The 112452-nt window shown below is 75.8% G+C and carries 110 protein-coding genes, 1 pseudogene and 1 riboswitch (1 of these 112 running past the window's edge); of the genes and pseudogenes, 68 read left to right on the forward strand and 43 right to left on the reverse strand.

All coding sequences use genetic code 11. From position 1 onward, the window contains the following. The first annotated feature begins 67 nt into the window (after nt 1-67). The 9 genes from coaBC (at nt 68) to NHH00_RS01070 (ending at nt 10523) form a co-directional block, all read left to right on the forward strand. Entirely contained in the window at nt 68-1357 is a 1290-nt protein-coding gene (coaBC, locus tag NHH00_RS01030) for a bifunctional phosphopantothenoylcysteine decarboxylase/phosphopantothenate--cysteine ligase CoaBC (RefSeq protein WP_253049373.1), read from the forward strand. 63 nt (nt 1358-1420) lie between these two features. Further along, nucleotides 1421-2617, forward strand: coding sequence for a methionine adenosyltransferase (metK, locus tag NHH00_RS01035; RefSeq protein WP_253049375.1), 1197 nt, complete (start codon nt 1421-1423; stop codon nt 2615-2617). 136 nt (nt 2618-2753) lie between these two features. Further along, nucleotides 2754-5078 (forward strand): primosomal protein N', encoded by a 2325-nt coding sequence (locus NHH00_RS01040; RefSeq protein ID WP_253049377.1) that lies wholly within the window; start codon nt 2754-2756, stop codon nt 5076-5078. Beyond that, nucleotides 5075-5725 (forward strand): HAD family hydrolase, encoded by a 651-nt coding sequence (locus NHH00_RS01045; RefSeq protein WP_253049379.1) that lies wholly within the window; start codon nt 5075-5077, stop codon nt 5723-5725. The genes NHH00_RS01040 and NHH00_RS01045 overlap by 4 nt, the downstream gene beginning before the upstream one ends. A gap of 122 nt (nt 5726-5847) precedes the next feature. After that, nucleotides 5848-6219 carry a hypothetical protein gene (locus NHH00_RS01050; RefSeq protein WP_253049381.1) on the forward strand — a complete coding sequence of 124 codons (372 nt, stop codon included), beginning with the start codon at nt 5848-5850 and terminating at the stop codon, nt 6217-6219. A 52-nt stretch (nt 6220-6271) separates the two neighbouring features. Further along, entirely contained in the window at nt 6272-7225 is a 954-nt protein-coding gene (gene fmt / locus NHH00_RS01055) for a methionyl-tRNA formyltransferase (protein WP_253049383.1), read from the forward strand. Next, the gene (locus NHH00_RS01060; protein WP_253049385.1) at nt 7222-8940 is read left to right on the forward strand and encodes an RsmB/NOP family class I SAM-dependent RNA methyltransferase; all 1719 of its coding nucleotides are present in this window, start codon (nt 7222-7224) and stop codon (nt 8938-8940) included. The genes fmt and NHH00_RS01060 overlap by 4 nt, the downstream gene beginning before the upstream one ends. Nucleotides 8941-9027: 87 nt before the next feature. Further along, nucleotides 9028-9255 (forward strand): helix-turn-helix domain-containing protein, encoded by a 228-nt coding sequence (locus NHH00_RS01065; protein WP_253049387.1) that lies wholly within the window; start codon nt 9028-9030, stop codon nt 9253-9255. Next, nucleotides 9252-10523 carry a type II toxin-antitoxin system HipA family toxin gene (locus tag NHH00_RS01070; RefSeq protein WP_374613780.1) on the forward strand — a complete coding sequence of 424 codons (1272 nt, stop codon included), beginning with the start codon at nt 9252-9254 and terminating at the stop codon, nt 10521-10523. Before NHH00_RS01065 ends, NHH00_RS01070 begins: the two co-directional genes overlap by 4 nt. A gap of 139 nt (nt 10524-10662) precedes the next feature. Here NHH00_RS01070 and NHH00_RS01075 read toward each other — a convergent pair whose 3' ends face one another. Beyond that, nucleotides 10663-11268: a GNAT family N-acetyltransferase gene (locus NHH00_RS01075; protein WP_253049391.1), complete on the reverse strand. Its 606-nt coding sequence runs from the start codon at nt 11266-11268 to the stop codon at nt 10663-10665. Nucleotides 11269-11320: 52 nt separating this feature from the next. On the opposite strand from NHH00_RS01075, the gene rpe reads away from it, so the two are divergent. From rpe to NHH00_RS01115, 8 genes are all read left to right on the forward strand, one after another. After that, nucleotides 11321-11989, forward strand: coding sequence for a ribulose-phosphate 3-epimerase (gene rpe / locus NHH00_RS01080; RefSeq protein ID WP_087472032.1), 669 nt, complete (start codon nt 11321-11323; stop codon nt 11987-11989). A 218-nt stretch (nt 11990-12207) separates the two neighbouring features. Then, nucleotides 12208-12331: riboswitch (FMN riboswitch) on the forward strand. Nucleotides 12332-12489: 158 nt separating this feature from the next. Then, complete coding sequence (gene ribD / locus NHH00_RS01085; RefSeq protein WP_253049393.1) at nt 12490-13614, forward strand: bifunctional diaminohydroxyphosphoribosylaminopyrimidine deaminase/5-amino-6-(5-phosphoribosylamino)uracil reductase RibD; 1125 nt, start codon at nt 12490-12492, stop codon at nt 13612-13614. Then, nucleotides 13614-14249 (forward strand): riboflavin synthase, encoded by a 636-nt coding sequence (locus NHH00_RS01090; protein ID WP_253049395.1) that lies wholly within the window; start codon nt 13614-13616, stop codon nt 14247-14249. The genes ribD and NHH00_RS01090 overlap by 1 nt, the downstream gene beginning before the upstream one ends. 53 nt (nt 14250-14302) lie before the next feature. Further along, nucleotides 14303-15682 carry a 3,4-dihydroxy-2-butanone-4-phosphate synthase gene (gene ribB, locus NHH00_RS01095; RefSeq protein ID WP_253050702.1) on the forward strand — a complete coding sequence of 460 codons (1380 nt, stop codon included), beginning with the start codon at nt 14303-14305 and terminating at the stop codon, nt 15680-15682. Beyond that, nucleotides 15679-16146, forward strand: a complete 468-nt coding sequence (ribH, locus tag NHH00_RS01100) for a 6,7-dimethyl-8-ribityllumazine synthase (RefSeq protein WP_253049397.1) — start codon at nt 15679-15681, stop codon at nt 16144-16146. The genes ribB and ribH overlap by 4 nt, the downstream gene beginning before the upstream one ends. Before the next feature lie 73 nt (nt 16147-16219). Beyond that, a complete protein-coding gene (locus tag NHH00_RS01105) occupies nt 16220-16483 on the forward strand; it encodes a phosphoribosyl-ATP diphosphatase (RefSeq protein ID WP_024839663.1) in 264 nt (87 codons plus the stop codon). 109 nt (nt 16484-16592) lie between these two features. Beyond that, nucleotides 16593-17447, forward strand: coding sequence for an ATP phosphoribosyltransferase (gene hisG, locus NHH00_RS01110; RefSeq protein WP_253049399.1), 855 nt, complete (start codon nt 16593-16595; stop codon nt 17445-17447). Between the two features lie 60 nt (nt 17448-17507). After that, nucleotides 17508-18002, forward strand: a complete 495-nt coding sequence (locus tag NHH00_RS01115; RefSeq protein ID WP_253049401.1) for a PH domain-containing protein — start codon at nt 17508-17510, stop codon at nt 18000-18002. A gap of 95 nt (nt 18003-18097) precedes the next feature. Here the strand turns inward: NHH00_RS01115 and NHH00_RS01120 are convergent, their stop codons facing one another. Further along, the gene (locus NHH00_RS01120) at nt 18098-20008 is read right to left on the reverse strand and encodes a DEAD/DEAH box helicase (protein WP_253049403.1); all 1911 of its coding nucleotides are present in this window, start codon (nt 20006-20008) and stop codon (nt 18098-18100) included. Between the two features lie 400 nt (nt 20009-20408). Between NHH00_RS01120 and NHH00_RS01125 the strand changes: the two genes are divergently transcribed. From NHH00_RS01125 to NHH00_RS01175, 11 genes are all read left to right on the forward strand, one after another. Then, nucleotides 20409-21035 carry a CDP-alcohol phosphatidyltransferase family protein gene (locus NHH00_RS01125; protein WP_253050704.1) on the forward strand — a complete coding sequence of 209 codons (627 nt, stop codon included), beginning with the start codon at nt 20409-20411 and terminating at the stop codon, nt 21033-21035. Continuing rightward, on the forward strand, nt 21032-22003 hold the full coding sequence (locus NHH00_RS01130) for a DUF881 domain-containing protein (RefSeq protein ID WP_253049405.1): 972 nt from the start codon (nt 21032-21034) through the stop codon (nt 22001-22003). The genes NHH00_RS01125 and NHH00_RS01130 overlap by 4 nt, the downstream gene beginning before the upstream one ends. Next, entirely contained in the window at nt 22000-22332 is a 333-nt protein-coding gene (locus NHH00_RS01135) for a small basic family protein (protein WP_021483549.1), read from the forward strand. Before NHH00_RS01130 ends, NHH00_RS01135 begins: the two co-directional genes overlap by 4 nt. Then, nucleotides 22329-23750: a DUF881 domain-containing protein gene (locus tag NHH00_RS20910; RefSeq protein WP_253049407.1), complete on the forward strand. Its 1422-nt coding sequence runs from the start codon at nt 22329-22331 to the stop codon at nt 23748-23750. Before NHH00_RS01135 ends, NHH00_RS20910 begins: the two co-directional genes overlap by 4 nt. Nucleotides 23751-23927: 177 nt before the next feature. After that, nucleotides 23928-24410, forward strand: a complete 483-nt coding sequence (locus tag NHH00_RS01145; RefSeq protein ID WP_047234767.1) for an FHA domain-containing protein — start codon at nt 23928-23930, stop codon at nt 24408-24410. Beyond that, the gene (gene ftsR / locus NHH00_RS01150) at nt 24407-25168 is read left to right on the forward strand and encodes a transcriptional regulator FtsR (RefSeq protein ID WP_253049409.1); all 762 of its coding nucleotides are present in this window, start codon (nt 24407-24409) and stop codon (nt 25166-25168) included. Before NHH00_RS01145 ends, ftsR begins: the two co-directional genes overlap by 4 nt. Before the next feature lie 109 nt (nt 25169-25277). Then, nucleotides 25278-25751, forward strand: a complete 474-nt coding sequence (locus tag NHH00_RS01155) for a bifunctional nuclease family protein (RefSeq protein ID WP_024839673.1) — start codon at nt 25278-25280, stop codon at nt 25749-25751. A 212-nt stretch (nt 25752-25963) separates the two neighbouring features. Then, nucleotides 25964-26554: a MerR family transcriptional regulator gene (locus NHH00_RS01160; RefSeq protein WP_253049411.1), complete on the forward strand. Its 591-nt coding sequence runs from the start codon at nt 25964-25966 to the stop codon at nt 26552-26554. Nucleotides 26555-26750: 196 nt separating this feature from the next. Then, nucleotides 26751-30149: a pyruvate carboxylase gene (locus NHH00_RS01165; protein WP_253049413.1), complete on the forward strand. Its 3399-nt coding sequence runs from the start codon at nt 26751-26753 to the stop codon at nt 30147-30149. Between the two features lie 79 nt (nt 30150-30228). After that, a complete protein-coding gene (locus NHH00_RS01170; RefSeq protein ID WP_253049415.1) occupies nt 30229-31071 on the forward strand; it encodes an MBL fold metallo-hydrolase in 843 nt (280 codons plus the stop codon). Beyond that, nucleotides 31068-31331 (forward strand): DUF2510 domain-containing protein, encoded by a 264-nt coding sequence (locus NHH00_RS01175; RefSeq protein WP_253049417.1) that lies wholly within the window; start codon nt 31068-31070, stop codon nt 31329-31331. Before NHH00_RS01170 ends, NHH00_RS01175 begins: the two co-directional genes overlap by 4 nt. 59 nt (nt 31332-31390) lie before the next feature. On the opposite strand, the gene NHH00_RS01180 is transcribed toward NHH00_RS01175, so the two are convergent. From NHH00_RS01180 to NHH00_RS01205, 6 genes are all read right to left on the reverse strand, one after another. Continuing rightward, entirely contained in the window at nt 31391-32644 is a 1254-nt protein-coding gene (locus NHH00_RS01180) for a phospholipase D-like domain-containing protein (protein ID WP_253049419.1), read from the reverse strand. Nucleotides 32645-32746: 102 nt separating this feature from the next. Further along, nucleotides 32747-33016, reverse strand: coding sequence for a DUF7218 family protein (locus NHH00_RS01185; protein WP_253049421.1), 270 nt, complete (start codon nt 33014-33016; stop codon nt 32747-32749). A gap of 103 nt (nt 33017-33119) precedes the next feature. Then, the gene (locus NHH00_RS01190) at nt 33120-34589 is read right to left on the reverse strand and encodes an outer membrane protein assembly factor BamB family protein (RefSeq protein WP_253049423.1); all 1470 of its coding nucleotides are present in this window, start codon (nt 34587-34589) and stop codon (nt 33120-33122) included. 34 nt (nt 34590-34623) lie between these two features. Beyond that, on the reverse strand, nt 34624-35688 hold the full coding sequence (locus NHH00_RS01195; protein ID WP_253049425.1) for a tyrosine-type recombinase/integrase: 1065 nt from the start codon (nt 35686-35688) through the stop codon (nt 34624-34626). A 113-nt stretch (nt 35689-35801) separates the two neighbouring features. Then, a complete protein-coding gene (locus tag NHH00_RS01200; protein ID WP_253049427.1) occupies nt 35802-36506 on the reverse strand; it encodes a histidine phosphatase family protein in 705 nt (234 codons plus the stop codon). A 229-nt stretch (nt 36507-36735) separates the two neighbouring features. After that, the gene (locus tag NHH00_RS01205; RefSeq protein WP_253049429.1) at nt 36736-37200 is read right to left on the reverse strand and encodes a hypothetical protein; all 465 of its coding nucleotides are present in this window, start codon (nt 37198-37200) and stop codon (nt 36736-36738) included. 188 nt (nt 37201-37388) lie between these two features. Here NHH00_RS01205 and NHH00_RS01210 point away from each other — a divergent pair, with 188 nt between their 5' ends. Next, a complete protein-coding gene (locus tag NHH00_RS01210) occupies nt 37389-37778 on the forward strand; it encodes a hypothetical protein (protein WP_253049431.1) in 390 nt (129 codons plus the stop codon). Here NHH00_RS01210 and NHH00_RS01215 read toward each other — a convergent pair. Further along, nucleotides 37766-37933 carry a hypothetical protein gene (locus tag NHH00_RS01215; RefSeq protein WP_253049433.1) on the reverse strand — a complete coding sequence of 56 codons (168 nt, stop codon included), beginning with the start codon at nt 37931-37933 and terminating at the stop codon, nt 37766-37768. The genes NHH00_RS01210 and NHH00_RS01215 overlap by 13 nt on opposite strands. A 48-nt stretch (nt 37934-37981) precedes the next feature. Between NHH00_RS01215 and NHH00_RS01220 the strand changes: the two genes are divergently transcribed. Next, nucleotides 37982-38404, forward strand: coding sequence for a hypothetical protein (locus NHH00_RS01220; protein ID WP_253049435.1), 423 nt, complete (start codon nt 37982-37984; stop codon nt 38402-38404). 47 nt (nt 38405-38451) lie between these two features. Here the strand turns inward: NHH00_RS01220 and NHH00_RS01225 are convergent, their stop codons facing one another. Continuing rightward, complete coding sequence (locus NHH00_RS01225) at nt 38452-38976, reverse strand: putative immunity protein (protein WP_253049437.1); 525 nt, start codon at nt 38974-38976, stop codon at nt 38452-38454. Nucleotides 38977-39247: 271 nt separating this feature from the next. On the opposite strand from NHH00_RS01225, the gene NHH00_RS01230 reads away from it, so the two are divergent. After that, entirely contained in the window at nt 39248-40006 is a 759-nt protein-coding gene (locus NHH00_RS01230) for a DinB family protein (protein WP_253049439.1), read from the forward strand. Nucleotides 40007-40012: 6 nt separating this feature from the next. Here NHH00_RS01230 and NHH00_RS01235 read toward each other — a convergent pair. Next, nucleotides 40013-40847 (reverse strand): annotated as a pseudogene (locus NHH00_RS01235) (class I SAM-dependent DNA methyltransferase). A gap of 91 nt (nt 40848-40938) precedes the next feature. Between NHH00_RS01235 and NHH00_RS01240 the strand changes: the two are divergent. Continuing rightward, nucleotides 40939-41379, forward strand: a complete 441-nt coding sequence (locus tag NHH00_RS01240) for a pyridoxamine 5'-phosphate oxidase family protein (RefSeq protein WP_253049440.1) — start codon at nt 40939-40941, stop codon at nt 41377-41379. Between the two features lie 26 nt (nt 41380-41405). On the opposite strand, the gene NHH00_RS01245 is transcribed toward NHH00_RS01240, so the two are convergent. The 3 genes from NHH00_RS01245 to NHH00_RS01255 form a co-directional block, all read right to left on the reverse strand. Then, nucleotides 41406-42155 (reverse strand): hypothetical protein, encoded by a 750-nt coding sequence (locus NHH00_RS01245; RefSeq protein ID WP_253049441.1) that lies wholly within the window; start codon nt 42153-42155, stop codon nt 41406-41408. Between the two features lie 150 nt (nt 42156-42305). Beyond that, the gene (locus tag NHH00_RS01250) at nt 42306-42944 is read right to left on the reverse strand and encodes an FMN reductase (RefSeq protein ID WP_253049442.1); all 639 of its coding nucleotides are present in this window, start codon (nt 42942-42944) and stop codon (nt 42306-42308) included. A 175-nt stretch (nt 42945-43119) separates the two neighbouring features. After that, the gene (locus NHH00_RS01255; protein ID WP_253049444.1) at nt 43120-44307 is read right to left on the reverse strand and encodes an LLM class flavin-dependent oxidoreductase; all 1188 of its coding nucleotides are present in this window, start codon (nt 44305-44307) and stop codon (nt 43120-43122) included. Between the two features lie 368 nt (nt 44308-44675). Here NHH00_RS01255 and NHH00_RS01260 point away from each other — a divergent pair, with 368 nt between their 5' ends. Next, nucleotides 44676-45020, forward strand: a complete 345-nt coding sequence (locus tag NHH00_RS01260; RefSeq protein ID WP_021483180.1) for an RNA polymerase-binding protein RbpA — start codon at nt 44676-44678, stop codon at nt 45018-45020. Nucleotides 45021-45188: 168 nt separating this feature from the next. On the opposite strand, the gene NHH00_RS01265 is transcribed toward NHH00_RS01260, so the two are convergent. The 10 genes from NHH00_RS01265 to NHH00_RS01310 form a co-directional block, all read right to left on the reverse strand. Next, nucleotides 45189-46007: a polyprenol monophosphomannose synthase gene (locus NHH00_RS01265; RefSeq protein WP_253049446.1), complete on the reverse strand. Its 819-nt coding sequence runs from the start codon at nt 46005-46007 to the stop codon at nt 45189-45191. Then, nucleotides 46004-47602, reverse strand: coding sequence for an apolipoprotein N-acyltransferase (lnt, locus tag NHH00_RS01270; RefSeq protein ID WP_253049448.1), 1599 nt, complete (start codon nt 47600-47602; stop codon nt 46004-46006). The genes NHH00_RS01265 and lnt overlap by 4 nt, the downstream gene beginning before the upstream one ends. Before the next feature lie 438 nt (nt 47603-48040). Next, entirely contained in the window at nt 48041-49681 is a 1641-nt protein-coding gene (locus NHH00_RS01275; protein WP_253049450.1) for an amidohydrolase, read from the reverse strand. A gap of 127 nt (nt 49682-49808) precedes the next feature. Further along, nucleotides 49809-52784 carry a DEAD/DEAH box helicase gene (locus NHH00_RS01280; RefSeq protein WP_253049452.1) on the reverse strand — a complete coding sequence of 992 codons (2976 nt, stop codon included), beginning with the start codon at nt 52782-52784 and terminating at the stop codon, nt 49809-49811. Between the two features lie 88 nt (nt 52785-52872). Next, entirely contained in the window at nt 52873-53988 is a 1116-nt protein-coding gene (locus NHH00_RS01285) for a diacylglycerol/lipid kinase family protein (protein WP_253049454.1), read from the reverse strand. Between the two features lie 43 nt (nt 53989-54031). Then, nucleotides 54032-54775 (reverse strand): twin-arginine translocase subunit TatC, encoded by a 744-nt coding sequence (gene tatC / locus NHH00_RS01290; RefSeq protein ID WP_253050706.1) that lies wholly within the window; start codon nt 54773-54775, stop codon nt 54032-54034. Between the two features lie 36 nt (nt 54776-54811). Continuing rightward, complete coding sequence (tatA, locus tag NHH00_RS01295) at nt 54812-55078, reverse strand: Sec-independent protein translocase subunit TatA (RefSeq protein ID WP_253049456.1); 267 nt, start codon at nt 55076-55078, stop codon at nt 54812-54814. Nucleotides 55079-55135: 57 nt separating this feature from the next. Next, nucleotides 55136-55462: a hypothetical protein gene (locus NHH00_RS01300; RefSeq protein WP_253049458.1), complete on the reverse strand. Its 327-nt coding sequence runs from the start codon at nt 55460-55462 to the stop codon at nt 55136-55138. 10 nt (nt 55463-55472) lie between these two features. Next, the gene (locus NHH00_RS01305) at nt 55473-56486 is read right to left on the reverse strand and encodes a helix-turn-helix transcriptional regulator (RefSeq protein WP_253049460.1); all 1014 of its coding nucleotides are present in this window, start codon (nt 56484-56486) and stop codon (nt 55473-55475) included. After that, nucleotides 56479-57579 carry a helix-turn-helix transcriptional regulator gene (locus NHH00_RS01310; RefSeq protein ID WP_253049462.1) on the reverse strand — a complete coding sequence of 367 codons (1101 nt, stop codon included), beginning with the start codon at nt 57577-57579 and terminating at the stop codon, nt 56479-56481. The genes NHH00_RS01305 and NHH00_RS01310 overlap by 8 nt, the downstream gene beginning before the upstream one ends. Before the next feature lie 36 nt (nt 57580-57615). Here NHH00_RS01310 and NHH00_RS01315 point away from each other — a divergent pair, with 36 nt between their 5' ends. The 10 genes from NHH00_RS01315 (at nt 57616) to NHH00_RS01360 (ending at nt 67378) form a co-directional block, all read left to right on the forward strand. Continuing rightward, nucleotides 57616-58785: a DUF3866 family protein gene (locus NHH00_RS01315; protein WP_253049464.1), complete on the forward strand. Its 1170-nt coding sequence runs from the start codon at nt 57616-57618 to the stop codon at nt 58783-58785. Beyond that, the gene (locus NHH00_RS01320) at nt 58782-59582 is read left to right on the forward strand and encodes a DUF4129 domain-containing protein (RefSeq protein ID WP_253049466.1); all 801 of its coding nucleotides are present in this window, start codon (nt 58782-58784) and stop codon (nt 59580-59582) included. Before NHH00_RS01315 ends, NHH00_RS01320 begins: the two co-directional genes overlap by 4 nt. Then, nucleotides 59579-60139, forward strand: a complete 561-nt coding sequence (locus NHH00_RS01325; protein ID WP_253049468.1) for a hypothetical protein — start codon at nt 59579-59581, stop codon at nt 60137-60139. Before NHH00_RS01320 ends, NHH00_RS01325 begins: the two co-directional genes overlap by 4 nt. Next, nucleotides 60136-61143 carry an AAA family ATPase gene (locus NHH00_RS01330; protein ID WP_253049470.1) on the forward strand — a complete coding sequence of 336 codons (1008 nt, stop codon included), beginning with the start codon at nt 60136-60138 and terminating at the stop codon, nt 61141-61143. Before NHH00_RS01325 ends, NHH00_RS01330 begins: the two co-directional genes overlap by 4 nt. Next, entirely contained in the window at nt 61140-62495 is a 1356-nt protein-coding gene (locus NHH00_RS01335; protein ID WP_253049472.1) for a DUF58 domain-containing protein, read from the forward strand. Before NHH00_RS01330 ends, NHH00_RS01335 begins: the two co-directional genes overlap by 4 nt. Continuing rightward, nucleotides 62492-63046, forward strand: a complete 555-nt coding sequence (locus NHH00_RS01340) for a hypothetical protein (RefSeq protein ID WP_253049474.1) — start codon at nt 62492-62494, stop codon at nt 63044-63046. Before NHH00_RS01335 ends, NHH00_RS01340 begins: the two co-directional genes overlap by 4 nt. Nucleotides 63047-63149: 103 nt before the next feature. Then, entirely contained in the window at nt 63150-63728 is a 579-nt protein-coding gene (locus tag NHH00_RS01345; RefSeq protein ID WP_253049476.1) for a Dps family protein, read from the forward strand. Between the two features lie 178 nt (nt 63729-63906). Then, nucleotides 63907-64395 carry a VOC family protein gene (locus NHH00_RS01350; RefSeq protein ID WP_253049478.1) on the forward strand — a complete coding sequence of 163 codons (489 nt, stop codon included), beginning with the start codon at nt 63907-63909 and terminating at the stop codon, nt 64393-64395. A gap of 735 nt (nt 64396-65130) precedes the next feature. Next, nucleotides 65131-66579: an argininosuccinate synthase gene (gene argG, locus NHH00_RS01355; RefSeq protein ID WP_253049480.1), complete on the forward strand. Its 1449-nt coding sequence runs from the start codon at nt 65131-65133 to the stop codon at nt 66577-66579. Between the two features lie 142 nt (nt 66580-66721). After that, the gene (locus NHH00_RS01360; protein WP_253049482.1) at nt 66722-67378 is read left to right on the forward strand and encodes a YigZ family protein; all 657 of its coding nucleotides are present in this window, start codon (nt 66722-66724) and stop codon (nt 67376-67378) included. 155 nt (nt 67379-67533) lie between these two features. On the opposite strand, the gene NHH00_RS01365 is transcribed toward NHH00_RS01360, so the two are convergent. Next, nucleotides 67534-68334, reverse strand: a complete 801-nt coding sequence (locus NHH00_RS01365) for a hypothetical protein (protein WP_253049484.1) — start codon at nt 68332-68334, stop codon at nt 67534-67536. Nucleotides 68335-68521: 187 nt separating this feature from the next. Then, the gene (locus tag NHH00_RS01370; RefSeq protein WP_253049486.1) at nt 68522-69943 is read right to left on the reverse strand and encodes a UTP--glucose-1-phosphate uridylyltransferase; all 1422 of its coding nucleotides are present in this window, start codon (nt 69941-69943) and stop codon (nt 68522-68524) included. 94 nt (nt 69944-70037) lie between these two features. On the opposite strand from NHH00_RS01370, the gene NHH00_RS01375 reads away from it, so the two are divergent. Next, the gene (locus NHH00_RS01375) at nt 70038-71576 is read left to right on the forward strand and encodes a lipase maturation factor family protein (protein ID WP_253049488.1); all 1539 of its coding nucleotides are present in this window, start codon (nt 70038-70040) and stop codon (nt 71574-71576) included. Between the two features lie 30 nt (nt 71577-71606). On the opposite strand, the gene NHH00_RS01380 is transcribed toward NHH00_RS01375, so the two are convergent. Both NHH00_RS01380 and NHH00_RS01385 read right to left on the reverse strand, forming a co-directional pair. Then, a complete protein-coding gene (locus NHH00_RS01380; protein ID WP_154798692.1) occupies nt 71607-72227 on the reverse strand; it encodes an L-threonylcarbamoyladenylate synthase in 621 nt (206 codons plus the stop codon). Nucleotides 72228-72304: 77 nt separating this feature from the next. After that, nucleotides 72305-73285: a threonine ammonia-lyase gene (locus NHH00_RS01385; protein ID WP_253049490.1), complete on the reverse strand. Its 981-nt coding sequence runs from the start codon at nt 73283-73285 to the stop codon at nt 72305-72307. Between the two features lie 94 nt (nt 73286-73379). Here NHH00_RS01385 and NHH00_RS01390 point away from each other — a divergent pair, with 94 nt between their 5' ends. The 3 genes from NHH00_RS01390 to NHH00_RS01400 are packed head-to-tail and all read left to right on the forward strand — an operon-like array spanning nt 73380 to nt 76312. Further along, a complete protein-coding gene (locus NHH00_RS01390; RefSeq protein ID WP_253049492.1) occupies nt 73380-74288 on the forward strand; it encodes a LysR family transcriptional regulator in 909 nt (302 codons plus the stop codon). Between the two features lie 48 nt (nt 74289-74336). Then, nucleotides 74337-75455, forward strand: a complete 1119-nt coding sequence (locus tag NHH00_RS01395) for a Dyp-type peroxidase (protein ID WP_253049494.1) — start codon at nt 74337-74339, stop codon at nt 75453-75455. Continuing rightward, the gene (locus tag NHH00_RS01400) at nt 75452-76312 is read left to right on the forward strand and encodes a family 1 encapsulin nanocompartment shell protein (protein ID WP_253049496.1); all 861 of its coding nucleotides are present in this window, start codon (nt 75452-75454) and stop codon (nt 76310-76312) included. The genes NHH00_RS01395 and NHH00_RS01400 overlap by 4 nt, the downstream gene beginning before the upstream one ends. A gap of 43 nt (nt 76313-76355) precedes the next feature. Here the strand turns inward: NHH00_RS01400 and NHH00_RS01405 are convergent, their stop codons facing one another. Beyond that, nucleotides 76356-77210 carry a UbiA family prenyltransferase gene (locus NHH00_RS01405; protein ID WP_253049498.1) on the reverse strand — a complete coding sequence of 285 codons (855 nt, stop codon included), beginning with the start codon at nt 77208-77210 and terminating at the stop codon, nt 76356-76358. A 147-nt stretch (nt 77211-77357) separates the two neighbouring features. Here NHH00_RS01405 and NHH00_RS01410 point away from each other — a divergent pair, with 147 nt between their 5' ends. The 5 genes from NHH00_RS01410 to NHH00_RS01430 all read left to right on the forward strand — a co-directional run bounded on the left by NHH00_RS01410 (nt 77358) and on the right by NHH00_RS01430 (nt 81178). Further along, nucleotides 77358-78494, forward strand: a complete 1137-nt coding sequence (locus NHH00_RS01410; protein WP_253049500.1) for a type III polyketide synthase — start codon at nt 77358-77360, stop codon at nt 78492-78494. Continuing rightward, on the forward strand, nt 78491-79051 hold the full coding sequence (locus tag NHH00_RS01415; protein ID WP_253049501.1) for an isoprenylcysteine carboxyl methyltransferase family protein: 561 nt from the start codon (nt 78491-78493) through the stop codon (nt 79049-79051). Before NHH00_RS01410 ends, NHH00_RS01415 begins: the two co-directional genes overlap by 4 nt. Before the next feature lie 10 nt (nt 79052-79061). Then, nucleotides 79062-80174, forward strand: a complete 1113-nt coding sequence (locus NHH00_RS01420) for an NAD(P)/FAD-dependent oxidoreductase (RefSeq protein ID WP_253049503.1) — start codon at nt 79062-79064, stop codon at nt 80172-80174. A gap of 30 nt (nt 80175-80204) precedes the next feature. Continuing rightward, nucleotides 80205-80753 (forward strand): hypothetical protein, encoded by a 549-nt coding sequence (locus NHH00_RS01425; protein ID WP_253049505.1) that lies wholly within the window; start codon nt 80205-80207, stop codon nt 80751-80753. 65 nt (nt 80754-80818) lie between these two features. Then, entirely contained in the window at nt 80819-81178 is a 360-nt protein-coding gene (locus tag NHH00_RS01430; RefSeq protein ID WP_253049507.1) for an ACT domain-containing protein, read from the forward strand. A 69-nt stretch (nt 81179-81247) separates the two neighbouring features. Here the strand turns inward: NHH00_RS01430 and NHH00_RS01435 are convergent, their stop codons facing one another. The 5 genes from NHH00_RS01435 to NHH00_RS01455 are packed head-to-tail and all read right to left on the reverse strand — an operon-like array spanning nt 81248 to nt 89963. Further along, on the reverse strand, nt 81248-81967 hold the full coding sequence (locus tag NHH00_RS01435) for a GNAT family N-acetyltransferase (protein ID WP_253049509.1): 720 nt from the start codon (nt 81965-81967) through the stop codon (nt 81248-81250). Beyond that, nucleotides 81964-84291, reverse strand: a complete 2328-nt coding sequence (locus tag NHH00_RS01440) for a penicillin acylase family protein (RefSeq protein ID WP_253049511.1) — start codon at nt 84289-84291, stop codon at nt 81964-81966. Before NHH00_RS01440 ends, NHH00_RS01435 begins: the two co-directional genes overlap by 4 nt. A 1-nt stretch (nt 84292) precedes the next feature. Beyond that, nucleotides 84293-86827 (reverse strand): GNAT family N-acetyltransferase, encoded by a 2535-nt coding sequence (locus NHH00_RS01445; RefSeq protein ID WP_253049513.1) that lies wholly within the window; start codon nt 86825-86827, stop codon nt 84293-84295. After that, entirely contained in the window at nt 86824-88398 is a 1575-nt protein-coding gene (locus NHH00_RS01450) for a lysine N(6)-hydroxylase/L-ornithine N(5)-oxygenase family protein (RefSeq protein WP_253049515.1), read from the reverse strand. Before NHH00_RS01450 ends, NHH00_RS01445 begins: the two co-directional genes overlap by 4 nt. Next, nucleotides 88395-89963, reverse strand: a complete 1569-nt coding sequence (locus NHH00_RS01455; RefSeq protein ID WP_253049517.1) for a pyridoxal phosphate-dependent decarboxylase family protein — start codon at nt 89961-89963, stop codon at nt 88395-88397. The genes NHH00_RS01450 and NHH00_RS01455 overlap by 4 nt, the downstream gene beginning before the upstream one ends. Nucleotides 89964-90147: 184 nt before the next feature. Between NHH00_RS01455 and NHH00_RS01460 the strand changes: the two genes are divergently transcribed. The 5 genes from NHH00_RS01460 (at nt 90148) to NHH00_RS01480 (ending at nt 96812) form a co-directional block, all read left to right on the forward strand. After that, nucleotides 90148-91824 carry an FAD-dependent oxidoreductase gene (locus tag NHH00_RS01460; RefSeq protein ID WP_253049519.1) on the forward strand — a complete coding sequence of 559 codons (1677 nt, stop codon included), beginning with the start codon at nt 90148-90150 and terminating at the stop codon, nt 91822-91824. Nucleotides 91825-91873: 49 nt separating this feature from the next. Next, nucleotides 91874-93382 (forward strand): ATP-binding protein, encoded by a 1509-nt coding sequence (locus NHH00_RS01465; protein ID WP_253049521.1) that lies wholly within the window; start codon nt 91874-91876, stop codon nt 93380-93382. Further along, nucleotides 93379-94692 carry a low temperature requirement protein A gene (locus NHH00_RS01470; protein ID WP_253049523.1) on the forward strand — a complete coding sequence of 438 codons (1314 nt, stop codon included), beginning with the start codon at nt 93379-93381 and terminating at the stop codon, nt 94690-94692. Before NHH00_RS01465 ends, NHH00_RS01470 begins: the two co-directional genes overlap by 4 nt. Before the next feature lie 299 nt (nt 94693-94991). Continuing rightward, nucleotides 94992-95465, forward strand: a complete 474-nt coding sequence (locus NHH00_RS01475) for an HNH endonuclease (RefSeq protein WP_154798684.1) — start codon at nt 94992-94994, stop codon at nt 95463-95465. A 207-nt stretch (nt 95466-95672) separates the two neighbouring features. After that, nucleotides 95673-96812 carry an endonuclease/exonuclease/phosphatase family protein gene (locus tag NHH00_RS01480; RefSeq protein ID WP_253049525.1) on the forward strand — a complete coding sequence of 380 codons (1140 nt, stop codon included), beginning with the start codon at nt 95673-95675 and terminating at the stop codon, nt 96810-96812. On the opposite strand, the gene NHH00_RS01485 is transcribed toward NHH00_RS01480, so the two are convergent. Beyond that, nucleotides 96788-97498, reverse strand: a complete 711-nt coding sequence (locus NHH00_RS01485) for a nucleoside/nucleotide kinase family protein (protein ID WP_253049527.1) — start codon at nt 97496-97498, stop codon at nt 96788-96790. The two genes, NHH00_RS01480 and NHH00_RS01485, sit on opposite strands and share 25 nt — an antisense overlap. A 173-nt stretch (nt 97499-97671) precedes the next feature. On the opposite strand from NHH00_RS01485, the gene NHH00_RS01490 reads away from it, so the two are divergent. Further along, nucleotides 97672-98244, forward strand: coding sequence for a dihydrofolate reductase family protein (locus NHH00_RS01490; protein WP_253049529.1), 573 nt, complete (start codon nt 97672-97674; stop codon nt 98242-98244). An 18-nt stretch (nt 98245-98262) separates the two neighbouring features. Here the strand turns inward: NHH00_RS01490 and NHH00_RS01495 are convergent, their stop codons facing one another. After that, nucleotides 98263-98631 carry a helix-turn-helix domain-containing protein gene (locus NHH00_RS01495; RefSeq protein WP_253049531.1) on the reverse strand — a complete coding sequence of 123 codons (369 nt, stop codon included), beginning with the start codon at nt 98629-98631 and terminating at the stop codon, nt 98263-98265. Nucleotides 98632-98706: 75 nt separating this feature from the next. Further along, nucleotides 98707-99048: a cupin domain-containing protein gene (locus NHH00_RS01500; RefSeq protein WP_253049533.1), complete on the reverse strand. Its 342-nt coding sequence runs from the start codon at nt 99046-99048 to the stop codon at nt 98707-98709. A gap of 172 nt (nt 99049-99220) precedes the next feature. On the opposite strand from NHH00_RS01500, the gene NHH00_RS01505 reads away from it, so the two are divergent. Genes NHH00_RS01505 through NHH00_RS01515 form a run of 3 tightly spaced genes read left to right on the forward strand, consistent with a single transcriptional unit; the run spans nt 99221 to nt 102312 of the window. After that, on the forward strand, nt 99221-100261 hold the full coding sequence (locus NHH00_RS01505; RefSeq protein ID WP_253049535.1) for an ABC transporter substrate-binding protein: 1041 nt from the start codon (nt 99221-99223) through the stop codon (nt 100259-100261). Beyond that, nucleotides 100261-102036: a siderophore-interacting protein gene (locus tag NHH00_RS01510; protein WP_253049537.1), complete on the forward strand. Its 1776-nt coding sequence runs from the start codon at nt 100261-100263 to the stop codon at nt 102034-102036. Before NHH00_RS01505 ends, NHH00_RS01510 begins: the two co-directional genes overlap by 1 nt. Nucleotides 102037-102093: 57 nt before the next feature. Next, nucleotides 102094-102312: a nuclear transport factor 2 family protein gene (locus NHH00_RS01515; RefSeq protein WP_253049539.1), complete on the forward strand. Its 219-nt coding sequence runs from the start codon at nt 102094-102096 to the stop codon at nt 102310-102312. Between the two features lie 13 nt (nt 102313-102325). Here NHH00_RS01515 and NHH00_RS01520 read toward each other — a convergent pair whose 3' ends face one another. Next, the gene (locus tag NHH00_RS01520) at nt 102326-102826 is read right to left on the reverse strand and encodes a hypothetical protein (RefSeq protein ID WP_253049541.1); all 501 of its coding nucleotides are present in this window, start codon (nt 102824-102826) and stop codon (nt 102326-102328) included. A gap of 441 nt (nt 102827-103267) precedes the next feature. Between NHH00_RS01520 and NHH00_RS01525 the strand changes: the two genes are divergently transcribed. Together NHH00_RS01525 and NHH00_RS01530 are read left to right on the forward strand one after the other, a co-directional pair. Then, nucleotides 103268-104881, forward strand: coding sequence for an ABC-F family ATP-binding cassette domain-containing protein (locus tag NHH00_RS01525; RefSeq protein ID WP_253049543.1), 1614 nt, complete (start codon nt 103268-103270; stop codon nt 104879-104881). A 90-nt stretch (nt 104882-104971) separates the two neighbouring features. Then, nucleotides 104972-105763, forward strand: a complete 792-nt coding sequence (locus tag NHH00_RS01530; RefSeq protein WP_253049545.1) for a hypothetical protein — start codon at nt 104972-104974, stop codon at nt 105761-105763. Between the two features lie 7 nt (nt 105764-105770). Here NHH00_RS01530 and NHH00_RS01535 read toward each other — a convergent pair whose 3' ends face one another. Genes NHH00_RS01535 through NHH00_RS01550 form a run of 4 tightly spaced genes read right to left on the reverse strand, consistent with a single transcriptional unit; the run spans nt 105771 to nt 108448 of the window. Then, nucleotides 105771-106310, reverse strand: coding sequence for a hypothetical protein (locus NHH00_RS01535; RefSeq protein ID WP_253049547.1), 540 nt, complete (start codon nt 106308-106310; stop codon nt 105771-105773). Nucleotides 106311-106344: 34 nt separating this feature from the next. Then, complete coding sequence (locus NHH00_RS01540) at nt 106345-106746, reverse strand: hypothetical protein (protein WP_253049549.1); 402 nt, start codon at nt 106744-106746, stop codon at nt 106345-106347. A gap of 7 nt (nt 106747-106753) precedes the next feature. Continuing rightward, entirely contained in the window at nt 106754-107632 is an 879-nt protein-coding gene (locus tag NHH00_RS01545) for an RNA polymerase sigma-70 factor (protein WP_253049550.1), read from the reverse strand. A gap of 57 nt (nt 107633-107689) precedes the next feature. Beyond that, nucleotides 107690-108448, reverse strand: a complete 759-nt coding sequence (locus NHH00_RS01550; protein ID WP_253049552.1) for an SDR family oxidoreductase — start codon at nt 108446-108448, stop codon at nt 107690-107692. A gap of 144 nt (nt 108449-108592) precedes the next feature. On the opposite strand from NHH00_RS01550, the gene NHH00_RS01555 reads away from it, so the two are divergent. From NHH00_RS01555 to NHH00_RS01565, 3 genes are read left to right on the forward strand one after another with little or no spacing between them, the layout of a single operon-like run. Then, nucleotides 108593-109189 (forward strand): GNAT family N-acetyltransferase, encoded by a 597-nt coding sequence (locus NHH00_RS01555; protein WP_253049554.1) that lies wholly within the window; start codon nt 108593-108595, stop codon nt 109187-109189. Nucleotides 109190-109222: 33 nt separating this feature from the next. Then, nucleotides 109223-109729 (forward strand): VOC family protein, encoded by a 507-nt coding sequence (locus tag NHH00_RS01560; protein WP_253049556.1) that lies wholly within the window; start codon nt 109223-109225, stop codon nt 109727-109729. Between the two features lie 20 nt (nt 109730-109749). Further along, nucleotides 109750-110565, forward strand: coding sequence for a MerR family transcriptional regulator (locus tag NHH00_RS01565; protein WP_253049558.1), 816 nt, complete (start codon nt 109750-109752; stop codon nt 110563-110565). A gap of 112 nt (nt 110566-110677) precedes the next feature. Here the strand turns inward: NHH00_RS01565 and NHH00_RS01570 are convergent, their stop codons facing one another. Next, nucleotides 110678-111094, reverse strand: a complete 417-nt coding sequence (locus NHH00_RS01570; RefSeq protein ID WP_253049561.1) for a VOC family protein — start codon at nt 111092-111094, stop codon at nt 110678-110680. A gap of 137 nt (nt 111095-111231) precedes the next feature. Between NHH00_RS01570 and NHH00_RS01575 the strand changes: the two genes are divergently transcribed. Both NHH00_RS01575 and NHH00_RS01580 read left to right on the forward strand, forming a co-directional pair. After that, entirely contained in the window at nt 111232-112224 is a 993-nt protein-coding gene (locus tag NHH00_RS01575) for a helix-turn-helix transcriptional regulator (protein ID WP_253049563.1), read from the forward strand. A gap of 176 nt (nt 112225-112400) precedes the next feature. Further along, nucleotides 112401-112452: the start of a DUF262 domain-containing protein gene (locus NHH00_RS01580; RefSeq protein WP_290444578.1), read on the forward strand. It continues 2093 nt past the right edge of the window; the window shows 52 of its 2145 coding nt (coding positions 1-52); it begins with the start codon at nt 112401-112403; its stop codon lies off the right edge, out of view.

Consider the following 112452-nt stretch of genomic DNA (forward strand, 5'->3'; position numbering starts at 1 on the left):
GTGCGTCCACGGCCGTCCGCCCCCGGGGTGGACGCGGAGTTCGAGCGGGACCGGCGGGAGGAGCGACATGCGGATCGTGCTCGGGGTGAGCGGCGGGGTCGCGGCCTACAAGGCCGTGCTGCTGCTGCGGCTGCTGCGCGAGCAGGGTCATCGGGTGCGCGTGGTGCCCACGGCGTCGGCGCTGCGGTTCGTCGGCGCGCCCACGTGGGAGGCGCTGTCGGGCGAGCCGGCGACGGACCAGGTGTTCGAGGACGTGGAGCACGTCCCGCACGTCGCGCTGGGCCAGGGCGCGGACCTGGTGGTCGTGGCGCCCGCGACCGCGGACCTGCTCGCGCGGGCGGCGTCGGGCCGGGCGGACGACCTGCTGACCTCGACGCTGCTGACCGCGCGATGCCCGGTCGTGATGGCACCCGCGATGCACACCGAGATGTGGGAGCACCCGGCCACGCGCGCGAACGTGGCCACGCTGCGCGAGCGCGGCGTGCACGTGATCGAGCCCGCGTCGGGCCGTCTGACGGGTGCCGACACGGGCCCGGGGCGCCTGCCCGAGCCCGACGAGATCGCGCGCGTCGCCCTGGCCGTCGCGGGGGGCGCCGACGACGAGGCGGGCGCCAGCGGGGAACCGGCGCCGGCGCGCGACCTCGCGGGTCGTCGGGTCGTGGTCTCCGCGGGCGGCACGCGCGAGCCGATCGACCCGGTCCGCTTCATCGGCAACCGGTCCAGCGGGCGCCAGGGGGTCGAGCTCGCGCGGGCGGCGCGGGCGCGGGGCGCCCACGTGACGCTCGTCGCGGCGAACCTGGCCCCGGACGTCGCCGCGCTGGTGCGGGACGCCGGCCTGGACGACGTGGTCGGGGTCGAGACGACGGCCCAGCTGCGCGACGCGGTGCGCGCCGCGGCGGCGTCGGCGGACGTCGTCGTGATGGCCGCTGCGGTCGCGGACTTCCGCCCGGCGCACGCGCCCGGGGCGAAGATCAAGAAGGTGCCGGGCCGCGGGCCGGAGCCGATCGCGCTCGTCGAGAACCCGGACGTGCTCGCCGAGCTCGCGCACGACCGGCTGCGCGCCGGCCAGGTCGTCGTGGGGTTCGCGGCCGAGACGGGCGACGCGGACGGCTCGGTGCTCGACCACGGCCGGGCGAAGGCGCGCCGCAAGGGCGCGGACCTGCTCGTCGTGAACGCGGTGGGCGAGAGCCTCGGGTTCGGCGTCGACGCGAACGACGTGACCGTCGTCGACGGGTCCGGCGAGGTCGTCGCGACGGCGGGGGGCACCAAGCGCGCGGTGGCGGACGCCGTGTGGGACGTCGTCGCGGGCCGGGTGGCCGCGGCGACGGCGGACGACGGGGTCGCACGGGTCGAGTGACCCGCGTCTCGTCTCGCCTACCGGATGCCCGCGCCCACGCCTCGGGACAGTAGGCTGTGCGGCATGGCTGATCTGCGTCTGTTCACGTCCGAGTCCGTCACCGAGGGGCACCCGGACAAGGTCTGCGACCAGATCTCCGACTCCATCCTCGACGCGCTCCTGACGCAGGACCCGACGTCCCGCGTGGCGGTCGAGACCATGGTCACCACGGGCCTCGTGCACGTCGCGGGCGAGGTGACCACGGACGCGTACGTCGAGATCCCGCAGATCGTGCGCGACGTCGTGCGCCGCATCGGGTACACGTCGTCCGCGATCGGCTTCGACGCGGACTCGTGCGGCATCTCCGTGTCGATCGGGCAGCAGTCGCCCGACATCGCGCAGGGCGTCGACAAGAGCCTCGAGGAGCGCGACGACCAGCGCGACCACGACCCGCTCGACGCGCAGGGCGCGGGCGACCAGGGCCTGATGTTCGGGTACGCGAGCGACGACACGCCGAGCCTCATGCCGCTGCCGGTCTGGCTCGCGCACCGCCTCGCGGAGCGTCTCGCGCTCGTGCGCCGCGACGGGACGGTGCCGGGCCTGCGCCCGGACGGCAAGACGCAGGTCACCATCGGGTACGACGGCGACCGTGCGGTCACGCTCGACACCGTCGTCCTGTCCACGCAGCACGACCCGGACGTGCGCCAGGACGCGCTGCACCGGCTGGTCGCGGACGACGTGGTCGCGCCGGTCCTCGAGGCCGCGGGCGTCGACCTCGACACGCGCGCGACCCGGTTGTTCGTCAACCCCACCGGGACCTTCGTCGTCGGCGGCCCGCAGGGCGACGCCGGCCTGACGGGCCGCAAGATCATCGTGGACACCTACGGCGGCATGGCCCGCCACGGCGGCGGCGCCTTCTCCGGAAAGGACCCGTCGAAGGTGGACCGCTCGGCCGCCTACGCGACGCGCTGGGTCGCGAAGAACGTCGTCGCGGCGGGCCTCGCGCGCCGCTGCGAGGTGCAGGTCGCGTACGCGATCGGCAAGGCGCACCCCGTGGGCCTGTACGTGGAGACGTTCGGCACGGAGAAGGTGCCGGTCGAGCGCATCACGGCCGCGATCCGCGAGGTGTTCGACCTGCGGCCCGCGGCGATCATCCGCGACCTGGACCTGCTGCGCCCCATCTACGCCGCGACGGCCGCGTACGGGCACTTCGGGCGCGAGCTGGACCAGTTCACGTGGGAGCGCACGGACCGCGTCGCGGACCTGCAGTCCCTGGTGTGACGAGCCCGGCCCGGCTTCGCACGGCCGCGCCGGCTCGCCTGCCGGTCGACCTGCTGGCGTGCCCGAGCGTCCGCGCGCTCGGCGAGGTGCCGCCCGCCCGCCCGGTCGTGACGGCGGCGCGTGGTTCGATGACGTCGTGAGCGAGCCCGAGGACACGGCGCAGGCGGTGCAGGACACCCTGCCGGGCGTCTCGGCGCCCGCGGCACGGCGCCCGGCCGTCCCGGCGTCCCAGCAGGTCGCGGGGCACCTGCCCGTCGCGCGCCTGGCGCTCGACCTGGCGCCCCCGCACCTGGACCGCGCGTTCGACTACCTCGTGCCCGCCACGATGTCCGACGACGCGCAGCCCGGCGTGCGGGTCAAGGTGCGGTTCGCCGGACGCGACGTCGACGGGTACGTCCTGGAGCGGACCGAGCGCTCCGACCACGACGGCCGCCTGCTGCCGCTGCGCCGCGTCGTCTCGCCGGAGCCGGTGCTCTCGCCGGCCGTGGCGCGGCTCGCGCGCTCGGTCGCCGACCACTACGCGGGCACCCTGTCGGACGTGCTCCGCCTCGCCGTCCCGCCCCGGCACGCGCGCGCCGAGCAGGCGCTCGCGGCCGCCGTCGCCGCGGCACCCGGGAGCGGCGCCGCGGGGGGCACGACGCCGGTGGGCGAGTCCGGCGCGGCACACCCCGCCCCGTCAGAGGCCGCAGGGTCCGGTGCGGTGTCCGGCGGGTCCGTGTGGGCCCCGTACCGCGCCGGCGCGGCGTTCCTCGCGCACGTCGCGGGCGGGGGCGCGCCGCGGGCGGTGTGGACCGCGCTGCCGGGCCTCGCGCCGCCCGCCCCTCCTGCCTCGGTGCCGGGGCCGGTCGAGCGCCGGAAGGGTGCCGCGCCGGTGCGCCGGGCGGCGGACCCGCTGCCCGTGACGCACTGGGCCGCGGCCGTCGCGGAGGCGGTGCGCGCGGCCCGGTCGGGCGGCCGGGGGGCGCTCGTCGTCGTGCCCGACGCGCGGGACGTGGACCAGGTCTGCGCCGCCCTGGACGCCGCGGGGCTGCCCCCGTGGGACGCCGCGACCGGGGGCGAGGTGGTGCGCCTCACCGCGGACGAGGGACCGGCGCCCCGGTACCGCGGCTTCCTCGCGGTGCTGCACGGCCGGGCGCGGGTCGTCGTGGGGACCAGGGCGGCGGCGTTCGCCCCGGTGGCGGACCTCGGTCTCGTGGTGTGCTGGAACGACGGCGAGGACACGCTCGCCGAGCCGCGTGCCCCCTACCCGCACGCGCGCGAGGTGCTCGCGCTGCGCAGCGACCAGGAGGGTGCCGCGTTCCTCCTCGGGTCGCACGGCCGCACGGTCGCGGCGCACGCGCTCGTGACCCGGGGCTGGGCGCACGATCTGGCGGCGCCGCGCGACGTCGTGCGGGCACGGGCGCCCCGGGTCCGCGCCCTGACCTCCGTGGAGCTCGCCGCCGAGGGCCCGGGCGCCGCGGCCCGCATCCCGACCGCGGCGTGGCGCGCGGCTCGCTCCGCGCTCGAGCAGGGGCCTGTGCTGGTGCAGGTGCCCCGCTCGGGGTACGTGCCCGTCGTCGCGTGCGGGCGCTGCCGCACGCCGGCGCGCTGCACCGTGTGCCACGGCCCGCTCGCGCTGTCCGGCCCGCAGGCGACGCCGCAGTGCGCGTGGTGCGGGGCGCTCGCGGGCGGGTGGTCGTGCGCGGAGTGTCACTGGACGGGGCTGCGGTCGGTGCGCGTGGGGTCGCAGCGCACGGCGGAGGAGCTGGGGCGCGCGTTCGCGGGCGTGCCCGTGCAGGTGTCCGGCGCGGCCGCGGCGGGCGGCGTGCTGGGCGCGGTGTCGTCCCGACCGGCGCTCGTCGTCGCGACGCCGGGTGCGGAGCCGGTCGCCGAGGGCGGGTACGCGGCGGCGCTCCTGCTCGACGCCGCCGTGAGCACCGCGCACGTCGGGCTGGACGTCGCGCAGGACGCGCTCGCGCGCTGGCTCGCCGCGGCGGCGCTCGTGCGTCCGGCGACCGCGGGCGGGCAGGTGCTGCTCGTCGGCGACGCCGCCCCGGCGCCGACCAACGCGCTCGTGCGCTGGGACCCGGCGCTCCTCGCGGACCGGGAGCTCGACGAGCGGGCCGAGCTGTCCCTGCCGCCCGCCGTCCGGGTGGCGGCGGTGACCGGGGACCGCCCGGCCGTCGCGGCGCTGCTGGGGCGGGTGGAGCTGGCGCGGCCCGACGCCGTCCTCGGTCCCGTGGAGGTGCCCGCGCCCCCGCCGCGCGGGCGGGCGCCGGGGGCGGGCGGCCCAGGGAGCGGGGCCGTCGACGGCCCGGGGCCGGGGATGCTGGACGCCCCACCCGTGCGCGCCGTCGTGCGGGTGCCCGTGCGCGACGGCCGGCGGCTCGCGCGTGAGCTCGCCGCGTCCCTCGCGGTGCGGTCGGCGCGCCGGGAGCCGGGTAGCGTGCGGGTGGAGCTCGACCCGAAGGAGATCCTGTGACGACTCACCACCCCGCGCCGACCAGCGGCACCCCCGAGCGCGCGATCGACGCCGTGCTGTACGACTTCGGCAACGTGCTGGTGGGCTGGGACCCGTACGGCGCGTACGCCGGGCTGGAGCGGGAGGTGGTCGACGCGTTCTTCGCCGACGTCGACTTCCGGGTCCTCAACCACGAGCGCGACGCCGGGGCCACGTGGGCGGACGCGCGCGCCGCCGTCGCGGCGTCCCACCCGCACCACGTGGCGCTCCTGGACCGCTACGTCGCGGAGTTCCCCGCGACGCTCACCGGCCCCGTGGAGGGCTCCGAGGAGCTGGTGCGCGAGCTGCGCGACCTCGGGCTGCGCCTCTACGGGCTGACGAACTGGTCCGCCGAGCTGTACCCCCACGCCGGGCCCGCCGCCCCGGCCACGACCCTCATGGAGGACGTCCTCGTCTCCGGGCGCGAGGGTCTCGCCAAGCCCGATCCCGCGATCTTCGCGCTCGCGGTCGACCGGTTCGGCCTCGACCCGGCGCGCACGCTCTTCACCGACGACAGTCCCGCGAACATCGACGCCGCGGCCCGGCTCGGCCTGCGCACGCACCTCTTCGACGGCACGCCCGGCCTGCGCGCCACCCTGCGTGACCTCGGCGTGCCCGTCGCGCGGTGACGGTCGCCGCGGGCGTCCGTGGCGCGTCCCGCACCGCGCGGGCCGGAGGTGGTCGACCGGGGTCCCTGGGCTGACGGGCGCCGACCTTCCGCGGGTGCGCGGCGTCTGCTGGGATGAGAGCCGTGCTCCCCGCTCGGCGACCGGCCCTCATGGCGTCCGCGCTGCTCGTGGTGGCGGCGCTCGCGGCCTGCTCCGACGGCGCGCCGAGCGCGACCGCACGGTGGCACGTCGCTCCGGACGCGGACCTCGCGGGGGACGTGCTGCCGATCGTGGTCGAGCACGGCGCCGCCTGCGAGGAGTACGCGGGCGTCGACGTCGTCGAGAGCGACGACGCGGTCGAGATCACCGTGCGGGTGGTCGTCCGGCGACCGGAGGAGGGGTCCGTGTGCACCGAGGCGGCGATCTCGCGCCGGGTGGACGTCCCCCTGGACGTGCCGCTCGGCGCGCGGACGGTGGGCGGACCAGGGCACGAGGAGACTCCCGCGCTCGGGTAGCGCGGCTCCCGACCGCGCGGTCGGGAGCGCCGCGCGACCTAGACTCGGGCCCATGCGCCTGCTGTTCGCCGGGACCCCGGATACCGCGGTCCCGTCCCTCGACGCCCTCCTCGACTCCCGCCACGACGTCGTCGCCGTCCTCACGCGCGCCGACGCGCCGTCGGGCCGGGGACGGCGCCTGACCCCGAGCCCCGTCCGCGTGCGCGCGGAGGAGGCCGGGATCCCCGTGATCACCGACCGCCCCCGCGGCGAGGAGTTCCTCGCGCGCCTCGCGGAGCTCGACGTCGACGCGGCACCCGTCGTCGCGTACGGGGAGATCCTGCGCCCCGACGTGCTCGCCGTGCCGCGGCACGGGTGGGTCAACCTGCACTTCTCCGTCCTGCCGGCCTGGCGCGGCGCCGCGCCCGTGCAGCGCGCGATCATCGCCGGGGACGAGGTCACCGGCGCCACGACGTTCCTCATCGAGGAGGGCCTGGACTCCGGCCCCACCCTCGGCACGACGACCGAGACCATCCGTCCTCGCGACACCGCCGGGGACCTCCTCGGCCGCCTCGCCGTGTCCGGCGCGGGGCTGCTCGTCGCGACGCTCGACGCGCTCGAGGACGGGACCCTGCGCCCGCAGCCCCAGCCCGTCGACGGCGTCTCCCACGCCGCGAAGCTCACGCCCGCCGACGCGGAGGTGCGCTGGGACCACCCGGCGCTCGCGGTCGACCGCCTCGTGCGGGGCTGCACGCCGGCGCCGGGCTCCTGGACCACGGTCCCCGGTCCCGACGGCGCGCGCGCCCGCCTCGGCCTCGGCCCGGTGACGCCGCGCCCCGACGTCACGGACCTCGCCCCCGGGCAGGTGCGCGTGGGGAAGAAGGAGGTGCTCGTCGGCACCGCGACGCACGCCGTCCGGCTCGGGGACGTCGCGCCCGTCGGCAAGAAGCAGATGCCCGCCGCCGACTGGGCGCGCGGGGCACGCCTCTCCGAAGAGCTCGTCCTCGGCGCGGAGGTCGCCCGATGAGCGGCGGCACGCCCGCGGACCGCGACCGCGACGCCATGGACCGCCGGCCGTCGACCAGGGGATCGAACGCACGTTCGAACGATCGGGCGAGCGGATCCGCGCGGGACGACCGCGAGTCGAACGCGCGTTCGAACGCGCGCGGAGAGGCCGAGCGCGACGGCTCGAACGCCCGTTCGAACTGGTCCGCCGGTGGCCAGGACCGCCGTGCCGACGAGCGCCGCGACGCCCGCGGCCGCCAGCGCGGCGCCGCCCGCTCCCGGGGCGAGACGTCCCGCAGCGCGCACGCACCCTCCCAGCGCCGCAAGGGCACCGACCTCGCCCGCGCCGTCGCCTACGACGTCCTGCGCCAGGTCGACGGATCCGACGCCTACGCCAACCTCGTCCTGCCCCCGCTGCTGCGCGAGCGCGGCATCCGCGGCCGCGACGCGGGGTTCGCCACCGAGCTCGCCTACGGCACCCTGCGCCTGCGCGGGCGCTACGACGCGATCCTCGCGCTCTGCCTCGACCGCCCCCTCGACCGCCTCGACCCGCCCGTGCTCGACGTCCTGCGGCTCGGCGCGCACCAGCTCCTCGGCATGCGCGTGCCCCAGCACGCCGCCGTGTCCGAGACCGTCGGCCTAGCCCGAGAGCGCACCGGCGCCGGCAGCGCCCAGCTCGTCAACGCCGTCCTGCGCCGCGTCGCCCGCACCCCCCTCGACGACTGGCTCACCACCATCGCCGACGACGCCCCGGACGCCCTCGCGGCGCTCGCGGCCACCCGGAGCCACCCCGTGTGGATCGCCCGCGCCCTGCGCGACGCCCTCGCCGGCAACGGCCGTCCCGTCGACGAGATCGACGCTCTCCTCGCTGCCGACAACGACGCCCCGCGCGTCACGCTCGTGGCCCGTCCCGGCCTCGCCGCCCCCGACGAGCTCGCCGACGGCGACGGCCGCGTCACCCCCGCCCGCTGGGCCCCCACGGCGCTGCGCCTCGAGGGCGGAGACCCCGCCGCGTTCGGCGCCGTGCGCGACGGCCGCGCCGGCGTCCAGGACGAGGGCAGCCAGCTCGTCGCGCTCGCGCTCGCCGCCGCACCGCTCACCGGACCGCAGCCCGGCTCCACCGGCGACGACGCGCGCTGGCTCGACCTGTGCGCCGGCCCCGGCGGCAAGGCCGCGCTCCTCGCGGCGCTCGCGGCCGAGCGCGGGGCCCGCCTCGTCGCCAACGAGGTCCAGCCGCACCGCGCACGCCTCGTGGAGAAGGCGCTCGCCGCCGTGCCCGCGGACGCCGTGGAGGCCGTGCGCACGGGCGACGGGCGCGCCGTCGGGCAGGACGAGCCGGGTGCGTACGACCGCGTGCTCCTCGACGCCCCCTGCACCGGCCTCGGTGCGCTGCGTCGTCGTCCCGAGTCCCGGTGGCGGCGCACCCCGGCGGACCTCGCGACCCTCACCGGGCTCCAGCGCGAGCTCCTCGACTCCGCGCTCGACGCCGTCCGGCCCGGGGGAGTGGTCGGGTACGTCACGTGCTCGCCCCACCTCGCCGAGACCCAGGTCGTCGTCGCCGACGTGCTCCGCCGCCGCGACGACGTCGAGGTCCTCGACGCCCCGGCCGTCGTGCGCGACGTCGTGCGCCCCGAGGCGCGCGACACGATCGAGCTCGGCGACCGCCAGGCCGTCCAGCTCTGGCCGCACGTCCACGGCACCGACGCCATGCACCTCACGCTCCTCCGTCGCATCTGACCAGGCCACAGTGCCTTTGTCAGGATATTCGGCGGAAGTCCGTGTCATGATAGTCGGACATAGTTCGCTGGCAGGAGGGAAGACGCGATGACAGGACACTGGACGGGCGCCCGGAGCGCGCGCGACATCGGCGCGGCCGTCCGCAGGGTACGGCGAGCGCAGGGCATCACTCAGGCGGAGCTCGCCGACGACCTCGGAATCACCCGCCAGTATCTCTCCGAGCTCGAGAACGGCGTCGACAACCTCTACATCACCCGGCTCTTCGAGGTCCTCGACCACCTCGACATCTCCCTCCGCCTCGAGGACCGATCGTGAGACGGGCCGAGGAGCTCGACCTCTGGCTCTACGGGACTCACGCCGGGCGCTTCACGCGACGACGAGACGATCGCGTCGACCTCACATGGACAGACGAGGCCTACGAACGGTGGGGGATCGGCGCGCGAACGCTGTCCCACCTCCTCCCGATGGAACCCGACGAACCACCACACCCCGCCCGGGCCACCGCATGGCTCGACGGGCTCATGCCCGAGGGCCGCGCCCGCGACCAGATGGCCATGGAAGCCGCCGTCGACCCCGAGGACCACCTCTCGTTCTTCACGGCGTACGCAGGCGACACCATCGGAGCCGTAGAGCTGCGCCCTCCAGGCCAAGCCGGCCATCGATCCGTTCCCGCCGAACGGCTCGACGACGCCGCGGTCGCCAGGCTCCTTCGAGAAGGCGTCGCGCGATTCGGCGGCGTCGGACGAAGCAAGCACCTCACCAGCTCCCTGCCCGGCATGGAACCCAAGATCACCCTCCTCCACGACGAGCACGGCTGGGCCCGCCCCCACGGATCCGCCCCCACCACCCACATCCTCAAGGTCGCCCGCCCCTCCGACTCACCCACCGCCGACCTCGTCAACACCGAAGCCGCCGCCCTCGACCTCGCCCGCCGCGTCGGCCTCACCACCGTCGACGCGCACGTCACCGAGTTCGACGGCGAACGCGCCATCGTCGTCACCCGCTACGACCGCATCCCCGACCCCCGCGAACCCAGCGGCACCGCCCGCCTCCACCAGGAGGACGCCGCCCAGGCCCTCGGCATCAACACCCGCGACCCCGAACGCAAGTTCCAGCACGGACGCCGCTTCCCTTCCCTCGCCGCCATCGCCCGCACCCTCCGCGACGACGGCACCCGCCCCGACCCCCTCCTCGCCCTCACCACCTTCAACCTCGCCCTCGGCAACACCGACGCCCACGCCAAGAACATCTCCGTCCTCCGCCACGCCGACGGCACCGTCCGCCTCGCCCCCGCCTACGACGTCTCCATGCACCTCCACCACGACCACGCCTCCCGCGTCTTCGCCATGGACGTCGCCGGAGAACGCGACATGGACCGCCTCACCGCCGACCACCTCGTCACCGAAGGCACCACCTGGGGCCTGCCCCGACGCCGCGCCCAGCGCGCCGTCGTCCAGACCCTCGACGCACTCCTCGCGGCGCTCGCGGACGTCGACCGCGACGCCCACCCCGGCGTGAGCCGCCACGCCTGGCGCACCGTCGAGCAGCGCACCACCGACCTCCGCCGAGGCATCCTCGCCTGATCCCGGCTCGCCGAGGTAGAGCCCTGGTCGTGCCCGACGGCACGACCACGCCTCTACCTCGACCGACCACGCCTCTACCTCGACCGACCACGCCTCTACCTCGGCGCGTCGGGCGGGCTGTGAGGGTCTCGTCGCCGGGTCAGAGGGAGCGCTGGAGGAGGATCGTGTCGACCCAGCGGCCGTGCTTGAAGCCGACGGCGGTGAGGCGGCCGGTCTCGACGAAGCCGAAGCGCCGGTGGAGGGGGAGCGAGCCCGCCGCCTCGGGGACGTCGGCGACGACCGAGACGACCTGCCGGACGCCTGCGGCGACGCACGCGTCGAGCAGCGCGCCCAGCAGCGCGGTGCCGATCCCGTGCCCGGTGTGGTCGGGGTCGAGGTAGATCGTGTCCTCGGCGGTGTGTCGGTACGCGGGCTTCGGGCGCCATGCGGACGCGTAGGCGTAGCCAGCGACCACCGGGTGGCCCGTGCCGTCCGGACCTGGCGGCCCGTCGACCTCGGCGACGAGGAACGGCAGGCCGCGAGCGGTGACGTCGTCGAGCTTGCGCTCCCACGCGGGGACGTCCCAGACCTCCTCCTCGAACGTCACGCACGTGTCGCGGACGAAGGGCGCGGCGATCGCGGCGACGCGGCCGAGGTCGGCCCGCGTGGCGGCGCGCACCCGGACGCCCGCGGGGACCGGTGTCGGCCCTGTCGGCCCTGTCGGCGCAGGTGGGCGTCGGGTGCCGGGGGAGGGGAGGCTGCTCACGGGACGAGCCTACGAGCGTCGGGGGCGGGCGGAGGCACCCTAGGCTGGAGCCATGGCAGCCCTCATCGCACCGAGCATCCTGTCCGCCGACTTCGCGAACCTCGAGCGCGACCTGAACGCCATCTCGACGGCGGACTACGCGCACGTCGACGTCATGGACAACCACTTCGTGCCGAACCTCACGCTCGGGCTGCCGGTGTTCGAGCGCCTGGCGCAGGTGTCGCCGGTGCCGATCGACGCGCACCTCATGATCGAGGACCCGGACCGCTGGGCGCCGGCGTACGCGGAGGCGGGTGCCGCGTCGGTGACGTTCCACGCCGAGGCCGCTGCCGCCCCTGTGCGGCTCGCACGCGAGCTCCGGCGCCTCGGGTCCCGTGCAGGCCTCGCGCTGCGCCCTGCGACGCCCGTGGAGCCCTTCCTGGACCTCCTGGCGGAGGTCGACATGATCCTCGTCATGACGGTCGAGCCGGGCTTCGGCGGGCAGTCGTTCATCGACGGGACCCTCCCGAAGATCCGACGGGCGCGCGAGGCCGTGAGTGAGTCCGGGCTGGACGTGTGGATCCAGGTCGACGGGGGAGTGTCGCGCTCGACCATCGAGCGGGCGGCCGACGCGGGGGCCAACGTCTTCGTCGCCGGGTCGGCGGTGTACGGGGCGGAGAGCGTACCGGGTGAGATCCAGGCGCTGCGCGAGCTGGCGGAGGCGTCGGCGCACGCCCACTGACGGCGACCGGCCGAGAGGGAGCCCGCACCTCGGGTCTCCCCCTCTCGTAGCCACAAAAATAGTGTGCCAAGCGGTCATGACGACCCCCACCTACCGAGGCCGGTCACCACACAGCACGGAGGGAAGGGGTCGTTCGGTCACGTCTGCTCGGCAGGCGGACAGGCAGGCCCCGGGGAATGCGCGAGTAGCATGCTCGGTTGGAAGCAGCAGTACGCACGAACGTGCTCCGGGGTCGGTGCAATTCCGAGCCGGCGGTGACAGTCCGCGACCCGCGCCCACGCGCGGTTGACCTGGTGGAACTCCAGGACCGACGGTGACAGTCCGGATGGGAGGAAGCACGTGCGGCGCGGCCACGCCTGGGCGTGGTGCTCCGGCGACCCGTCGGAGCCCCCGTCCGTGACGGCGACGGCCTCGCCGTGGTGAGCGACGCCGTCGGGCCCGTCCAGGCCTGACCCGCCGCCCGCCCTCACCCCGGAGCACGCGTGCCCGGGAGGAGGACGATGGGCGAGCACCCCAGGACCCTGACGATCGACGCCGCGATGACGCGCGCGCTCGAGCTCGCGGGACGCGGACCCGCGCACGGACCCAACCCCCGGGTCGGCTGCGTCCTGCTGGGGCCCGCCCCGCACGGCCCTGCCCTGCCCGACGGCGCCGCGCCGGACTCGGTGGACCCGCACCCGCGGCCGGTCCTCGCCGAGGGATACCACCGAGGTGCGGGGACGCCGCACGCCGAGGCCGCCGCCCTCGCGGACGCCCGGGCGCGCGGCGTCGACGTCACCGGCGCGACCGCCGTCGTGACGCTCGAGCCGTGCGCCCACACCGGCCGCACGGGGCCGTGCGCGGACGCGCTCGTGGCCGCGGGGGTGGCCGAGGTCGTGCACGCCGTCGACGACCCGAACCCCGTGGCGACGGGTGGTGCGCACCGCCTGCGCGCGGCCGGGGTGCGCGTCGTGCGCGGCCTGCGCGCCGCCGAGGGCGAGGAGCTCCTCCGGGTGTGGCTGACGTCCGTGCGACGCGGTACGCCGTACGTGACGCTCAAGACGGCGACGACGCTCGACGGGTACGTCGCGGCCGAGGACGGCACGAGCCGCTGGATCACCGGGCCGGCGGCCCGCGAGCACGCGCACCGCGTGCGCGCCGAGGTCGACGCGATCGTCGTCGGCACGGGCACGCTCCTCACGGACGACCCGGCGCTCACCGCACGGGTGCGCACGCACGACGCCGCGAGCGCCGAGGCCCTCGCGGCGCACCAGCCCCTGCGGGTCGTCGTCGGGCTGCGGGGGATCCCGCCGGCGGCGCGCGTGCGCGGGGAGGGCGGCGAGCTGCTGCACCTGCTGACGCGCGACGTCGGGCTGGTGCTGGAACGGCTCGGGGAGCGCGAGGTGCGGCACGTGCTCGTGGAGGGCGGCCCGACGCTCGCGACGGCGTTCCTCGCGGCGGGCGTGGTGGACGAGCTGCACGCGTACGTGGCCCCGGTGCTGCTGGGGAGCGGTCGGCGGGTCGTGGACAGGCTGGGCGCGGCGACGATCGCCGACGCGCACCGGTTCCGCACGGTCGAGGTGAGGCGGGTCGGGGACGACGCGCTGGTGGTGTCCAGGACGAGCACGGAAGGACGGGTCGGCTGATGTTCACGGGGATCGTGGAGGAGATCGGGAAGGTTCGGGACGTCGGGTTCCCGGGCGGCGAGGGAGCGGATGCGGTGCTCACGGTGGAGGGGCCGCTCGCCACGTCGGACGCGGCGCCGGGGGACTCGATCGCGGTCAACGGGGTGTGCCTGACGGTGACGGGCCTGGGCGGCGACGGGTCGTTCACGGCGGACGTGATGCCGGAGTCGCTGCGCCGGACTGCCCTGGGCGACCTCGTGGTGGGCTCGCCGGTGAACCTGGAGCGTGCGGTGCGGGCGGATGCGCGGCTGGGGGGTCACGTGGTGCAGGGTCACGTGGACGGTGTGGGGACGCTGGTGAGCCGCGACCCGGGCGAGCGCTGGGACGACCTGGTGTTCTCGGCACCTGCGGGCTTGACGCGGTACGTCGCGGAGAAGGGCTCGATCGCGGTGAGCGGGGTGTCGCTGACGGTGACGCGGGTGGACGGCGAGACGTTCGGCGTCTCCCTCATCCCGACGACGCTCGAAGCGACGATCCTCGGCGGGCTCGTTCCGGGCGACCGGGTGAACCTCGAGGTGGACGTGCTCGCGAAGTACGTCGAGCGCCTGCTCCAGTCGGGTTCCGGTGCCGGCACCACCTCCGGGAGCGCGTCGTGACGGGCGGACGCGCGCCGTCCGCGAGCGCCGCCGTGCCGGAGGGGTCGGGGGGCGTGCGCCTGGGGTCGGTCGAGGAGGCGCTGGCGGAGATCCGGGCGGGGCGGCCGGTGCTGGTGGCGGACTCGCCGGACCGGGAGAACGAGGCGGACGTGGTGTTCGCGGCGCAGGGGGTGTCGGCGGAGTGGGTGGCGTGGACGATCCGGCACTCGTCGGGGTACCTGTGCGCGCCGATGCCGGCGGCGCGGGCGGACGCGCTGGAGCTGCCGTTGATGGTGCCGCACAGCCAGGACCCGCGGCGCACGGCGTACACGGTGACGGTGGACGCGGCGACGGGGGTGACGACGGGGATCTCGGCGGAGGACCGGGCGCGGACGTTGCGGGTGCTCGCGGACCCGGCGTCGGGTCCGGTGGACCTGATCCGGCCGGGGCACGTGCTGCCGTTGCGGGCGGTGCCGGGGGGTGTGCTGCACCGTGCGGGGCACACGGAGGCGGCGGTGGACCTGGTGCGCCTGGCGGGGAGGGGCGAGGTCGGGGGCATCGCGGAGCTGGTGCACGACGACGGGACGATGATGCGGCTGGGGGACGCGGCGGCCCTGGCGGAGCGTGACGGGCTGGTGCTCCTCACGATCGCGGACCTGGTGGCGTGGCGGCGCGTGCACGATCCGGCACGGGCGGCGGCTGTGGAGGTGCCGGACCGTGAGGCGCTGGCGCGGCGGGTGCACCGGACCGCCTCGGCGGATCTTCCGACGGCGCACGGCCGGTTCCGCGTGATCGGGTACCGGGACCTGCGGACGGGTGCGGAGCACGTGGCTCTCGTCCCTGCCGTCGACCCGGTCCGTACGGCGGACCGCGATGAGGTGGGTGCGGAGGCCGCGAGCGCCGTCGGGCCCGACGGCGTCCCGGTGGTGCGGGTGCACTCGGAGTGCTTGACGGGGGACGCGTTCGGGTCGTTGCGGTGCGACTGCGGTCCGCAGCTGCAGGCGGCGATGGGGCGGGTCGCGGCGGAGGGCGGCGCGGTGGTGTACCTGCGGGGGCACGAGGGGCGTGGCATCGGGCTGCTGGCGAAGATCGGGGCGTACGAGCTGCAGGACGCGGGTCTGGACACGGTGCAGGCGAACCTGGAGCTGGGGTGGCCGGTGGACCGCAGGGAGTACGGGGCGGCGGCGGCGATCCTGGCGGACCTGGGGCTGTCGCGGGTGCGGTTGCTGACGAACAACCCGGCGAAGGTGACGGGGCTGGTGGCCTCGGGCATCGAGGTGGTGGGGACGGAGCGGATCGAGGTGGGTCACGGTGAGCACAACCGGGCGTACCTGGTGACGAAGAAGGTAGCGATGGGTCATCTGCTGGACACGGTGGCGGTCCCGGACGGGGCTGCCCGGGGAGGGCCGGACGACGGGTCCGGTGCCGAGGAGTCGAAGGAGGACGAGGGATGAGCGGGGCAGGTGCGCCGTCGATCAGCGTGGACGGGTCGGGGCTGCGGGTGACGGTGGTCGCGGCGAGCTGGCACACGGAGGTGATGGACGGGTTGCTGGCGGGTGCGCGCCGGGCGTTGGCGGCGGCGAACGTGTCGCACGTGAGCGTGGTGCGGGTGCCGGGGTCGTTCGAGCTGCCGGTGGCGGCGGCGCGCGCGGTGGAGCACGGCGCGGACGCGGTGGTGGCGCTGGGGGTGGTGATCCGTGGGGGGACGCCGCACTTCGAGTACGTGTGCCAGGCGGCGACGTCGGGCCTGACGGACGTGAGCGTGCGGACGGGCGTGCCGGTGGGGTTCGGCGTGCTGACGTGCGACGACGAGCAGCAGGCTCTGGACCGGGCGGGCCTGGAGGGGTCGCGCGAGGACAAGGGCGCGGAGGCCGCGGAGGCGGCGGTCGCGACGGTCGTGGCGCTGCGCGACCTGTGACGGGGGCGGTCGGGGCGTGCCCGCTGGGCGGACCGCGCCCCGGCCCTGCCCGGGCGGCGGATACCCTGGGCGCGTGAAGACGTTCGAGTCCCTGTTCGCGGAGCTGTCCGAGAAGGCCACGACGCGACCTGCCGGTTCCGGCACGGTCGCGGAGCTGGACGCCGGCGTGCACGCGATCGGGAAGAAGGTGGTCGAGGAGGCCGCCGAGGTCTGGATGGCCGCCGAGTACGAGGGCGACGTGAAGACGGCGGAGGAGATCTCCCAGCTCCTCTACCACCTGCAGGTCCTCATGCTGGCGAAGGGTCTGAGCCTGCAGGACGTGTACGAGCATCTGTGAGCGGCCGTGCCGGTGAGCGTCCCCGCTCCCGGCCGCGAGCGCCGCTCGCCCCTCGCACGTCCCTGCTGTTCCCCGCTCCTTGCCCGATCCCCTGAACGAAGGTCCTGTCATGCTGCGTATCGCCGTCCCCAACAAGGGGTCCCTGTCCGAGCCCGCCGTCGAGATGCTGCGCGAGGCGGGGTACCGCCAGCGTCGTGACTCGCGCGAGCTGGTGCTGGCCGACCCGGACAACGATGTCGAGTTCTTCTTCCTGCGCCCGCGCGACATCGCCGTGTACGTGGGGTCGGGCACGGTCGACGTGGGGATCACGGGCCGCGACCTGCTGCTGGACTCGGGCGCGGACGCGGTGGAGCACATGCAGCTCGGGTTCGGGGGGTCGACGTTCCGGTACGCGGCCCCGGCGGGCACGGTGACGTCGCTGGAGCAGGTGCAGGGGCTGCGCGTCGCGACGTCGTACGAGGTGCTGGTCGAGGGGCACCTGCGCTCGCACGGGGTGGAGGCCACGGTCGTGCACCTGGACGGCGCGGTGGAGTCGGCGGTGCAGCTCGGGGTGGCGGACGTCGTCGCGGACGTCGTCTCGACGGGCACGACGCTGCGGGGCGCGGGCCTGGAGGTGTTCGGCGACCCGATCCTCGTGTCGGAGGCGGTGCTGATCCGTCCGCGCGCGGTCGCGGAGGCGGACGTCCCGGCGGGGGTGGAGGTGCTGAGCCGGCGCCTGCAGGGCGTGCTCACGGCGCGCCAGTACGTCCTCATGGACTACGACGTGCCGGTGTCGCTCGTGGAGCGTGCGGTCGCGATCACGCCGGGCCTGGAGTCGCCGACGGTGTCGCCGCTGCACGACCGCGACTGGGCGGCGGTGCGGGCGATGGTGCGTCGCGACCAGACGAACCAGGTCATGGACGCCCTGTACGACGTGGGTGCGCGTGCGATCCTCGTCACCCGGATCCACGCGTCCCGCCTCTGACACCGCTCGCCCCGGGGCGCGGCGCCGGTGGGCGTCGTGCGGGTGTGAGACGGTGGCGGCATGAGCACCGACCCGTTCCCTGATCCTGGCCTGCCGGGGGAGCGCCACGACGACCCCTACCGGCCGTTCCGGCCCCGGTTCGGCCTGGTGTCGGCGTGGGCGACGGGTGTCGTCGTGGTCGGCGGGTGCGTCGTCGTCGGGCTGTCGGCGACGGGCCCGCTCGGCACGTCGTGGGTGAACCGCCTCTCGCTGGCCGCGTTCGCCCTGTTCGCGGCGTGGCTGCTGTGGCGCCTGGGGGGCGTGCACGCTGTCCCGACGCGCGAGGGGCTGCGGGTGCGCAACGTCATCTACACGCGTGAGCTCGAGTGGGCGCAGGTCGTGTCCGTCCGGTTCGGCTCCGGCGACGCGTGGGTGCGCCTGGACCTCGCGGACGGGTCGACGCTCGCCGTCATGGGGATCCAACGGGCCGACGGCGCGCGCGGGGACGCGGAGGCGCGCCGCCTGGCGGCACTGGTCCAGGCGCACGGCGAGGCGCACGAGGGCCCGCGGACCTGACGCGCGACGGCACAGGGGCAGAACACGGACGGCCCCGGATCCAGCGGATCCGGGGCCGTCCCTCTGCTCGCGTCGCCGACGGCGACGCGGGTGCGTCAGTACGCCGTGCGATGACGGGGCTTGCGCTCGCCCCGGTCGTCGGCGCGGTCGAAGCGGTCGCGACGCTCGTCGCGACGGCCCGACGGGCCGTGACCGCCGCGCGGGCCGCGCGAGGCGGGCGCGCCCTCGTCCACGCGGATGCGCAGCGCCTTCCCGGCGACCCGGGCACGGGAGATGCGGTCCATGGTCTCCGCGTCGAGCGGCGCGGTGATGTCCACGAGGGAGAACGACGGGAAGATGTCGATCTTGCCGACGTCCGACCCGGCCAGGCCGGCCTCGTTCGTCAGCGCGCCGACGATCCCGCCGGGCATCACGCCGTCCTTGTGGCCCACGGACAGGCGGTAGCGGGTCCCGACGGCGTCGCGGCGGATGCCGCGCGTGCCGTCGCCCTCGCGGCGGCCCGACGCGCGCTCGCCGCGCGGGCGCTCGCCCGTGCGCTCGGTGCGGCGTGCCTTCGCCTGCTCGCGCGCGGCGGCGCGCTCGGCCTCGAACCGCTCCTGCTCCTCGCGGGCGCGGGGGCCGTCGTCGCCGACCGCGAGCGCCGCCATGGCCGCCGCGAGGTCGACCGGGTCGACGTCGTGCTCGGCGAGGAAGGTGCGCACCATGTCGGCGTACATGGACAGGCGGCCGGCCTCCTGGCGGGCCGGGACCTGGCCGAGGAGGGTGCGGACCTTGTGCGCGGACACGTCCGCGGGGGAGGGGATCTCGATCTCCTGCAGCGGGGTGCGGGTCGTGCGCTCGATGGCGCGCAGACGGCCCCGCTCGTGCGGGGTGACGAAGCTCAGGGCCTCGCCGGTGCGTCCGGCACGGCCGGTGCGGCCGATGCGGTGCACGTACGCCTCGGGCTCGCCCGGCAGGTCGAAGTTCACGACGAGGCCGATGCGGTCCACGTCGAGGCCGCGCGCGGCGACGTCGGTCGCGACGAGGACGTCGAGCGCGCCGGAGCGCAGGCGCTCGACGATCTTCTCGCGCTCCTTCTGCGCGACGTCGCCCGAGATGGTGGCGGCGGAGATGCCGCGCTCGACGAGCGCGGACCCGACCTCCTCGGCGGCGCCGCGCGTGCGGGTGAACACGATCGCGGCCTCGGCGTCGGAGGTGGCGAGGACGCGCACGAGCGAGCCGGTCTTGTGCCGGAACGGGACGACGGCGTACGTCTGGCGCACGCTCGTCACCGTGGAGGACTGGCGGGCGACGGCGACCTCGACCGGGTCCGTGAGGTGCTCGTTCGCGACGCGGCGGATCGGGGCGGGCATCGTCGCGGAGAAGAGGGCGACCTGACGCTCGCGCGGGGCGCGGGAGAAGATCGTGTCGACGTCCTCCGCGAAGCCCATGCGCAGCATCTCGTCAGCCTCGTCGAGGACGAGGAAGCGCACGTCGTCGAGCACGAGGGTGCCGCGCTCGATGTGGTCGATGACGCGCCCGGGCGTGCCGACGACGACCTGCGCGCCGGCCGCGAGCGCCCGCTGCTGCGGCTGGTAGGGCGAGCCGCCGTACACGGCGACGACGTCGACCTTGGGCAGGTGGGTCGCGAAGGACTCGACGGCGTCGGCGACCTGCATGGCGAGCTCGCGCGTCGGGGTCAGGACGACGGCCTGCACGCGGCGCAGGGACGGGTCGATCGCGGCGAGCAGCGGGAGGCCGAACGCGGCGGTCTTGCCGGTGCCGGTCTGCGCGACGCCGGTGATGTCGCGGCCGCCGAGGAGCGCCGGGATGGCCTCGGCCTGGATCGCGGACGGGGTGACGAAGCCGAGGTCGGCGACGGCGCGCTCGAGGGGAGCGGGCAGGCCGAGGTCGGCGAAGACGGGACCGGCGGGAGCGGCCGGCTCGGGGCGCGTGCGCTCCGCGCGCTCGGGGGCGTCGGCGGACTGGTCGAGGGCGTGCGAGGGCGCGAGGACGTCAGCAGTCATGAAGGGGTGAGGACCGTTCGTTTCGGGGTGTGGAGTGGCGTGCGGTCACCAGGACGGTTCTCGCAGGTCGCACTCCCGAACACACCAGGCCGGCCACCAGGACGATCAGGGACGATCGAGGGGGACGGCCGCTCTCACGGACACACGCGGGACGAGCGACGAACTCCAGAGGTGTGCCCATCCTACCGGAGGTCACGGCGGGCCGGCGGGCCGGCCCCGGTGACCTCCCTCACCGCGGCCGCCACCCGGTCGCCGGTCACGACGGACGAAACGGGTGATTTCCGCCCGCGGCGGGCGCCGCGCCGCGAAATGAGGGCCCGGGTGCGCGGGCCCGGTACGTAGGATGGTCCGCGCGCGGCAGGTCGCCGCGACGGCGCGACGTGAGCACGGGGCGGTGGGTGTGTCAGCAGGGCAGCAGGTCAGCTCCCGCGTCCTGACCGTCCCGAACGTCATCAGCCTCCTCCGGCTGCTCCTCGTGCCCGTGTTCGCGGTCCTCATCGTGCGCGGCGACGACGTGTGGGCGCTGGTCGTGCTCGCGGTGTCGGGGGCGTCGGACTGGCTCGACGGCGTCCTCGCGCGGCGCCTGGACCAGGTGAGCCGCCTCGGGCAGATGCTCGACCCGGCCGCGGACCGGCTCTTCATCCTCGTCACCCTCCTGGGGCTCGCGTGGCGCGACGTCGTGCCCGTGTGGCTCGTCGTGGTCATCGTGGGACGCGACCTGCTCCTGGCCGGTCTCCTGCCGCTGCTGGCGCGTCACGGGTACGGGCCCCTGCCGGTGAGCTTCGCGGGCAAGGCCGGGACGTTCGCGCTGCTGTACGCGTTCCCGCTCCTGCTCCTGGCCGAGATGCCGGGCTGGCTGGGCGACGTCGCCGCGGTCACCGGGTGGGCGTTCACCTGGTGGGGCGTGGGGCTGTACTGGCTCGCGGGCGCGCAGTACGTGCTGCAGACCCGTTCGCTCGTGGTCCGCGACCGGGCGGCCGCCGCGGAGGGCGACGAGACCGGCACGACGACGCGGGAGGCGCCGTGAGCGAGAACCGTCAGGACCCGGGCGGCGCCGCGCGCCGCGCCCCCGTCGACGCGTCGATGACGCTCCTCAACGAGGTCATGCACCGCCCGCTCGACCCCGGGTACGCGGACGCCGCGGCACGCCGAGCCGCCGGGCAGGCGCCGCACCGTGGTCGCACCGGCACGGTGGTCCTCGTCGCCCTCGCGGTCGCGCTCGGGGTCGTGACGACGGCGGCGGCCGTCGAGCTGCGCGCCCCGCAACCGGGCGTCATCGCGGCGCGCGAGACCCTGGAGCAGGAGATCCTCGACCGGCAGGGCGCCGCCGAGGAGCTCGCCGCCCGCGGGGCGGAGCTGTCCGCGGAGATCGAGCAGCTCCAGGGCGCGGCGCTCAGCGGCGCGAGCGCCGACGTGCTGCAGGGACTCCAGGCGGAGGGCGCGCTGACCGGCACACAGGCGGTCGAGGGCCAGGGCGTCGTCGTCACGCTCGACGACACGAGCGGCGGCCTGTCCTCCGACACCGTGGACTCGAGCTCGCTCGTGCACGACTCCGACCTGCAGCGCGTCGTCAACGCGCTCTGGGCCGGCGGCGCGGAGGCGGTCGCGATCAACGACCAGCGACTCACCGGGCTCTCGGCGATCCGCTCCGCCGGGGACGCGGTGCTCGTCGACCTGCAGCCCCTCGTCGGCCCGTACCGGGTCGAGGCGATCGGGGACCCGGACGCCCTGCGCACCTCGCTCCTGCGCTCCGGCACGTCGGACTACCTGCAGATCCTGGGCACCCAGTACGGCATCCGGTCGAGCGTGACGACGCAGAGCCGCCTCGACCTGCCCGGCCGGCCCGCGCCCACGCTGTTCTTCGCGAAGGCCCCGGCGGCGACCGTAGACTCCGACACGCCCGCCGGGAGCACCGACGGCACGACGGACGGCACGACCGACGGGTCCGGGACGGGCCCGGAACCGCACGAGACAGGGCAGGAGATCGTCGAATGATCGCAGTCGTCGGACTGGTGGTGGGCATCGTCGCGGGCCTCGTCCTGCAACCCACCGTGCCCGTGTCGCTGCAGCCCTACCTGCCGATCGCCGTCGTGGCCGCGCTCGACGCGCTGTTCGGGGGCCTGCGGGCCCGGCTCGACGGGCTGTTCGACGACAAGGTCTTCCTCGTCTCGTTCCTCTCGAACGTCGTCGTCGCCGCCCTCATCGTCTTCCTCGGCGACCAGCTCGGCGTCGGGAGCCAGCTCTCCACCGCCGTCGTCGTCGTGCTCGGCATCCGCATCTTCTCCAACGCCGCCGCGATCCGGCGCCACATCTTCAAGGCGTGAGCGTGACCCGCGACCCCCAGGACCCGCGTGACGCGGCCACCGACGACGTGACGCCGGACCCCGCCCCGGACGACGCCCACGAGACCACGGACCCGACCGCCCGGCGGACCACCGACGACGCCGCGACCGCCCGGCCGTCCCCCGCGGGCCCGGACGAGGGCGCCGTCGAGGCGGACAGCGAGCCCGAGCGTCAGCCCGAGGGCCCGGAAGAGCCCGCCGTCGCGCACGCGGGTACCGGCGAGGCGGTCGACGGCGCGCCGGACGCGACCGGCGTCGAGGACGACGCCCCGACCGACGGTTCCGCGCGCGAGCCCGACGCCGCTCCCGGGGCAGCGGACCGGGACACCGACCAGGACGACGCGATCGGCGACGGCTCCTCGGTCGACGACGACGAGCGCGGCGAGCCCTCCGCGGCCGCGACCCCCGTGACGGGCGAGGAGCCCGAGGACGACCCGACCGGCACCGCACCGCCGGAGAACAGCGACGAGGGCCCGGAGACCCCGGACCGCGCCCCCCTCGCCGCGGCCGACGCACCGGCCGACGCACCGCACCCCGCCCCGCCGCACGACGACACGACCACCGGGGGCGGCACCACCGACAGCCCCGCCAGCACCGACGCGTCGACGCCGGGGGAGCCGCCCGCGACGACCGGGACGATCGGCGCCGTGGGCCGCCACGGCGCCCCCACCCGGCCGGAACCGCGGGGGCTGCGCGGGCTCGGCCGCGCGCTGCGCCCCCGCGCGTCCCGGTCCCAGATCGTCGTCGGCGTCCTGTGCGCGCTCCTCGGCTTCGCGCTCGTGGTCCAGGTGAGCCAGACGCAGGAGGACCAGCTCTCGTCCCTGCGCCAGAGCGACCTTGTGCGCCTGCTCGACGACGTCACGCAGCGTTCCGGCGAGCTCGAGGACCAGGTCTCCTCGCTCGAGTCGACGCGCGACGAGCTGCAGTCGGGGTCCGGGCGCGAGCGCGCGGCCCTCGAGCTCGCCGAGCAGCAGGCCGAGACGCTCGGCATCCTGTCCGGTCGGCTCCCCGCGGAGGGCCCGGGCGTCGAGATCGAGGTCGTCGAGGGCGCGGAGGCGCTCGACGCGTTCTCGCTCTTCAACGTGCTCGAGGAGCTGCGCAACGCGGGCGCGGAGGCGATGGAGGTCAACGGGGTCCGCCTCGTGGCGAGCAGCTACTTCGAGGACTCTGCCGAGGGCGTCGTCGTCGACGGGCAGACGATCTCCTCGCCGTACCGGTGGAACGTGATCGGTGACCCGTCCACGCTCGAGACGGCCCTCGAGATCCCCGGCGGCGCGATGGCGTCGCTGCGCGCCGACGGTGCGCGCACGACGATCACCCAGCAGGACCGGGTCGAGGTCGCCGCGACCGTCGAGCCCGCTGCGCCGCAGTACGCCACCCCGGTCCCGGCCGACGAGTGACCGCGGCTTCCCGCATCCCCGCAGGCCGGGGTAGGTTGGGACGACCGTGGGTCGCGCGCACCGCGTGACCTGCGGGTGTAGTAGTTTTCGAGCACGATTCCCGCGCGGCGGGGCCACGGCCCCGCGGTGCGGTGTTCCGAGGTCGAGCACGACGTGCGTGAGCCCCGAGGAGGCGAGATGAGTGTCCCAGGCGGTCCTGAGGTGCCGAACCGGGCGGGTAGCGACACGACGGTCAGCTTCGGCCGGATCGAGGCCCCGATCGAGGAGGGCGTGCAGCCCGGCGGCCTGAGCCCCGAGGAGCACGCCGCGGTCGCGGCCCTGCCGCGCCACTCCGCCCTGCTCATCATGCAGCGCGGTCCCGGGCAGGGGTCCCGCTTCCTCCTGGACGCCGAGCGCACCGTCGCCGGCCGGTCGGAGCGCGCGGACATCTTCCTCGACGACGTCACCGTCTCGCGCAAGCACGCCGAGTTCGTGCGCGAGGGCGAGCACTTCCTCGTGCGCGACGTCGGGTCGCTCAACGGCACGTACGTGAACCGCAGCCGCATCGACGCCGTCGCGCTCTCGACGGGCGACGAGGTGCAGATCGGCAAGTACCGGCTCACGTTCCACGCCAGCCCGCACGCGGGGGCACCGGCGGGCGGCACGGCCCCCCGGTCGTGAACGCCTCGACGGGCGCGGCGCACGCCACGGTCCCCGAGCCCTCCGACCGCACGGAGCCGTGGCCGCAGGGCATCTCGCGCCGCGCGACCATGCGCATCTCCGACGTGCTGCGCGCGCTGCGGGCCGAGTTCCCGAACGTCAGCCACTCCAAGCTGCGCTTCCTCGAGGAGCAGGGCCTCATCGAGCCCGTGCGCACCGCGTCGGGCTACCGCCAGTACAGCCCCGCGGACGTCGAGCGGCTGCGGTTCGTGCTCGTCGAGCAGCGCGACCGGTACCTGCCGCTCAAGGTCATCAAGGAGCGCCTCGCCGCGCTCGACGCCGGCACCGAAGTCGAGGTCCTCGCCCCGCGCCTGGCGACGAACGACGGCGAACCCGGCTCGGCGACCGTCCGCCAGCGGTACACGGTGGACGCGCTCGTGTCCGCGGCGGGGGTGGAGCGCGACCTCGTGGAGGGGCTCATCGAGGCCGGCGTGCTGCGCCAGGCGCCCGGAGGCCAGCTCGACGCGCGCTCGCTCGACGTGGTCGTGCTGGCCGCCGGCCTGTCGGAGTACGGCATCGAGCCGCGGCACCTGCGCTCCCTGCGCACCGCCGCCGACCGGCACGTGAGCCTCGTGCACCAGGTCGTCTCCCCGTGGCGCGGGCAGCAGAGCGCGTCCGCCCGCGCCCACGCCGGCACTGTGGCCTCGGAGGTCGGGGAGCTGTGCGCGCAGCTGCACACGGTGTTCGTGCGCCAGGGGATCGACGACCTCACGCGCTGACCGTCGCACCGGTTCCCCGGTCCCGCGAGGCACCCGGACGAGACGGGCCCCAACCCCTGCCGGATGCCGGTGGGCGACGTACCGTGGAGTGGTGAGCGACGACGTCCCGATGGTCCCCGTCGAGGTGCTGGGGGTCCGTCAGCAGCAGCGCGACCAGGAGATCGTGGTGCTGCTGCTCGACGACGCGTCCGAGCTCGTCGTGCCGATCGTCATCGGACCACGGGAGGCGAGCGCGATCGCCATGGCGCAGGCAGGCCTGCCGACACCGCGGCCCATGACCCACGACCTGCTGCGGGACCTCCTCGACGCCGTCGGGGTGCGCCTGGAGCGGGCGGAGATCGTCGCGCTCGACGGCGGCATCTTCTTCGCCGAGCTGGTCCTGAGCAACGGGGTCCGGCTCGACTCGCGCGCCTCGGACGCCATCGCCGTCGCGGTGCGCACCGGGAGCCCGGTGCTGTGCTCGGCGGAGGTCGTCGCGACGGCGGGGGTCGAGGTCGTCGACGTCGCGCAGCAGGAGGAGGTCGAGAAGTTCCGCGACTTCCTGGACCACGTCCAGCCGGAGGACTTCTCGGTGGACGAGTAGAGGGCGGTCCGCGCGGGACGGGCCGACCGTCGGGCGAGGACCAGCCCTCCGGACACAACGGACAAGGCAGACGTTCGACCTCAGGTCGAGGGTTGGGCGGCCGGACCGCCGGACGTGCGGGCGCGACACGCCCGCACGCTCGGGTCGTCGGTCGTTGACGACCCCCGACGGCGCCCATAGCGTGGTCGTGGACATCACCCCAGGAGGCGACAGTGAACAGCAGCGGTGAGGCGAGCGTCGGTGCCGGCGCGGCAGTTCCCCACGGTGCGCAGGGCCTCCTCTTCGGGGAGGACATCACCGAGCAGGACACCACGACCGGCTACCGCGGCCCGACCGCGTGCCGCGCCGCAGGCATCACCTACCGCCAGCTCGACTACTGGGCCCGCACCGGGCTGGTCGAGCCCACCGTGCGACCCGCCTCGGGGTCGGGCTCCCACCGCCTGTACAGCTTCCGGGACATCCTCGTCCTCAAGGTCGTCAAGCGGCTCCTGGACACCGGGGTCTCGCTGCAGCAGATCCGCACGGCGGTCGAGCACCTGCGCGAGCGCGGCGTCGACGACCTCGCGCAGATCACCCTCATGAGCGACGGGGCGAGCGTGTACGAGTGCACGTCCCCCGACGAGGTCGTGGACCTCGTCCAGGGTGGTCAGGGCGTCTTCGGCATCGCGGTCGGGCGCGTGTGGCGCGAGGTCGAGGGCACGCTCGCCGAGCTGCCCACCGAGTCGCTCGACGACGAGGACGACACGACGGCGAGCCCGCAGGACGAGCTCGCGCAGCGCCGTCGGGCCCGCTCCGCCGGCTGACGACCGCGAGCGCCGCCGGCTCCTGAGGCGGGCGGGGAACACCGGGCCCGCCGAGGCCGGACGTCGTGACGCCCGGCTGTGGAGCACGTCACAGCCGGTGCGACGGCCTGCCCCGTGGGGCCGTGGGAGGATCGCCCGGTACGCGGCGCGTCACGCTCTCCCCGGCAGCGCCGCACGGTCGACGGATGGAGTGCCGGTGTTCTCGAAGGTCCTGGTCGCCAACCGCGCGGAGATCGCCGTCAGGGCGTTCCGCGCCGCCTACGAGCTGGGGGCCCGCACCGTCGCGGTGTTCCCGCAGGAGGACCGCAACTCCGAGCACCGGCTCAAGGCCGACGAGGCGTACCTCATCGGGGAGCCCGGTCACCCGGTGCGTGCGTACCTCGACATCGAGGAGATCGTGCGCGTGGCGCGGGAGGCGGGCGCGGACGCCGTCTACCCGGGGTACGGGTTCCTCTCGGAGAACCCCGACCTGGCGCGCGCGTGCGCGGATGCCGGGCTGACGTTCGTCGGTCCGCCGCCGGAGGTGCTCGAGCTCGCGGGCAACAAGGTGCGCGCGCTCAAGGCCGCGCGCGAGGCGGGGCTGCCGGTGCTCGCGTCGAGCGAGCCGTCGTCGGACGTCGACGAGCTCGTCGCGGCGGCGGACGCGATCGGGTTCCCCGTGTTCGTCAAGGCCGTCGCCGGGGGCGGCGGTCGCGGGATGCGCCGCGTGGACACGCGGGAGGACCTGCCCGAGTCGCTGGCGGCCGCGATGCGCGAGGCCGACGGCGCGTTCGGGGACCCGACGGTGTTCCTGGAGCAGGCGGTGCTGCGCGCGCGGCACATCGAGGTGCAGATCCTCGCCGACGGCGCGGGGAACGTCGTGCACCTGTACGAGCGGGACTGCTCGCTGCAGCGCCGGCACCAGAAGGTCGTCGAGATCGCGCCGGCGCCCAACCTCGACCCGGCGGTCCGAGACGCGCTGTGCGCGGACGCGGTGAAGTTCGCCCGGCACATCGGGTACCAGAACGCGGGCACGGTCGAGTTCCTCGTGGACACCGTGGGGGAGCGCGCCGGGCAGCACGTGTTCATCGAGATGAACCCGCGCATCCAGGTAGAGCACACCGTGACCGAGGAGGTCACCGACGTCGATCTCGTCTCGGCGCAGATGCGCATCGCGTCGGGGGAGACGCTGGAGGACCTGGGCATCCGGCAGGAGGACGTGCGCGTCAACGGCGCCGCCCTGCAGACCCGCATCACGACGGAGGACCCGGCGAACGGGTTTCGTCCCGACACGGGCCGCATCATCGCCTACCGCTCCCCGGGCGGGGCGGGGGTGCGGCTCGACGGCGCAACGGCGACGGCCGGGTCCGTCGTGTCGGGCCACTTCGACTCGATGCTCGTCAAGCTGACGTGCCGCGGCCGTGACTTCCCGACGGCGGTGGGGCGCGCGCGGCGGGCCCTCGCCGAGTTCCGCATCCGCGGCATCCGCACCAACATCCCGTTCCTGCAGGCCGTGCTCGCGGACCCGGAGTTCGTCGCGGGCAACGTCGCGACGTCGTTCATCGACGAGCGGCCCGAGCTGCTGGCCGCGCGCGAGAGCGCCGACCGTGGCACGCGCCTGCTCGCGTACGTGGGGGACACCACGGTCAACCGCCCGCACGGCGAGCCGCGGCGCACGACCGACCCCGCGACGAAGCTGCCCGCGGTCGACCTGTCGGTCGCGCCGCCGCCCGGGACGCGCCAGCAGCTCCTCGAGCTGGGCCCCGAGGGCTTCGCGCGCGCCCTGCGGGGCGAGCAGCGGCTGCGGGTCACGGACACCACGTTCCGCGACGCCCACCAGTCCCTGCTCGCGACGCGCGTGCGCACGCACGACCTGGCCGCCGTCGCGCCGTACGTGGCGCGGGCGACGCCGCAGCTGTGGTCGGTCGAGGCGTGGGGCGGGGCGACGTACGACGTCGCGCTGCGGTTCCTCGGCGAGGACCCGTGGGAGCGGCTCGCGACGCTGCGCGAGGCGATGCCGAACCTCGCGATCCAGATGCTCCTGCGCGGCCGCAACACGGTCGGGTACACGCCGTACCCGACGCGCGTCACCGAGGCGTTCGTCGCGGAGGCCGCGGCGACGGGCATCGACGTGTTCCGCATCTTCGACGCGCTCAACGACGTCGACCAGATGCGGCCCGCGATCGAGGCGGTGCGCGCCACGGGCACGACCGTCGCGGAGGTCGCGCTGTGCTACACGGGCAACCTGCTGGACCCGGCCGAGGACCTGTACACGCTCGACTACTACCTGCGCCTCGCGGACCGCATCGTCGACGCCGGCGCGCACGTGCTCGCGATCAAGGACATGGCGGGGCTGCTGCGCCCCGCGGCGGCGACGCGCCTCGTGACCGCGCTGCGCGAGCGCTTCGACCTGCCGGTGCACCTGCACACGCACGACACGTCCGGCGGTCAGATGGCCACGCTGCTCGCTGCGGCGGCCGCGGGCGTGGACGCGGTGGACGCCGCGAGCGCCGCCATGGCGGGCACGACGAGCCAGCCGTCGCTGTCGGCGCTCGTCGCGGGCCTGGAGCACACCGAACGGGACACGGGCCTGTCGCTGGCCGCCGTCGCGGACCTGGAGCCGTACTGGGAGGCGGTGCGTCGCGTCTACGCGCCGTTCGAGTCGGGGCTGCCCGGGCCGACGGGGCGCGTGTACGAGCACGAGATCCCGGGCGGGCAGCTGTCGAACCTGCGCCAGCAGGCGATCGCGCTGGGCCTGGGGGACAAGTTCGAGCAGATCGAGGCGATGTACGCCGCGGCGGACCGCATCCTGGGGCGCCTGGTGAAGGTGACGCCGTCGTCGAAGGTCGTGGGCGACCTCGCGCTGCACCTCGTTGCGGCGGGCGCGGACCCGGCGGAGTTCGCGGCCGACCCGCAGGCGTTCGACATCCCGGACTCGGTGATCGGGTTCCTCGGCGGCGAGCTCGGCGACCCGCCCGGGGGCTGGCCGGAGCCGTTCCGCTCGCGCGCGCTCGCCGGACGTGCCGCGCGCGGCGGCGTGACCCCGCTCTCGTCGGAGGACGAGGCCGAGCTCGCGCAGGCCGGGGAGGTGCGGCGCCGGCGGCTGAACCACCTGCTGTTCGCGGGCCCGACCAAGGAGTTCGAGCAGGTGCGCCTGGCGTACGGCGACGTGTCCGTGCTCGACACCCCCACGTACCTGTACGGGCTCGAGCCCGGCCAGGAGGTCGCGGTCGCGCTCGGCAAGGGCGTGCGCCTGCTGGTGGGGCTCGAGGCGATCGGGACGCCCGACGAGCGGGGCATGCGCACGGTGATGTTCACCCTCAACGGTCAGCTGCGCCCGATCCAGGTGCGCGACCGTGCGGTCGACGTCGACGCGCGCACGGCGGAGAAGGCGGACCCGTCGCAGGCCGGGCAGGTCGCGGCGCCGTTCGCGGGCGCGGTGACGCCGGTCGTCGTGGCCGGTGACGTCGTCGAGGCGGGGCAGACGGTCGCCACGGTCGAGGCGATGAAGATGGAGGCCGCGATCACGACGCCGGTCGCGGGCACGGTCCAGCGCGTCGCGATCGGGGCGGTGCAGCAGCTCGAGGGCGGCGACCTGGTCCTCGTCGTGGGCTGAGCGGTGGGCGCTCTCGTGATCGGGGTGGCAGCCTGAGGCGACGGCCGTCGCGCCGGGCAGGGTGAGCTGAGGAGGATCCATGCGAGTCACGTTCCACGGCCACGCGTGCGTGTCGGTGCGCCACGGCGGGCAGGTCGTCGTGATCGACCCGGGCACGTTCAGCGACGCCGCGACAGCGCTGCGCGACGCCGACACGGTGCTCGTCACCCACCAGCACCCGGACCACGTCGACGCGGCCGCGCTCGGCGCCGCCCTCGCCGCGCGGCCCGGGCTCGTGGTGTGGGCGCCCGAGGCGGTCGTCGCCGCACTGCGGACGTCGCTGCCGGAGGGCGCGTCGGCGCGCGTGCGCGTGGTCGTGCCGGGTGACGGGCTGGACCTCGGCGGGCTGGAGGTCGTGGTCGGCGGCGGGCAGCACGCGGTGATCCACCGTGACGTGCCCCGGATCGCGAACGTGACGTACCTCGTCCGCGGGGACGGCGCGACGCTCCTGCACCCGGGCGACTCGTTCGACGCGCCCGACGACGCCGCGCTCGGGGGAAGGCGGCTCGACGTGCTCCTCGCACCGGTGGCCGCGCCGTGGCTCAAGCTCGCCGAGACGATCGACTTCGTGCGCGGGCTCGACCCGCGCGTCGTCGTCCCGATCCACGACGCCCTGCTCTCGGCGGCCGGGCACGGCCTCGTCGACCGTCTGCTCGGCGAGCAGCGCACCGGCGGGACCTACGCGTACCGGCCCCTCGCGCCCGGCGAGGCGCTCGACGTCGCCGCGGGGAGCCAGGACGGGACCGCGGACGCCGCGGCGCGGGCCCTGCGCGACGAGCACCCCGAGTACGGGGAGGTGACCCTGCTCGAGGCCGACGAGACGGTGCCCCCGCGCCCCGAGGAGGAGGCGGCCGACGTCGCCCGCGCGGAGACCGGCCGGTGAGCGGCCCCCCGGTGCCAGGCTGGTACCCGGACCCGTGGGGCGTGCGAGCCGAGCGGTGGTTCGACGGGCGCGCGTGGACGCCGCACGTCCGGGACCGTCCCGCGGGCGCGGGCGGCCCTCGCACGATGCACCCCGGGGCGATCGTCGCGATCGTGCTGGGCGTGCTCCTCGCCCTCGCGGTCGTCGCCGCCGTCGTGGTGTTCTTCGTCCTCATGGTGCAGGGCGTCGTCTGCGGCGAGGCTCCCCACTACTGCGACTGACGCGACGCTGGTCCCGCGCCGGGCCCGGTCGGGACTCGTGACCCGTGCGGGCCCGCGCGTCAGAGCAGCGGACGCAGGGGCGTCAGGACGACCTCGCTGAGCTTCGCCGCCACCGAGCGGGAGTCCCACTCGGCGAGCGTCAGCTCGCGCGAGTTCGACAGGTCGACCTCGAACACCTTCTCCATCTGCTCGGCCACCCCGGGGTCGGTGATCTCGAGGTTCACCTCGTAGTTGCCCGTCAGGGAGAGCCGGTCGATGTTCGCCGTCCCGATCGTCGTCCACGCGCCGTCGATCGTCGCCGTCTTCGCGTGCACCATCGCGTCCCGGTACAGGTGGATGCGCACCCCGCCCTTGAGCAGCGCCGTGTACAGGCCGCGCGAGAGCCAGTCGGCGAGCACGTGGTTGGAGCGCTCGGGCACCAGCACGCGGACGTCGACCCCGCGGGCAGCGGCGGCGAGGAGCGCCGCGAGGATCTCCCGGTCCGGGATGAAGTACGCCTGCGTGATGTAGACGTGCGAGCTCGCGCGGTCGATCGCGTCGAGGTAGATGCCGCGGATCGGGAAGACGAGGTGCGCGGGTGCGTTGCGCGCCGCGCGCAGGCGCGGCTCCCAGTGCACCGACCCCGGGTCCGCGAGGAGCGGCTGGCCGGGCTTGCGGTTCGCGTTCCAGAAGTCGACGAACGCGTTGCGCAGCTCCCACGCGCTCGGCCCCACGAGGCGCACGTGCGTGTCCCGCCACTGCGTCGCGTACAGGGCGCCGAGGTTGTACCCGCCGACGAACGCGATCTCGTCGTCGACCACGAGGATCTTGCGGTGGTCCCGGCCCGACTTGCGCACGTTGAGCATGAGCACGCCCGGGCGGAACACCGGGTAGCGGATCACGTGGATCGGCTCCGGCAGGTCGAAGAACGACTGCGGGACGACGAGGTTGGCGAACCCGTCGTAGACGACGAACACCTCGACGCCGCGGTCGCTCGCCTCGACCAGCGCCTGCTTGAACTCCTCGCCGAGCGCGTCGGCCTTCCAGATGTACGTCTCCAGCAGGATGCGGCGCCGCGCCCCGCGGATCGCCCCGAGCATCTCCCGGTACACGTCCTCGCCGTACGTGAAGACCGTGGTCGTGGTGCCCGCGACCTCCACGTCGGCGGGGGAGGAGCGGGGGAACGACGCCTCGGTCGTGTTGCGACGCTTGCGGATCGCGTCGGCGGTGACGAGCACGCCTGCCACCGTGACGGGCGCCGCGACGGCGACCACGAGCGCACGGGAGAGCAGACGGCGGGCGGTGCGCAGGGCGGAGTCGGCGGACAGGTGCACGGACTCACCGTAGCGGGCGCGCCTCCCGGCGCGACCCGAGGGCGTGCGCGCCGCGGGTGAGATCTCGCACCCCCACCGCCGCCGGGGTCGACGAGCGTCCGGTCAGTGGGAGCGCAGGGCCTTGATCAGCTCGGCCTTGCGCATCGAGGAGCGGCCCTCGATGTCGATCTCCGCGGCACGCTTGCGCAGCTTCTCGACCGTCCAGTCGTCGTAGTCGCCGGCCTTGCCGCCCTTGCGGCCGACGCTCCGGCGGGACGAGCCCGCCGCGGCGTTCGCGATGCGCGCCGCCTTCTCCTTCGAGTCGCCCTCGTCCCGCAGCTTCTCGTACAGCTCGGGGTCCTTCACGCTGGGTCCCGGGTCGCGCTTCGGCACGGCGTCCTCCCTCGTCTCGGCCCGGCCGCATCGGGGCGCGGCCGGTCTCCCGTCAGGCTCACCCCGACGCCGCGCGCTCGCACGCGGACCTCGCGCGGGCACCTCACCCGAGCACGACGACGCGCGACGTGCCCGGGTCCACGTGCACGACCCGCCCCGTCACCGCGGCGAACCCGTGCGGGTCCGCGTCGTACCCGGCCTGCCAGCGCACCCCGCCGTCGTGGAGCGACAGGCCGACCAGGAGCGAGCGCCGCGAGGAGTCCGGGTCGGGCACGACCACGGCGAGCGTCGCGCCGTCGGTGAACGCGGCCGTCACGCCGCCCGCGAGGTCCGGCCCGACGCCGGGCTCGCCCGCGGACGTTCCCGGGGTGGACCCCGACCACGACCACACCCGCTCGCCCGTGCGGGCGTCCAGGGCGACGAGCGTGCCGCCGGTGGCGAGGACCGCGCGGTCGTCCGCGAGCGCCACGGCCTGCACGACGGGCACGTCGGCGCGCCACAGCTCGCGCGGGGCGCGAGCCACGCCGCCGGGCGGGGACGCGAGCGCGCGCACCCCGCCCGGGGTCGTGACGAGCCAGGTGGTCGCGTCGCGGCCCGGTCCGGCGAGCGGCACGAGCAGCCGTCCGGAGACGGCGACGCGGACCGTCCCGTCGGGAGCGAGGAGCTGGGTGGACCCGGTGCGGTCCGGGGGCCGGGCGGTCGTGCGCCAGAACGTGCCGTCGGCGCGGGGCGTGACGGTCGTCGTGATCGCGTCGCCGGCGGCGTCCAGCCGGGTCCCGGCGAGGGTCAGGACCGCGCTGAGGCGGCAGCCGCGCACGACGAGCAGGCCGTCCTCGACGGCGACGGCGGCCTGGCCGGCGACCTGGGGCCGGCACATCGCGGTGCGCTCCGCGTCGTCGGGCCGGACCTCCTGCTGCCAGCGCACGCCTGCGGTGCGGGCGTCCTGAAGCGCGAGGTGGACGACGCCGCCGGTGCGCGACCAGCGCAGCACGGTCGCGCCGGGGGCGGGGACCGCGCGCCCGAGCTCGTCGCCGAGGGGGACCGGGTCCGTCGTCGGTCCTCCCGGGCCGAGGACGTGCGCGACGGGTGCGAGGGCGGGGCCGGTCAGGCACGTGATGACGGCCGGGTGGGGAGCCGGGGCCGACGTCTCGTCGGCGGCAGGCCCGCACCAGGCCGTCGGGTCGAGCGCCCGCCAGCGCCGCGCACCGGACCCGACGTCGTACGCCTCCACGCCCGCGCCGGTGACCACGGCGAGGGCCGCGTCGTCGCCGTCACCGACCACGGACAGCCGGGGCGCGGCGGCGTCCGTCTCCCAGTCGGGCGCCGGCGCCACCGCGAGGGAGGCGACGGCGCCGGGCCGGGCCAGGCGTTCCCGCTCGGCCGTGGTCGTGCGCCACGTCCCGACGGCGACGAGGGCGAGGACGAGGAGGACGAGCGGCGCGACGACGCGCAGGAGCAGCGCACGTCGTCGGGCCGGTGCCGCGGGCCCGTGGGCCCCCTCCGCGGGTGCGCCGCGCCCGGCCGGCGCGGGCTCGTCGTCCGGGACGAGCTCCACCCGGTGGAGCGAGGTCATACCGGTGACGCTACGCGCCCCGCCGGGCCTGGCGTCAGGTCTCGGCGGGCTCGAGCGCGGCCGAGAGGGGGTGGGCACGGATCGCCGCGGCGAGCTCGCCCTCGATCCGGTCGAGGTACACGCCGGTGGTCGCGATGGACGCGTGCCCGAGGAGCTCGGCGACGACCTTGACGTCCCACCCCTCGGCGGCGAGGAGGGTCGCGGTCGTGTGGCGCAGGGCGTGCGGCGTCGCCTCGCGCCGGTACTGCGCGGGCATGCGCGCGACGCAGCGTCGCAGGAGGCCGCGGACGGCCTGCGCGTCGATGCGGCGGCCCCGCCAGGACAGCAGGAGCGCGCGCCGCGCGTCCGGGTCGTCCGGGCGGCGGGCGAGCAGTGCGGGGCGCAGGCGCTCCAGGTACTCCTCGAGCGCCGCGGCGAGCGGGGGAGAGAGCGTCACGGTGCGGACGTGCCCGCCCTTGCCCTGGATGCGCCAGCGCGTCTGGTCGGGCTCGCGGGAGAAGTCGTCGAGGTTCGCGCGCTCGAGCTCGGAGACGCGGGGGCCGAGGACGAGCAGGAGTGCGACGACGAGTCGGTCGCGCAGCTGGAGGTCCTGGTCGCGGCGCGCCGCCGCGGCCGGGTCTCCTGGGGCCCGGGCGGCGGAGACCTCGAGCAGCGACGCCGCCGACCCCGCGGACAACGCGGTGCGCGCGACGCGCAGGCCGTCGCGCACGCGGGCCGGGGGAGAGGCCCACTGCATCGGGTCGGCCTGGACCCACCCCTCGCGCGCCGCGTGGGAGAAGAAGCGGGTGACGGACTGGCGGAACCGGTTGACCGTCGCGGCGGAGCGGCCCGAGCTCCCCGGCTTGCGCGACGCGTCCGCGTACCGGCCGTCGGGCGTCGTCTGGTAACGCAGGAGGACGTCGTCGACGTCCTCGCCGGCGACGTCGTCCAGCACCCGGGTCGGGCCGGCGAGCCGCGCGAACTCGGCCACGTCCCGCTCGTAGCTGCGGCGCGTCGTCGGCGACAGGACGCCCCGGAGGGTCTGCGCGGCCACGGACGCGAGGTAGCGGTCGGCCGCCTCGGCGACGGTGATCCGCTCGAGGCGGGGCGGGGCGACCATGAGCGAGCCTCCTTCGGGGTGCGGTCGCGGCCAGCCTAGGTTGTGCCACCGACAACGACGCGGCCGGGCGGCGCCCTGACCTGCACCGACGCCGGAACCGCGGGGTCGACGGCTCAGTGCCCCTCGTCGAGGTGCGCGACGTCCCCGACGTTCAGCACGGCACGGTTGTGGAAGAACCCGTCCTCGCGCAGGGTCGTGATGCTCCCGGAGGCGACCGGGAACGCGACGTGCCCGGCGGCCTCGACCGGCATCCCGATCCACGCCGCGACGACGAACGTGGCCGCGAACCCGTGCGTGACCACCACCTGGTGGTCCGCGGCGCGACGGAGCAGATCCGTGGTCGCCGCGTACACGCGCAGCGCGACCTCGAGCCTCGTCTCCGCGCCGACGATGCCCAGGTCGTGCCGCAGGCGGTCGCCCACGGCCGGCGGCGGCACGAACCGGGCGTCGAGCCAGGACTGTGGCCGCCCGCCGGCGTCGCCGTAGGACGCCTCGCGCAGCCGCGCGTCCGGCGACGGCACGACGCCGAGCGCCTCGCCGATCGCGGTCGCGGTGCGGCGCGTGCGCAGGAGGTCGGACGTGACGACGTCGACGGCGGCGTCGTGCGGGATCCGGGCACGCAGCGCCGCGGCGACCAGGGCCGCCTGCCGTGCGCCGCGCGCGGTGAGGTCGGAGTCGTGGACGCCGCCGACCAGGCCCGCGACGTGGTGCGTCGCCTCGGGATGGGTCACGACGTGCACCGTGCGCTCGCGCGCGCCGACGACGTCGGGCAGGGGCGGGGGAGGGAAGGCGGTCCGGGAGCGGGTGGAGTCGGGCACGTGCCCAGGCTGGCACACGCTCGGGCGTCGGGACGCCGGAGGCGGTGCGGTCGGCCAGAGGGCAGGGGACCGGGCGTGGGCGCGATCCCGGCGCGGGCTCGGTCGGACGCAGCGACGTGCCCGCCGCTGGCTACCGGACCGCGGAGGACTGGCGAGGCCCGCCGGGCCGGCGATGCCGCGTCACCATGCTGTTGACCTAAACACAATGGTTTGCGTCGTATGTCCGATTCTAGGCATCGTAGCCCAGCGTGCGGTCGCGCACCAGACGTCGTCGAGGCGCTCGGACGCCTGGCGCGATCGACGGCTCGAGCTCGTCCCGTGGCGCGTCGACGTCGTCGGGCCCGGACCGCGGCGCCCGCGCGGGGGACACCGAGCGCCAGACCCACACGGCGACGGTCGCCGCGCCGGCGGCGGCACCGACGAGCACGAACGCCACGAGAGTCAGGACGAGGGCCGGGACCCAGGCCAGCGTCACCAGCGTCGCCGTGACGAGGCGTCGCGGACGACGGCCGTCCGGTGCGAGCCCGGTGAACGGCGACGTCGCCGCGAACGTCCTGGAGGCGGTTCCTGACGACGCCCGGGACGGCGCGAGCGCCACCAGACCTGCGAGCGGCCGCCGGCCGGCGCGTCGGTCCGTGCTCGGTGCGCCCGGGCGGCGCATGCCGAGCCGGGGTGCGTACGTCGTCGTGCTCATGACGAAGGGGAGTGTGCGCGGGCCCTCCGTGATGCGTCGGAGCGACTCGTCCGACCTCGCGATGACATAATGTACATTATCGGCGCCCTGTCGGTGCAGGTGTCCGTAGCTCACCAAGGCTTCGCGCTGACGGACGATTCTCGGGAGCCACCGTTCAGTGCAGTCATCGCACCCGGGATACTTCATCCGTGAGCTCGCAGGCAGGAATCCCACAGGCACCGCGGTCGGTCCCGTGGTGGCGTGCGCTGCTCGGCCTGTTCGTGGCCGTCCTCGGCACCGTCGCGCTGTTCGTCCCGGCCGCGCTCTCGTTCGGCGTCGCGAAGGACTTCCAGAACGGCACCTGTCGGGAGTCGGGGCCGATCCCTGACACGTGCGACCACACGGCAGCTCAGGGGTATGCAGAGTCGATCGTGATGCTGGTCGCGCCCACCGTCGTCGGGCTCCTCATCACACGCCCCAGGCACGTGGGCAAGGTCGTTACCGTCATCCTCGCCGTCGCCCTGGTCATCTACCTGCTGCTGACGTTCACCGGCGAGACCACCCCACCGCCACCGGTCGAGCCGACCTACGGCGCGTAGTGGTCGTCACGGTGGTCGAGAGGGTCGCCCTTCTCGGTCTGCCGACGGATGTCGAGACGTGACGCCCGGGCTGCGTACCAGCCGATCAGGAGGGCCAGGACGATGATGCCGCCACCGAGCACGAGCCACCCGCTGCCGTCCCCACCACCGTCCACGAGCCCGACCGTACCCGCGCCGGTAGGGCCGGGTGTCTACTGAGACCTATGGATTCCTCAGGCGTCGCTCCGACGACCCGGTGCGCGATCGACGCCGTCACGGCGCTGCGCCTGGTGCGCGACGACGTCGGCCTCGGTGCGCGGCGCCCGCTCGTCGGCCCCGTCGTGCTGCGCAGCCACGCGCTGTCGATGCTCTACCGCGACGTGCGCCGCGGCGTGCTCGACGAGACGACGGCACGCGCACGCCTGGAGGGCCTCGCCACGCTGAAGATCCGCCTGCTCGGCGACCGCGTCTCGCGGGCCACGGCGTGGCGGATCGCGCGCGAGCTCGACGCGGACGACACGGCGCTGACCGAGTACGTCGCCGTGGCCGTGCTGCAGGCCGACGTCCTCGTCGCCGGCGACGAGCGCGTCGCGGCCGCCGCGGACGGCCGGGTTCCCCTCGTCTCCTACGACGACCTCCTGCGCTGAGTCCCCCGCGACGACCGCTCCGGTCTCGTCCGCCGACCGGTCCGGTCTTAGTCGTCGAACACGTCCCAGCAGATCGCGCTGCGCCGCCGCTGGTCGTCGAGCACGAGCTCGCGCAGCTCCGCCGGGATGCGCTCGCGCTGCCAGTCCCGCTCCGCGAGCCGTGCGGCCTCCGGGTCCTCGCCCCGGGCGGCGGCGTCCGCGGCGGCAGCCCGGATCGCGTAGGCCGCGGCGCCGAGGTCGTGCGCCGCGACGTGCGCGACCGCGACGGCCTGCCCGGCCGCGAGCGCCGCGAACTTGACGGGTGCGGGCTGGTCGCGGCCGGCGGCGTTGGCGACGAACGCGGTGCTGTGGGCGGTCTTCATGGGGACGTCGCCGCGGATCCAGGCGCGGGCGACGTCGAGGGCGTCGCGGGGTCGGGTGTCGTCGGGCCGGGCGTGCTCGAAGATCGGCAGGACGTGCTCGGTGCAGTCGACGGCCCACTGGGCGAGCTGGCGGTGGTGGTCGTCGGTGAGGGTGCCGCCGCGGCGGACGGTGACGAGTCGCGGGTCGCGTGCGGTGGGCAGGATCGGCATGGTCCGATGCTCCCGCAGGTCGACGCCTGCCGACCACCCTGGTGGTGGCCGTTGTCCATGAGAGCGGTGGGGTTGCGGGGTCGCGTCCCCCCTCTGGTGGGCGTGGGTGGAGAGGCGTACGGTGCGTTCGTCGTCCCCGCTCGTCGTGACCGTCGACGAGGTGCACGCCTCTCCCCCGCCCGGGTGCCCTGGTGCGGCGCTGTCGCCGCTCGGAGGCCGCTCCCCCGGGCTGGTCGGCTGCTGCGGGCGGGTGGCTCCCGAGGAGGCGTTCATGGCCCGGTTCACCCGCTCTGACGACCTGCGCGGCGCGAGGTTCGACGGTGCGGACCTGCGCGGTGCGCGGTTCGTGGAGTCCGATCTGTCTGGTGCGGTGATGCGGGGCGTGCAGGTGGAGGGTGTCGACATCGACGCGCCCTGGCTCGCGGACGGCGACGCGTCGTTCCGGGTGAACGGGGTGGACGTGACGGGCTTCGTGGAGGCGGAGCTGGACCGCCGGTTCCCGGGCCGGGAGCTGCGCCGTGCCGGCGACCCGGCGGGGCTGCGCGTGGCGTGGTCGGCGCTGGAGTCGACGTGGGCCGTGACGCTGGACCGGGTGGCGGCGCTGCCCGCGAGCGCCGTGGACGTGTCGGTGGACGGTGAGTGGTCGTTCGCGCAGACGGTGCGGCACCTGGTGCTGGCGACGGACGCGTGGTTGGGGCGGGCGGTGCTGGGGATCGCGCAGCCGTTCCACCCGTTGGGTCTGGCGGGACCGCAGGCGGCGGAGGACGGGCTGGACCTGTCGTTGTTCGTGACGGGGACGCCGCCCTACGGGGAGGTGCTGGAGGCGCGTGCGGGTCGGGTGGCGATGGTGCGGGAGTTCCTGGCGGGCGTGACGCCGGAGGAGCTGGTGGTGGTGCGGCGCAACCCGTGGTCGCCGGAGTATCCGGAGACGACGTTGTCGTGCCTGCACGTGATCCTGGAGGAGGAGTGGGAGCACCACCGCTTCGCGGTGCGGGACCTGGAGGCGGTGGAGGCGTCCTGGGGTGCGTGAGGAGGTCTATCGTCCGCCGTCGACGACGCGGTCCTCCGGGTACGACGGCTCCCCGCCGGTCGATGCGACGTCTGTGGTGGGGCGGCGGTACACGGACACGTGGGAGCGGGACTCGGCCGTGAACGGCTCCCCTGCCCATCCGGCGTGCCGGGTCTCGGGCTCGAGCCCGGCGAGGCGGGCCATGAGGTCGAGCTCGGCGGGCCAGACGTACCGGTGGGGCGAGCGTCCTACCGTGGCGCTGCCGTCGTCGTCGAACCGGACGTGGTGGGACACGACGCGCTGGTGGAGGACGTCGTAGGTGTCGACGCCGAGGTAGCAGGGCTCGTCGTGCCAGACGGTCGCGGTGCGCCCGGGCGGGAGGGCGCGCAGCTCGGGGACCCAGAGCTCGACGACGAACCGGCCCCCGGGGGCGAGGTGGCGGGCGGCGTTGCGGAAGCACTCGACCTGGGCTTCCTGGGTGAGCAGGTTCGAGATCGTGTTGTCCACGAGGTAGACGAGCGCGTGCTCCCCCGGCACCCGGGCGGTGGCCATGTCGCCGACGACGACGGGCAGGGTCGTCTCGTCGGCCTTCTCACGCAGCCGGGCGACCATGTGCCGGGAGATCTCGATGCCGGTGACGGGCACGCCGCGTGCGGCGAGCGGGATCGCGACGCGGCCGGTGCCGACGGCGAGCTCGACGGCGCTCCCCCGGCCTGCGAGCGCCTGCGAGCCGGTCGACGGCGGGGTCGAGGACGTCGGGGGCGAACATGCCCTCGCCGGGGGTGTCGTACCGGGCGGCGGCGCCGGCGTCCCAGAGGCGTTCCTGGTCGGTGCCGGCGAGGTCGGTGCGGGGGTGGGCCATCGGGTCGACGGTGCCAGGTGGCGTCTGCGGTGGTCCAGGGTTTTCGTGTCGTCGCGCCTCGTGTCGGGAGCGCGGCCGCTACGGTGGCGGCATGGATCGTGAGGCGTTCGTCGGCTATGTCCGTTCGCAGGGGTGGGGCGTCGTCGCGTCGTTGGGCGACGACGGCGGGCCCCAGGCCGCGTTCCTCGCGGTGGCCGCGACGGGCGCGGGCGAGCTGGTGTTCGACGCGCGCGCGACGTCGCGCAAGGTGGCGAACCTGGCCCGGGACGCGCGCGTCGCCGTGACGGTGGGCGGGACGGACGGGACGACGCTGCAGTGCGAGGGCCTGGCGGACGTCCCGGTCGGGGCGGACCGGGACCGGTGCGCGGCGGCGTACGCGGCGGCGTTCCCGCAGTTCGCCGCCTCGCTGACCGACGAGGGCATCGTGCTGCTGCGCGTCGCGGTGACGTGGGCGCGGTACGGGGACTTCCGCGACGGCCGGTCCGTCATGACGGAGCTCGACGTGACCGGGTGGGGTCCGCTCTCGGGCTGACGGCCCGCCCGTCCTCGATCGACTCCTCAGCCGAGCAGCGCCTGCTTCGCGCGCGCGAACTCGGTGTCGGTGAGGTCGCCGGCGCGGTGCAGGGCGGCGAGCCGTTCGAGGCGGCCGACGAGGGCTGCTCCCCCATCGCCCGTGGTGGCGCTCGCGGCGGGTGCGCCGCGCCCGACGACGCGCCACAGCGCGCGGGCGAACACGCCCGGGCGCCGGGTGGTGCCCGCCTGGCCGGGGTGCAGGCGCGGTACGCGCGGCGAGGGCACGGTCCGGTCGTCGACGACGATGCTCCCGGGGCGCGTGTCGGCGAGCGAGCGGGCGAAGCGTGCGAACCGGGCGGACGACCCGTCGAGGAGGACGGCGCGGGTGGTCCGGGCCCCGGGGTGCTCGTCCCGCCAGGTCACGACGACGGTGGGCCCGTCGCCGGTGACGGTCACGACGGGTCGCCCGGCGGGCTCGAGCACGGTGTCGTCGCCGCGGACGAGGCGCAGCCGTGCGCCGTCCCACACGAGCCGGCCGCCCGCGACGTGGAACATGGCCGGGTAGCGGGGCGCGGCGGCGAAGCGCGACGTGTCGGGCGCGCGGCCGGGGATCGTGACGACGCCGACGGTCCGCCGTCGGGGCGGGACCGCGGGGATGGTTCCGTGCGCGTGCGCCGCGAGGGTCTCCACGACGGGGACCGCGACCGTGACGGGGGCGACGGGCTCGGCACCGGGCTCCGGGGCGGGTCCTGCCGGGTGCTGCCCGGCGTGGTCCTCGGTCGCGCTCGTGCTCATGGTGCTCCCCCGTCGTCGTCGGTCCCCCGATCCTGCCGCGCGACCCCTGCGGAGAGCAACCCCTCGGGTGGTGTCGCCGCAGGTCAGGGAGACATGAGCGCGCCCCCGGCCGGGAGCACCGGTGGCCGGGGGCGCGCAGCGTGGGGGCGGTCAGAGCCCGCCGAGGAGCGCCGTGAAGTCGGGCGTGGCGGCGAACGGGTCGGCGGGCCCGGAGTTCTTGCGCAGGGCGACCTTCTCCGCGAGCTCGCGGCCCGCGCGCGCGATCCGGGCGGGCAGACCGCCACCGGAGTCGGCCTCGGCGGCCGCCCAGTCGTCGGTGGCGGCGAACACGGACGTCGTGGCGACGTCGGCCCGCAGGTAGGTGAACAGCGGGCGCAGGGAGTACTCGAGCGCGAGCGAGTGGCGGGCGGTGCCGCCGGTCGCGCCGAGCAGGACGGGCGTGCCGGTGAGCGAGTCCTTGTCGAGGACGTCGACGAACGACTTGAGCAGCCCGGAGTACGTGGTCGTGAACAGCGGGGTCGTCACGACGATCCCGTCGGCGGCGGTGAGGCGCTCGAGGACCCCGGCGAGGTCGCCCGTGGGGAACCCGGTGAGCATGGCGTCCACGACGGCGTGCGCGTGGTCGCGCAGCTCGACGGTCTCGACCTCGGCGCTCACGCCGAGACCCTGCAGCTCGCGCACCGTGGCCTCGCCGAGCCGGTCGGCGAGCAGGCGCGTGGAGGACGGCTTGGACAGCCCGGCGGACACCACGACGAGGCGGCGGTCCGGGGCGGGGGTGCTGGCGGTCATGCGGTGCTCCTGAGGTCTGGCGTGCGGTGCGGGTGCGGCCCGTCACCGGGCCGGGTGGTGCGGTCGCCCGACGGCGGCCGGTCGCCCGGGTGCGCGGGGCACCTGTCGACCGTACGCCGTCGGGCGGGTGGTCGTGCGGCTCGTGCGCCCGGGTGGGCGCGGCCGCGAGGTCCGGCTACAGGCCGAACGCGGCGCCGGCCTTCGCCGGCTCCTGGTCGTCCTCGGCGGTGCGCCCGGTCCAGCGGTCCTCGGTGCCGCCGACGTGCGCGGCGCCCTCGGTCCCGGAGGCCCTGGCGGCGGCGACGCGCTCGGCGTGGCTCGGCGGGTTCGCCGGCACGTGCGCGGGGCGCGCGGCCTCCATCTCCTTGCGGAGCACGGGCACGACCTCGCCCGCGAGGAGGTCGATCTGCTCGAGCACCGTCTTGAGCGGCAGGCCGGCGTGGTCCATGAGGAACAGCTGGCGCTGGTAGTCGCCCACGTGCTCGCGCATCGCGGCGTACCGGTCGATGACCTGCTGCGGGGAGCCGACGGTGAGCGGCGTCTCGCGCGTGAAGTCCTCCATCGACGGGCCGTGCCCGTACACGGGCGCGTTGTCGAAGTAGGGCCGGAACTCGTCCCACGCCTTCTGGGAGTCCTTGCGCATGAACACCTGGCCGCCGAGCCCGACGATCGCGGTGTCCGCAGGGCCGTGGCCGTGGTGCTCCCAGCGCTGGCGGTAGAACTGCACCATCTGCTTCGTGTGGCTGATGGGCCAGAAGATGTTGTTGTGGAAGAACCCGTCGCCGTAGTAGGCGGCCTGCTCGGCGATCTCGGGGCTGCGGATCGACCCGTGCCACACGAACGGCGGCACGCCGTCCAGCGGCCGCGGGGTCGAGGTGAAGCCCTGCAGCGGGGTGCGGAACTTGCCCTCCCAGTCCACGACGTCCTCGGTCCACAGGCGGCGCAGCAGCGCGTAGTTCTCGATCGCGAGCGGGATCCCGTTGCGGATGTCCTGACCGAACCACGGGTACACCGGGCCCGTGTTGCCGCGGCCCATCATGAGGTCCATGCGGCCGTCCGAGATGACCTGGAGCATCGCGTACTCCTCCGCGAGGCGCACGGGGTCGTTCGTCGTGATGAGGGTCGTGGACGTCGACAGGACGATGTTCTTCGTCACACCAGCGAGGTAGCCGAGCATGGTCGTCGGCGAGGACGGCACGAACGGCGGGTTGTGGTGCTCGCCCGTGGCGAAGACGTCCAGGCCCGCCTCGTCCGCGTGCTTCGCGATGGTCAGCATCGAGCGCACGCGCTCGGTGTCGTCGGGGGTCCGGCCCGTCGTGGGGTCCGTCGTGACGTCGCCGACGGTGAAGATGCCGAACTGCATGGTGTGCTCCCGTGGGTCCTAGGTCGATGCGTTTGCATGTACATGCGCCTCAACCGGGTGTCCCCCGGGTTTGTTCCCGGGCCCTCCCGGCACGGGTGTGAGCGTGCGCACGTCGGGGGCCGTGGCGACCGTGACGAGTTGCGTCGGGCATCGAAACCCGGGAGCCTGGGACCGCGACGCGCCGAGGCGGACCGGATCGACGCCGTGGGCGGCGGCCAGGCCGTGGACACACCCCGCGACGTTCACCGGACCTTCACGGCGCGCCGGAACACCGACCGACGGTGAGGCGTTGCCTCTCGTAGACCGGGCCGCTGCCCGCACCCACCGGGCGCGCCCACCCACCCCCGAAGACCCCTCAGGAGGACACCATGGCCGACCGTTCGCTGCGCGGGATGAGCATCGGTGCGAAGAGCATGGAGTCGGACGAGGGCGTCGACTTCGCCCCCCGCTTCCAGGCGCACTACGACTGCCCCAACGGGCACACCATCATCCTGCCGTTCTCGACCGACGCCGAGGTCCCCCCGGTGTGGGAGTGCCGCTGCGGCGCCGAGGCGCTCCTGCGCGACGCCGAGCGCCCCGAGCCCAAGGCCGGCAAGCCGGCCCGCACCCACTGGGACATGCTGCTCGAGCGGCGCACGATCTCCGAGCTCGAGGAGCTGCTCGACGAGCGCCTCGGCCTGCTGCGCGCCGGCAAGCTGCGCCGCAGCGCCTGACCGCCCGCGACCACTGAGAGGCCCGGACCCCCGCGGGGGTCCGGGCCTCTCTGCGTCGCGGCCGGGGCCGTCGCCCTCGCACGGGCCCGTGCGCGCCGACGCGGCCCGGCACGGCCCGGGCTCGCTCGGCACGTCGCGGACTCACGCGACCCGCACCACGGCGACGCCTCAGCGCGGGCCGCGCCGCCCCGCGACCGACCGCGCGAGGCTCGCGAGCTGGGCCGCGCGCCGTCGAGCACCCCAGACCGTGACCTTCCACAGCGCCTCGGTGACGATCGCGCGGCTCATCTTCGACCGCCCCGCCGTGCGCTCGACGAACGTGATCGGCACCTCCGTCGCGCGACCCCCCGCCCGCACGACCCGCCACGCCATGTCGACCTGGAAGCAGTACCCGTGCGACTCCACGCTCGCGAGGTCGACGGCGCGCAGCGCGGACGCGCGGTAGGCGCGGTAGCCCGCCGTCGCGTCGCCCAGGTGCAGCCCCAGCGCGAGGCGCACGTACGCGTTGCCCGCGCGCGAGAGCACCTCGCGGTGCCGCGGCCAGTTCTCCACGCGCCCGCCCGGGACCCAGCGCGACCCGATGACGAGGTCCGCGCCGTCGTGCGCGCCGTCCCCCGTGGCGGGGCCGAGGGCGGCGAGCAGGGACGGCAGCTGCTCCGGCTGGTGGGAGCCGTCGGCATCCATCTCCACGAGCACGTCGTACCCGGCGTCCAGGCCCCACCCGAACCCCGCGACGTACGCGGCGCCCAGGCCCTCCTTCCCGGCCCGGTGCAGCACGTGCACGCCCGGGTCGACGGCGGCGGCGGCGTCGGCGAGGTCGCCCGTCCCGTCCGGGCTGGCGTCGTCCACCACGAGCACGTCCGCGTCCGGGACCGCGGCGCGCAGGCGTGCCAGCGTGCCCGGCAGGGTCAGCGCCTCGTCGTACGTGGGCACGACGACGAGCACGCGCCCGCCCGGGACGCCGCCCTCCCCCGCCGGCCCGCTCACGGCGCCTCGTCTCCGGCCGGGGCCGCGGCGGTCGGGGTGCGGCGCTCGCGGACCGCGGTGACGACGCCCGCGGCGAGGAGCCCGAGGGCGAGGAGCTCGACGACGCGGCCCGGCCAGTCCCCAGCCCGCACGGCCGGGGTCAGGCTCGTGCGCAGCGGCAGGTCGGCGACCATCTGGTCGGCGGTGAACAGGTCGGTGCTCTGCAGGAGCTCGCCGTCGGGGGCGATGACGCCGCTGACGCCGACGGTCGAGACCTGCACGGTCGCGCGCCCGGTCGACACGGCGCGCAGGCGCGACATCGCGAGCTGCTGCGTGGACTCGGCGGTGTACCCGAAGGAGGCGTTGTTGGTCTGCACGACGAGCACCTCGGCGCCCGCGTCCACGGCGTCGTTCACGAGGCCGTCGTAGGCGACCTCGAAGCAGATGACGACGCCGAGCGGCACGGTGCGCCCGAGGCGCTCGGACGCGAGGTCCACGACCCCGGTCTCGGTGCCGGGGATCATGTCGATGGTGACCCGGTCGACCTGGTCGGAGAAGATCCGCAGCAGGGACCGCAGGGGGATGTACTCGCCGAACGGCGCGGGGTGCTGCTTGGCGTAGCGGTCCACGACGCCCGCGCCGGGCTCCCACAGCAGCGACACGTTGTACCGGCCGCCGGTCTCGGGGTACTCCTGCGCGCCGACGAGGATCGGGGCCCCGACCTCGCGCGCGGCGTCGTCGATGGCGCGCGCCACGTCGGGCGCGGTCTGCGGGTCGAGGTCGGAGCCGTTCTCGGGCCACAGCACCACGTCGAGGTCGCCGGGCTCCACCTGGTCCAGCAGCGCGACCGTCCCCTGCAGGTGGTTGTTGAGCACCTCGGCCCGGTTCGCGAACGACCCGAGCCCGGGCTCGCCCACGTTGCCCTGCACCGCCCCGACGGCGAGCGTGCCGGCCTCGGCACGCGTGTCGAGCGGCACGAGCAGGGGCGCGGCCACGAGCGCACCGGCCACGGCGGCCGGGACGACGGCGCCCGTGACGACGTCGCGGCGGCGCACCAGCGCGAGCACCGCGACCGCGAGCAGCGACCCGGCGAGCGCGACGAGCAGGGACACGAGGACCTCGCCCCCGAGCCAGGCCGCGCGCCCCAGCGGGGAGTCCGCCTGGGAGAACGCGAGCCGGCCCCAGGGGAAGCCGCCGAACGGGACCTCGGTGCGCGCCTGCTCGACGCCGACGAACAGCAGCGCGAACGCGACGGCCTGCGCCCCCGGGCGCCCGGCCAGCCACGACCACCGGCGGGCCCACGCCCAGGCGGCACCGAGCACGGCGACGAAGCACGCCTCCATGACGGACAGCGCGGCCCACGGCACGGTCTCGGTCGCGTAGTTGGCCCACCACAGGTGCGGCAGGAAGAACGCCAGACCCCACACGAGCCCGACGAGGAAGCCCCAGCGGGCGCCGTCGCGCCGCAGCCCCCAGAACAGCGCGGCGACGCCGACGAACGCGAGGGGCCACCACCCGCGGTCGGGGAAGGCCGCGTCCGTGGCGAGGCCGCCCGCGAGGGCCAGGAGGAGCGAGAGCGGCCGCGACGGGGGCCCGACGGGGCTGCCGCCGTCCACCACCGCGGGGGTCCCGCGTCCGTTCTCGGCGCGCACCGGCGCGGGGGGCGCCGGGGACGAGGCGTGCGACGACCGGGTCTCCGGTCCTGAGGTGGCCGGTCCTGCGGGGCGGGGTCGCCCGGCCGGGGTGGCCGCGGGCTCGGGGGCGTGCACGGGTGCACCCTACGCCACGCACCTGCGCGGACCGGGGTCCGCGGCGTCGGCCCGGCGGGTGATCCGCAGGCGGCCCGAGGGTGGTGTGTGCGGGCTCGCGCGCCCTTCGGCCCGTACGCCGCCGCCACCGGCGGAGCACGTTTTCTACTGAGCGCGCGAGCCCGGCCAGGTACCCGGCGCGGAACGCCGAGGGGTCGTCGTCGGTGGCTGATCCCCCTGCGGCCGCGGGGGCCGGAACACCCTGTCGAACCTACTCCGGCTCACGGCCCTGTCAAGCGGTAGCGGTCACACGAACGTGTCGAACAGGGGGACGCCGTCGCGCACCGTCTGCAGGCACCGGGGTCGCGGCACGTCGGGGCCGAGCTCCGGCAGGAGCGGCTGCCCGGCGCGCGCGTCCGTGCTCCACGACGACGTCGTGCGCCCGAGCGCGCCCTGCACCACGAGGTGCTCGCCCCGCCACACCGCGAGGTGCGCGGGCGCCCCGACGCGCAGCTGGCCGGCCCCCGTGTGGTCCAGGCCCGCGATGCGCCACCCGCCGCGCGTGTGCGCGCGGAACGCCGCCCGCGCCGAGATCTGCTGGTCGGGGTCCACGTGCGACATCGCCGCGAGCACGCCCGCCCACGGGTCGAGGCGCGTGACGGGCGCGTCCGACCCGAACGCGAGCGGGACGCCCGCCCCCGCCAGGTCCGCGAACGGGCTCAGGCCCTCGGCCCGGGTCGCGCCCACGCGCGCCGCGTACATGCCCTGCGGCCCGCCCCACGCGGCGTCGAACCCCGGCTGGATGCTCAGGCTCACGCCGAACAGCAGCAGCGACGCCAGCGCCGTCGCGTCCACGAACAACGCGTGCTCCACCCGGTGCCGCGCCGCGCGCACCGCGCCCTGGCCGTGGACCTGCGCGGCGACCTCGAGCCCGAGGACGAGCTCGTCCATCGCGCGGTCCCCGATGACGTGGAAGCCGCCCTGCGTGCCCGCCGCCCCGACCGCGGACAGGTGGTTCGCGATCTGCTCCGCGCTCAGGTAGAGGTTCCCCCGGTCGGTGGGGTCGGGCCCGTCCTGGTAGGGCAGGCGCATCGCCGCGGTGCGCGACCCGATCGACCCGTCCACGTTGAGGTCGCCCGCGAGCCCCGTCAGTCCCGGCACGTCCGCGAGGACCTCGCGCGCGTCGTCGACCGTGGTGCACAGCTCGCCCCGGTACCCGACGACGTGCGCCAGCCCCGAGGACGCGTCGCCCGTGAGCGCGAGGAGCTCGCGCAGCCCGGCGCGCGTGTCGATGTGCGGGGCGCTCATCTCGTGCACCGACACGATCCCCTGCTCCGCCGCCGCGCGCAGCGCCGCACGGTACAGGGCGGTGCGCCGCGCGGGCGACACGTCGCGCGCGACGTCCCGGGCGACGTGGTGCGCCTCCCCCGTGACCCAGCCCGACTCGTCCCACCCGGGGCGCTCCGCCAGGGCGCAGCGCCGCGCGAGCGTCGTGGAGACCACGGCGGAGTGCACGTCGACCCGCGCCGCGTACACCGCGCGCCCGCCCGCGGCCGCGTCGAGCTCGTCGCGCGTCGGCGGACGCCCCTCGGGCCAGGACCGCTCGTCCCACCCGAACGCCAGCACGACGTCGTCGTCCCCGACGCCCGCCGCGGCCTTCGCGACCGCCTCCAGCGCCGCCGCGAGCGTCGTCACGCCGGCGCTCGCGGACAGGTCGACGCCCGCGAGGGCGAGCCCGACCTCGAACAGGTGGACGTGCGCGTCGACGAACCCGGGCGCGACGAGCGCGCCGTCGAGGTCGATCACGCGGTCGGCGCGGGCGGCGAGCCCGTCGGCCGTGTCGTCGGCGCCGATCCAGGCGATGACGCCGTCGTCGACGAGGAGCGCTTCTGCGAACGGGTCGGCCTGGGAGTGGATCACGCCGCCGCGGTACAGGGTTGAGGCCACAATCCTTCACGATACCGCCACAACCGCCCGAACCTCGCCGTTCCGGCGCGACGTCCGCGCAGGTGGCGGCGGGTGTCGTGCACGTCACGCGCCCGCGCGGGCTCCCGGCGGTGCGGGCGCGGGCGGCTCAGACGCTCGAGTACGCGACGACGCCGCGCCGCAGCTTCTCGATCGCCTGGTGCGCGGTGCGCCGCACGGCGTGCGTGGGCGCGGCGGTCGCGACCTGGTCGAGGACGTCGATCACCTGCTTGCACCAGCGCACGAAGTCGCCGGCCGCGATCTCGGAGCCGCGCAGCACGGCGTCGAGGCTGCGGCCCACGGCCCACCGGTGCACGGCGGTGACGAGGCCCTCGTCGAGGGCGCCGGTGGCGTCGATGTCGTGGGCCTCCTCGAGGTCGTCCACCTCGGACCACACGCGCGTGGTCGCCTCGAGCGCACGGGCGAGCGTGCCGTGCGGCCCGCCGGGGACGTCGGGCTCGCCGCGGTCCTCACGCCGTCCCGCGTACACGCACGTGGACACCACCGCGGCGAGGGCGGGGGCGTCGAGGTCCTCCCACACGCCGCGGCGCAGGCACTCGGCGAGCAGCAGGTCGTTCTCGGCATACAGGCGCCGCAGCCACTGTCCGTCGCGCGTGACGCGCAACCCGGCCCGCCCCGCGCGGTCGCGCTCGCCGCCGGCCCGGGCCCCGTGGGCGGGCTCCTCCGCGTCCAGGGCGTCCTCGAGCGGTGCGGCCGGGTCGTCCGCGACCTCGCCGGGGGCGAGGTAGCCGAGGGTGAGCAGGACGTCGCAGATGCGGTCGAACACGCGCGCGATGGACCCGGTGCGGCCCTCGACGCGGCGCACGAGCTGGTCGTGCTCCTTCTTGAGCCGGGCCCACCGCTCGGCCCAGCGGGCGTGGTCCTCGCGGTCGGGGCAGTCGTGGCACGGGTGGGCGCGCAGCTGCGCGCGCAGGCGGGAGAGCTCGGCGTCGTCCGCGGCGGCGGACCGGGTGCGGGTGGTGCGCCCGGGTCGCGTGCCGGGCTCGTCGAGCGCCCCGAGGGCGTTGCGCAGCGTGGACGCGAGGTCGCGCCGCTGCGCCGGGACGCGCGGGTTGAACGACTTCGGCACCCGGACCGTGGCGACGGTGCGGATGCCGCCGGGCGCGTCGGCCACGGTGAGCTTCTTCACCTGCCGGTCCTGCGTGAGCACGGTGGGGCGCGGGCCGTCGAACCCGGCCCCCTCCCCCGGGTCGAGCACGACGACGTAGCCCGCGCGCCGCCCCGACGGCACCTCGACCACGTCCCCGGGCCGCAGCCGCTCGAACGCCGCCACGACCTCCGCGCGCCGGGACCGGCTCGCGGCGCGCGACAGGTCGCCCTCGCGCGCGGTGATGCGCCGCCGCAGCGCCGCGTACTGGGCGAAGTCGCCCCGGTCGCACGTCATGGCCTGCGCGTACCCGTCGAGCGCCTCGGCGTGCGCCTGCGCCTGCTTCGCGAGGCCGACGACCCCGCGGTCGGCCTGGAACTGCGCGAACGACGTCTCCAGCACCTCGCGCGCCCGGTCCCGCCCGACCTGCGCGACGAGGTTGACCGCCATGTTGTACGTGGGCCGGAAGCTGGAGCGCAGCGGGTACAGGCGCTTGGACGCCAGGCCCGCGAGGTGCACGGGGTCGAGGCCCGCGTGGTCGACGACGACGGCGTGCCCCTCGACGTCGATGCCGCGCCGCCCCGCCCGGCCGGTGAGCTGGGTGTACTCGCCGGGGGTGACGTCGACGTGCGCCGTCCCGTCCCACTTGACGAGCTTCTCCAGCGCGACGGACCGGGCGGGCATGTTGATGCCGAGCGCGAGCGTCTCGGTGGCGAACACGACCTTGACCAGGCCGCGGCTGAACAGCTCCTCGACCGTCTCCTTGAACACGGGCAGCAGGCCGGCGTGGTGCGCCGCGATCCCGCGCGCGAGCGACTCCGTCCACGTCCAGTACCCGAGCACCTCGAGGTCCTCCGCGGGGATGGTCTCGGTGCGTTCCTCGGCGACGCGCCGGATCTCCGCCTCCTCCGCGGGCGAGGTGAGGCGCAGCCCCGCCGCGAGGCACTGCTGCACGGCGCCCTCGCACCCGGCGCGGGAGAAGATGAAGTAGATCGCGGGCAGCAGCCCGTCCGCGTCCAGGGCGTCCACGACGGCGAACCGCGCCGGGGTGCGGCGCGCCCCGAGCCCGGACCGGTCGGGACCGGGGCGCCGCCCGCCCCGCCCCCGGTACCCGCGGTCGCCCGCGCCGCGCCGCCCGCCCGGGCCCGACGCGCTCGTGCGCGGGGCCGCGCGGAACGCGGCCAGCAGGTCCGGGTTGATGGGCGGGTTCACGCCCGGGTCCGTGGGGTCCACGTGCCCGGCGTAGAGGTCGAGCAGGTCCGCGCCGAGCGCCCGCCCGCCGCCCGCGTGCGCGACCCCGGTCGCCGGGTTCGCCGACGCGACGAGCACGTGCTGCCACAGCGGCACGGGCCGGCGCTCGCTGACGACGACGGTGGTGTCGCCGCGCACCATCTCCAGCCAGTCGCCGAACTCCTCGGCGTTCGACACGGTCGCGGACAGGGACACGAGCTGGACGTCGTCGGGCAGGTGGATGATGACCTCCTCCCACACCGGCCCGCGGAACCGGTCGGCGAGGTAGTGCACCTCGTCCATGACGACGAACGCGAGGCCGTCGAGCGTGCGCGAGCCCGCGTACAGCATGTTGCGCAGCACCTCGGTCGTCATGACGACGACGGGCGCCTCCCCGTTGATCGTCGTGTCGCCGGTGAGCAGACCCACGGAGTCGGCGCCGTAGCGGCGCACGAGGTCGCCGTACTTCTGGTTCGACAGCGCCTTAATCGGGGTGGTGTAGAACGCCTTGCGCCCGCCCGCGAGGGCGAGGTGGACGGCGAACTCGCCCACGACCGTCTTGCCCGCGCCCGTCGGCGCGGCGACGAGGACGCCGCGGCCCTCCTCGAGCGCCTCGCACGCGCGCTCCTGGAAGTCGTCGAGGGGGAAGTCGAGGACCTGCCGGAACTCCGCGAGCCGGGTGCGGGACGCCGCCTGGCGGGCCCGGGACGCGGCATAACGGGCGGCGGGCGATTCAGCGGCCGTCATGGTGCCAGCCTACGGTCCACCGCCGACCTCGCCGGTCGGCGCGCGGGCCGCCTCGCCGACCAGCCGCCTCCCGGTCGCCGGCGGGGTGTCAGCGCTGCGCGGCGGGACGGGCCGGGGCGTCGAGGACGTGCAGCGCGCCCGGGACGACGTCGACCCGCAGCGGCAGGGGGCCGAGGTGCTCCCCGTCGGCGAACGCGTGCGGCGGGGTCGCGCCCGCCTCGGTCGCCGCGACCGTCACCGACGTCGCGCGCAGCGTCCCCACGCCCGGGTTCGCCAGGTGCCGCCCCGCGTACATGCCGGGGAAGATGCGGGTCGCGCCCCAGCGCCCGAACGGGCCCGCGACGACGACGTCGAGCAGGCCGTCGTCGAGCGCCGCGCCCGGCGCGATCCGGATGCCGCCGCCGATCCGCGGACCGTTCGCGACCGACACGAGCGCGCCCGGCGACTCCCACACCACGGTCCGCCCGCCCTGCGTGCCGCCGCCGTCGGGGCTCGTCCCGACGGCGGCGCCGTCGAGCAGGAGGGGCGCCCCGGCGAGCAGGTCGGGCAGCTGGTCGCCCGCGGGGACGCCGTGCAGCGTGACCCGGTACCCGTAGGGGCGGTAGCGCGTGATCTCCGTGAGGGCCGAGCGCGCGTACCGGGACCGGCCGCGGGGCCACGTGGCCGCGTTCGCGTGCGCGTTGACGGCGGCGTCGATCCCCGCGGACAGCACGCCCGCGTACCAGCGGGGCGCTGCCAGGTGCTCGCCCGTGACGCGCGCGGCGTCGACCGCGCGCACGGACGGCGGCGCGCTCGCCGAGGACACGGTGCTCGTGGCGGTGCCGAGGGCCGCGAGGAGGGCGTCCACGCACCGGTCGGTGCGGGTCGTGGGCAGCCCGAGGCCGTGCGCGAAGTCGTTGCCCGTCCCGACCGCGACGATCCCGAGCGGGACGCCGGTCCCGGCGGTCGCGTTGACGCCGAGGTGCACCATGCCGTCCCCGCCCACGACGACGAGCGCGTCCACCCCGGGCCGTGCTCCCGCGCCGTTGCCGCCCGGGCCGCGCACGGCGGCGTCGGCCGACTCCAGGGCGAGGGGCAGGCTCGGGGCGCTGAGGTCGACGACGGCGTGCCCGGCGGCGCGCAGCGCGTCGGCGGTGCGGTCCCCGGCCGCGCGGCCGCGGCCGCGCCCCGCCGTCGGGTTGACGACGAGGGCGACCGTGCTCACGCGCGACCCCCGCGCCCGCGGGGGCGCGGCCGGGGCGGGGCGCTCACAGGGCGAGCCGTGCGGCGTCGAGCTTGTCGACGCGCCGGTCGTGGAGGTAGCTGATGCCGAGCGCCGCGAAGTACAGGCCGCAGATCGGCAGCGCCACGAAGATCATCGTCAGCGCGTCCGGGGTCGGGGTCATCACGGCCGCGAACACGAAGGCGATGAGCACCGCCCACCGCCAGCCCTTGGCCATCGCGGACGCCCGCAGGATCCCGGCCGCGTTGAGCGCGACGAGGACGACGGGCAGCACGAACGCGAGCCCGAACGCCAGCACGAGGCGCATGACGAAGCTCAGGTAGCCCTGCGCGTCGGCCAGGTTGGTCGCGCCGTCGGGCACGAACCCGGCGAGGATGTCGACCGCGTGCGGCAGCACCCACCAGGCGAGGAACGCGCCCCCGAGGAACAGCGGGACCGACGCACCGAGGAACGCGAACGCGTACCGCTTCTCCCGGGTGGTCAGGCCCGGCGTGATGAACGCCCACAGCTGGTAAAGCCACCACGGGCAGGTGACGATGACGCCGAGGAAGAGGGAGACCTTGACCTTCATGTCGAGCGCGGAGGCCAGGCCCGAGAAGTTCAGGCTGATGACCTTGCCCTGCTCCTCCGCCGCCTTGAGCAGCGGCGCCTGCAGCGCCTCGAGCAGCGGCTCGTAGAGGAACCACCCGACGATCGCGCCGACCACGAGGCCGCACGCGGCGAGGAACAGCCGCTTGCGCAGCTCCAGGAGGTGCTCGCGGAGCGGCATCCGCCCCTCGGGGTCACGGGACGTACGTGACACCGACTATCCCTTCGAGGTGTCGCCCGGGTCGGGCGACGTCGTCCCTCCGGTCACGGTCGGCGAGGACGTGCCGGTCGACGCGGACGACGACCCGGCGCCACCCGCCGCGGGCGGCGTGGCGTCGTCCTCGCGCAGGTCCTTGACCTCGCTCTTGAAGATCTTCAGCGACTGCCCGACGCTCTTGGCCAGGTCGGGGAGCCGACGCGCACCGAACAGGAGCAGGATGACGACGACCAGCACGATGATGTGCCAGGGCTTGAGCATGCCCATGGGCTAACTCCTCCTCGAGGCGAACGGCGCTACGCGAGCGAGTCTACGTGGTGAACCCTACGCGTTGAACCGGCGCCAGCGGGACCAGACCTGCTCGTCGCGCCGGCGCCGCTGGACACGCCGCTCCGCCCGCTCGGCGCGCAGCAGGTCCACGCGCTCCTGGAGCACGACCGGGTCGTCGAACAGGGTCGGCGCGGTCGACGGCTGCGCCTCCTCCAGGGCGCGCGACAGCTCGTCCGCCCGCGCGCTCATGTCCGCCGCCACCTGCGACGCGCGCGACAGCTCGCGCCCCAGCCCCTTCACGGACCGCCACAGGCGCCGCGCGAGGAAGAACGCGCCCACGAGCGTGCCCACGACGAGCAGCGTCCAGACCCAGAACCACATGCCGCCCACCCTAGCCAGCAGCCGTGCCGCCGGACGCGACGCCACCCGACGCGCCGTCGGGCTCGCCCGGCAGGTGCGCGTACGCGGACAGGGCGGCGCTCGCGGCCTCGCGCACGTCGCGCGCGACCGAGGCCGGCTCGACGGCGAGCACGTGCCGCGCCCGCTCCGTGAGGAGCTGGCGCAGCCACACCGGGTTGGTGACGCGCAGGCGCACCTCGAACGCGCCGTCGGGCAGGTTGCGCACGGACTCGACGGGGACCTGCTCCGCGACGGCGCGCGCGGGGCTGGCGAACGTGATCGTCGCGAGCGGCGCGTCGCCGGTGGGCGTGAAGTCGACGTCGGGGTCGACGTCGTGCCCCTCGACGGGCTGGTCGAGCTCGGTGGCGGCGAGGATCCGGTCGACGCGGAACGTGCGCCGGCCCTGCGCGCGGTGGCACCAGGCGAGCAGGTAGGCGTGCTCGTCCTGGGTGTGCAGGGACACGGGGTCGACCTCGCGCTCGGACTCCTCGTCCGCGGCCGTCACGTACCGGATGCGCAGCCGGTGTCCCGCGACGAGCGCGCTCGTGATCGCCGCGACCACGCGCGGGTCGCCCTCGGGCGCGAGCTGCACGTCGAGCGCCGCCGCGGCCTCGCCGGTCGCGTCGGTGAGCTTGCGCAGCACCGACTCCACGACGCCCGCGCGCTCGGGGTCGGCCTGCACCGCCGCCGTCTCCCGCATGGCGCGCAGCGCCGCGATGAGCGCCACCGCCTCGCGCGTGCCGAGCCGCAGGGGCCGGGTCATGCCGCGCGCCTCGGTGAGCCGCACGACGCCGCGCTCGATCGAGTCGGCGTCGAAGTCGATGAGGTCGTCCGGCCAGTACCCGGGCGTGCCGGACACCCACAGGGCGTCGACGTCGTCCAGGACCTGGCGCTCGCTCACGCCGAAGTGCCGGGCGAGCTCGCCCACCGGCACCGGCCCCGCCCCGTCCAGGTACGCGACGATGCCCAGCAGGCGCACCAGCCGGTCGTCCGCACGCTCAGCCATGCCCCGCCACCTCCGTCGACCCCTCGCCCTGCCCGGAACCCGGCACGGGTGCCGACGACGATCCCATCGCCGCCGCGTCCCGCAGCCGGCGCACGACCGCCGCGCGCAGGTCCGGCGGCCCGAGCACGAGCACCGCGTCCCCGTACCCCACGACCTCGTCCGCCAGCGCGTACCGCACGTCGTACGCCACCTCCAGCACGTCGCGGCCCGCGCCGTCGCCCGCCCGCGCGTCCGGCACCGACCCCACGACCGTGCCGCGCGCCCGCAGCGCACCCGCACGCTCCGGCACCACCGCCAGACGCGCCACCCCGCCCGCGTCGCGCGTGCCCAGCGCCGCGTCCACGTCCACCTCCGCCGGCACCTCGAACGCGTCGCGCGGACCCGTCGCCCGCACCCGGCCCTCGACCCGGCTCAGCCGGTACGACCGCGGCGCCCCCCGGTCCAGGTCGAACCCCACGAGGTACCAGCCCCCGCGCCGCGCCGCGATCCGCCACGGCTGCGCCCGCCGCGCCCGCACCTCGCCCGTGCTCGCCGCCCGGTACGTGAACGACACCGCGCGCCGCGCCGAGATCGCGTCCATCAGCGTCGCGTACGCGTCCCCCACCGGCCGCACCTGCGGCGCCAGACCCGCCACCACGTCCATCGCGGTCTCCCCCGCGCCCGCCGCCCGCAGCTTCGTCAGCGCCCGCGAGATGTCCGTCCGCAGCGTCTTGTCCTGCCAGAACTGCGCCGCCAGCGCCAGCACCCCCAGCTCCGCCGGCGTCAGGTCCACCGCGGGCAGCGCGTACGCGTCCTGGTCGATCCGGTACCCCACCTCGTCCGCGTGCCCGCCCGCGTCCACCGTCACGATCGGGATCCCCAGGTCGCGCAACGTGTCCTTGTCGCGCTCGAACATCCGTTCGAACGCGTCCGGGGACGGGGCGTCGCCGTACCCCGCCACGCTGACGCGGATCTGCTGCTTCGTCATCGACGCGTTCGTGTTCACCAGCGCGATCACCAGGTTCAGCAGACGCGCGGCCGGGTTCGTCGGCGACGACCCCGACGACGACGGCGCAGGGTCGGGCACGGACGAGGGGGGCGTGGGCTCGGACATCGGGCACCACGCTAGTCGGTCGATAGGGTGTGCCGCGTGATCACGTGGCGGACCGCGACCGTGGTGTCGCACGCGAAGACCTGGACCGGCGCCCAGGAGCTGCACGTGCGGCTCCACACCCCCCTGCCCGGGCGCGACGACGACCCCGACGCGACCGTGCGCGCCCTCGCCTACACCCAGCTCGTCGGCACCCCCGGACCCGGCGACCACGTGCTCCTCAACGTCTCCGCCCTCGCCCGCGGCCTCGGCACCGGCGGGTACGCCGTCGTCGTCGGCCCCGCCGAGCCCGGCACACCCCTCCCGCCCGACCCCGCACCCGGGCCCGGCCACCTCGTCAAGGCCCGCTACACCCCCCTCCAGGCCCTCGTCCTCGGCGTCGACGAGCAGGAGTCCCCCCACCACGACACCCTCCGCGACGCCGACGACCTCGACGGCACCCCCGTCGTCGTCGCCGACCTCCACTCCGCCCTCCCCGCCGTCGTCGCCGGCGCCCGCCACGCCGCGGCGCTCGCGGGCCGCCCCACGCCACGGGTCGCCTACGTCATGACCGACGGCGGCGCCCTCCCCGCCGCGTTCTCCCGCACCGTCGCCACCCTGCGCGACACCGGCTGGATCGACACCTGCCTCACCGTCGGGCAGGCGTTCGGCGGAGACCTCGAGGCCGTCACCGTGCACACCGGACTCCTCGCCGCCCGCCACGTCACCGGCGCCGACCTCGTCGTCGTCGCCCAAGGACCCGGCAACCTCGGCACCGGCACCCGCTGGGGCTTCTCCGGCGTCGCCGCCGGCGAGGCCCTCAACGCCGTCGCCGCCCTCCGCGGCCGCCCCGTCGCCTCCCTGCGCGTCTCCGGCGCCGACGCCCGCGACCGCCACCTCGGCGTCTCCCACCACTCCCTCACCGCCTACGGCCGCGTCGCCCTCGCCCCCAGCGACGTCCCCGTGCCCGTCCCCACGCCCGACCTCGAAGCCCTCACCGGGTGGGGCGCCGACCTCACCCGCCGCGTCACCCAGCAGGCCGCGACCCTCGCCGCCCCCACCGGCCGCCACCACCTCGTCGACGTCCCCGCCGACCCCGACCTCCTCGACGCCCTCCACGACGCCCCCGTCCGGCTGTCCACCATGGGCCGCGGCCTCGACACCGACCCCGCCGCGTTCGTCGCCGCCGCCGTCGCCGGCGTCCACGCAGAGTCGCTCCGACCCGCATGACCGCACCGCAGGGGGACGACCACCGCCGGCCCGGACCGGCCCGCTTCGCCGCCGTCACGGCGCTGGCGCTCGCGGCCGTGCTCGCCGCGGCCGTCGGCGCGCCGTGGGGCTGGGACGCGCCCGGCTGGTTCGACGACGTCGCGCGGGACCCGGTCGCGCCGCCGCCGGACACCGCCGCGACCGACGTCCTGTCGCAGGAGCGGGAGGACCTCCGGGCACTGACCGACACCGGGGGCCTGTCGTTCGACGCGTACCTGCTCTGGTCCCTGGGCGTGGTCGTGCTCGTGGTCCTCGTCGTGCTGGCGCGCCGCTACCTCCCGGCCCTCCTCGTGCGGCGACGCCGACGCGACCTCCTCGTCACGGCGCCGGGCGACGTCTCCGTCCACGCTGCCGAGGACCCGGTCGTGCCGGAGCTGCGGGAGGCGGTCGAGCGGGCGCAGGACGACCTGCGTGCGCCGGACGCGGACCCGCACGACGCCGTCGTCGCCGCCTGGGTCGCGCTCGAGCGCGCCGCGGAGCGGGCGGGCACCCGGCGCGACCCCGCACAGACGCCCACGGAGTTCACGACGGCGGTGCTGGCGAGCACCCGGGTGGACGCGGACGCGGTCGCGACGCTGCGCGGCCTGTACCACCGGGCCCGGTTCGGCGAGACGCCGCTCGGGGAGAGCGACCTGGAGGCGGCGCGCGCGGCGCTCGCCCGCATCGCGGCGGACCTCACGACGCGGGTCGTCGGCACCCGGGACCCCGACACGGCCGCGTCCCACGACCGCCCGCTCCACGACGAGGCGCGGCCGTGAGGGCGCGCGGACGCTGGGACCGGCTGCGCCCGGCGGACCGGCGCGCCCTGCTCGCGGCCACCGCGGCCGTCGGGTTCGGCGTCGTCCTCGTGCTGCTCGGCTCCTCGCCCGCGCACGCCCTCATGCTCACCGCCCTCGGCGTCGCGGGCGTCGTGCTGTGGCACCGCACCGGGTACGCCGGGGACACCGTGTGGCCGCGCGTCCCCGACGTGCGGCGCGACGGCAACCGGCGCGACGTGTCCGACCTCGGCTGGTCGGTCCTGGGCCGCGACGGACGCGTCACGGTCGGCGCCGCCCGCCGGGTGCGCCACCTCACGGAGCGTCGCCTGTCACGCCACGGCATCGACGATCTCGCCGTCCCCGGAGCCGCGACCGACGTGGCCCGTCTCCTCGGCCCCCGCGTCGCGCGCACCGTCCACGACCTCGTCGCCGACGGGCGCCTCCCCACGCCCGCCGAGCTCGACGCCTGGCTCGCTGCGCTCGACCGGCTCGACCGGCTCGACCCGACGACCATCCACGACCACCCGGACCGCCCCGACGGAGGGACACCCCGATGACCGCCGACCCCGCCCCCCGCACCGCCGGACCGGGCACGACCCTCGACGTGCCCACCGTCGCCGCGCACGGCCGCGCCGTCCTCGACGAGGTCGCGACCGCCGTCGTCGGCGCCCGCGAACCCCTCACCCTCGCGCTCGCCACCGTCCTCGCCGGCGGGCACGTGCTGTTCGAGGACGTCCCCGGGCTCGGCAAGACCCTCGCCGCCCGCAGCCTCGCCCGGGCCCTCGGCCTCGACTTCACCCGCCTGCAGTGCACCCCCGACCTCCTGCCGTCGGACGTCACCGGGTCCTCCGTGTACGACCCCGCGACCCGCACGTTCGAGTTCCGGCCCGGGCCCGTCTTCACCGGGCTGCTGCTCGCCGACGAGATCAACCGCACCGCCCCCAAGACGCAGTCCGCGCTGCTCGAGTCCATGGCCGAGCGCCAGGTCACCGTCGAGGGCACCACCCACGCGCTGCCCCGCCCCTTCCACGTCGTCGCGACGTCCAACCCCGTCGAGCACGAGGGCACCTACCCGCTCCCCGAGGCGCAGCTCGACCGCTTCATGGTGCGTCTCTCCGTCGGGTACCCCGGCCGCGACGAGGAGCGCGAGGTCCTCACCCGCCGCATCGCCCGCCGCCACGACGACCCCGTCGTGCGCCAGGTCGTCGACCGCGACACCGTCCTCGCCATGCAGGCCGCCGTCGAGCAGGTCGACGTCCACCCCGACGTCGTCGCCTACTGCGTCGACCTCGCCGCCGCCACCCGCACCCACCGCGACCTCGAGGTCGGCGCGTCGCCCCGCGGCTCGCAGAACCTCGCTCTCCTCGCCCGTGGCGTCGCCGTCCTCGACGGACGTGACGTCGTCCTGCCCGAGGACGTCAAGCGCGTCGCCGTCCCCGTGCTCGCCCACCGCCTCACCCTCACCCCCGGGGCCTGGGCCGCCGACCTGCGGCCCGAGACCGTCGTCGCCGGCATCCTCCAGACCGTCCCCGGACCCGCCACCGTCGGCGACCGCGGATGAGCACCACCACGGCGGACCGGGACAACGACGCGCCCCGCTGGCGCACCACCGTCCACCTCGCCACCGGTGTCCTCCTCGGCACCACGCTCCTCGCCCTCGGCGTCCTCCTCCGCCGCCCCGACGCCGCCCTCCTCGGGGTCGCGCCCCTGCTCGGCGCCGTCTGGGGCTGGACCCGCCGCCCCCACGGACCCGTCACCGTGCGCGTCGTCCTCGACGTCGACGCCCCACCCGGCACCCTCGCAGCCCGCACCGTCGCCGACGTGCCGCCCGGCGTCGAGCTCCTGCGGCTGCGCGCCCTCGCCCCCGGCGGGCTCGTCACCGAACGCCTCGTCGACGCGACCCACGGCCCCCGCGAGCTCACCTGGCGCGCGCCCTCCGCACGCACCGGCGTCACCGACACCCTCCGCGTCGACTACGCCGCCTACGGGCCCGACGGCGTCGAGGAGCAGGTCGCCCGTGTCGCCCACGGCCCGCGCCGACTCGTCCTGCCCCGCCCCCGACCCCTCGGACGCCTGCCCCTCGCCTCCCGCCTGCGCGGCCTCTCCGGGCCCCACACCTCCCGACGCCCCGGCGACGGCACCGAGCTCCGCGACGTCGACGTCTTCCGCCCGGGCGACCGGCTCCGCCGCATCGACTGGCGCGCCACCGCCCGCCGCTCACCCACCCTCGACACGCTGTACGTCCGCCGCACCTTCGGCACCGCCGAGGCGACCGTCGTCCTCGTCGTCGACTCCCGCGACGACGTCGCCCCCGACCTCGCCACCTGGAGCGGCGTCGGCGCCCAACGCCCCGACGAGGCCACGTCCCTCGACCTCGCGCGCCACGCCGCCGCCTCCGTCGCCCAGGCCGTCCTCGCCGACGGCAACCGTGTCGCCCTCGACGACCTCGGCCGCCTCGCCCGACCCGTCCGTCCCGGCGGCGGACGACGCCACCTTCGCCGCATCCTCCACGGCCTCGCCCTCGCCCGACCCGTCGGCGACCCCTCCGCCCGCCACCGCCCGCCCCAGGTCCCCGCCGGCGCCGCCGTCTACCTCTTCTCGACCCTCCTCGACGACGAGGCGCCCCGCCTCGCCCGCCAGTGGCACGACACCGGGCACGTGGTCGTCGTCGTCGACGTCCTCCCACCCGTCTCCCTCGCCGAGGTCGACGACCACGTCGCGACCGCCTGGGCCGTCACGCGCCACGAGCGCGCGGACCGCGTGGACGACCTGCGCGAGCGCGGGATCGTCGTCGCTCGCTGGCACGACGGCACACCCGGCGCCGACGGCGCTCGCGGGACGCTCGAGCTCGCGGCACGACGGCTCGACCGGCAGGGCCCCGGTCGACCGGGCCCTCTCGGGGGTGCCCGATGAGACGCCTCGTCCGACGCGAGGTCGTCACCGCAGGGCCGCGTCCCCGCCTCGAGGTCGAGACCGGGCGCGCCGTCGCGGGCTGGTGGCCGCGCGTCGTCCTCCTCGTCCTCGCCACCGCCTTCACCGGAGCCGCGCTCCAGACGACGGGTCTCGCACCGTCGTTCGTCGGGGGCACCGCCGTCGCCCTCGGGACCGCGACGGCCACCCTCCCCGCGCCGCCGGTCCCGCACGTGCTCGTGCTCCTCGGCGGCCTCCTCCTGATCGTGGAGGGGGACGGCCCCTTCGACCCCGTCGTGTTCGCGCTCCTCCCGCTGGGCCACCTCGTCCTGCGCGCCGCCTGGTGGGCGGACCACGTGCCACCCGACGCGCGCGCCGAGCTGCGGGCGGTCCTGCCGGACCTCCGTCGGGTCGTCGTGCTGCAGGCCGCGCTGCTCGTGGTGGCACTCGGCGTCCAGGCGGTCACCGCGCGAGAGGTCTCGTCCGCGGTCGCGAGCGCGCTCGGCGGTGTCGTCGTGCTGGGCCTCGTGCTGCTCGTCACGCCGCGGGACTGACCTCGCCCTGCGAGCGGCCGAGGACCGCCCGACGATGGCGGGGACGGCACCCGAGACCGTCCCGCCGCCGCCGCGGCGCACGAACCGACCCGAGGAGGCACCCATGGCCGCTCGCTCCGACCTGCCGAAGTACACCGTCCCGTCGCTCACCCCCGAGGAAGGGGCGAAGGTCGCCGGGATCCTCCAGGAGCGCCTGCACGCGCTCAACGACCTGCAGCTCACGCTCAAGCACATCCACTGGAACGTCGTCGGGCCGCACTTCATCGCGGTGCACGAGATGATCGACCCGCAGGTCGACGCCGTCCGCGCCATGGTCGACGCCGTCGCGGAGCGCATCGCGACCCTCGGCGTCTCCCCGAAGGGCACTCCCGGCGCGCTCGTCGCGGAGCGGACCTGGGAGGACTACTCCCTCGGCCGCGCCTCGACCATCGCCCACCTGGGGGCTCTCGACGAGGTGTACGTCGGGGTCATCACGGCGCACCGCGAGGCGGCGTCCGCCACCGAGGGCCTCGACGACGTCACGAACGACCTGCTCATCGGACACCTGCACGACCTCGAGCTGTTCCACTGGTTCGTCCGGGCGCACCTCGAGTCGACCGGCGGCGACCTCTCCACCGACGGCGCGCGCACCGAGACGGGCGCGGCGCGCAAGGCCGAGCAGGCGGCCGCCGGCCAGCCCTGACGCCCGCTCCCCTGCCGGACCGCTGCTCCACAGCTCAGAGCCGGCCGCGCGCCACGGTCCACCCGACCCGGCGCGCGGCCGGCTTTTCCGTGCTGTGTGGTGAGTTGTGTCCGGCGGGTGGGGTTGGTTGGGGGCGCTTGGCACACTATTTTTCTCCGATGTGACGTAGTGTCGCCGGATGAGCGACAGCACTCCTCGCCAGCCCACCGTCCGCCAGCTCCGTCTCGTCGTGGAGGCGGAGGACTACGACGTCGCTCTCGCCTTCTATCGCGACGTCCTGGGCCTCCCCGAGCGCATCGCGTACGCCGACGGCGAGGAGGACCGGGTGGCCATCCTCGACGTCGGGCACGCGACGCTCGAGATCGCGAACCCGGCCCACAAGCGGGCGATCGACGACGTCGAGGTCGGGCGCCAAGTGGCCGGCCACCTGCGCGTGGCGTTCGAGGTGGACGATGCGCGGGCCGCCACCGAGCGCGCCGTCGAGGCCGGGGCAGACCTCGTCGCTCCCCCGACCCGCACGCCGTGGGGCTCGCTCAACTCACGGCTCGACGCCCCCGCCGGCCTCCACGTCACCCTGTTCCAGGAGCTCGGCGGCGAGGAGGGCGTCCCGCCCGGCGTCGTCGCCGAGCCCGGGACCGGCGACGATCCCGCTGCCGGCGGGCGCTGACGCCTCGACCCACGCGCGCCGGACCTGCTCGAAGCGCGTCGGCAGCGGAGCCCGCACGGCGCCGTAGCGGGCGTTCGTCCGGTGCACGAACCGCCGCCAGGAGAGCACGAGCCCCTGCTTGGTGATGGGCAGGCCGCTGGAGACCGTCACGCCGTTGTCGTGCGTGTGGTGCACCGTGAGCAGCAGCGCGCGGGGCACGGACCCCTCGAGGTCTGCCGCCAGCACCTCGCGTACCGCCATCCAGCGCCGCAGCACGACGACGACGCTCGCGCTGAGCACGTGCTCGCGCACCCTGCGGTGCTTGCCGTGCGTGAGCACGACCCTCCCCTCCCCCGCCCGCGCCGTCGCGGGGCCGAGGTCGATCGCGTCGGCGGTGCAGCGCAGCAGGTCGCCGTACCGGGCGCCCGTCGCGCGCGTGAGCCCCGCGATCACGGCGAGCCGCACCGTCTCCGGCTTCGCCGACTCGACCATCGCCTCGGTGGCGAGCGTCCGCCACACCCACTCGGCCTCGTCCAGCGAGACCGTCGGCCGGGGATAGCGAGACGAGGAGGCCGCGGGGTCGGCACCCGTGCGGTCGGGGCCTTCGGAAGGCGAGGCGGCGGAGGCGGTGGTCACGGTCGAGAACCTATCCGCTTGGCACACTATTACCGAGTGAGACACGCCGGCGCCGGCGTGCGAGAGCCCGACCCGTCGGGCGAGATTGAATACCTATGCAGATTCGCGCATACTTTGAGCATGTCCAAGGTTCTCACCTCCCTCCCCGTCGGCGAGCGCGTCGGGATCGCGTTCTCCGGCGGCCTCGACACGTCCGTCGCCGTCGCCTGGATGCGCGACAAGGGCGCCGTGCCCTGCACCTACACCGCCGACATCGGCCAGTACGACGAGCCCGACATCGCGTCGGTGCCGGGACGCGCCACGGCGTACGGCGCGGAGGTCGCTCGCCTGGTCGACTGCCGCGCGGCGCTCGTCGAGGAGGGCCTCGCGGCCCTGGCCTGCGGTGCGTTCCACATCCGCTCCGGCGGGCGCGCGTACTTCAACACCACTCCCCTGGGCCGGGCCGTCACCGGCACCCTGCTGGTGCGCGCGATGCACGAGGACGACGTCCAGATCTGGGGCGACGGGTCCACGTTCAAGGGCAACGACATCGAGCGGTTCTACCGCTACGGCCTGCTCGCGAACCCCGCCCTGCGCATCTACAAGCCGTGGCTCGACGCCGACTTCGTCGCCGAGCTCGGGGGCCGCAAGGAGATGTCGGAGTGGCTCCTCGCCCACGACCTCCCCTACCGGGACAGCACCGAGAAGGCCTACTCGACGGACGCCAACATCTGGGGCGCCACGCACGAGGCGAAGACGCTCGAGCACCTCGACACCGGCATCGAGACCGTCGACCCCATCATGGGCGTGCGGTTCTGGGACCCGTCGGTCGAGATCGCGACCGAGGACGTGACGATCGGCTTCGTCCAGGGCCGCCCCGTCACGATCAACGGGCAGGAGTTCGAGTCCGCGGTCGCCCTGGTCCAGGAGGCCAACGCGATCGGCGGCCGCCACGGCCTCGGCATGTCCGACCAGATCGAGAACCGCATCATCGAGGCCAAGAGCCGCGGCATCTACGAGGCGCCCGGCATGGCGCTCCTGCACGCCGCGTACGAGCGCCTCGTCAACGCGATCCACAACGAGGACACGCTCGCGCAGTACCACACCGAGGGCCGCCGTCTCGGTCGCCTCATGTACGAGGGCCGCTGGCTCGATCCCCAGGCGCTCATGATCCGCGAGTCCCTCCAGCGCTGGGTCAGCACCGCCGTCACGGGCGAGGTCACGCTGCGCCTGCGCCGCGGCGAGGACTACTCGATCCTCGACACCACCGGGCCCGCGTTCAGCTACCACCCGGACAAGCTCTCGATGGAGCGCACCGAGGACTCCGCGTTCGGTCCCATGGACCGCATCGGCCAGCTCACCATGCGCAACCTCGACATCGCCGACTCGCGCGCCAAGCTCGAGCAGTACGCCGGCATCGGCATCGTCGGCACCGCGCACGCGGCGCTCATCGGCGCCGGAGCCGGGGCGACGACCGAGCTCATCGGCGCGATGCCCGAGGGCGGCGCCGAGGTCATCGCCTCGCGCGGCATGGCCGAGGGCGACGACGCGCTCCTCGACCGCGCCGCCATGGAGTCCGGCACGGACTGACCCCGGTGGCCGCACCCGCCGAGAGAGCGACGGGCGACCGCACGGAACGCCGGTTCCGCACGGTCGCCCGTCGCTCTCTCGGCGGCAGGCCGCTCGCTCGCCGGTTGCTCCGGGCGACCGCACCCACGGATAGGCTCGCGGGATGAGCGCGGGCACCGGTGAGCTGTGGGGGACGATCGCCGGACCCGTCGACCACGAGCTGGTCGTCAAGAAGTCCCGGTTCCTCGCGCACCTCTCCCCGGTCATGTCGGTCGCCGACGCCGACGTCGTGATCGCGCGCGTCCGCAAGGAGCACTGGGACGCGCGGCACCACTGCGTCGCGCTCGTCGTCGGCGCCCACGCCGACCAGCAGCGCTCCACCGACGACGGCGAGCCCTCCGGCACCGCGGGCGTCCCCATGCTCGAGGTGCTGCGGCACCGTCAGGTCACGGACCTCGTCGCCGTCGTCACGCGCTACTTCGGGGGCGTCCTGCTGGGCGCGGGCGGGCTCGTCCGGGCGTACTCGTCCGCGGTGAGCGAGGCGCTCGACGTCGCGCGCCCCGTCCGTCGCGCGGTGCTCACCGAGGTGCGCGTCGACGTCCCGCACGCCGACGCCGGCCGCCTGCACGGCGTCCTGCGCGACTGGTGCGCTCAGCACGACGGCACCCTCGACGACGTCACGTACGGCACCGAGGCGCGGTTCACCGTCCTCGTCCCGCCCACCGAGCTCGACCGTTTCGACGCCGACCTCGCCGCCGCCACCTCGGGCGCCCTCACCGCCTGGCGCGGCACCGACCGCGTCGTCGACCTCCCCGCCTGAACACGATCCGCCGAGATAGAACCGCGGTCACCCGCGGCAAGAACCCTGCTCGCCGTGCTTCGCGGCTCACTGTATGAGTTGGTGGTCGCGGCGGGTCGTGATGCGGCATCCGTCATCCGCCGCTCGTCCGTGCGGCCGCTCGCCCCAGCGATGGTCTACTCGCCCGCGCGCCACCTGCTGACGATCGTCTCAGTGGGGCGACCCCAGTCGTCATCGATCCAGAGGCAGTCGTCGAACGCATCCGCGGGAGCCGGTGCGACTCCTTGACGCCGAGCGAACGCGACCACCGTGGCCAGCTCGCTGAGTGACCATCTGCTCTCGAGCCGACCGAACAGTCCGCCGTAGGTGATCTCGATGAGAGAGTCGATGACCGACCTGAGTTCCTCCGGCTCGATGCCGGACGCTTCGAGCGTGCGGAGCAGCGACACAGGTAGCGGCTCGGACGAGCCCAGTCGTGCCAGGGGATCGGCCTCGTGCCACTCGTCGAACGTTTCAGGGGTGACGAGCGCGTACTGCCACAGATGCTCCTCGAGCGCGTCGAGCTCGGGGGCGGTCAACCCGACGGAAGCTCGCCAACGGCGAAAGGTCACGAGGCCCGCCGCCTGGCGGGCTCGAACCGAGAGGTCGGAGTACGCCGCCGGACGCGCCCAGGTCAGGTTCTCTCGGCCGATCGCGTAGACGACGTCATCGTCACCGATCCCCCAGGGTGACAAGTCCACGACGTTGACCCGGCCCCTGGCGTCGAGACCGGGGTACTGCGTGCGAGGTCGGCAGGCGGGGTCGACAGTGATCGGAAAGCTCCCATCGCGACGGACGGCCCCGGTCGAGTCGACGATCGCGGACTTCTCGACGAGGCGGTGCGTGCGGCCCTCGACATCGTCGAGCTGGATCTCGACCAGCCCTGGCTGCGGCACGTCGGTCAACCACCGCGTGACACGAGCCCTCACGAGAATCATGTCAGCATCCTCCCAGTGGGGCAGGCTCGCTCTCCCTGCCTCCGGCTCGCCAAGGCTTCTTCCCCGGGGCCGAAACTCTGGGCGCGATCCTCGACGTCGTGCACAGAGCACCGGCAGCCCTGCTACGACGAAGATCCCTCCTCCAGCGAAAGGGCTCTTCCTCGGCCCACCGCGAGTCTCCCCCGGGTCAGTCGCTGACTCCGTCCGGGCCGACGACCGCGCCGTCGGGGACGCGCGAGGAGCCGCCCGGGTCGGCGAGCTCGGCGTCGCCGGTGACGGTGACGCCCGAGCCGAAGGTCCAGTCGCCGCGGACCGTGAGGGAGCGTGCGGCGCGCAGGGACGGGGTGCCGTCGTCGAACCGGGCGTCGAACGCCGCGATGGTCTTGTAGTGGGCCGGGTCGAGGTCGACGAGCGGCGCCTCGGTCCGGGCCACGAAGCGGTAGTGGTCGTCGAGGTCGTAGACGTCGGAGCGCAGGACGAGGAGGTCGTTCGTCGTCTTGACGGGCAGGAACCGGTCGCGCCCGACCGCGATGGCGACGGCGCCGTCGAACACCTCGACGGCGGCGCCCATGGCGGACTCGATCTGCACGACCTCGGGCGACGACGGGTCGGTCGGGTCGACGGTCTTGGTGTTCTTGATGAGCGGGAGCTCGAGCACGCCGCCGGTGCGGTCGAGCTCGGCCGCGAGCGCCTCGAGGTCGAACCAGAGGTTGTTGGTGTTGAAGTACCGGTGCCGGCCGATGTCGGCGGCGGCGTCCTGGTCGTCGGCGGGGGTCTGCGCGGTCTCGCGCAGGACGAGGCGCCCGTCGCTGCGGCGCACGACGAGGTGGCCGCCCTTGCGGTCGGCGGGGGTGCGGCGCGCGACCTCGGCGGCGAAGGGGGCGCCGCTGGCGGCGAACCAGCCGGCCATGGCGGCGTCGGGGGCGGCGCCGAGGTTGTCGGAGTTGGAGACGGCGGCGTAGCGGTAGCCGGCGTCGAGGAGGGCGCGGAGCGCGCCGGAGGCGTAGAGGGCGGTGTAGAGGTCGCCGTGGCCGGGCGGGCACCATTCGAGCTCGGGGTCGGCGGGCCAGTCGACGGGGGTGAGGTCGTCGGCGCGGAGCTTGGGCTCGCGGTTCTGGAGGAAGTCGAGCGGGAGCCCGGCGACAGGGAGGTCGTCGTGGGGGGCGAGCGCGGCGAGGGTGTCGTCCTGGGTGCGGAACGAGTTCATGAGGAGGAGCGGCAGGGGTGCTCCGGTGGTGTGCCGGGCGGCGCGGACCTGGGCGACGATGACGTCGAGGAAGGTGAGGGGGCCGCTGTCGGGGCGCTGCGGGTCGGCGTCGCGCACGGTGAGGAGGGACTTCGCGCGGTCCATGCCCATGGAGGTGCCGAGGCCCCCGTTGAGCTTGATGATCGCGGTGCGCTGGAGGGCGTCGCGGGCGGCGGCGTCGGGGACGTCGAGCTGGTCGCGGTGGGCGACGTCGGTGAGGGGCTCGACGTCGGTCTCGGGGATCATGCCGGTCGCGCCGGACTCGAGGAGCCGGTAGAAGCGCGTGAAGACGTCGATGGCGGCGGGGGCGACTCCGGCGTCGCGCATGCGGTCGGTGGACTGGGTGAGGCCCTGGCTGCTCATGCCCCGATCGTAGGGGCGGGGCATGGTCCGGGGCAGGGCGGCGGGTGCTCACCGCGGCCGGGTGAGACACGGGTCACACGCCTACCGTGGAGGGATGGCGGACGGGTGGCCCGGCCGCGTGGCGACGTGGCTGGGGTCGTGGTTCTGGGCGCCGGACTACGACGTGGCGCGCGAGGTGCTGCAGCGGGGCACGGCGGCCGTGCTCGTGGTGGCGTTCGTCGTCGTGGTGCGGCAGTGGCGGCCGCTGCTGGGCGAGCACGGGCTGCTGCCCGTGGCGGCGTTCGTGGACCGCACGTCGTGGCGGGACGGGCCGAGCGTGCTCCGGTGGCGGTGCGGCGACCGGTTCGTGACGGGGATGGCGTGGTGCGGGGCGGTCCTCGCGGGGCTGCTCGTCGTGGGGCTCCCCCAGCGCGGCCCGTGGTGGGTGACGACGCTCGCGTTCCTGCTCCTGTGGGCGGCGTACCTGTCGGTGGTGAACGTCGGGCAGCGGTTCTACGGGTTCGGCTGGGAGTCGCTGCTGTGCGAGGTGACGTTCCTCGTGGGCTGGCTGGGGTCGTCGGGCGGGGGCGTCGCTCCCCCGGTGTTGGTGCTGCTGGCGGCCCGGTGGTGCCTGTTCCGGGTCGAGCTGGGCGCGGGGCTCATCAAGATCCGCGGCGACCGGGTCTGGCGTGACCTGACGGCCCTGTACTACCACCACGAGACGCAGCCGCTGCCCGGCCCGTTCTCGTGGCACGCGCACCACCTGCCGCGGTGGTGGCACCGGGTGGAGGTGGCGGGCAACCACGTGACGCAGCTCGTGGTGCCGTTCGCGCTGTTCGCGCCGCAGCCGGTGGCGAGCGTCGCGGGCGGCGTCGTGGTGCTCACGCAGGCGTGGCTGCTGGTGACGGGGAACTTCGCGTGGCTGAACTGGCTGACGGTCGTGCTCGGGCTGGGGGTGGTGAGCGACGGCGCGTGGGCGGCGGTGGGGTCGTGGCTGGTGCCGGCGCTCGGGAGCGGCGAGCGGTTGCCCGACGGCGGGGCGGACCTGGGTGGCCCGGCCGCCCTGGTCGTGGCCGTGCTGGGGGTGTCGGCGCTGCTGCTCGCGCTGAGCGTGCGCCCGGCGCGCAACCTGGTCGCGCGCCGGCAGCTCATGAACGCGAGCTTCGAGCCGTTCCGGCTCGTCAACGCCTACGGGGCGTTCGGCTCCGTGTCGCGGCGACGGGACGAGGTCGTGATCGAGGGGTCGACAGCCGGTTCCCCCGGGCCGGACGACTGGGTCGAGTACGCGTTCCGCGGCAAGCCCGGCGACGTGGGGCGGCGCCCGCCGCAGGTCGCGCCGTACCACCTGCGACTGGACTGGCAGATGTGGTTCCTCGCGCTCGGGTCGCCGGGCACACGGTGGTTCGAGGTGCTGCCGCTCCGGCTCCTGGAGGCCGACCGCCCGACCCTGCGTCTGCTCGCCGCAGACCCGTTCGCGGACGACCCCGCCGGCCCGGCCCCGCGGTGGGTGCGGGCCCGCGTCTTCCGCTACCGGTACACGACGCGCGACGAGCGGCGGCGCTCGGGCGACTGGTGGGTGCGCGAGGAGCGCGGCACGCTCGTCGACCCGATCGACAACGCGCGCCTGCGCCGCCTCCTCGGCCCGGAGGCCTGACGCGGGCCGCTCGTGCGCGTGCGGCGTCCCCTACTCGAAGCGGGAGGGGTCGCCCGCACCCACGCGGACGACCTCGGGGGCGCCGTCGGAGAAGTCCACGACCGTCGTCGGCGCGCTGCCTCGCTCGCCGCCGTCGACGACGGCGTCCACGACGTGGTCGAGCTCTTCCTTGATCGCCCACCCGTCGGTGAGCGCCTCGGCGGAACCGGGGAGGATGAGCGAGCTCGACAGGATGGGCTCGCCGAGCGCGGCCACGATGGCCTGCGCGACCGTGTCGTCGGGGATGCGCACGCCGACGGTCTTCTTCTTGGGGTGGGCGAGGCGCCGCGGCACCTCGGACGTCGCGCGCAGGATGAACGTGTACGGGCCGGGCGTGGCGGCCTTGATGGAGCGGAACGCGGAGTTGTCGACCATGACGAAGTGGCCGAGCTGCGCGAAGTCGGCGCACACGAGCGTGAAGTGGTGCCGGTCGTCGAGGTGCCGGATCCGGCGGATGCGGTCCGCGCCCTCCCGGTCGTCCATGCGGCACCCGAGGGCGTAGCCGGAGTCGGTCGGGTAGGCGACGAGCCCGCCGTCCTCGAGGAGGGCGACGACCTGCGCGATCGCGCGCGGCTGCGGGTTGTCGGGGTGGACGTCGAGGTAGCGGGCCATGGCCCCGAGCCTAGGCCCGTCCAGCGGGAGGGCCCGGTGCGCGTGCCCGGCGTGCCGTGACCGCGACGCGACCCGAGCTACCCCGGCAGGTGCGCGGCGACCCGGCGCAGCTCCGCCGGGCTCGCGTTGCCGCCCGAGCACACGACCCCGACCCGACGTCCGGCGAACCGCTCCGGGTCGGCGAGCACGGCGGCGAGCGCCGCCGCTCCCGCGCCCTCGGCGACGGTGCGCGCGGCGGTGAGGTAGAGCGCGGCGGCGCGGTCGATCGCGTCGTCCTCGACGAGGACGAAGTCGGCGAGGTGCTCGCGCAGCATCGCCTGGGTGAGCGCGAAGCCGGTGCCGGTGGCGAGGCCTTCGGCGCGCGAGGCGTTGGGCCGCGCGAGGAGGTCCCCGGCGCGCCAGGAGTCGTGCGCCGCCGGCGATGCGGTGGACTGCACGGCGACCACGTCGAGGTCGGGGGCGAGCGCGCGGGCGACGAGGCACGCGGCCGCGGCGCCGCTGCCCCCGCCGACGGGCACGACGAGCACGTCGAGTTCCGGCGCGCGTTCGAGCAGCTCGAGGTAGGCCGTCGCGACGCCGGCGACGAGCAGCGGCTCGTTGGCGGCGCTGACGAGCCGGGACCCGTCGTCGGCCGCGAGCGCCGTGGCGTGCTCGCGTGCGTCGTCGAACGTGGTGCCGGCGACGACGAGGCGGGCGCCGAGGTCGCGGACGGCGTCGGCCTTGGTGGGGTTGGGGCTCGTGGGCATGACGATGGTGCAGGGGGTGGCGGTGGTGCGGGCGGCGTGGGCGACGGCCTGGGCGTGGTTGCCGGTGGAGAACGCGGTGACGCCGCGGGCGCGCTCGTCGGGCGTGAGGCGCTGGAGGAGGTTGAGGGCGCCGCGGACCTTGAACGCGCCGGTGGGCTGGAGGTTCTCGTGCTTGACGACGACGTGGGCGCGGGTGGCGTGGTCGAGGGCCGCGTAGGTGCGCGCGGGGGTGGGGTCAAGATGTGCGGCGAGGAGGCGGCGGGCGTCGAGGACGTCGCGCATCGTGGGCGGGGCGAGGTCTGCGGGGGCCATGCGTCCACGGTGACGCGTGCCGTCCCATAGGTCCAATGCCTGTTCTGAGTGGATCGATCGATCGGATCTATGCTTCGTCGGTGAGGGAGTCGAGATGGACCTGACACGGCTGCGCGTCCTGGCGGCCGTGGCCCGCGAGGGGTCGGTGACGGCCGCGGCGCGGTCGCTGCACTACGCGCAGCCGTCGGTGAGCCACCACCTGGCGCGGCTGGAGGCGGAGGTGGGCGTGCCCCTGCTGGAGCGGCACGGGCGCGGGGTGCGACTGACGGCAGCGGGGCGGCTCCTGGCGACGCGCGCGGAGGAGATCCTGGGGCGCGTGGGCGCGGCACGGGACGAGCTGGACGCGCTGGTGTCGCTCTCGGCGGGGCGGGTGCGGCTGGCGGCGTTCCCCTCGGCGCTCGCGACGCTCGTGCCCGACGTCGTCGCGCGGCTCGCGGGGGACCATCCGGGCCTGGGCGTGGGCCTCGTGGAGGCGGAGCCGCCGGAGGCGCTGGAGGCGCTGCGGCGTGGCGTGGTGGACGTGGCGCTGGTGTTCGAGCACGACCGCTCCCCCGTCGACGTGGAGGGCCTGCGCGCGGTGCCGGTCCTCGCCGAGGAGCTGTTCCTCGTGCGTGCGGCGGACGCCGCGCCGACCCCCGGCGGGCGCGAGCGCGTGCCGGGGGCGGACGCCGCGCCGGGGGACCTCGCGACGCTCGCGGACGCGGCGTGGATCGCGGGCTGCGAGCGGTGCCGCGCCGACCTGGTGGGCCGGTGCGAGCGCGCGGGCTTCACGCCACGGGTCGCGTTCGAGACGGACGACTACGTCGCGGTGCAGTCCCTCGTGGCGGCCGGGGTCGGGGTCTCGCTCCTGCCCGCCCTGGCGCTGCGCGCCCACCGCGACCCGCGCGTGGACGTGCGGGCCCTGCCTGGCGCGGCCCGCCGCGTCCTCGCGGTCACGTACGGGGACCGCCCCGCGCCGGGCACGGCGGCCGTCGTCGAGGGCCTGGTGCGCGCGGCGGCGTGACGCCGCCGCGCGGGTGCGCTCCCCCGGCACGCGTGGCACGCTCGCCTCGTGCCGCAGAACACGACCCAGGGAACCGGCGCGAGCATCGGCGTGCCGGCCGACGTCCCGGAGCCGCAGCCCGTCCTGGGCGGTCTCACCGAGTCCGCGGTGTTCCTCGTCGTCAGCGCGACGGGCTCGCCCGGGTCGCGCGAGCGCCTGCTCGACGTCGCCTCGTCGGTCAACGACCTGGTGCGCGCGGTGGGGTTCCGCCAGTCGGCCGCGGGGCTCACGTGCGTCGTGGGGCTGGGTGCGGCGTTCTGGGACGCCGTGCGCCCGCCCGGGGCGCCGCGGCCCGACGGCCTGCACCCGTTCCGCGCCGTGCAGGGCGCCGTGCACGACGCCCCCTCGACCCCGGGCGACGTGCTGTTCCACGTCCGGGCCGACCGCGCCGACCTCACGTTCGAGCTGACCCGGCAGGTCATGGCCGCGCTCGGCGACGCGGTGCGGGTCGACGACCACGTGACGGGCTTCCGCTACTTCGACTCGCGCGACCTGCTCGGCTTCGTCGACGGCACCGAGAACCCGACGGGCCGCTCAGCCGCGGGCGCCGCGATCATCCCGGACGGCCCGTTCGCGGGCGGCAGCCACGTCGTCGTGCAGAAGTACGTGCACGACCTCGCGGCCTGGGGCGCGCTGCCCGTCGAGGCGCAGGAGCGCATCATCGGGCGGACCAAGCTCGACGACGTCGAGCTCGCGGACGACGTGCAGCCCCCGGACTCGCACGTGTCGCTCAACACGATCGTCGACGACGACGGGACCGAGCGTGACGTCCTGCGCGACAACATGGCGTTCGGCGACCCGTCGACCGGAGAGTTCGGCACCTACTACATCGCCTACGCCGCGGACGTCGGCGTCGTGGAGCGCATGCTGGACAACATGTTCGTGGGGAACCCGCCGGGGCGCTACGACCACATCCTCGACGTGTCCACCGCGCTGACCGGGACGTCGTTCTTCGTCCCCTCGCTCGACCTGCTCGAGTCGCTGGCCGACGACGCCCCGGACGAGGCCGGACGGCCCGCGCCCACCGCACCCGGCACCGCGACCGCGACCGCGCAGCCTGCCGCACCCGCCACCACCGCGCCCGTCGGGACTCTCGCGATCGGGTCGTTGAAGGGAGAACCGTCGTGAGCACCTCGGAACCGGACCTGGGCTCGGTCGTCCCCACGAGCGGCGCGGGCGCGCCCGGGGACTCGAACCTGCACCGCTGGCTCGCGCCCGTCACGGACGCCGCGTGGGAGGAGATCGCGGACGAGGCGCGGCGCACGTTCGTGCGCAACGTCGCCGGGCGGCGCGTGGTCGACGTGACGGGCCCGCTCGGCTTCGGCACGGCGTCCGCCCGCACGGGACACGTCACCGACGTCGAGGCCCCGCACGACGGCATCCGGGCGCGCCTGCGCGACGTCGTGCCGCTCGTCGAGCTGCAGGTGCCGTTCACGGTGTCGCGGCAGGCGGTCGACGACGTCGCGCGCGGCTCGAAGGACTCGGACTGGCAGCCGGTCAAGGACGCCGCCACGGCGCTCGCGCGCGCCGAAGACCGGGCCGTGTTCGAGGGGTACGCGGCCGCCGGGATCCGCGGCATCGGCCCCGGGTCGGACAACCCGCCGATCGCGGTCCCCGCCGACCCGCGCGACCTGCCCGACGCCGTCGCCGCCGCGCAGACCGAGCTGCGCCTCGCGGGCGTGGAGGGCCCGTACGCGCTCGTGCTCGACGCCGACCTGTACACGGCGGTGTCCGAGACCCGCGACCACGGGTACCCGATCCGCGAGCAGCTCGAGCGCATGGTGCAGCGCGACATCGTGTGGGCGCCCGCGCTGCGCGGCGGGTACCTGCTCACCACGCGCGGCGGCGACCACGAGCTGACGATCGGGCAGGACGTGTCCATCGGCTACCTCGACCACACGGCCGACGAGGTCCGCCTCTACCTGTTCGCCTCGCTCACGTTCCAGACCTACACCGCCGAGGCGTCCGTCCACCTCACGCGCTGACCCGCTTCTGAGGCTCGCGTCGGTCGCCTCCTGCGCCGCCCGCTCAGCCCGCGACGACGACGGCGGGCGCCGCGAGCACGAGCAGCACGACGCACACGCCCGCCACCGCCATCGACAGCGCGAACGGGGCCCGGCTGCGGGGCCGCAGCACGCCCACGACCCCCGCCGCGACGGCGAGGAGCAAACCTGCTCCGCCCAGCACCCAGGCCGCGGCGTCCGGCGCACCCGGGGGCGCCAGGACGACGAGGAGCGCGGCCACGCCGAGCAGCGCGGGCGCGAGGACGCTGCTCGCGCGCCGCCCGAGCCGGTGCGGCAGGCCGCGGACCCCGGTCGCGGCGTCGTCCTCGAGGTCCGGCAGCGTGTTCGCGACGTGCGCGCCCACGCCGAGCAGCACCGCGGCGGCCACCGCCCACGGAGCCGGCCGGCCGTCCCCGGGCGCGGCGAGCACGACGAACACCGCGAGCAGCCCGAACGAGAGGGCGTACGGGGCCCAGGACCACCACGTCGCCTTGAGCGCCGCGTTGTACGACCATGCGATCGCGACGGCGACGACGTGCACGAGCCCCGGCACCACGCCGGTCGCGAGCGAGAGCACCACGCACGCGCCGAGGGCCGCGAGCGCCGCCGTGCGCAGGGTCGCGGGCGTGACGAGTCCGGTCACGACGGGCTTGTCGGCACGCCCCACCGCGAGGTCGCGGCGCGCGTCGAGCCAGTCGTTGCTCCACCCGACCGAGAGCTGGCCGGTGAGGACCGCGAGCGCCACGAGCGTCGTCGTGCGGGCACCCGCACCGATCCCGGCCGAGAGCGCGAGCGCGAACAGGGTGACCATCACCGTGGGCGGGAAGTGGCTCGCGACGACCAGCCCCCGCACGAGCCCCCGCGACCGCCCCGACGCCATGGCCGCACCGTAGTCCGGCTGCGGGTGCGGTGCCCGCCGTCGGGACGCCTGAGCGCGGCTCGTCACCCGTCGGACGTCGACGCGGCCGACCGCGCGGCGCAGCTCGCCCCCCGCGCGGGCGGCGCAGGCCGGTGGGACGATGCGGGCATGTCGCGCGTCGTCGCCGTCGGGACCTCGCTTCCCGACCATGCGTACCGCCAGGACGAGATCTCCCGGGTCACGAGCGAGCTGCTCACGGACGACCCGGTGCGGCGTGCGCTCACGCGCCGCCTGCACGCCCACGCGGGAGTGGAGACCCGTCATCTCGCCCTGCCGGTCGAGGACTACGGCGGGCTGTCGTTCGGGTCGGCCAACGACGTGTTCCTCGCGCTCGGCACGGACCTCGCGGAGCGGGCGTGCCGGGCGGCGCTCGACGACGCGGGGCTGCGCGCGGACGCGGTGGACCACGTCGTCCTGACGACCGTCACGGGCGTCGGCGCGCCCACGCTCGACGTGCTGGTCGCCGCCCGGCTGGGCCTGCGCTCCGACGTGCGGCGCACGCCGTCGTTCGGGTGGGGCTGCGCCGGGGGCGCCGCGGGCCTGGCGCGCGCGGACGACCTGCTGCGGGGCCGGCCGCGCGACGTCGCGCTCCTCGTGGCGGTCGAGCTGTGCTCCCTGACGCTGCAGCGCGGCGACCCGTCGACGGCGAACCTCGTCGCGTCGGGCCTGTTCGGCGACGGCGCGGCGGCGGCGGTCCTCGTGGGCGACGAGCACCCGCTCGCGCGGCGCCCCGGTCCGTACGGGCGGGCCGCGCGCGACGGGGGGCGGGCGTGCGGCGCGCGCGTCGTCGACTCGCGCTCCCACCTGCACCCCGGCACGACGGGCGACCTCGGGTGGCGCGTGGGCGACACGGGGTTCGAGATCGTGCTGTCCGCGCGCCTGCCGGAGCTCATCGGGGCGCACCTGCTCGGGGACGTCAAGGCGCTCCTCGCCGAGCACGACCTCGAGCCGGCCGACGTCGGAGCGTGGGTCGTGCACGCGGGCGGCCCCCGCGTCCTGGACGCCGTGCGCGACGCGCTGGGCCTCGCCGAGGAGGACCTCGCGCTCAGCCGCGCGTCCCTGCGCGACGTCGGGAACCTGTCGTCGGCGTCCGTGCTGCACGTGCTCGCCGCGACGCTCGGACGCGACCGCACGCCGCCCGGCACGCCCGCCGTCCTCCTGGCGTTCGGCCCCGGGGTCAGCACCGAGCTCGTGCTCCTGCGCCTCGACGGGCGCGGTGCACCCCGCGCGGGGGCGGACGGATGAGCCTCGCCTGGTACGTCGTGCTCGTCGGCGCCACGGCGGTGGAACGCCTCGCGGAGCTCGTGGTGTCCGCGCGCAACGCGCGCTGGTCCTTCGCGCGCGGCGGCGTGGAGTCGGGCCGGGGGCACTTCCCCGCCATGGTCGCCCTGCACACCGGGCTCCTGGTCGCGTGCGTCGCCGAGGCGTGGCTCGCGGACCGGCCCTTCCTGCCCTGGCTCGGCTGGCCCATGCTCGCCCTGGTGCTCGCGAGCCAGGGGCTGCGCTGGTGGTGCATCGCGACGCTCGGACCGCGGTGGAACACGCGCGTCATCGTCGTGCCCGGCCTCCCGCTCGTGGCGCGCGGTCCGTACCGGTGGCTGCGTCACCCCAACTACGTCGCGGTCGTCGTCGAGGGTTTCGCCCTCCCGCTCGTGCACTCGTGCTGGGTCACGGCTCTCGCGTTCACCGTCCTCAACGCCGTGCTGCTGGCCCGGTTCCGCATCCCCGCCGAGGAGCGTGCGCTCGCGCTCGCCACCGCGGCGGGGGCGAGCGCCGACGGCCCGCCGCGCCCCCGGTCGTGACGGGCGCGACGTGAGCGTCCCGGCACGCACCGAGGTCCTCGTCGTGGGCGGCGGCCCCGTCGGCCTGGCGGCGGCGCTGCACGCCCGGCGGGCCGGGCGCGAGGTCGTCGTGGTCGACCGGCGCGCGGGCGTCATCGACAAGGCGTGCGGGGAGGGCCTGCTTCCCGGCGCGCTCGCCGCCGTGCTCGACCTCGGCGTCGACCCGCCCGGGCACCGGCTCGCGGGCATCAGCTACCGCGACGCGACCCGCCACGCCGACCACCCCTTCGCCGCCGGACCGGGGCGCGGCGTGCGACGCACCGCCCTGCACGCGGCGCTGCGCGAGCGCGCGCTGGCCGAGGGCGTCCTGATCGAGCAGGCGACCCTCCGCGGGCTGAGCCAGGACGACCGCGGCGTCGACGTCGCGCTCGACACCTCGCCCCGCGCCGCGCACCGCCTCGGCCAGGACGCGGGCGGCACACGCACGCACGTGCGCGCGTCCTGGGTGCTCGGGTGCGACGGCCTGCACTCCACGGTCCGGCGCCTCACCGGGCTCGACGCCCCCGCCCACGGCCGCGCCCGGTTCGGGCTGCGCACCCACTACCGCACGACGCCGTGGAGCGACCTCGTCGAGGTGCACTGGGCCCCGCACGCCGAGGCGTACGTGACCCCCGTCGCGCCCGACGTCGTCGGCGTCGCCGTGCTGGCGCGGCGCGGCGACGCGAGCCCGGCGCGGGGGGACGGCGACGGCGCGCGGGCGGGGCTCGACGCGTTCGCCGAGCTCGCCGACCGGCTGCGCGACGCCCCCGCGGTGGGGCAGGTGCGCGGCGCCGGGCCGCTGCGCCAGCGCGCCCGACGGCGCACCGCCGGGCGGGTGCGGCTCGTCGGCGACGCGTCCGGGTACGTCGACGCGCTCACGGGCGAGGGCGTGCGCGTCGGGCTCGCCCAGGCCGACGCCGCGGTGCGCCACCTCGACGACGCGGGAGCGTACGAGCGGGCGTGGTCGCGCGCCACGCGGGACTACCGCGTCCTGACGACCGGCCTGCTCGCATGGGCGGGCAGCCCGGCCCGCGGGGCGATCGTGCCCGCGGCGAGCGTCGCCCCGTGGCTGTACGGCGCGGTCGTCGAGCGCCTCGCCCGCTGACGAGCCGCGCCCGGCCGGTAGGGTCGGCGCGTGACACGGTCCCGGCAGCGCCTCGGCGCGGGCGCGCGCGGCCAGTGGTGGGCGCTCGTCGCGGGCGTCGTCGGGCTCGGCGCCGTCGAGGTGCTCACGGTGCACCTCGTCGCGGGGGCGCTGCTGCCGGACGTCGCGGCCCTCGTCGTCGACGTCGTCCTCGGCCTCGCGACGCTCGCCCTGGTCCTCGCCCTCGCCTCGCCCCTCTGGGCGTCGGTCCGCCTCGGCCCCGACGCGCTCGTCGTGCGGTTCGGCTGGGTCGGCGGCGTCGTCGTGCCCCGGGCGGACGTCGTGGCCGCCGGCACCTGGACGGGGACAGCAGTGCGGCCCGTCGAGATCGGCGCGGGTCACGACGACCCGGCGGACGGCGGGGAGCGCACCGGCGCGCACGGCGTCGTGTCGTTCGTGCGGTCCGCGCGCTCACCCGTGGTCCGCCTCGACCTCGCCGCCCCGGTCGCGGCCCGGGTCGCGGGGACCCGTCGCGTGACCGCGACCACCGTCCTCGTCGGGGTCGACGACCCCGAGCCGCTGCTCGCGCTCGCCCCGTAGCGCACGCGCCCGCGGACGCCGGGGCGACGACGGCCGTGTGGGCGCAGGCGGATACCGTCCCGCGCATGACCTCGCTCGACCTCCACGTCGTCCCCGACCGCTTCCTCCTCGCCCACGTCCCCGGCGCCACGTTCCCCGAGGACGACGAGTGGGTCGCGCTCGTGCGTGCCCCCGAGGGCCTGACGGTCGTGCGGCACGCGTCGCCCTTCGACGACGCCGAGCGGTGGGCCGGGTTCTACGGCTCGGCGCACGACCTGACGACGACCGGGGTGCTCGCCTCCGTCGTCGGGCCCCTCGCCGACGCGGGCATCGCCGTGTTCGTCGCGTCCACGTTCCACGCGGACCTCGTGCTCGTGCCCGAGGACCGCCTCGACCAGGCCACGCACGCTCTCCGCGACGCCGGTCACGCCGTCGCCCCCCGCTGAGGCGCGCACCGGGACGGGGGCACCGCGCGCCCCCGCGCCCGACCCCGTCGACGACGTCGCGCGCGGGAGTCAGTCGCGCGACACCGCCGCCGCCGCGGCGAGGAGGTCCCGGGCGCGCTCGCGGGTGAGGAACGCGAGCACCGCGTCCTTCTCCCCGACGCGCACGCGGCCCGCGGTCTCGAAGCCGAGCGCGCGCATCCGGGCGTGCGCCCTCGCGTTCGCCGCGTCCGGCTCGACGACGACGCGGTCGACGCGCGGGTCCGCGAAGCAGAACGCGACCATCAGCGGCCCGACGGCACCCCACAGGTCCGCGCCGCGGGGGCCCCGCGCCCCGAGCAGGAGGTGCGCGCCCACGTCGCCGGGCCGCACCGGGTACGCCTCGCCCACCGGGTCGTGCTCCGGCTCGTACGTCTGCAGCAACGCGACGGGCGTCTCGTCCCACCGCACGAGGAACGCGTGGTGCGTGGGCAGCGAGCCGACGTACGCGTACAGGTCGCGCAGCTCGGCCCGGGACAGCTCCGCCAGACCCCAGAAGCGCGCCCGCGGCCGGGTCACCCAGTCGTGCAGCACGTCGAGGTCGGCATCGGGGTCGAGCACGCGCAGCGTCAGCCGGCCACCGCCCGGGGCGGCGTGCGTTAGCAGGAGCTCGCCCGGCGCCCCCGTCCGCAGCCGCCTGCTCCCGGGGGGAGCGACGTCGCCAGCGGGAGCGGCGAGGTCGGCCTCGCCACCCGGTCCGGTCGGCACGTCGGGGAAGGTCGCGGTCGTCGCGGTCCTCGCGGGGGTCGTCATCGGGTCTCCTCGTGGCGCAGCAGGGTCCAGTCGGTCACGACGGGCACGGTCTCCCCGACCGCCCACGCCGTGAGCTGGTCGGCGAAGTGCGGCGAGCGCGGGTCCCCGCTCGCGCCGAACGGCACGCCCCAGCGGCTCGCGTCGCGGTCGGCCAGGTCCCACGCCCAGCGCGCGACCGACCCGCGCAGGCACACGTCGCTGATCCCGGGCACGCTCGCGGTGCAGCACACGGTGTCCGTGTCGCCGCCGAGCGGCAGCGACGGCACGCGCGGCGCCGTGGCGCCCGGGACGTCGAGGAGCACGTGCAGGCCGAGCACGCGGTGGGTCGCGCCCCACACCGGCACGGTGCTCGCGGGCACGGTGCTCGCGCCGTCGGGGTCCGGCGGCACCCGGTCCGGCCCGTCGGGGCCGTCGACACGCGCGCCCGCGGGAGCACGCACGACCTCGCGCAGCGCGGCCCACGCCTCGCCCGTCCCGTCGATCCCCAGCCACGCGGCGCCGAGCAGCGCCGGCAGCGCGTCCGCGACGCGTGCCGTGACCGACAGCCACGGGGCGAAGACGGTGTCGAGCCCGTGCGGCGCGCGCAGGGGCGCCAGGGCGGGATGCGTGGCGACCCGGCGCACGAGCGCCGCACGCCACGCGGCGAACAGGGCTGCGTCCGCGCTGTCCGCGTCCATGCGACGGTCCCACGCGCGCAGGCGGCGGGCCGCTCGCGCCGATGCGGGGTCGCCGTCCATCGCGCCGACGGTCGTACCGGACGCGCCCTCGCCACCCGTCTCCCCGCCGCGCCCGGACCCGCCAGCCGCGGACCCGCCGAGCCAGCGCAGCAGATCGTCCGCGCCGCCGAGCAGCGTGTCCGCGTGCACCCGGGTCTGGTCGGCTGCCGTCCCGTCGTCGCCCGCGGCGTCGAGCAGCGCGCGGATCCGCCGCGCGCGATGGGGCGGCGCGTAGGTGTGGCCCAGGTCGAGCCCCGGTCGTCCCGGGCGCTCGTTCGCGTCGACCGCGACGTCCTCGACGACCACGGGAGCGGGCGGCACGAGCCACGGCCGGGCGCGCGCGGCGTCGGACCACGCGAGCAGGGGCAGCGCCCGTTCCGCACGGTCCCGGCGGGGCACGCGGCCGGCGGTGACCGACAGCACCGTGTCGCGGTCCGCCGCGAGCACGCGGTCCACCGGGTCGACCCACGCGCCGAACGCGTCGGTGACGTCGCGCGCCGACCGCGCCCGCAGCAGCCGCCGCCACGCCGCGACGCCGAGGTCGGCGTCCACGCGCGCGGGCAGGCGGAGCGCGAACGTGCGGCCCGGTTCCTCCGGGCCGCCCGTCACCACGACCCCGCGCGCCGTCTCGACCGTCTCCACCCGGTGCTCCACGGGTCCCCCCGCGGCGCGCACGCGCACCGTGGCGACCACGACGTCCGCGAGCTCCGGTCCCTCCGGGCCCCGAGCCTCCACCCGGCCGTCGTCCGTCCGGCGCAGGCTCTCGCCGATCACGTCGACGTGGTACGCCATCGCGTTCGTCACGCCCCAGGCCGTGGCCCCGGCGTGGCCGAAGTGCGGGAGGCCGGGCACGCCGGGAAAGGCGAGACCGACGACGTCGTAGTCGTCGCACGCGAGCCGCACCTGCTGGTACACGCCCGGCAGCTCGAGCAGGCGGTGCGGGTCGCCCGCGAGCAGCGGCGCCCCGCTGCGCGTCCGCCCGCCCGCGAGCGCCCACGCGTTCGACCCCGAGCCGGGACCGCCATCCACGGCGAGCAGGTCGAGCACGGCGTCGAGCGGCACGTCGGGACGCGAGCGGGCGAGGTCGGCACCGAGGGTCCGGGCGACGTGGTCGCGCCACAGCACGTGCGGGAAGCCGGAGAACAGGACGTGCGCGACGAGGAAGACGCCGAGCGGCGCCCACGCGGGCCACGGCTCGTGCGGCGGCAGGTCGGCGCCGCCGGGCCACGCCGGGTCGGCGAGCGCGCGCAGCTCGGGCACGTCGCGGCCCCGGACCAGGCCCTCGTTGACGCCCGCCGTGTACGCGTCGACCCAGGCGCGGTCGTCGGCCGCGAGCGCCGCGTAGGCGCGGCGCGCGGTGTCGGCGAGGCGGACCCGGTGGGCGAACCGGTCCCACGCGAGTCCGGGCTCGCCCAGGCGCTCGGCGAGGCGGCCCTCGGCGCGCCACCGGTCGACCTCGATCTGCCAGCCGCGGTCGAGCGCGGTGACGTACCCCTGGCCGCGGGCGAGCGCGAGCTCGTCGGCTGCGCGCACGTGCGGCACGCCCCACGCGTCGCGGTGCACGGCGAACCCGCCGGGCGGGACGCCCGGTACCCCAGAAGTCCCCACGTCAGGCGTCCCGCGCGGCGGGGTTGGCGAGCGTGCCCGCGTACAGGAGGGACGCGGACTGGTCCGCGAGGTCGACCATCTGGAGCGTGTTGCGCAGCTGGAGGCGGTTGAGGCACGAGTGCGCGAACCGCGGGGCGCGCAGGTCGACGCCGGAGCGCAGGTCGGGGTGGTCGGCGCGGTGCGCGTCGAGGCACTCCGCGACGAGGCGCCAGAACCGGTCCTCGGGCAGCACGCCGTCGCCGGCGAGGATCGCGGCGAGGTGGCGCAGCACGCCGTCGAACACGTCGGTGAAGATCGCGAGCGCCTTCTCCTCGTCGTCGACGACGGCGCGCACGCGCTCGACGTCGGGCGGGAGCGGGGCGTCGCCGAGGACGGCGATCTCCTCGCCGAGGTCCTTCATGACCGCGCGGACCACGACGTGGTCGCGGAGGACGAGGATGAGGTTCTCGCCGTGCGGCATGAACGCGAGGTCGTGCGCGAGGAGCGCGTGGGCGAGCGGGCGCAGGTAGGCGTCGAGGTAGGCGCGCACCCAGTCGGCGGGGTCGAGCCCGGAGGCGCGCACGAGCGCGGTCGCGTGCGCGGCGCCGTCGGGGTCGCGGTGCAGGAGCGCGGCCATGGTGGCCAGGCGCTCGCCGGGCGCGGTGCGGGGCACGGGGCTCTCGCGCCACAGGGCGGCGAGCATCTTGCGGTGCGGCGACGGGGTCGCGGTGCGGTGGTAGACGTCGCCGGTGTACCCGATCGAGGCGAGCTCGCGCAGGACGGTGAAGCCGCGCCCGCCGAGCTCGGGGTCGGCGGCGACGAGGTCGGCGACCCAGTCGTTGATGGCGGGGGTGTCGCGCATGTAGGCGGGCGACAGCCCCCGCAGGAAGCCCATGTTCTGGATCGCGAGGGCGACCTTGACGTAGTGGCGGCCGGGCCGGGTGAGGTTGAACAGCGTGCGGATCGACTGCTGCGGCTGGTACTCGTCGGCACCCTGGCCGACCGGCACGAGGTCGCCGCGCGCGACGTCGGCGGCGAACGTGATGGGCACGCGGTGCTCCCACTGCCACGGGTGCACGGGCAGGTAGAGGTAGTCGGCCGGTTCGAGGCCGCGCGCGGCGAGCCGGTCCGCGAACGCGGCGCGCTCGTCGTCGGACAGCTCACCCGCGTAATGCGACGCCTCGTCGAGCCCCGCGCCGAGCGCGAGGTGCGTGTGCTCGCGCCGGGCCGCGAGCCACACGAGGCGCACGCGCCCGCCGTTCTCGGGCGCGTACGCGCGGTACTCCGCGAGTCCGAACCCGATGCGCCCGTTGTTCGCGACGAACCCCGGGTGCCCCTCCGTCATGGCCGCCTCGACCTGCTGGAACGACGCGCCGAGGAGGTCGGTGGCGCTCGGCCCGCCGGTGCGCTCGTACCGCTCGAGCTTCGCCGTCGCGCTCGCGAGCGTGGACGACACCTCCTCGAGGTAGGTGGCGAGCAGGTCGTCCGGGATGCGCAGGTCGGGCTGGAGCTCGACGACGAGGTCGAGCGCGTCGACCGGCAGCTCACGCCGCGCGCCCGTGCCGCCCGCACCCGCGGGGTCGCCCGCCTCGGCCGTCCGGTTCGCCGCGCCGTGTCCGGCCCGCGCGATGCGCCGGATCGACGCCTCGTCGAGCACCCAGTGCTCGAGCGCGTACCGCCGCGCGACGAACCGGTACTCCACCGAGCCCTCCGCGACGGGCAGCACGTACTCGCCCGGACCGTTCGCCGCGTCCGGCCGGACCACGGCGCGCGGCGCGAGCAGGCGCTCGTGCGTGAGCTCCGCGATCGCCTTGGCGACGAGGTGGCGGTGGGCGCGGTCGGCCAGGTCGGGGCGCAGGTGGGGGGCGAGGTCGACGCCGTCGCCGAGCGGGCTCGCGTCCAGGTCCGCGCGCGTCGCGACGGCGAGGTGCGCCGTCTTGCCGGGCAGCTCGAGCTCGCGCAGCACGCGGAACCCGGCCGCGGCGTTCTTCGCCGCGATCGCGGCGTTGCGCACGTCCGGCTCGACGACGACGCGCCGCGCCCCGCGCCCGGCGGGGTCGAGGCAGAACCGCACGACTGCACCCATCACCGCGGACGTGAAGCCGCTGCGCGCGGGTCCCGCCGGCGGCGCGACGAGCAGGTGCATCCCGACGTCGCCCGGCTCCAGGAGCGCGACGGCGGCCGGCGCGTCAGCGAGCGTGACCCGCGCCGGGTCGTAGGTCTCGACGAGGAACGCGGGCGCGCCGTCGACGCGCCCGAGCCACGCGTCCTGGTGCGGGTCGGCGGCCACGTCCTCCAGGTAGGCGCGCGCCCCGTCCACGTCGAGGTGGCCGAGCTGCCAGAACACCGACCGTGGGTGCGCGAGCCAACCGTGCACGAGCGCGGCGTCGCGCGCCGGGTCGACGGCCCCGAACGAGACGTCCGCGTGGCCGCTGCCGAGCCGGACCCGCACCGCGAAGGCGGCGCCCACGCGCGCGCCCGACGCCGCGACCTCCGGCGACGCGAGGTCGGACGACGGCACGGCCGACGTCGCCGTCGTCACGGCCGGGGCGCTCATCGGGCCTCCCCTCCCGGGCACCCGCCCGCCACGACGCGGGCCGCGTCCGACGGGGTGAGAGGCGTGGTCGGAGACCGGTCGGCCGAGGGTGCGGCGGCGTCGGGCAGCCCGAACGTCTGGAACGCGATGCGCTCCTCGACGGGGTACACCTCACGGCCCGTGACGGTGCGCAGCACGACGGCGTTGCGCCACGCGGCGAACCCGAGGTCCGGCGCGGTGATGCCGTGCGTGTGCTCCTCGCCGTTGAGCACGTGCACGCGGCGCGCGTCGTCGACCGTGTAGTCGCGCGCGACGTCGAACCGGCCGAGCTCGTCGAACCGCAGGAGGTGGCGCACCGGGTCGAGGAACGCGGGGACTGCCGCGGCGTAGCCCGTCGCGGCGACGAGCGCACGCGTGCGGCGCTCGACCTCCCGCCCGAGCTGCGCGTGCCGCAGGCGCAGCACGTACTCCCCCGCCGCGTCGGGGTGCCCGGCCGCGCTCTCGTCGTCGCGCCCGTGGCTGGCCGGCTCGTAGCGCGCGGCCACGACCTCGGTGTCCGTGAGCAGCGTCGTCGGCACCGGGCGGTCGAGGCTCAGGCGGTACAGCGCGTCGTAGATGTCGTCCACGAGGTCGCCGCTGATGCCCTTGTACAGGCCGCGCTGCTCGCGGCCGAGGAGCTGGCGCAGCTCGAGCGGCAGGGCGTGGAAGTGGTCGGTGTACTCCGGCGAGGTCATCTCGAGCGTGAGCTTCGTGTACTCCATGGGGAAGAAGCGCGGCGAGCGCGTCACCCAGTCCAGCCGGTAGCCGGGGCGCCGCGCGTCGCCGTGCACGCCGTCGAGCAGGTCGCGGTAGACCTCGGCGGCCGACTGGCCGCTGCCCACGACCGTGACCGAGCCGGCGGCGGCGAGCGCGTCGCGGTGCGGCAGGTACTGCGCGCTGTGCACGAGCGGCCCGGCGCCCGGGTGCTCGCCGCGCGCGACCTCGTCCGCGAGCGCCCGCAGCGCGGGCGGCAGCACCGGCGCGGTGCCGACGCCGAGGACGAGGTGGCGGCCCCGGTGCTCCTCGGTGCCCGTCACGGCACCGTCGTCGTCGAGGACCTCGGCCCGCACGACGAACGCGTCGGCGGCCGGGTCGTGCTCGACGGCGACGACGCGCCGCGACCAGCGCAGCGAGCCCAGGCGGGCCGCGACCCAGCGGCAGTACGCGTCGTACTCGGCGCGGAGCGGGTAGAAGGACTCGCGGATGTAGAACGGGTAGAGCCGGCCCGTCGCCTTGAGGAACGCGAGGAACGAGTACGGCGACGTGGGGTCCGCCATCGTGACGAGGTCGGCGAGGAACGGGACCTGGATCGTCGCGCCCTCGATCATCATCCCGGGGTGCCAGCGGAACTCGGGCGCGGCGTCGAGGAACACGGCGTCCACGTCGTCGAGGGGCGCGGACAGCGCGGCGAGACCGAGGTTGAACGGCCCGATCCCCACGCCGACGACGTCGCGCACGCGCGCCGGGTCGTGGGGCGCCGGGGCGGGGCCGCTCGTCCTGGGAGCCGGCACGGGGTTCGTCGCCGAGGTCGTCCTCGGGGTCGTCGTGGTCATCGGGTCACCGCCCGGGCGGTCGCGAGAGACGCCACGAGGTCCGCGGCGTGCGTCGCGACGTCGTCGTCGTGCAGCAGCTCGTCGCGCTCGACGAGCGCCTGAGCCGTCGTGCGGACGAGGTCGAGCACGTGGCGCACGTCCGCGAGCGTCACGGTCGGGTTGAGCAGCGTGAGCTTGAGGCACGGGACGCCGTCGAGCACGGTCCTGGCGACGACGGCGCGCCCGGACTCGAACAGCACGCGCCGCACGAGCGGCACGAGCCGGTCGGCGTGCTCCGCGGCCAGCCCCGGCGGCTCGTAGCGGAACAGGACCGTGGACAGGTCGGTACGACCCAGCACGCGCAGGTCGGGGTCGTCCGCGAGGTCGGCGTGCACCGCGGCGGCGAGGTCGCACACCGCGTCGACCATCGCGCCGACCCCGTCGGGGCCGAGGGCGCGCAGCGTCGCCCAGAGCTTGAGCGCGTCGAAGCGCCGGGTCGTCTGCAGCGACACGTCGACCTGGTTCGGCTCAGGGTTCTCGCGCGGGTTGAGGTAGTCCGCGTGGTGCGCGACGCGCTCCAGGTCGGCGCGCTCGCGCACGACGAGCGCGCTCGCGGACACGGGCTGGAAGAACGCCTTGTGGTAGTCGACCGTCACCGATCGCGAGCGTTCGATCCCGTCGAGCAGGTGCCGGCGGGTCGGCGACACGAGCAGCCCGCAGCCGTAGGCGGCGTCGACGTGCAGCCACACGTCGGTCGCGTCGCACACGTCCGCGACCTCCCCGAGCGGGTCGACGCAGCCGCGGTCGGTCGTGCCGGCGGTCGCGACGACCGCCATGACCACGTCGCCCGCGGCCCGTACCGCGCCGATCGCGGCCGCGAGCGCCGCGGGGTCGAGGCGGCCGTCGGCGTCGGCCCCGACCCGGACCACGGCGTCGTCCGCCAGGCCCAGCAGGAGCGCCGACCGAGCGACGCTGAAGTGGCTCGACGCCGCCGCGAGGACCCGCAGGCGCGGCAGCACGGCGGACCGGCCGGGACCGCCCGCGCGGGCCGCACGGGCGACCGCGCGCTCGCGGGCCAGGAAGAGGGCGTGCAGGTTGGACTGCGTGCCCCCGGACGTGAGCACGCCGTCGCCCGCGGCGTACCCGACCCGGCCCGCGGTCCACGCCACGACTCGCCGCTCCATGAGGGTCGCCACCGTCGACTGGTCGAACGTGTCGACGGACGTGTTGATCGCCGCGAGCATCGCCTCGGCGCCGACGGCGGGCAGCGCGACCGGGCAGTTGAGGTGGGCGGCGTACGCGGGGTCGTGGAACCACACCGCGTGCGTCGCGTACAGGTCGGCGGCCTCGCGCAGCGCCGCGTCGGTGCCGATGCCCGGAGCGTCGAGGTCGACGCGGTCCACGAGCGTCGCGAGCTGCGCGCGGCTCGCGCCCGACCAGGGCTGCGTCACCGCCGCGACCCGCGACGCCACGTCGTCGACGACGCCGTGCAGGGTGCTCGCGTAGTCGCCCGCGGTCGTGCCGGTGAGCAGGGCCGGGGCGGTCGAGGTACCGTGCGCGGGCGCGACGGATCGTGCTGAGAGCATGGCGAGGCTCCAGGTACGGGGAGAGGACCGCCGCGGATCGCGGCGAGGCAACCTGAGGTTTGCCTTGCCTAACTTAGCGCAGGCGAACGACCCGTCAAGAGTGACCTGCGCCACGCCGCCGTGGACGCGGAACCGTGGCGGCGGGAGGATGGCACTCGCCCGTCCGTGGCTCCGAGGAGGCCGTGTGGAACCCACCGTCGCGACGACACGCCCCGCGATCGTCACCGTGGACGACGACCCCGGGGTCTCGCGCGCGGTCGCGCGCGACCTGCGCCGCCGCTACGGCGACCGGTACCGCATCGTGCGCGCCGAGTCCGGTGCGGAGACGCTCGAGGCGCTGCGCGAGCTCGCGCTGCGCGGCGAGGACGTCGCCGTCGTGCTCGCCGACCACCGCATGCCCGGCATGACGGGCGTCGAGCTGCTCGAGCAGGCCATGGACCTCTTCCCCGCGGCGCGGCGGGTCCTGCTCACCGCCTACGCGGACACCGAGGCCGCCATCGAGGCGATCAACGTCGTCGACCTCGACTACTACCTGCTCAAGCCGTGGGACCCGCCCGAGGAGAAGCTCTACCCCGTCGTCGACGCCCAGCTCGAGGCGTGGTCCGCGACCGACCGGCGCCGGCCCGCCGAGACCGTCGTCGTCGGGCACCGGTGGTCGGCGCGCTCGTCGCAGGTGCGCGAGTTCCTCGCGCGCAACCGCGTGCCCTACCGGTGGTACCCGTCGGAGTCCGCCGAGGGCGCGCGCCTCCTCACCGCCGCCCAGACCGACGGCGACACCCTCCCGCTGGTCGTCACGCCCGAGGGCGAGGCGCTCGTCGCGCCCGACGACGCCACGCTCGCCGAGCGCGTCGGGCTCGCCACGCGCCCCGCGGCGGACTTCTACGACCTCGTCGTCGTGGGCGGCGGGCCTGCGGGGCTCAGCGCGGCACTGTACGGGGCGTCCGAGGGGCTGCGGACGGTGCTCGTCGAGCGCACCGCGACCGGCGGCCAGGCCGGGCAGAGCTCGCGCATCGACAACTACCTCGGCTTCCCCGACGGGATCTCGGGCGCACAGCTCGCCGAGCGCGCACGGCGACAAGCGGTGCGGTTCGGCGCCGAGATCGTGACGACGCGCGACGCGATCGAGCTCGACGTCGACGGACCCGCGCGCAGCGTCCGCTTCCCCGACGGGACGTCGATCGACGCCCACACGGTCATCCTCGCCTCGGGCGTCTCCTACCGGCTGCTCGACGGACCGGGGCTCGGCGACCTCGTCGGGCGCGGCGTGTTCTACGGGTCGGCGCTCACCGAGGCCACGGCGTGCCACGACCAGGAGGTGTACGTCGTCGGCGGCGCCAACTCCGCGGGGCAGGCGGCGCTCTACCTGGCCCGTGAGGCCAAGCAGGTCACCCTCGTGGTCCGGGGCGACTCACTCGCCCGGTCCATGTCCTCCTACCTCGTCGAGCAGGTCGAGGCCCACCCGCGCGTGCGCGTCCTGACCCGCACGGAGGTCGTCGCGGCGTCGGGCGACGACCACCTGGAGCACCTCGAGCTGCGCGACGTCGAGACCGGCCGGACCACGCGCGTCGAGTGCGGCTGGGCGTTCGTGTTCATCGGCGCCGCGCCCCGCACCGACTGGCTCGACGGCGTCGTCGCGCGCGACCCGCGCGGGTACGTGGTGGCCGGTCCCGATCTGCTGCGCGACGGCGCCCCGCCCGCCGGGTGGACGCTCGACCGCCCGCCCTACCACCTCGAGACGTCCGTGCCCGGCGTGTTCGCCGCCGGGGACGTGCGCGCGGAGTCCGCCAAGCGCGTCGCGTCCGCCGTGGGCGAGGGCGCCATGGCCGTCATGCTCGTGCACCGCTACCTCGAACAGCTCTGACCACCACCGGCCCGCGACACGGCCCCGACCCGCACCCGGAGGCGACACCGTGACCAGCACCGAGGACCCCACCACGACCCCGCCCGCCGAGGGCACCACCCCGGCAGCCGCGCGCGGGTGGCTGCCGTGCGACGTCGACGAGCTGCGCGCCACGTTCCTGTTCGAGCACCTCACCGACGACCAGCTCGCGTGGCTGTGCGCGACCGGGCACGTCGAGCGCCACGACGCGGGCTGGCTGTTCCACGAGGGCACGCCCGCCGAGGCGTTCTACGTCCTGCTCGACGGCGGCGTCGCGCTCTACCGGCGCGTCGGCGAGGACGAGGTCGAGGTCTCGCGCACCCACCAGGTCGGCGTCTACCTCGGCGCGTGGAACGCCTACCTCGGCGACCGCCTCCCCCAGACGTACCTCCACTCGGCGCGCGCCCTGGAGACGTCGCGCTTCTTCGTGCTCGAGGCGCACGACTTCGCCAAGCTCATGACCGAGTGGTTCCCCATGGCGGTGCACCTGCTGGAGGGCGTGTTCTGGGGGACCCGGGACGCGCAGCAGCTCGTCGGGCAGCGCGAGCGGCTGCTCGCCCTCGGGTCGCTCTCGGCAGGTCTGACGCACGAGCTCAACAACCCCGCCGCCGCCGCGGTGCGCGCGACCGGGACCCTCCGCGAGCGCGTGGCCGCCATGCGGCACAAGCTCGCGCTCATCGCCGACGGCCCCTACGACCGCGCCACCCTCGCCGAGCTCATCCGGCTCCAGGAGGAGGCGCTCGAACGGTACGCGGACACCCGGAGCGCGGACGCCGTCGGGGCGCTGGAGACCTCCGACCTCGAGGACCGCCTCACCGACTGGCTCGACGACCACGGCCTGCCCGAGGGCTGGCGCGTCTCCCCCGCGCTCGTCCAGGCCGGGATCGACGAGCCCTGGCTCGACCGCGTCGCCGAGCGCGTGGACGCCGGCGCGCTCACCGGGGCCGTGAGCTGGCTCGCGTACACGATCGAGACCGAGCAGCTCATGGCCGAGATCGAGGACGCGACCGTGCGCATCTCCACCCTCGTCGGCGCGGCGCGCCAGTACTCCCAGCTCGACCGGGCGCCGTTCCGGCCCGTCGACGTGCACGAGCTGCTCGACTCCACGCTGACGATGCTCGACCACGCGCTCGCGGGCGTCGAGGTCGTGCGCCGCTACGACACCGGCCTGCCGCCCGTGCCCGTCTACGCGGCCGAGCTCAACCAGGTGTGGACCAACCTCGTCGAGAACGCCGCGCAGGCGATGGGCGGGTCCGGCACGCTGACGGTCACGACGCGGCGCGTCGACGACCGCGCCGAGGTCGAGATCGCCGACACCGGGCCCGGCATCCCCGACGACGTACGCCCCCGCATCTTCGAGCCCTTCTTCACGACCAAGCCGGTCGGGCAGGGCACGGGGCTCGGCCTCGACATCTCGTGGCGGATCGTCGTCAACAAGCACCACGGGGACCTCACGGTGACGTCCGTGCCCGGCGACACGCGGTTCGTCGTGCGACTCCCGCTGGAGCCCGCGCAGCCCGCGCAGACTCCGCAGCCGTGACCGCCCCCGCCCCCGCGGGGACGTCGCCCGTCGGCGAGGAGCGCCACGCGTCGTGGCTCGAGCTCTTCTTCGACCTCGTCGTCGTCGCGGGCATCGGGATGCTCGCCCACCTGCTGCAGGAGGACCACGACCGCGGCGGGCTCGCGCTCTACGTCATCGCCTACACCGCGTTCTGGCTCGTGTGGGCGTGCTTCACCACGTACGGCAACGTCGCGGGCGAGGGCGCCCGGGCGCTGCCGATCCTCGCCGGGATGGCGGCGCTCGCCGTGATGATCGCGGCGGTGCCCGGCATCCACGACGAGCACGCACAGGCCTTCGCGGTCGCGTACGTCGTGGGCCGGCTCGTCGCCGCGCGACCGTGGCGGCGCACGACCGTCGTCGTCGACCTGCCGGTGGTGCAGGCGCTGACGGGGGTCGTGCCGTGGATCGTGTCGTGGTGGTTCGACGGGCAGACGCGGTACACGCTCTGGGCGGTCGGCCTCGCGATCGACCTCCTCCTGCTCCTCACCCTCTCGGGCGAGCGCCTCGTGCGGCGCGCGCAGGAGCGCCTCGACGAGGTCCGCGAGCGCCGGGGTCGCGGACCGGGTGCCCGGCGCGACCGTCCGGGGCGCGGCGACCGGGAACGCCCGCTGGAGGGGTCCGCGCGGCGCACGGCCGGGCGGACCGGACGGGGCGGACGGCGGGGCGCGGACGCCGTCGAGCTGCCGACGACGGTCGACGCGGCCGTGACCGACGTCCCGCACCTCGGGGAGCGGCTGGGACTCTTCGTCATCATCGTGCTCGGCGAGGGCCTCATCCAGGCGATCGACGCCGCGAGCGGGGCCGAGTGGGACCGGACGCTGCTCGTGGCAGGCGCGGGGGCGTTCACGCTGCTCGTCGCCCTGTGGGCGCTCACGGTGCGGTCGGGCTACGCGGGCGTCACGCTGCTGCGCCCCGCGGGGGTGCCGCCACGGTCGGCGTGGTTCCTGCACCTGGTGACGACCGGCGCCCTGGCCACCCTCGCGGGCGCGCTCGGAGGAGTCCTGGACGAGCCCGCGCGGGCGCTCGACCCGGGCGAGCTCGCGCTGCTCGTCGGCGCGTTCGCCGTGCACGGGCTCGTGTCCGCCGGGGTGCACGCCGTGCTGCGCGACGTACGCACCGCCGTCGTGCTCGCCGGGCCCGTCGTCGTCGCCGGGGCGGTCGCGTGGCTCGCCGGCGGCACGATCTCGGCCGCGGGGCTGGTCTGGGTGCTGTCGGGCGCGCTGCTCGTCCAGCTCGCCCTCGCCGGGCGGCCCCGCGCGGCGAGCGCCCCGGCCGGGGCCGACGCCTGACGCCGGCGACGACCTGCCGGGTCAAAACCGTGGACGTCGGGCGGTCGCGGGCATAGCCTCGTGGCGTCCGGTCGAACCCGCCCGGACGCACGATCATGACGACCGGTGAAGGGGAGGTGGACCCGCGTGCTGCAGTGGTCCACCGACCCGTCCCGAAGGGCGCTCCTCAGGTAGACGACGCACGTCGTCCACCTGCAGAGCCGTCCTGGGGCACCGTCCTGGGGCGGCTCTCGTCGTCACCGCCCCAGGTCACGGCCGCCACGGCCGCCACGGCCACCGACACGACAGGAGGCGCGACGATGAGCGAGGTGGTCATCTACAACCTCGGCGGCAGCCAGGAGCTCGGCCGCGTGTCGTTGCGCCACGCCATCCGCATGCTGCACCGGCGGGTCGCCGAGGTCCTCGAGGCGGTCGAGGGCGAGACGTTCGGCCCCTACCAGCGGCCCCGGTCGGTCGCGCTGGTGCGGTACGTCCACGCGCGCTGGGTGTACGAGCGCCAGGGCCGCGTGCCGTACTCGCGCGCGGCGCTGCTGCGCCGCGACCGGTACCGCTGCGCGTACTGCGGCGGGACCGCGACGACCATGGACCACGTGGTCCCGCGGTGCCAGGGCGGGACCACGACGTGGCTCAACGCCGTCGCGGCGTGCGAGCCGTGCAACGCCGCCAAGGGCGGACGCACGCCCGAGCAGGCGGGCCTGCGGATGCTCAGACGCCCGTTCGAGCCCGCGTTCCGCGACATCTACCCGTCGGCGCCCGCCCCGCGCAGACGCTGACGGGTCCACCGACCGGTCCCCGGTCGGCTCCCCAGGCCGCCCGGCCGGTGGCGGTGACACCGGCCGGGCTTCCCCCTCCCCCTCCCCCTCCCCCTCACGATCGCCGCGACCCGAGGTCCCGGACCGGGCGTGACTCCCTCCCTCCTCGTAGAGCCGGTCCGCGTCTCGCACCCACCCCGGGTCCCGGACCGCGCGAGGGAGACCACGATGGCGAGGTTCCGGATCGGGACGTTCAACGTCGAGAACCTGTTCGAGCGCCCGCGCGCGATGACGGGCCCGCTCACCGGCGGCAACGCGGTCCTCGCGGCCCACGCCCGCGTCAACACGCTGATCGCCGAGGAGCGGTACGGCCCGGACGTGCGGGCCGAGATCCTGCAGCACCTGGAGACCCTCGGCCTGCTGCGCTCCGACTCCGCGGCGCTCGCGGTGCTGCGCCAGGTGCGCGGCCGGCTCGTGCGCCGCACGGGCTCTCAGGCGGCGGGCACGGCGCGCACCGAGGTCGTCGCGACCGGGCGCGGCGACTGGGTCGGCTGGGTCGACCTCGTCAAGGACCGGGTTGACGAGCTCGCCATGACGCACACTGCCCGGGTCGTCGCCGACGTCGACGCCGACGTCCTGGCCGTCGTCGAGGCCGAGAGCCGGGTCGCGCTCAAGCACTTCACGGACGCGGGCGTCGTCACGGCGTCCGGGCGTCCCGTCTACCCGCACGTCATGGTCATCGACGGCAACGACGACCGCGGCATCGACGTCGGGCTGCTCACCACACGGCCGTACCGGATCGGGTCCGTCCGCTCGCACGTCGACGACCGCGACTCGCGCGGGCGCCTGGTGTTCGGCCGCGACTGCCCGGAGTACGTCGTCGAGCTGCCCGACGGCGGCACGCTCACCGTGCTCGTCAACCACTTCAAGTCCAAGGGCTACGGCACGCAGGCCGAGTCCGACGCGACCCGCCGCCGCCAGGCGACCCGCGCGGCCGCGATCTACGCGGGCCTGCGCGCCCGCGGCGAGGAGAACGTCGTGGTCGTGGGCGACCTCAACGACACGCCGTCGTCGACCCCGCTGCGCCCCCTGCTGGAGCGGACCGACCTGCGCGACGTGAGCGAGCACCCCGCGTTCCGGGGCGACGGCCGGCCGGGCACGTACGGCAACGGGACCGCGAGCCAGAAGATCGACTACGTGCTGCTGTCCCCTGCGCTGTTCGAGCGCACCGTCGGCGGGTCCGTGTTCCGCAAGGGCGTGTGGGGCGGCGCGAACGGGACCCTGTTCCCCCACTACGACACGATGACGTCGGCGACGCACGCGGCGTCCGACCACGCCGCCCTCTACGCGGACGTGGACCTCGCCTGAGGGGCGAAGGCGATCGCCCCGGACACGACGAGGTCGGCACGCGACCGCGTCGACTCGACGAGGAGCGCGTTGCGCCCGTCGACCTCGGTGGCCCAGGCGGTCGCGGCCTCGACCGTGCGGCCGTGGCGGGTGTGCCGGTCGACGAGACGACGCTCGCGCTCGGCGTCGCCGGTGCTGCAGAACCACGCCTCGTCGAGCAGGTCGCGCACGCGCCCCCAGGGCTCCTCGCCCACGAGGAGGTAGTTCCCCTCGACCACGACGACGCGGTGCCCCGGGTCGACGGCGATCTCCCCGGCCACGGGCTCGTCGACCTCGCGGTGGAACGACGGCGCGTACACGGTGCGGTCGCGCTCGTCGCGCACCCTGCGCAGCAGGGCGACGAAGCCGTCGCCGTCGAACGTGTCGAGCGCGCCCTTGCGGTCGTGGCGGCCGAGCCGGTCGAGCGTCGCGTTCGCGAGGTGGAAGCCGTCCATCGGCAGGTGCACCGCCTCCGGACCGAGCGCCTCGACGAGGCGGAGCGCGAGCGTCGTCTTGCCCGCACCGGGGCTGCCGGTGATCCCGACGACGACCCGACCGTCCCCCGACCGTTCCGCCAGCGCGCGCACCCGCGCGACGAGCGCGGCCAGATCGGCGAGCCTGGCGGGGGTGCAGGGCAGGTCGGGCGAGGCGTCGTACTCGGCGGTCATGGACCCAGTGTCCCGTGGTCGACGACGTCGCCGCGCCGCGTCCGTGCGGCGGGCCGCCGCACGCCGCGCCGCGTCCGTGCGGCGGGCCGCCGCGCGGTCGATGAGTCGCGCGTCCCGGTCGGGTCTCACCCTCGACCGACGGAACACGGAGCACGGAGCACGAAGGAGACGACATGGCCACGGTGGTCGCAGGAGCGGCGGTCTCGCTCGACGGGTACGTCCAGGACGCCGACGGGAGCATCGAGGCGCTCTACGCGGACTTTGAGGAGCTGCGGCGCAGCGCGTACCTGCGGGCGCTCCAGGAGCAGACCGGCGCCGTCCTCATGGGCCGGCGCACGTACGACATGGCCCCGGACCCCGACGGCTACGCGGACGGCTACGAGTTCCAGGTGCCGATCTTCGTCGTCACGCACACGCCTCCGGCCGTTGCCCCCCAGCGCAACGAGCGGCTGTGGGTCACGTTCGTCACGGACGGCGTCGAGTCGGCGGTCCGGCAGGCCCGCGACGCCGCGGGCGAGCGCGACGTGACGTTCATCGGGGGCGCGGACCTGTTCCACCAGCTCCTGGCCGCGGGGCTCGTCGACGAGCTCGCGGTCGAGGTCATGCCGGTCCTGCTCGGGGGCGGCGTGCGCCTGTTCGACGGCGACGCGCCGGCGGTGCTGGAGAAGGTGCGCGTCGAGGAGGTCGGGGCGCGCACCGCGCTGCGCTACCGGATCGTCAGGACGGCCCCGACCGGGCGGGAGTAGGCCCGGCGCGGGGCGCCGTCAGGCGCTCGCCGCCACGACCCGCGCGCCCGCGGCCTCGCCGTGCGGGGCCGCGAGCGCCGCGACCGGGTCGCGCGCGAGGTCGGCGACGGGCAGCCCCGTCTCCCGGCTCAGGGCGCGCAGCAGTCCGGCCCGGGAGGCGTACCCGGCGGCACGCGCGGCGGCGTCGAGGTGCGAGCCGCCGCGCAGCCGCGCGATCGCGACGTTGAGGTGCGCCCGCGTGCGCCAGCGGCCGAACGCGAGCCCGGTCTCCTCGACGAAGAGGCGCTGGACGTGCCGCGCGCTCGCGCGCCGCCGTTCGGCGAGCTCGTCGAGCGTCGCGACGCCGCGGCGCGCGTCCTGGGCGACGGCCCGCGCGACCGGGTGCACCGGCAGCCGCAGGACGAAGTAGTCGCCCGCGAGGCCGCGCAGGACGTCCTCGAGGGCGGCGCGGAAGGGAGCGACCTACGCGGGCGTCGCCGGGGCCGCGCACAGCACCGCCGTGAGGACGGTGGTCAGCGCGGGCACGACGCCGAGACGGTGGACGCGCGCGGGCGGCTCGACCCCCGGGGAGAGCACGGGACCGAGCGCCATCGAGTCGCCGGGAAGGCGCATCGCGTGCGGGACGCGCGGGGCAAGCCAGAGGTTCTCGTGCGTGCGCAGGGTCAGGGGCGTGCCGTCCACGACGAGCTCCGCGGTGCCGGTGACGACGTGCACGAGGTGCGGCTCGTCGTGGGCGTGGGTGTCGTGCCCGAGGAAGCGGACGGAGTGCTCGGGGACGACGGCGCCCAGCGCGGTCGGCGTCATGCGCGCTCCTCTCCCCCGGGCCCGGCCGGTCCGGGTCGGTGTGTCGTGTCCGGGACGGGCCGTGTCACGTTCGGACGCGGTTCGTCGCTCAGGTGTGGTTAGCCTAACCTCGCGAGGAGCGCCCCGGTACGCCGTGCGGGCCCCGCGTCCCTGCTGCCGAGTGTGAGGTTCCATGCTGTCGTCACGCCGTCCCGCCCGCCGTCCGCTCACCGCGCTGGCCGCGCTCGCCGCCGCGTCGCTCGCCCTGGCGGGCTGCTCCGCCGGGACGACGCCGTCCGGCTCCGGTGCCGAGCCGTCCGGCGGTCCCGGCTCGGCCGCGTCCGAGACCGCCGCCGAGCGGGTCGTGGCGACCGACCAGGGCGACGTCACCGTCCCGACCGACCCGCAACGCGTCGTCGTGCTCAACCACGCCCTGGCGGGCTACCTGTACGAGCTCGACGTCCCCGTGCTCGCGACGGTGCCCGAGGTGACGGACGACCCGGACCCGAGGTTCTCGCCGTTCTGGGAGGACCAGGCCGAGGCGGACGGCACCGAGCTCATCGAGTGGAGTGCCGACGGCTTCAACCTCGAGGCGATCCTCGCCCTGGAGCCCGACCTCATCGTGGGCGGCGGGTGGGGCTTCCCGCTCAAGCAGGCCACCGACGTCTACGACGGCCTGAGCCAGATCGCCCCGACGGTGCTCGTGAGCGGCACCTACACGACGTGGCAGGAGCAGTTCGAGTTCCTCGCCGTCGACGTGTTCGACGACGCCGAGCGGTTCGACGAGCTGACCACGGGGTACGACGAGCGCCTCGCCCAGGTGGGCGAGTCCATCACCGTCCCCGCGGGCGAGACGGCGTTCCTCGCGCTCACGTCCGAGGGCAAGACGTTCGCGCTCAACGAGGGCGAGGGCCTGCCCGCGATCTTCGAGCGGCTCGGGTTCGCGGTCCAGCCGATCCAGGCGCAGACGGGCGCCGAGCCGTACACGCCGGGCGGCGACATGTTCGAGGTGTCGGCCGAGCAGGTGACGTCCGTGGTCACCGCGCCGAACGTGTTCGTCATCGGCTTCAACGGCGCGGAGATCGACGTCGACGCGCTCGCCGCCGACCCGGTGTACGCGGTCCTGCCGTCGTTCTCCGCGGGCCACGCGCACGAGCTGCCGACGTGGACCATCCGCGGCGACTACCACGAGGCCATGGGGCTCCTCGACGTCGTCGAGGAGCAGTTCTCCTGATGGCCCAGCACCGCCTGCGCACGCACCCGCTGGTGCTGCGACGCGTCGAGGTGGCGCGCGTCGTCGACGTGACGCCCCGCATGCGCCGCGTGACTCTCGCCGGGCCCGAGCTCGGGGCGTTCGAGCGCGACGGCCTGCCGATGCCCGCGTTCGACGCGCCGTGGTTCGACGACCACGTGAAGATCGTCCTCGCGTCCGACGGCGACGTCGCGTCCGCGCTGCCCGTGCAGCGCGCGCACGGGATCGACTGGCCGCCCGCGCCGAACCGGCAGGGTCGCGACTACACGCCGCGCCGCTGGGACGCGGCGGCGGGCGAGCTCGACCTCGACCTCGTGCTGCACGGCGACGGCCCGGCCGCGGCGTGGGCGCGGACGGCACGCCCGGGCAGCGAGCTGTGGTTCGTCGGGCCCAAGGCGTCGACCGTCTGGCCCGACGACGTCGACTGGGCGCTGCTCGCCGGCGACGAGACGGCGCTGCCCGCGATCGGGCGCTTCCTCGACGAGCGGCCGGTCGACGTCCCCGTCCAGGTCGTCGTGACCATCGGTGCCGAGGCGGCCCAGCAGGACCTCGCGCTGCGCGAGGGCGACACCGTGCGGTGGGTCGTCGCGCCGGAGGGCGACCGCGCCGCGCTCGACGAGGCTGTGCGCACCCTGGAGTGGTGGCCCGGCCAGGTCTACGCGTGGGCGGCGAGCGAGAGCCGCGCGCTCCTGCCGGTGCGGCGCTACCTGACGCGCGAGCGCGCCGTGCCGCGCACCCACGTCGACGTCACGGGCTACTGGCACGCCGAGCCGGCGCCCTCCCCCGCACCCGCTCAGGGGCCGGCGGCCGAGGCGGAGCCGCAGCCCACGGGGGTACCGTCTCCCGTACCCTGGTTCGCGACCCGCGCCGCGCTGCAGCTCGGCCTGCTCGACGAGCTCGGCGCGGGGCCGCGCGACCTCGCGGCCCTCGCCGGGGCGGCGCACCTCGCGCCGGGCGCGGTGCGCGCCCTCGCGGACGTGCTCGCGGCGTCGGGCGTGGTGACGCTCGACGGCGACACGGTCGCCCTGGGCGACGCGGGCGAGGACCTCCTCGACGACGAGCACGAGCGCGAGGAGTACGAGGGGCTGGAGGCGGACGCGATCCTGGCGCTCGCGGCGCTCGCCCCCGCGCTCCGCGACGGCGTCCCGGCGTGGTCGCGCTCGCGCGGCCGGACGCTGCGCGCCGAGGTCGAGACCGACGCCGCGCGCGCCACGGAGGTCGTCGAGGGCGCCGACGTGCTCCGGTACGTGCTCACGGGACTGGCGACCTGGCCGGTGTGGGCGGACGCGCGAACCGTCGCGCTCGGCGGACCCGGCGCGCTCGTCGTCGCCGACCTGCTCGTCGAGGTTCCCGGCGAGCGCACGACGACGCTCGTCGAGGACGCCGTCCCGCTCGAGGTCCTGCGCGAGCAGGCGGGGTCCGGCACGGCGCACGCCGCGGCCGTGGCCTGGCCGGTCGCCGACGTCGCCGTGTGCGCGCTCGGGGCCGGCCACCGCACCGACGACGAGGTCGTCGAACTCCTCGCCGCGATGCGCGCCGCCGCCCCGCGCGCCGTCCTCGTCGAGGACTTCACGCCCGACGGGCTCAGCCCCCACGCGCGCGAGCACGCGCTGCTCGCCCTGGCCACGACCGGGGCCGCGCCGCGCACGCCCGACGACGTCGCACGCCTCGCCGAGCGCGCGGGCTGGGGCGTCGTCCACCACGAGGCGCTCGGCTGGGGCGTCGAGCGGGTCGAGCTCACGGCCCGCGACGCCTGAGGTCGGTCGTCCTCGTCGGGCACGTGACCAGCACGAACGGCGCCGAGGCACCGAGGCGTGCCCGCCTCCGGACGGATCACCCGCCTGGAGGAGGAGTCGCTCGACGTCCAGGAGGACGCCGCGAGCGGGGTCACCCGGCTGGTCGCCGCCGTGGAGGCGATCCAGGACGGCACCGCAGCAGCCGCGCGGTCGACCTGCACGCGCGTCTGGGTGCGCACGGGCGAGGGCTGGCGCGTCCTGGCCGCCACGCTCGCTGCCGCGGCCGACCCTACCTGAACGGGCCCTCGCGTCACCCGCCGGTGAACATGGCGATGGTGAGCGGCGCGCCGACCGCGTCGCACGCGTCGCCGAGGTCGCTCGCGGCAGCGTCCCACTCCGCGGAGCGCACGCCGGTCGGCTCCGCGGAGGCCCCGGAGGCGACCGGAGCGGCCGCCTGCAGCTCGCCGATCGCCGTCTGCACGGCGCTGTCCCCGCCGGAGGGCAGGCGGTCGAGCACGCGGGCCGCCAGCCGGTACCAGCCGTCATGCTCCTGCGCCTCGCTGCGGCCGTCGGCGAGGGCGACGTCGGCGTTCTCCACGATCGTCAGCACGTCGCCGAACGCGGTGCAGAGGTCCGCGTCGTCCGGGGCGCCGCCCTCCGGCGCGACGCCCGGCGAGTCCGCCGGGGCCGCGGCACCGGACGGGGCCGCCTCGACCTCCCCTGCCGAAGCCCCGCCGCCGGCGCTGCAGCCGCCCATCGCCGCAGCGCTCAGCACTACCGCCGAGAGCGCTGCCCACCGTCGTGCTCGCATCCGTGCCTGCTCCCCGATCTCGACATCTGCTGGGTCCGACGTACGGCCGAGAGTCTGCCGCCGTTCCCCCCTCGACGCGAGGGTGACACGCGCGAGCACGCCCCCGCGCTGCCGAACCCGGGATCGCTCCCCGCCGGACGTCGCGGGTGAGGAGGAAGCCCGGGCTCGTGCGCGCTCGGGATCGTGCCCACGCCTCGCCGACAGGCGGCGCTGATAGCATCGGCACGTGCTCATCGAGGTCGACAGACTCTAGCCGCCGAGCCGTCGGCGGCCCGTCCCAGCGCACCCTCTCGCCCCGGCTCCGTGACGGAGTCTTCGCGGGCGACCCCTCCTGGCTCTCGCCGAGGCCTCGCCGTGCCTGGACCCGCCGCACCGCTCCGCGCCGCCCTGTCCTCCCCCGGCACGACCCTGCCCGCGCCACGCGGGCCCGAGGAGCTCCTCATGTCCACCCTGCACCGCTCCGCGGTGACCCTCACCGACCTCACGTTCGAGTGGCCCGACGGCACCGTCGCGCTCTCGCACCTCACCGGCACGTTCGGCATCGGCCGCACGGGCCTCGTCGGCGACAACGGCGCCGGCAAGTCCACCCTCCTGCGCCTCGTCGCCGGCCTGCTCACGCCGACGTCGGGCCGCGTCACGACGACCGGCGACGTCGCCTACCTCCCCCAGACCCTGACCCTCGGCCGGGACGCGAGCGTCGCGCAGCTCCTCGGCGTCGACGGCACGCTCGCCGCGCTGCGCGCGATCGAGTCCGGCGACGTCGACGAGCGACACTTCGACGCGGTCGGCGACGACTGGGACGTCGAGGCGCGCGCCACGCAGGCGCTCGCCGAGATCGGGCTCGACGGCGTGGGCCTCGACCGGCGCGTGGGCGAGCTGTCCGGCGGAGAGTCGATGCTCGTCGCGATCAGCGGGCTGCGCGTGCGGCGCAGCGCGATCACGCTGCTCGACGAGCCGACGAACAACCTCGACCGCGGCACCCGCGCGCGGCTCGCGGCGCTCGTCGACGACTGGCCCGGGACGCTCGTCGTCGTGAGCCACGACCTCGACCTGCTCGAGCACATGGACGAGACGGCGGAGCTGCACGCCGGCCGCCTCACCACCTTCGGCGGACCGTACAGCGCCTGGCGCGACCGGCTCGAGGCGGACCAGGCCGCCGCGGCGCAGGCCGCGCGGACGGCCGAGCAGACGCTGCGGGCCGAGAAGCGCCAGCGTGTCGAGGCGGAGACCAAGCTCGCGCGCCGCGAGCGGACCGCGCGCACCGCGCAGGCGAACCGCACGGGGTCGCGCATCTCCATGGGGCTGCGCGCGTCCGCCGCGCAGGTGTCCGCGGGCTCGATGCGCCAGGGCCTGGACGCGAAGGTCCAGGCCGCGCAGGACGCGCTCGACGCCGCGGCGGCCCGCGTGCGCGACGACGAGCACGTGCACCTCGTGCTCCCCGACCCGGACGTGCCGCGCGGTCGCCGCCTCGCGGAGCTGCACGGGACGAACGGGACGGTCGTCGTGCAGGGGCCGGAGCGGGTCGCCCTCGTCGGCGCCAACGGGACGGGCAAGACGACGCTGCTGGAGAACCTGCTCGCCGGGCGCGCACCGGAGCCGGGGCGCGCGGGCGGCACGCTGCTCACGGACCGCGTCGGCTACCTGCCCCAGCGCCTGGACGGGCTCGACGACGCCCGCAGCGCGCTCGAGAACGTGCGCGACGGCGCACCCGACGCGGCGCCGGGGACGATCCGCAACCAGCTCGCGCGCCTGCTGCTGCGGGGGTCGAGCGTGGACCGCCCGGTGTCGACGCTGTCGGGCGGCGAACGGTTCCGCGTCTCGCTCGCCCGGCTCCTGCTCGCCGAGCCGCCCGCCCAGCTCCTCGTGCTCGACGAGCCGACGAACAACCTCGACGTGCGCAGCGTCGACCGGCTCGTCGAGGCCCTGTCCGGCTACGCGGGCGCGCTGCTCGTCGTCAGCCACGACGACGGCTTCCTCGCCCGGCTCGGCGTCGACGTCGTGCTCGAGCTGGGCGCGGACGGGACGCTCCACCGCGTCCCCGGACCCGGGCGCTGAGCCCCGGCCGGGGCGTCCCGCTCGCCGGGGCGCCCCGGGACCGGCGACGATGGGCCGACAGAGCGTCGGCCGCGCCCGGGAGGTGCACCCGTGGACTGGTACACCGAGCACGTCGTCGACACCGGGCGCGCGCCGGCCCTGTTCGCGCTCGCGGGGTTCGTCGTGACGTTCGTCGTCGTGCGGTCGATCACGCGCCGCATCCGCGCGCGCCGCGAGGCGGGGCCGCCTCCCCCTCCCGGGCCCGGTCCGGCCGCACGGCCCCGGCGTGCCCTGCTGGGCGACGTGTCCGTCGGGGGCGTCCACGTGCACCACCAGGTGTGGGGCATCCTCCTCGTGCTGCTCACGGGGATGCTCGAGTTCCGGTACTCCCCCGGTCACCCGTGGTCGGAGGTGCTCGCCCTCCTGTTCGGGGCGGGCGCCGCGCTCGCGCTCGACGAGTTCGCGCTCTGGCTGTACGTCGACGACGTCTACTGGTCGCAGGAGGGCCAGCGCTCGATCGACGCGATCCTCGTGGGAGGCGCGCTCGGCGGTGCGCTGCTCCTGTCCGCCTCGCCGATCGGCGTCACGGCCGACGGCTCGCAGGGTGGCTGGCTCGCGTACACGGTGACCGTTGTGGTCCACCTCGCGCTCGCGTTCGTGTGCATCCTCAAGGGCAAGCTCGCGACGGGCCTCGTCGGGATCGTCGTCCCGGTCGTGGCGTTCGTCGGGGCGGTCCGCCTCGCCAAGCCGACCTCGCCCTGGGCCCGACGGCGGTACGCGCACCGGCCCCACCGGCGCGCCCGCGCGCAGGCACGGTTCGGTGCGCGGTACCGGGCGCGGTGGGAGCGGGTGCGCACCCTCGTGGGCGGTCGCGCCGACGACGACCCGCCGCAGACGACGTAGCGCGGCCTCAGGCCAGGCCGGGCGCGTCCCGCACGACGGCGGCCATCGCGGCCGTGGCGGCGGCGTCGTCGTCCGCGTACGGCCAGTCCGGGCTCGTGGCGCGCGCGTGGTCGTTGAGCGCGCCCAGCACGTCGAGCGCCCGGGTGCCCACGGCGCGGGCGTGCGGCGTGAGGCCGCCCCGGATCTTGAGCTGGCCGAGCACGATCGCCACCTGCGCCCGCGCCTCCGCCGCGAGCGCCGCCTCGTCGAGCGCGCCGGAGCGGAGCCCGTCGGACGCGGCCTCGCGCCCGGCAGCCCAGACGTCCTCCGGCACCCCGAGGTCCCAGGCCGCGAGGAGGCCGTCGACGAACGCGGGCAGCGCGTCGTCGCGCCCGTCGGCCGCGTACCACTCCTCGAGGTCCCGCAGCGCGTCGTGCCCGGAGTCGTTGCCGAACGGCGAGAAGTCCTCGCCCTCGTCGTAGAACGGCTCGGGCGCGAGGGACACGAACGCCGAGTGGCTCGTCGCGGGTGACAGGCCCTCGTCACGGTCGTCGAGGTAGAGCGTCATGGAGCGACACTAGACCTCTGCCGGCTCAGGCGCGTCAGTCGCGGTTCCACCGTTCGAGCTTGGGCGGGCTGAGCACGACCCAGGCCTCGGAGACCCGGTCCGACCGCACCGCCACGCTCACGACCCCCGTCACGACGCCGTCGTGGCGCACGACGAGGCCGTCCGCGCCGTTCACCGAGCACACCGCGACCTCCACCCCCGGCCCTGGACCGAGGACCCGGCACAGCGCTCGCGCCGTCTCGTCGCCGCCCTCGGCGGCACCGGGGGTCGCGTCGTCGCTGCCGGCGGCGTCGACCCACAGGGTCGCGGCGGGCGCGACGAGGGCGCGCACGGCGTCGCGGTCACCCTCGCCCGTCGCACGGCGGAGCGCGGCGACGACGCGAGCGTGCTGCGCCCCGGCCTCGTCCGGCCCCCTCGACCCGTCTCGCTGCGACATGCCGCGCCTACGCGGAGACGGCCGCGAGCTTGTGCGGGTTCATCATCCACAGCACGCGGTCGATGCCGTCGGCGGTGGCGCGGACCGTGAGCACGGCGAAGAGCTCCCCGTCGCGCGACAGCGTGACGGCCGGGCGGCCGTTGACGTCGGCCGGTTCGACGTCGACGCCCGGCCAGAAGCGCGCGGCGAACGCGTGGTGGTACTTCGCGACGCGCGGCCGACCCACGACCGGGAACTTCGAGGCCCGGACCGCTCCCCCGCCGTCGGAGTAGGAGACGACGTCCTCGGCGAAGAGCCGCTCCAGGAGCGCGACGTCGCCCGCCTTCGCGGCGGCGACGAACGCGGTGAGCAGGCGGCGCTGGGCCTCCGGAGCGACCGGCGCGTGGCGCTCCTCCCCCAGGTGACGGCGCGCGCGGCTCACGAGCTGGCGCACGCTCGCCTGCGAGTGCCCGACGATCTCCGCGATCTGCTCGTACGGGTAGTCGAACGCCTCGCGCAGCACGTACGCCGCGCGCTCGGTCGGGGTGAGCTTCTCCAGCAGCAGGAGGAGCGCGACCTCGAGCGCCTCGCCCCGCTCGGCCCCGAGCGTCGGGTCGGCGCTCGTGTCGACGGGCTCGGGGAGCCACGGTCCGATGTACGTCTCGCGACGCACGCGCGCAGACTGCGCGACGTTGATCGCGAGCCTCGTCACCGTCGTCGTGAGGAACGCGTCGGGGTTCCGCACCGTGGAGCGGTCGTACGTCTGCCAGCGCACCCATGCGTCCTGGAGCACGTCGTCGGCCTCGGCCGCGCTCCCGAGGATCCGGTACGCGATCCCGAAGAGCCGTCGCCGCGCCGCGCTGAACTGCTGCTCCGCCTGCGCCAGGTCCGTCGCTCGGTCGTCCACGCCCGCCATCCTCGTCGTCCCCCGCATCGTCGGCACCACCGGCCCGTCCGCCCGGCGCTACCGCGCCGTCACCGACCGCTGCCGGCGCCAGTCGGCGAGCCGGGTGCCGCCGACCACCGCGCCGGCTCCCGGGACGAGCGAGTCCTCGGCGAGCGGTGCGCCGAAGTAGCGCGCGTCCGGGTCGGCGACGACCTCGCGCGGGTCGTCGAGCGACGCGAGCGTGGTCCGCACGAGCTCGTCGAGGCGGAACTCCTCAGGACCCGCGACCTCCACGATGCCGCGCACCGGCGTCCCCGTGGCCACGTCCGCCACCGCGACGGCGACGTCGGCGGCGGCGACCGGCCGGAACCGCACCGGTGCGAGGTGCACGACGCCGTCCTGCGTGGCGCCGTCGGTGATCGCCTGGAGGAACTCGAAGAACTGCGTCGCGTGGACGATCGAGTACGGCACCGGCGAGCCCGTGATCAGCTCCTCCTGCGCGATCTTCGCGCGGAAGTACCCGCTCTCGGCCAGGCCCTGGGTGCCCACGACGGAGAGCGCGACATGGTGCCCGACGCCCGCCGTCGCCTCGGCCGCCAGGAGGTTGCCCGTCGAGGTGCGGAAGAAGTCGAGGACCGCCTGGTCCTCGAACGAGGGCGAGTTCGAGACGTCGACGACGACGTCGGCGCCCTCGAGCACCTCGGCGACGCCCTGCCCGGTGAGGGTGTCGACGCCCGATCCGGGCGAGGCGGGGACGGCCTCGTGGCCGCGGTCCCGCAGCACGGTGACGAGCTTCGAGCCGATGAGCCCCGTACCGCCGATCACGACGATCTTCATGGTGTCCTCCTGTCGCTGGGTGCGGCACGTGCCGCCCTGTCACCCCTGTCGACCGGACGCCCGCGCCGCGTGTGACACGTCCCGGCGCCGTCCCGGCGGCAATCTGCTCGATCCCCGTCCGGGTGGCGTGCCAGGGTGGTGCCCATGGCCGACACCACCGACGTCCGTCCGGACGCCCTCGACCGGGTCACCTGGCCCGTGGCGACCCCGCGCCTCTCGCTGCGCCGCGCCCGGCCCGACGACGCCGACGCGCTCTTCGCCTACCGCAGCCTGCCCGCGGTGGACCGATGGCTCTCCCGGCGGTTCGCGAGCGTCGAGGAGTGGCGCGTCCACCACGGCGAGCCCGACCGGCTCGCGACGACGCTCGTCGTGGAGCACGACGGCGAGGTCGTGGGCGACCTCTACCTCGCGGTGCGCGACGGCTGGGCGCAGCAGGACGTCGTCGACCGCCCCCGACCGGACGAGGCGGAGATCGGCTGGGCGTTCTCGCCGTCGCACCAGGGACGCGGCTACGCGACGGAGGCCGTCCGCGCCCTGCTGCAGGTGTGCTTCGAGGACCTCGGCCTGCGGCGGGTCGTCGCGAACGCGTTCGCGGACAACGAGCCCTCGTGGCGCCTCATGGAGCGCGTGGGCATGCGGCGCGAGGGCGTGGGCGTGCGGGACTCGCTGCACCGCGACCTCGGCTGGGTCGACGGCGTGACGTACGCGCTGCTGGCCGACGAGCCGCGCGACGGCGCTTGACCCTCACGCGGCGTCAGGGCGCACGCTCGCCGCATGACCGACACGTACCCCGCCTTCGACCTGTCCCCCGTCCCCGCCCCCGGGCCCGACGCCGTCGCCCCCGAGCCGTTCCGCGGCATCTACGGCATGCCGCAGTTCGTCACCGTCCCGACGGCGGACCTCGCCGCGTCCGTCGACCTGTGGACCCGCGGCCTCGGGTTCTTCGACCTCTTCTCCGTCCCGGGCGGCGTCGTGCACCTGCGGCGCTGGGCGTTCCAGGACGTCCTGCTCGTCCCGGGGACGCCCGCGCCCGGGCCGAGCGCGCTCACCGTCAGCTTCTCGTGCGTGCTGTCGCAGCTCGACGGGATCGTCGCCGCGTGCGAGGACGTCTCGCCCGGGAGCACGACCGGTCCCCGCGAGATGCCGTGGGGCTCCGTCGAGGTCGAGGTCCGCACGCCCGAGAACACGCGGGTCGTCATGACCGCGGCGCGACCGTACGACCCCGACAGCGACGCCGCGCGGTTCCTCGACGGCATCGGGATCGAGGCTCCCCGGTCGTGACCGCTGAGACACTGGGACGCGTGACCTCGGACCCCCGGCCTCGTCGCGTCGGCGACGCGCTCACCGTCGGCGACGCGGCGGCCGCGGTCGGTGTCACCGTGCGGACGCTGCACCACTGGGACGCCGTCGGGCTCGTCCGCCCGTCGGCGCGCACCTCGGCGGGCTACCGGCTGTACGCGCCGACCGACGTCGCGCGCCTGCGCCGGGTCGCGGCGTACCGCGAGCTCGACGTCGCGCTCGAGGACATCCCCGAGCTGCTCGACGCGCCCGGGGACGACGCTGTCGATGCCCTGCGCCGCCACCGCGCGCTGCTCGGCGAGCGCATCGCGCGCATGGAGCGGACGGCGCACGCGCTCGACCGGCTCCTCGACGCCCGGGAGCGCGGCCTGCTCCTGACCCCGGCGGAGCAGGTCGCGCTGTTCGGCGAGACGTGGGACCCGGCGTGGCCCGCCGAGGCGCGCGAGCGCTGGGGAGACACCCCGCAGTGGGCGCAGTACGCGGAGCGGTCCGCCGAGCGGTCGCTCGACGACTGGCAGGACCTCGCCCACACCGTCGCCATGCTCGAGGCCGACCTCGCCGCCGCGTGCCGGGACGGCGTCGAGCCGACGTCCGCGCAGGGTCTGGCGCTGGCCGAGCGCCATCGCGCCTCGATCGGCGCGCACTTCGACTGCACCCCGGCCCGGCACGTGTGCCTGGCCCGGCGGTTCGTCGAGGACGAGGGTTTCCGGGCGCACTACGACGGTCTGGCGCCCGGCCTGGCCACGTGGCTCCGCGCCGCGGTCGAGGCGAACGCACGCTCCTGCGGCGTGGACCCCGCGACGGCCACCTGGGACTGACGACGGCACAACCGGACACGATCCGCCGCCGTCCGCCACGACGCGTGCACACGGCGCGCCACGCCGCGGCTGCGGCCGGAGCGCCCCGGGCGAGGGGCGCCCCGGCCCCGGGTCAGCGGCTCGCCGCGACGTCGAGCACCCAGGTCACGCCGAACCGGTCGGTGAGCATCCCGTACGCGGGCGCCCAGTCCGACGACGCCAGGGGCGCGACGACGGTCGCCCCGTCCACGAGCGCGTCCCAGTAGCCGCGGACCTCCTCGACGTCGTCGCCACGCACGGAGACGAAGAACGGTGCCTCGCCCGGGCTCCAGGGGCGTCCCGCCGGGACGTCGTACGCCATGACGCGGAACCCGCTCGGCGCGCTGACCTGGCCCCAGACGACGAGGTCGGCCTCGCCCGGGTCCGGGGCCTGGCCCAGGTCGCCGTACGTGGTGAGGACGAGGTCGCCGCCGAACACCGAGCGGTAGTGCTCGAGCGCGGCGCGGGCGTCGCCGCGGAAGTTGAGGTGCGGGGTCGTCTGGACGGACATGGTGTCTCCTTCGGGTCGGTCGTCGGGGTCGCTGGTCGCGGCGCCCGAGCTCCCGGGCTCGCCGCCCGGGCTCATGACGACGACCCTTCCGGCCAATGCGGGCGGATAGCGCCCGCATGGTGCGCGAGCATGGGGGCATGACCGAGACGTCGCGCCGGACCCTCCTCCTGCTCTCGCTCCTCCAGGCGCACCCGGACCGGACCGGCCCCGAGCTCGCGCACCGGCTCGGCGTCGACCCTCGGACCGTGCGCCGCGACGTCGAGCGCCTCCGCGACCTCGGTTACCGCGTCGTCGCGACCCGCGGGCGCGACGGTGGGTACCGCCTCGACGCGGGCGCCGAGCTCCCGCCCCTGCTGTTCGACGACGCGCAGGTCGTCGCGCTGGCGGTGGCGCTGCGGACCGTCGCGACGAGCGGGTCCGGGGACGCGATCGCGGAGGCGTCGGTGCGGGCGCTCGCGACCGTGCGCCAGGTGCTGCCCGCGCGGCTGCGCCACCGGGTCGACGCGGTCGACGTCGTGCCGGTGCCCGCGGGTCCCGGCCGCTCCACGCCCGCCGTCGACCTCGACGTGCTGCTCGCGGTGAGCACCGCGGTGCGCCGACGCGAGGTGCTGCGCCTCGACTACGCGGCGCCGGGCCCCACGGGTGAGCACGACGGCCGGGCTGCTGCGCCCGCGGCGCCGCGCCGCGTGGAGCCGCACCACGTCGTCGTGCGCGACGGGCGCTGGTACCTCCTCGCGTGGGACCTCGACCGTGACGACTGGCGCACGTTCCGCCTCGACCGGACGACGCCGCGCGTCCCGACCGGGCCGCGCTTCACACCCCGCGAGGTGCCGGGCGGGGACGCCGGCGCGTTCGTCGCGGCCCGGTTCGCCGGCTCCGGGCGGCCGCCCGCCCCGGGCTGGTCGTGCACGGGGTGGGTCGAGCTCGCCGCGCCCGCGCCCGCCGTCGCGCCGTTCGTCGAGGACGGCACGGTCGAGGCGCTCGGCCCGGACCGGTGCCGGGTCGCCCTGGGCTCGTGGTCGTGGGTCGCGCTCGCCGCCCGCGTCGCGGCGTTCGACGCCGACGTCCTCGCCGCCGGCCCGGACGAGCTCGTCGCGGCGTGCGCGACCGTCGCCGCACGGCTCGGGTGAATGCCGGACGGTCGCGATGAGGGCTATGACAGACCGCGGAGCCGGGCCCGGCTGACCGGCCGGAGGGCAACGACGGATGCGACGACTCACGGGCAGGCCCGCGCCGTGGGCGTGCCTGCCGCTCGCGGGCCCTGGTGATCGGGGCCTGCCCGCAGGTGAGCGCGTCGTGTGGCACCATGCCAGCGGTCCCGCAAGGCGCGAGGGCCGCTGCCTGGAGGTCGACCGTGG

Source organism: Cellulosimicrobium cellulans, from assembly GCF_024124905.1.
Taxonomy (GTDB): Bacteria; Actinomycetota; Actinomycetes; order Actinomycetales; family Cellulomonadaceae; genus Cellulosimicrobium; species Cellulosimicrobium cellulans_G.

Bases quoted from the DNA above. Each gene is read 5' to 3' on its own strand.
- coaBC (WP_253049373.1), top strand. From the start codon at position 68: ATGCGGATCGTGCTCGGGGTGAGCGGCGGGGTCGCGGCCTACAAGGCC.
- metK (WP_253049375.1), top strand. From the start codon at position 1,421: ATGGCTGATCTGCGTCTGTTCACGTCCGAGTCCGTCACCGAGGGGCAC.
- fmt (WP_253049383.1), top strand. From the start codon at position 6,272: ATGCGCCTGCTGTTCGCCGGGACCCCGGATACCGCGGTCCCGTCCCTC.
- NHH00_RS01060 (WP_253049385.1), top strand. From the start codon at position 7,222: ATGAGCGGCGGCACGCCCGCGGACCGCGACCGCGACGCCATGGACCGC.
- NHH00_RS01065 (WP_253049387.1), top strand. From the start codon at position 9,028: ATGACAGGACACTGGACGGGCGCCCGGAGCGCGCGCGACATCGGCGCG.
- rpe (WP_087472032.1), top strand. From the start codon at position 11,321: ATGGCAGCCCTCATCGCACCGAGCATCCTGTCCGCCGACTTCGCGAAC.
- ribD (WP_253049393.1), top strand. From the start codon at position 12,490: ATGGGCGAGCACCCCAGGACCCTGACGATCGACGCCGCGATGACGCGC.
- NHH00_RS01090 (WP_253049395.1), top strand. From the start codon at position 13,614: ATGTTCACGGGGATCGTGGAGGAGATCGGGAAGGTTCGGGACGTCGGG.
- ribH (WP_253049397.1), top strand. From the start codon at position 15,679: ATGAGCGGGGCAGGTGCGCCGTCGATCAGCGTGGACGGGTCGGGGCTG.
- hisG (WP_253049399.1), top strand. From the start codon at position 16,593: ATGCTGCGTATCGCCGTCCCCAACAAGGGGTCCCTGTCCGAGCCCGCC.
- NHH00_RS01115 (WP_253049401.1), top strand. From the start codon at position 17,508: ATGAGCACCGACCCGTTCCCTGATCCTGGCCTGCCGGGGGAGCGCCAC.
- NHH00_RS01120 (WP_253049403.1), bottom strand. From the start codon at position 20,008: ATGACTGCTGACGTCCTCGCGCCCTCGCACGCCCTCGACCAGTCCGCC.
- NHH00_RS01135 (WP_021483549.1), top strand. From the start codon at position 22,000: ATGATCGCAGTCGTCGGACTGGTGGTGGGCATCGTCGCGGGCCTCGTC.
- NHH00_RS01145 (WP_047234767.1), top strand. From the start codon at position 23,928: ATGAGTGTCCCAGGCGGTCCTGAGGTGCCGAACCGGGCGGGTAGCGAC.
- NHH00_RS01155 (WP_024839673.1), top strand. From the start codon at position 25,278: ATGGTCCCCGTCGAGGTGCTGGGGGTCCGTCAGCAGCAGCGCGACCAG.
- NHH00_RS01170 (WP_253049415.1), top strand. From the start codon at position 30,229: ATGCGAGTCACGTTCCACGGCCACGCGTGCGTGTCGGTGCGCCACGGC.
- NHH00_RS01190 (WP_253049423.1), bottom strand. From the start codon at position 34,589: ATGACCTCGCTCCACCGGGTGGAGCTCGTCCCGGACGACGAGCCCGCG.
- NHH00_RS01195 (WP_253049425.1), bottom strand. From the start codon at position 35,688: ATGGTCGCCCCGCCCCGCCTCGAGCGGATCACCGTCGCCGAGGCGGCC.
- NHH00_RS01205 (WP_253049429.1), bottom strand. From the start codon at position 37,200: ATGAGCACGACGACGTACGCACCCCGGCTCGGCATGCGCCGCCCGGGC.
- NHH00_RS01220 (WP_253049435.1), top strand. From the start codon at position 37,982: ATGGATTCCTCAGGCGTCGCTCCGACGACCCGGTGCGCGATCGACGCC.
- NHH00_RS01225 (WP_253049437.1), bottom strand. From the start codon at position 38,976: ATGCCGATCCTGCCCACCGCACGCGACCCGCGACTCGTCACCGTCCGC.
- NHH00_RS01230 (WP_253049439.1), top strand. From the start codon at position 39,248: ATGGCCCGGTTCACCCGCTCTGACGACCTGCGCGGCGCGAGGTTCGAC.
- NHH00_RS01240 (WP_253049440.1), top strand. From the start codon at position 40,939: ATGGATCGTGAGGCGTTCGTCGGCTATGTCCGTTCGCAGGGGTGGGGC.
- NHH00_RS01245 (WP_253049441.1), bottom strand. From the start codon at position 42,155: ATGAGCACGAGCGCGACCGAGGACCACGCCGGGCAGCACCCGGCAGGA.
- NHH00_RS01250 (WP_253049442.1), bottom strand. From the start codon at position 42,944: ATGACCGCCAGCACCCCCGCCCCGGACCGCCGCCTCGTCGTGGTGTCC.
- NHH00_RS01255 (WP_253049444.1), bottom strand. From the start codon at position 44,307: ATGCAGTTCGGCATCTTCACCGTCGGCGACGTCACGACGGACCCCACG.
- NHH00_RS01260 (WP_021483180.1), top strand. From the start codon at position 44,676: ATGGCCGACCGTTCGCTGCGCGGGATGAGCATCGGTGCGAAGAGCATG.
- NHH00_RS01280 (WP_253049452.1), bottom strand. From the start codon at position 52,784: ATGACGGCCGCTGAATCGCCCGCCGCCCGTTATGCCGCGTCCCGGGCC.
- tatC (WP_253050706.1), bottom strand. From the start codon at position 54,775: ATGCCGCTCCGCGAGCACCTCCTGGAGCTGCGCAAGCGGCTGTTCCTC.
- tatA (WP_253049456.1), bottom strand. From the start codon at position 55,078: ATGGGCATGCTCAAGCCCTGGCACATCATCGTGCTGGTCGTCGTCATC.
- NHH00_RS01300 (WP_253049458.1), bottom strand. From the start codon at position 55,462: ATGTGGTTCTGGGTCTGGACGCTGCTCGTCGTGGGCACGCTCGTGGGC.
- NHH00_RS01305 (WP_253049460.1), bottom strand. From the start codon at position 56,486: ATGGCTGAGCGTGCGGACGACCGGCTGGTGCGCCTGCTGGGCATCGTC.
- NHH00_RS01310 (WP_253049462.1), bottom strand. From the start codon at position 57,579: ATGTCCGAGCCCACGCCCCCCTCGTCCGTGCCCGACCCTGCGCCGTCG.
- NHH00_RS01320 (WP_253049466.1), top strand. From the start codon at position 58,782: ATGACCGCACCGCAGGGGGACGACCACCGCCGGCCCGGACCGGCCCGC.
- NHH00_RS01330 (WP_253049470.1), top strand. From the start codon at position 60,136: ATGACCGCCGACCCCGCCCCCCGCACCGCCGGACCGGGCACGACCCTC.
- NHH00_RS01335 (WP_253049472.1), top strand. From the start codon at position 61,140: ATGAGCACCACCACGGCGGACCGGGACAACGACGCGCCCCGCTGGCGC.
- NHH00_RS01340 (WP_253049474.1), top strand. From the start codon at position 62,492: ATGAGACGCCTCGTCCGACGCGAGGTCGTCACCGCAGGGCCGCGTCCC.
- NHH00_RS01345 (WP_253049476.1), top strand. From the start codon at position 63,150: ATGGCCGCTCGCTCCGACCTGCCGAAGTACACCGTCCCGTCGCTCACC.
- NHH00_RS01350 (WP_253049478.1), top strand. From the start codon at position 63,907: ATGAGCGACAGCACTCCTCGCCAGCCCACCGTCCGCCAGCTCCGTCTC.
- argG (WP_253049480.1), top strand. From the start codon at position 65,131: ATGTCCAAGGTTCTCACCTCCCTCCCCGTCGGCGAGCGCGTCGGGATC.
- NHH00_RS01360 (WP_253049482.1), top strand. From the start codon at position 66,722: ATGAGCGCGGGCACCGGTGAGCTGTGGGGGACGATCGCCGGACCCGTC.
- NHH00_RS01365 (WP_253049484.1), bottom strand. From the start codon at position 68,334: ATGATTCTCGTGAGGGCTCGTGTCACGCGGTGGTTGACCGACGTGCCG.
- NHH00_RS01370 (WP_253049486.1), bottom strand. From the start codon at position 69,943: ATGAGCAGCCAGGGCCTCACCCAGTCCACCGACCGCATGCGCGACGCC.
- NHH00_RS01375 (WP_253049488.1), top strand. From the start codon at position 70,038: ATGGCGGACGGGTGGCCCGGCCGCGTGGCGACGTGGCTGGGGTCGTGG.
- NHH00_RS01380 (WP_154798692.1), bottom strand. From the start codon at position 72,227: ATGGCCCGCTACCTCGACGTCCACCCCGACAACCCGCAGCCGCGCGCG.
- NHH00_RS01385 (WP_253049490.1), bottom strand. From the start codon at position 73,285: ATGGCCCCCGCAGACCTCGCCCCGCCCACGATGCGCGACGTCCTCGAC.
- NHH00_RS01390 (WP_253049492.1), top strand. From the start codon at position 73,380: ATGGACCTGACACGGCTGCGCGTCCTGGCGGCCGTGGCCCGCGAGGGG.
- NHH00_RS01405 (WP_253049498.1), bottom strand. From the start codon at position 77,210: ATGGCGTCGGGGCGGTCGCGGGGGCTCGTGCGGGGGCTGGTCGTCGCG.
- NHH00_RS01410 (WP_253049500.1), top strand. From the start codon at position 77,358: ATGTCGCGCGTCGTCGCCGTCGGGACCTCGCTTCCCGACCATGCGTAC.
- NHH00_RS01415 (WP_253049501.1), top strand. From the start codon at position 78,491: ATGAGCCTCGCCTGGTACGTCGTGCTCGTCGGCGCCACGGCGGTGGAA.
- NHH00_RS01430 (WP_253049507.1), top strand. From the start codon at position 80,819: ATGACCTCGCTCGACCTCCACGTCGTCCCCGACCGCTTCCTCCTCGCC.
- NHH00_RS01435 (WP_253049509.1), bottom strand. From the start codon at position 81,967: ATGACGACCCCCGCGAGGACCGCGACGACCGCGACCTTCCCCGACGTG.
- NHH00_RS01445 (WP_253049513.1), bottom strand. From the start codon at position 86,827: ATGAGCGCCCCGGCCGTGACGACGGCGACGTCGGCCGTGCCGTCGTCC.
- NHH00_RS01450 (WP_253049515.1), bottom strand. From the start codon at position 88,398: ATGACCACGACGACCCCGAGGACGACCTCGGCGACGAACCCCGTGCCG.
- NHH00_RS01455 (WP_253049517.1), bottom strand. From the start codon at position 89,963: ATGCTCTCAGCACGATCCGTCGCGCCCGCGCACGGTACCTCGACCGCC.
- NHH00_RS01475 (WP_154798684.1), top strand. From the start codon at position 94,992: ATGAGCGAGGTGGTCATCTACAACCTCGGCGGCAGCCAGGAGCTCGGC.
- NHH00_RS01480 (WP_253049525.1), top strand. From the start codon at position 95,673: ATGGCGAGGTTCCGGATCGGGACGTTCAACGTCGAGAACCTGTTCGAG.
- NHH00_RS01485 (WP_253049527.1), bottom strand. From the start codon at position 97,498: ATGACCGCCGAGTACGACGCCTCGCCCGACCTGCCCTGCACCCCCGCC.
- NHH00_RS01490 (WP_253049529.1), top strand. From the start codon at position 97,672: ATGGCCACGGTGGTCGCAGGAGCGGCGGTCTCGCTCGACGGGTACGTC.
- NHH00_RS01500 (WP_253049533.1), bottom strand. From the start codon at position 99,048: ATGACGCCGACCGCGCTGGGCGCCGTCGTCCCCGAGCACTCCGTCCGC.
- NHH00_RS01505 (WP_253049535.1), top strand. From the start codon at position 99,221: ATGCTGTCGTCACGCCGTCCCGCCCGCCGTCCGCTCACCGCGCTGGCC.
- NHH00_RS01510 (WP_253049537.1), top strand. From the start codon at position 100,261: ATGGCCCAGCACCGCCTGCGCACGCACCCGCTGGTGCTGCGACGCGTC.
- NHH00_RS01520 (WP_253049541.1), bottom strand. From the start codon at position 102,826: ATGCGAGCACGACGGTGGGCAGCGCTCTCGGCGGTAGTGCTGAGCGCT.
- NHH00_RS01525 (WP_253049543.1), top strand. From the start codon at position 103,268: ATGTCCACCCTGCACCGCTCCGCGGTGACCCTCACCGACCTCACGTTC.
- NHH00_RS01535 (WP_253049547.1), bottom strand. From the start codon at position 106,310: ATGACGCTCTACCTCGACGACCGTGACGAGGGCCTGTCACCCGCGACG.
- NHH00_RS01540 (WP_253049549.1), bottom strand. From the start codon at position 106,746: ATGTCGCAGCGAGACGGGTCGAGGGGGCCGGACGAGGCCGGGGCGCAG.
- NHH00_RS01550 (WP_253049552.1), bottom strand. From the start codon at position 108,448: ATGAAGATCGTCGTGATCGGCGGTACGGGGCTCATCGGCTCGAAGCTC.
- NHH00_RS01555 (WP_253049554.1), top strand. From the start codon at position 108,593: ATGGCCGACACCACCGACGTCCGTCCGGACGCCCTCGACCGGGTCACC.
- NHH00_RS01560 (WP_253049556.1), top strand. From the start codon at position 109,223: ATGACCGACACGTACCCCGCCTTCGACCTGTCCCCCGTCCCCGCCCCC.
- NHH00_RS01570 (WP_253049561.1), bottom strand. From the start codon at position 111,094: ATGTCCGTCCAGACGACCCCGCACCTCAACTTCCGCGGCGACGCCCGC.
- NHH00_RS01575 (WP_253049563.1), top strand. From the start codon at position 111,232: ATGACCGAGACGTCGCGCCGGACCCTCCTCCTGCTCTCGCTCCTCCAG.